The organism is Fibrobacter sp., assembly GCA_024399065.1.
GTDB lineage: Bacteria > Fibrobacterota > Fibrobacteria > Fibrobacterales > Fibrobacteraceae > Fibrobacter.
Window position 1 is genome coordinate 57672 of record JAKSIB010000004.1, and the last position, 115343, is coordinate 173014.

97 protein-coding genes and 3 pseudogenes (2 of these 100 cut by a window edge) are annotated in these 115343 nt (G+C 47.2%); 49 read left to right on the forward strand and 51 right to left on the reverse strand.

Features of this window, described 5'->3' with window-relative positions; genetic code table 11:
• The 3 genes in view from MJZ25_03005 to MJZ25_03015 are tightly spaced (at most 1 nt apart) and all read left to right on the forward strand, a layout consistent with a single transcriptional unit that may run on beyond the window.
• Positions 1 to 514, forward strand: the 3' portion of a protein-coding gene (locus tag MJZ25_03005; protein ID MCQ2123131.1) for a S8 family serine peptidase. It extends 2759 nt beyond the left edge of the window; the window shows 514 of its 3273 coding nt (coding positions 2760-3273); its start codon lies beyond the left edge, outside the window; the stop codon is at positions 512 to 514.
• Between the two features lies 1 nt (position 515).
• On the forward strand, positions 516 to 1262 hold the full coding sequence (locus tag MJZ25_03010) for a hypothetical protein (GenBank protein ID MCQ2123132.1): 747 nt from the start codon (positions 516 to 518) through the stop codon (positions 1260 to 1262).
• A complete protein-coding gene (locus MJZ25_03015; protein MCQ2123133.1) occupies positions 1259 to 1708 on the forward strand; it encodes a hypothetical protein in 450 nt (149 codons plus the stop codon). Before MJZ25_03010 ends, MJZ25_03015 begins: the two co-directional genes overlap by 4 nt.
• An 11-nt stretch (positions 1709 to 1719) precedes the next feature.
• Here MJZ25_03015 and MJZ25_03020 read toward each other — a convergent pair whose 3' ends face one another.
• The gene (locus MJZ25_03020) at positions 1720 to 1923 is read right to left on the reverse strand and encodes an HNH endonuclease (GenBank protein MCQ2123134.1); all 204 of its coding nucleotides are present in this window, start codon (positions 1921 to 1923) and stop codon (positions 1720 to 1722) included.
• A 215-nt stretch (positions 1924 to 2138) separates the two neighbouring features.
• Between MJZ25_03020 and MJZ25_03025 the strand changes: the two are divergent.
• A pseudogene (locus tag MJZ25_03025) lies at positions 2139 to 2909 on the forward strand (IS256 family transposase).
• A gap of 396 nt (positions 2910 to 3305) precedes the next feature.
• Here the strand turns inward: MJZ25_03025 and MJZ25_03030 are convergent.
• The 8 genes from MJZ25_03030 to thrS form a co-directional block, all read right to left on the reverse strand.
• Positions 3306 to 4118 carry a hypothetical protein gene (locus MJZ25_03030; protein ID MCQ2123135.1) on the reverse strand — a complete coding sequence of 271 codons (813 nt, stop codon included), beginning with the start codon at positions 4116 to 4118 and terminating at the stop codon, positions 3306 to 3308.
• 52 nt (positions 4119 to 4170) lie between these two features.
• A complete protein-coding gene (locus MJZ25_03035; GenBank protein ID MCQ2123136.1) occupies positions 4171 to 4551 on the reverse strand; it encodes a PIN domain-containing protein in 381 nt (126 codons plus the stop codon).
• The gene (locus MJZ25_03040) at positions 4551 to 4778 is read right to left on the reverse strand and encodes a type II toxin-antitoxin system VapB family antitoxin (protein MCQ2123137.1); all 228 of its coding nucleotides are present in this window, start codon (positions 4776 to 4778) and stop codon (positions 4551 to 4553) included. The genes MJZ25_03035 and MJZ25_03040 overlap by 1 nt, the downstream gene beginning before the upstream one ends.
• Before the next feature lie 385 nt (positions 4779 to 5163).
• Positions 5164 to 5931, reverse strand: a complete 768-nt coding sequence (locus MJZ25_03045; protein MCQ2123138.1) for a His/Gly/Thr/Pro-type tRNA ligase C-terminal domain-containing protein — start codon at positions 5929 to 5931, stop codon at positions 5164 to 5166.
• 206 nt (positions 5932 to 6137) lie between these two features.
• Entirely contained in the window at positions 6138 to 6701 is a 564-nt protein-coding gene (locus MJZ25_03050) for a hypothetical protein (protein MCQ2123139.1), read from the reverse strand.
• 23 nt (positions 6702 to 6724) lie between these two features.
• On the reverse strand, positions 6725 to 8026 hold the full coding sequence (locus MJZ25_03055; protein ID MCQ2123140.1) for a hypothetical protein: 1302 nt from the start codon (positions 8024 to 8026) through the stop codon (positions 6725 to 6727).
• Complete coding sequence (locus tag MJZ25_03060) at positions 8007 to 8468, reverse strand: hypothetical protein (GenBank protein ID MCQ2123141.1); 462 nt, start codon at positions 8466 to 8468, stop codon at positions 8007 to 8009. Before MJZ25_03060 ends, MJZ25_03055 begins: the two co-directional genes overlap by 20 nt.
• A 694-nt stretch (positions 8469 to 9162) precedes the next feature.
• Positions 9163 to 11100, reverse strand: coding sequence for a threonine--tRNA ligase (thrS, locus tag MJZ25_03065; GenBank protein MCQ2123142.1), 1938 nt, complete (start codon positions 11098 to 11100; stop codon positions 9163 to 9165).
• A gap of 96 nt (positions 11101 to 11196) precedes the next feature.
• Between thrS and MJZ25_03070 the strand changes: the two genes are divergently transcribed.
• A complete protein-coding gene (locus MJZ25_03070) occupies positions 11197 to 13266 on the forward strand; it encodes a hypothetical protein (protein MCQ2123143.1) in 2070 nt (689 codons plus the stop codon).
• Here MJZ25_03070 and MJZ25_03075 read toward each other — a convergent pair.
• The 3 genes from MJZ25_03075 to MJZ25_03085 form a co-directional block, all read right to left on the reverse strand.
• On the reverse strand, positions 13263 to 16043 hold the full coding sequence (locus MJZ25_03075; protein MCQ2123144.1) for a TIGR02171 family protein: 2781 nt from the start codon (positions 16041 to 16043) through the stop codon (positions 13263 to 13265). The two genes, MJZ25_03070 and MJZ25_03075, sit on opposite strands and share 4 nt — an antisense overlap.
• A gap of 55 nt (positions 16044 to 16098) precedes the next feature.
• Positions 16099 to 16647 (reverse strand): nitroreductase, encoded by a 549-nt coding sequence (locus MJZ25_03080; GenBank protein MCQ2123145.1) that lies wholly within the window; start codon positions 16645 to 16647, stop codon positions 16099 to 16101.
• A gap of 341 nt (positions 16648 to 16988) precedes the next feature.
• A complete protein-coding gene (locus tag MJZ25_03085; protein MCQ2123146.1) occupies positions 16989 to 18020 on the reverse strand; it encodes a glycoside hydrolase family 16 protein in 1032 nt (343 codons plus the stop codon).
• 29 nt (positions 18021 to 18049) lie between these two features.
• Between MJZ25_03085 and MJZ25_03090 the strand changes: the two genes are divergently transcribed.
• A complete protein-coding gene (locus tag MJZ25_03090; protein ID MCQ2123147.1) occupies positions 18050 to 19381 on the forward strand; it encodes an MATE family efflux transporter in 1332 nt (443 codons plus the stop codon).
• Between the two features lie 110 nt (positions 19382 to 19491).
• Positions 19492 to 20523 carry a glycoside hydrolase family 11 protein gene (locus MJZ25_03095; protein ID MCQ2123148.1) on the forward strand — a complete coding sequence of 344 codons (1032 nt, stop codon included), beginning with the start codon at positions 19492 to 19494 and terminating at the stop codon, positions 20521 to 20523.
• A gap of 59 nt (positions 20524 to 20582) precedes the next feature.
• Here the strand turns inward: MJZ25_03095 and ybaK are convergent, their stop codons facing one another.
• Both ybaK and MJZ25_03105 read right to left on the reverse strand, forming a co-directional pair.
• Positions 20583 to 21086 (reverse strand): Cys-tRNA(Pro) deacylase, encoded by a 504-nt coding sequence (gene ybaK, locus MJZ25_03100; GenBank protein ID MCQ2123149.1) that lies wholly within the window; start codon positions 21084 to 21086, stop codon positions 20583 to 20585.
• Positions 21087 to 21092: 6 nt separating this feature from the next.
• A complete protein-coding gene (locus MJZ25_03105) occupies positions 21093 to 21302 on the reverse strand; it encodes a DUF3820 family protein (GenBank protein MCQ2123150.1) in 210 nt (69 codons plus the stop codon).
• 71 nt (positions 21303 to 21373) lie between these two features.
• On the opposite strand from MJZ25_03105, the gene MJZ25_03110 reads away from it, so the two are divergent.
• Complete coding sequence (locus tag MJZ25_03110; GenBank protein ID MCQ2123151.1) at positions 21374 to 22243, forward strand: Gfo/Idh/MocA family oxidoreductase; 870 nt, start codon at positions 21374 to 21376, stop codon at positions 22241 to 22243.
• A 166-nt stretch (positions 22244 to 22409) separates the two neighbouring features.
• Here the strand turns inward: MJZ25_03110 and MJZ25_03115 are convergent, their stop codons facing one another.
• Positions 22410 to 24881: a glycogen/starch/alpha-glucan phosphorylase gene (locus tag MJZ25_03115; protein MCQ2123152.1), complete on the reverse strand. Its 2472-nt coding sequence runs from the start codon at positions 24879 to 24881 to the stop codon at positions 22410 to 22412.
• Positions 24882 to 25069: 188 nt separating this feature from the next.
• Between MJZ25_03115 and MJZ25_03120 the strand changes: the two genes are divergently transcribed.
• Positions 25070 to 26098, forward strand: coding sequence for a histidine phosphatase family protein (locus tag MJZ25_03120; GenBank protein MCQ2123153.1), 1029 nt, complete (start codon positions 25070 to 25072; stop codon positions 26096 to 26098).
• Between the two features lie 3 nt (positions 26099 to 26101).
• Positions 26102 to 26884: an NAD-binding protein gene (locus MJZ25_03125; GenBank protein ID MCQ2123154.1), complete on the forward strand. Its 783-nt coding sequence runs from the start codon at positions 26102 to 26104 to the stop codon at positions 26882 to 26884.
• 737 nt (positions 26885 to 27621) lie between these two features.
• Here the strand turns inward: MJZ25_03125 and MJZ25_03130 are convergent.
• The 5 genes and pseudogenes from MJZ25_03130 to MJZ25_03150 all read right to left on the reverse strand — a co-directional run bounded on the left by MJZ25_03130 (position 27622) and on the right by MJZ25_03150 (position 32058).
• A pseudogene (locus MJZ25_03130) lies at positions 27622 to 27726 on the reverse strand (prepilin-type N-terminal cleavage/methylation domain-containing protein).
• 592 nt (positions 27727 to 28318) lie between these two features.
• A pseudogene (locus MJZ25_03135) lies at positions 28319 to 28432 on the reverse strand (prepilin-type N-terminal cleavage/methylation domain-containing protein).
• Positions 28433 to 28537: 105 nt separating this feature from the next.
• On the reverse strand, positions 28538 to 29764 hold the full coding sequence (locus tag MJZ25_03140) for an NAD(P)/FAD-dependent oxidoreductase (GenBank protein MCQ2123155.1): 1227 nt from the start codon (positions 29762 to 29764) through the stop codon (positions 28538 to 28540).
• Positions 29757 to 29948: a 4Fe-4S binding protein gene (locus MJZ25_03145; protein ID MCQ2123156.1), complete on the reverse strand. Its 192-nt coding sequence runs from the start codon at positions 29946 to 29948 to the stop codon at positions 29757 to 29759. Before MJZ25_03145 ends, MJZ25_03140 begins: the two co-directional genes overlap by 8 nt.
• Before the next feature lie 454 nt (positions 29949 to 30402).
• Complete coding sequence (locus MJZ25_03150; GenBank protein ID MCQ2123157.1) at positions 30403 to 32058, reverse strand: GGDEF domain-containing phosphodiesterase; 1656 nt, start codon at positions 32056 to 32058, stop codon at positions 30403 to 30405.
• 408 nt (positions 32059 to 32466) lie between these two features.
• On the opposite strand from MJZ25_03150, the gene nuoB reads away from it, so the two are divergent.
• The 13 genes from nuoB to MJZ25_03215 are packed head-to-tail and all read left to right on the forward strand — an operon-like array spanning position 32467 to position 46785.
• On the forward strand, positions 32467 to 33102 hold the full coding sequence (gene nuoB, locus MJZ25_03155) for an NADH-quinone oxidoreductase subunit NuoB (GenBank protein ID MCQ2123158.1): 636 nt from the start codon (positions 32467 to 32469) through the stop codon (positions 33100 to 33102).
• Positions 33103 to 33105: 3 nt separating this feature from the next.
• Positions 33106 to 33711: an NADH-quinone oxidoreductase subunit C gene (locus MJZ25_03160; protein ID MCQ2123159.1), complete on the forward strand. Its 606-nt coding sequence runs from the start codon at positions 33106 to 33108 to the stop codon at positions 33709 to 33711.
• Positions 33708 to 34901 carry an NADH-quinone oxidoreductase subunit D gene (locus MJZ25_03165; GenBank protein ID MCQ2123160.1) on the forward strand — a complete coding sequence of 398 codons (1194 nt, stop codon included), beginning with the start codon at positions 33708 to 33710 and terminating at the stop codon, positions 34899 to 34901. The genes MJZ25_03160 and MJZ25_03165 overlap by 4 nt, the downstream gene beginning before the upstream one ends.
• Entirely contained in the window at positions 34898 to 35959 is a 1062-nt protein-coding gene (locus tag MJZ25_03170) for an NAD(P)H-dependent oxidoreductase subunit E (protein MCQ2123161.1), read from the forward strand. Before MJZ25_03165 ends, MJZ25_03170 begins: the two co-directional genes overlap by 4 nt.
• Before the next feature lie 2 nt (positions 35960 to 35961).
• Positions 35962 to 37269, forward strand: coding sequence for an NADH-quinone oxidoreductase subunit NuoF (gene nuoF / locus MJZ25_03175; protein ID MCQ2123162.1), 1308 nt, complete (start codon positions 35962 to 35964; stop codon positions 37267 to 37269).
• A gap of 24 nt (positions 37270 to 37293) precedes the next feature.
• Positions 37294 to 38880 carry a 2Fe-2S iron-sulfur cluster-binding protein gene (locus MJZ25_03180; GenBank protein MCQ2123163.1) on the forward strand — a complete coding sequence of 529 codons (1587 nt, stop codon included), beginning with the start codon at positions 37294 to 37296 and terminating at the stop codon, positions 38878 to 38880.
• Positions 38880 to 40232 (forward strand): NADH-quinone oxidoreductase subunit H, encoded by a 1353-nt coding sequence (locus MJZ25_03185; protein MCQ2123164.1) that lies wholly within the window; start codon positions 38880 to 38882, stop codon positions 40230 to 40232. The genes MJZ25_03180 and MJZ25_03185 overlap by 1 nt, the downstream gene beginning before the upstream one ends.
• A complete protein-coding gene (locus MJZ25_03190) occupies positions 40232 to 40801 on the forward strand; it encodes an NADH-quinone oxidoreductase subunit I (GenBank protein ID MCQ2123165.1) in 570 nt (189 codons plus the stop codon). The genes MJZ25_03185 and MJZ25_03190 overlap by 1 nt, the downstream gene beginning before the upstream one ends.
• Entirely contained in the window at positions 40801 to 41331 is a 531-nt protein-coding gene (locus MJZ25_03195) for an NADH-quinone oxidoreductase subunit J (protein MCQ2123166.1), read from the forward strand. Before MJZ25_03190 ends, MJZ25_03195 begins: the two co-directional genes overlap by 1 nt.
• On the forward strand, positions 41331 to 41645 hold the full coding sequence (gene nuoK, locus MJZ25_03200) for an NADH-quinone oxidoreductase subunit NuoK (GenBank protein ID MCQ2123167.1): 315 nt from the start codon (positions 41331 to 41333) through the stop codon (positions 41643 to 41645). Before MJZ25_03195 ends, nuoK begins: the two co-directional genes overlap by 1 nt.
• A gap of 6 nt (positions 41646 to 41651) precedes the next feature.
• Positions 41652 to 43595 carry an NADH-quinone oxidoreductase subunit L gene (nuoL, locus tag MJZ25_03205; protein MCQ2123168.1) on the forward strand — a complete coding sequence of 648 codons (1944 nt, stop codon included), beginning with the start codon at positions 41652 to 41654 and terminating at the stop codon, positions 43593 to 43595.
• On the forward strand, positions 43595 to 45310 hold the full coding sequence (locus MJZ25_03210) for an NADH-quinone oxidoreductase subunit M (protein ID MCQ2123169.1): 1716 nt from the start codon (positions 43595 to 43597) through the stop codon (positions 45308 to 45310). The genes nuoL and MJZ25_03210 overlap by 1 nt, the downstream gene beginning before the upstream one ends.
• Complete coding sequence (locus tag MJZ25_03215; GenBank protein ID MCQ2123170.1) at positions 45310 to 46785, forward strand: NADH-quinone oxidoreductase subunit N; 1476 nt, start codon at positions 45310 to 45312, stop codon at positions 46783 to 46785. Before MJZ25_03210 ends, MJZ25_03215 begins: the two co-directional genes overlap by 1 nt.
• 164 nt (positions 46786 to 46949) lie before the next feature.
• Here the strand turns inward: MJZ25_03215 and MJZ25_03220 are convergent, their stop codons facing one another.
• The gene (locus tag MJZ25_03220; protein ID MCQ2123171.1) at positions 46950 to 48512 is read right to left on the reverse strand and encodes a diguanylate cyclase; all 1563 of its coding nucleotides are present in this window, start codon (positions 48510 to 48512) and stop codon (positions 46950 to 46952) included.
• 335 nt (positions 48513 to 48847) lie between these two features.
• On the opposite strand from MJZ25_03220, the gene MJZ25_03225 reads away from it, so the two are divergent.
• Both MJZ25_03225 and MJZ25_03230 read left to right on the forward strand, forming a co-directional pair.
• Complete coding sequence (locus tag MJZ25_03225) at positions 48848 to 50686, forward strand: hypothetical protein (protein ID MCQ2123172.1); 1839 nt, start codon at positions 48848 to 48850, stop codon at positions 50684 to 50686.
• A gap of 13 nt (positions 50687 to 50699) precedes the next feature.
• Positions 50700 to 50849, forward strand: a complete 150-nt coding sequence (locus tag MJZ25_03230) for a hypothetical protein (GenBank protein ID MCQ2123173.1) — start codon at positions 50700 to 50702, stop codon at positions 50847 to 50849.
• A 102-nt stretch (positions 50850 to 50951) separates the two neighbouring features.
• On the opposite strand, the gene MJZ25_03235 is transcribed toward MJZ25_03230, so the two are convergent.
• Positions 50952 to 52496: an esterase gene (locus MJZ25_03235; protein ID MCQ2123174.1), complete on the reverse strand. Its 1545-nt coding sequence runs from the start codon at positions 52494 to 52496 to the stop codon at positions 50952 to 50954.
• Positions 52497 to 52687: 191 nt separating this feature from the next.
• On the opposite strand from MJZ25_03235, the gene ispF reads away from it, so the two are divergent.
• A complete protein-coding gene (gene ispF / locus MJZ25_03240) occupies positions 52688 to 53164 on the forward strand; it encodes a 2-C-methyl-D-erythritol 2,4-cyclodiphosphate synthase (GenBank protein MCQ2123175.1) in 477 nt (158 codons plus the stop codon).
• 116 nt (positions 53165 to 53280) lie between these two features.
• Here ispF and MJZ25_03245 read toward each other — a convergent pair whose 3' ends face one another.
• Positions 53281 to 53463, reverse strand: coding sequence for a hypothetical protein (locus MJZ25_03245; protein MCQ2123176.1), 183 nt, complete (start codon positions 53461 to 53463; stop codon positions 53281 to 53283).
• Between the two features lie 868 nt (positions 53464 to 54331).
• On the opposite strand from MJZ25_03245, the gene MJZ25_03250 reads away from it, so the two are divergent.
• The 5 genes from MJZ25_03250 to MJZ25_03270 all read left to right on the forward strand — a co-directional run bounded on the left by MJZ25_03250 (position 54332) and on the right by MJZ25_03270 (position 62447).
• Positions 54332 to 56053: a Na/Pi cotransporter family protein gene (locus tag MJZ25_03250; protein ID MCQ2123177.1), complete on the forward strand. Its 1722-nt coding sequence runs from the start codon at positions 54332 to 54334 to the stop codon at positions 56051 to 56053.
• 40 nt (positions 56054 to 56093) lie between these two features.
• Entirely contained in the window at positions 56094 to 58865 is a 2772-nt protein-coding gene (locus MJZ25_03255) for a TIGR02171 family protein (GenBank protein MCQ2123178.1), read from the forward strand.
• 180 nt (positions 58866 to 59045) lie between these two features.
• Positions 59046 to 59876: a hypothetical protein gene (locus MJZ25_03260; protein MCQ2123179.1), complete on the forward strand. Its 831-nt coding sequence runs from the start codon at positions 59046 to 59048 to the stop codon at positions 59874 to 59876.
• 126 nt (positions 59877 to 60002) lie between these two features.
• Positions 60003 to 60530: a hypothetical protein gene (locus tag MJZ25_03265; protein MCQ2123180.1), complete on the forward strand. Its 528-nt coding sequence runs from the start codon at positions 60003 to 60005 to the stop codon at positions 60528 to 60530.
• 468 nt (positions 60531 to 60998) lie between these two features.
• Entirely contained in the window at positions 60999 to 62447 is a 1449-nt protein-coding gene (locus MJZ25_03270) for a hypothetical protein (GenBank protein MCQ2123181.1), read from the forward strand.
• Between the two features lie 136 nt (positions 62448 to 62583).
• Here the strand turns inward: MJZ25_03270 and MJZ25_03275 are convergent, their stop codons facing one another.
• A complete protein-coding gene (locus tag MJZ25_03275; protein MCQ2123182.1) occupies positions 62584 to 63087 on the reverse strand; it encodes a hypothetical protein in 504 nt (167 codons plus the stop codon).
• Between the two features lie 15 nt (positions 63088 to 63102).
• Positions 63103 to 64212: a radical SAM protein gene (locus tag MJZ25_03280; protein MCQ2123183.1), complete on the reverse strand. Its 1110-nt coding sequence runs from the start codon at positions 64210 to 64212 to the stop codon at positions 63103 to 63105.
• Positions 64213 to 64620: 408 nt separating this feature from the next.
• Here MJZ25_03280 and MJZ25_03285 point away from each other — a divergent pair, with 408 nt between their 5' ends.
• From MJZ25_03285 to MJZ25_03300, 4 genes are all read left to right on the forward strand, one after another.
• On the forward strand, positions 64621 to 66300 hold the full coding sequence (locus MJZ25_03285; protein MCQ2123184.1) for a hypothetical protein: 1680 nt from the start codon (positions 64621 to 64623) through the stop codon (positions 66298 to 66300).
• Positions 66301 to 66379: 79 nt separating this feature from the next.
• A complete protein-coding gene (locus MJZ25_03290) occupies positions 66380 to 69265 on the forward strand; it encodes a leucine-rich repeat domain-containing protein (protein ID MCQ2123185.1) in 2886 nt (961 codons plus the stop codon).
• Positions 69266 to 69276: 11 nt separating this feature from the next.
• Complete coding sequence (locus MJZ25_03295) at positions 69277 to 70443, forward strand: hypothetical protein (GenBank protein ID MCQ2123186.1); 1167 nt, start codon at positions 69277 to 69279, stop codon at positions 70441 to 70443.
• 10 nt (positions 70444 to 70453) lie between these two features.
• Positions 70454 to 71944, forward strand: coding sequence for a hypothetical protein (locus MJZ25_03300; protein MCQ2123187.1), 1491 nt, complete (start codon positions 70454 to 70456; stop codon positions 71942 to 71944).
• A gap of 130 nt (positions 71945 to 72074) precedes the next feature.
• Here the strand turns inward: MJZ25_03300 and MJZ25_03305 are convergent, their stop codons facing one another.
• Positions 72075 to 73457, reverse strand: coding sequence for a hypothetical protein (locus MJZ25_03305; GenBank protein MCQ2123188.1), 1383 nt, complete (start codon positions 73455 to 73457; stop codon positions 72075 to 72077).
• Between the two features lie 447 nt (positions 73458 to 73904).
• Positions 73905 to 74792 (reverse strand): DUF6261 family protein, encoded by an 888-nt coding sequence (locus MJZ25_03310; GenBank protein ID MCQ2123189.1) that lies wholly within the window; start codon positions 74790 to 74792, stop codon positions 73905 to 73907.
• Between the two features lie 1340 nt (positions 74793 to 76132).
• Here MJZ25_03310 and MJZ25_03315 point away from each other — a divergent pair.
• From MJZ25_03315 to MJZ25_03340, 6 genes are all read left to right on the forward strand, one after another.
• A complete protein-coding gene (locus tag MJZ25_03315; protein MCQ2123190.1) occupies positions 76133 to 76288 on the forward strand; it encodes a hypothetical protein in 156 nt (51 codons plus the stop codon).
• A gap of 18 nt (positions 76289 to 76306) precedes the next feature.
• On the forward strand, positions 76307 to 76780 hold the full coding sequence (locus tag MJZ25_03320) for a hypothetical protein (GenBank protein MCQ2123191.1): 474 nt from the start codon (positions 76307 to 76309) through the stop codon (positions 76778 to 76780).
• A complete protein-coding gene (locus tag MJZ25_03325; GenBank protein ID MCQ2123192.1) occupies positions 76765 to 77334 on the forward strand; it encodes a hypothetical protein in 570 nt (189 codons plus the stop codon). Before MJZ25_03320 ends, MJZ25_03325 begins: the two co-directional genes overlap by 16 nt.
• Positions 77335 to 77822: 488 nt before the next feature.
• The gene (locus MJZ25_03330; protein MCQ2123193.1) at positions 77823 to 79463 is read left to right on the forward strand and encodes a KAP family NTPase; all 1641 of its coding nucleotides are present in this window, start codon (positions 77823 to 77825) and stop codon (positions 79461 to 79463) included.
• A gap of 239 nt (positions 79464 to 79702) precedes the next feature.
• Positions 79703 to 80659, forward strand: coding sequence for an NTP transferase domain-containing protein (locus MJZ25_03335; protein MCQ2123194.1), 957 nt, complete (start codon positions 79703 to 79705; stop codon positions 80657 to 80659).
• Positions 80659 to 81927, forward strand: a complete 1269-nt coding sequence (locus MJZ25_03340) for a nucleotidyltransferase family protein (protein MCQ2123195.1) — start codon at positions 80659 to 80661, stop codon at positions 81925 to 81927. Before MJZ25_03335 ends, MJZ25_03340 begins: the two co-directional genes overlap by 1 nt.
• Before the next feature lie 148 nt (positions 81928 to 82075).
• Here MJZ25_03340 and MJZ25_03345 read toward each other — a convergent pair whose 3' ends face one another.
• The gene (locus tag MJZ25_03345; protein MCQ2123196.1) at positions 82076 to 82654 is read right to left on the reverse strand and encodes a hypothetical protein; all 579 of its coding nucleotides are present in this window, start codon (positions 82652 to 82654) and stop codon (positions 82076 to 82078) included.
• A gap of 654 nt (positions 82655 to 83308) precedes the next feature.
• Positions 83309 to 83617 carry a DUF2281 domain-containing protein gene (locus MJZ25_03350; protein MCQ2123197.1) on the reverse strand — a complete coding sequence of 103 codons (309 nt, stop codon included), beginning with the start codon at positions 83615 to 83617 and terminating at the stop codon, positions 83309 to 83311.
• A gap of 558 nt (positions 83618 to 84175) precedes the next feature.
• Between MJZ25_03350 and MJZ25_03355 the strand changes: the two genes are divergently transcribed.
• The 5 genes from MJZ25_03355 (at position 84176) to MJZ25_03375 (ending at position 87558) form a co-directional block, all read left to right on the forward strand.
• Complete coding sequence (locus tag MJZ25_03355) at positions 84176 to 84427, forward strand: hypothetical protein (GenBank protein MCQ2123198.1); 252 nt, start codon at positions 84176 to 84178, stop codon at positions 84425 to 84427.
• 56 nt (positions 84428 to 84483) lie between these two features.
• Positions 84484 to 85101: a hypothetical protein gene (locus MJZ25_03360; GenBank protein ID MCQ2123199.1), complete on the forward strand. Its 618-nt coding sequence runs from the start codon at positions 84484 to 84486 to the stop codon at positions 85099 to 85101.
• A gap of 446 nt (positions 85102 to 85547) precedes the next feature.
• Positions 85548 to 86066 (forward strand): PD-(D/E)XK nuclease family transposase, encoded by a 519-nt coding sequence (locus tag MJZ25_03365; GenBank protein MCQ2123200.1) that lies wholly within the window; start codon positions 85548 to 85550, stop codon positions 86064 to 86066.
• 229 nt (positions 86067 to 86295) lie between these two features.
• Entirely contained in the window at positions 86296 to 86532 is a 237-nt protein-coding gene (locus MJZ25_03370; protein ID MCQ2123201.1) for a hypothetical protein, read from the forward strand.
• 204 nt (positions 86533 to 86736) lie between these two features.
• On the forward strand, positions 86737 to 87558 hold the full coding sequence (locus MJZ25_03375; GenBank protein ID MCQ2123202.1) for a PD-(D/E)XK nuclease family transposase: 822 nt from the start codon (positions 86737 to 86739) through the stop codon (positions 87556 to 87558).
• 348 nt (positions 87559 to 87906) lie between these two features.
• On the opposite strand, the gene rfbC is transcribed toward MJZ25_03375, so the two are convergent.
• From rfbC to MJZ25_03475, 20 genes are all read right to left on the reverse strand, one after another.
• Positions 87907 to 88470, reverse strand: coding sequence for a dTDP-4-dehydrorhamnose 3,5-epimerase (rfbC, locus tag MJZ25_03380; GenBank protein MCQ2123203.1), 564 nt, complete (start codon positions 88468 to 88470; stop codon positions 87907 to 87909).
• 20 nt (positions 88471 to 88490) lie between these two features.
• Entirely contained in the window at positions 88491 to 89231 is a 741-nt protein-coding gene (locus MJZ25_03385) for an RloB family protein (GenBank protein MCQ2123204.1), read from the reverse strand.
• The gene (locus MJZ25_03390) at positions 89228 to 90514 is read right to left on the reverse strand and encodes an ATP-binding protein (GenBank protein MCQ2123205.1); all 1287 of its coding nucleotides are present in this window, start codon (positions 90512 to 90514) and stop codon (positions 89228 to 89230) included. Before MJZ25_03390 ends, MJZ25_03385 begins: the two co-directional genes overlap by 4 nt.
• Before the next feature lie 164 nt (positions 90515 to 90678).
• A complete protein-coding gene (rfbD, locus tag MJZ25_03395) occupies positions 90679 to 91593 on the reverse strand; it encodes a dTDP-4-dehydrorhamnose reductase (protein ID MCQ2123206.1) in 915 nt (304 codons plus the stop codon).
• Between the two features lie 8 nt (positions 91594 to 91601).
• Positions 91602 to 92660 (reverse strand): hypothetical protein, encoded by a 1059-nt coding sequence (locus MJZ25_03400; GenBank protein MCQ2123207.1) that lies wholly within the window; start codon positions 92658 to 92660, stop codon positions 91602 to 91604.
• A 73-nt stretch (positions 92661 to 92733) separates the two neighbouring features.
• Complete coding sequence (locus MJZ25_03405; GenBank protein ID MCQ2123208.1) at positions 92734 to 93723, reverse strand: GDP-mannose 4,6-dehydratase; 990 nt, start codon at positions 93721 to 93723, stop codon at positions 92734 to 92736.
• A gap of 146 nt (positions 93724 to 93869) precedes the next feature.
• Positions 93870 to 95393, reverse strand: coding sequence for a BCCT family transporter (locus MJZ25_03410; GenBank protein ID MCQ2123209.1), 1524 nt, complete (start codon positions 95391 to 95393; stop codon positions 93870 to 93872).
• A gap of 28 nt (positions 95394 to 95421) precedes the next feature.
• Positions 95422 to 96108, reverse strand: coding sequence for an NTP transferase domain-containing protein (locus MJZ25_03415; protein MCQ2123210.1), 687 nt, complete (start codon positions 96106 to 96108; stop codon positions 95422 to 95424).
• A gap of 40 nt (positions 96109 to 96148) precedes the next feature.
• A complete protein-coding gene (locus MJZ25_03420) occupies positions 96149 to 97915 on the reverse strand; it encodes a phosphocholine cytidylyltransferase/choline kinase family protein (protein MCQ2123211.1) in 1767 nt (588 codons plus the stop codon).
• A 116-nt stretch (positions 97916 to 98031) separates the two neighbouring features.
• A complete protein-coding gene (locus MJZ25_03425) occupies positions 98032 to 98859 on the reverse strand; it encodes a LicD family protein (protein ID MCQ2123212.1) in 828 nt (275 codons plus the stop codon).
• Between the two features lie 13 nt (positions 98860 to 98872).
• Positions 98873 to 99808: a capsular polysaccharide synthesis protein gene (locus MJZ25_03430; GenBank protein ID MCQ2123213.1), complete on the reverse strand. Its 936-nt coding sequence runs from the start codon at positions 99806 to 99808 to the stop codon at positions 98873 to 98875.
• A 23-nt stretch (positions 99809 to 99831) separates the two neighbouring features.
• On the reverse strand, positions 99832 to 101019 hold the full coding sequence (locus MJZ25_03435) for a polysaccharide pyruvyl transferase family protein (protein MCQ2123214.1): 1188 nt from the start codon (positions 101017 to 101019) through the stop codon (positions 99832 to 99834).
• A 2-nt stretch (positions 101020 to 101021) separates the two neighbouring features.
• Positions 101022 to 102272 carry a Coenzyme F420 hydrogenase/dehydrogenase, beta subunit C-terminal domain gene (locus MJZ25_03440; GenBank protein ID MCQ2123215.1) on the reverse strand — a complete coding sequence of 417 codons (1251 nt, stop codon included), beginning with the start codon at positions 102270 to 102272 and terminating at the stop codon, positions 101022 to 101024.
• A complete protein-coding gene (locus tag MJZ25_03445; protein MCQ2123216.1) occupies positions 102265 to 102573 on the reverse strand; it encodes an acyltransferase in 309 nt (102 codons plus the stop codon). The genes MJZ25_03440 and MJZ25_03445 overlap by 8 nt, the downstream gene beginning before the upstream one ends.
• 148 nt (positions 102574 to 102721) lie before the next feature.
• Positions 102722 to 103324, reverse strand: coding sequence for a hypothetical protein (locus tag MJZ25_03450; GenBank protein MCQ2123217.1), 603 nt, complete (start codon positions 103322 to 103324; stop codon positions 102722 to 102724).
• 627 nt (positions 103325 to 103951) lie between these two features.
• Positions 103952 to 105055, reverse strand: coding sequence for a glycosyltransferase (locus tag MJZ25_03455; protein MCQ2123218.1), 1104 nt, complete (start codon positions 105053 to 105055; stop codon positions 103952 to 103954).
• Positions 105055 to 106176: a polysaccharide pyruvyl transferase family protein gene (locus tag MJZ25_03460; GenBank protein MCQ2123219.1), complete on the reverse strand. Its 1122-nt coding sequence runs from the start codon at positions 106174 to 106176 to the stop codon at positions 105055 to 105057. Before MJZ25_03460 ends, MJZ25_03455 begins: the two co-directional genes overlap by 1 nt.
• 9 nt (positions 106177 to 106185) lie before the next feature.
• Positions 106186 to 107343, reverse strand: coding sequence for a Coenzyme F420 hydrogenase/dehydrogenase, beta subunit C-terminal domain (locus tag MJZ25_03465; GenBank protein ID MCQ2123220.1), 1158 nt, complete (start codon positions 107341 to 107343; stop codon positions 106186 to 106188).
• Entirely contained in the window at positions 107340 to 108881 is a 1542-nt protein-coding gene (locus tag MJZ25_03470; protein MCQ2123221.1) for an oligosaccharide flippase family protein, read from the reverse strand. Before MJZ25_03470 ends, MJZ25_03465 begins: the two co-directional genes overlap by 4 nt.
• A 9-nt stretch (positions 108882 to 108890) precedes the next feature.
• The gene (locus MJZ25_03475; GenBank protein ID MCQ2123222.1) at positions 108891 to 110057 is read right to left on the reverse strand and encodes a DUF1972 domain-containing protein; all 1167 of its coding nucleotides are present in this window, start codon (positions 110055 to 110057) and stop codon (positions 108891 to 108893) included.
• Positions 110058 to 110569: 512 nt separating this feature from the next.
• Here MJZ25_03475 and MJZ25_03480 point away from each other — a divergent pair.
• The gene (locus MJZ25_03480) at positions 110570 to 111976 is read left to right on the forward strand and encodes an AAA family ATPase (protein MCQ2123223.1); all 1407 of its coding nucleotides are present in this window, start codon (positions 110570 to 110572) and stop codon (positions 111974 to 111976) included.
• A gap of 29 nt (positions 111977 to 112005) precedes the next feature.
• A complete protein-coding gene (locus tag MJZ25_03485; protein MCQ2123224.1) occupies positions 112006 to 112632 on the forward strand; it encodes a hypothetical protein in 627 nt (208 codons plus the stop codon).
• Positions 112633 to 112965: 333 nt separating this feature from the next.
• Here MJZ25_03485 and MJZ25_03490 read toward each other — a convergent pair whose 3' ends face one another.
• A complete protein-coding gene (locus tag MJZ25_03490) occupies positions 112966 to 113187 on the reverse strand; it encodes a hypothetical protein (GenBank protein ID MCQ2123225.1) in 222 nt (73 codons plus the stop codon).
• A gap of 99 nt (positions 113188 to 113286) precedes the next feature.
• Positions 113287 to 114252 carry an Rpn family recombination-promoting nuclease/putative transposase gene (locus MJZ25_03495; GenBank protein MCQ2123226.1) on the reverse strand — a complete coding sequence of 322 codons (966 nt, stop codon included), beginning with the start codon at positions 114250 to 114252 and terminating at the stop codon, positions 113287 to 113289.
• 458 nt (positions 114253 to 114710) lie between these two features.
• On the opposite strand from MJZ25_03495, the gene MJZ25_03500 reads away from it, so the two are divergent.
• On the forward strand, positions 114711 to 115343 hold the start of the coding sequence (locus MJZ25_03500; protein ID MCQ2123227.1) for an InlB B-repeat-containing protein. Its footprint extends 4374 nt past the window's final position; only the first 633 of its 5007 coding nucleotides appear in the window; it begins with the start codon at positions 114711 to 114713; the stop codon falls past the right edge of the window.

Consider the following 115343-nt stretch of genomic DNA (forward strand, 5'->3'; position numbering starts at 1 on the left):
TAGACTGAATAATGTAGAAGTTGTCGATATAAATAATCCTGATCCAGGCATATGGCAGGTTGTGGTAAAGGGATACAGAGTTGAAACCGGAAATAGCCCCGATGGAAGAGCTCAAATAGCTTCCATCGTCAGTGATTTTCCATTAATAGAAGCAACAAGTAACGGTAATCACCCATATACTGCAAACACGCAAACATCTGAAATAATTGATCTCGAAGTGGGATGTAATCAAATCAACTGTTATCTGGAAAATTATGTAACTTTCGGACCTGAAACATCTCTAGGAGAAGGAGACCATATATATCTTTACGATGGTTGGAATCGGCTTGTTGGAAGTTATACGGGAAATTCGTTAGCGAATCAACGAGTTCTTGTAACTACAAGGTTCTTGCAGATTGTTCTTGATAGCGACAATGATTTAAGTCAAGGTTGGGGCTACTCCATAAGTAATATAGAACATGTTCCATATGGAGTCTTGCAAGTTTTATTTTCTCCCTATAAAAAAGGAGAATAGAATGAAGAAAATCGCATTGACCATTCTATTCTCTCTAGTTTTAGTTCAAGCAAGGACTTGGAATACATTCACTTCTATGGAATGTGATGCTTTTTACGCTTTTATTCACGATTCCCTTGCTCAAATAAATTTTATTCAAGGTGGCCCAGAGTTTGGTTTTTCAGTAAAATGCATTGAAAATGGTTTTGACGATACATTTCCTATAACAGATTCTATCGGCAACATTGTCGATTGGGAAGAAAAACGTGTTCCTGTCACTGGTTTCTCTATTCATTTTTTCAATGAATCAAATCCGACGGAAGACTCATTATGGGCAAGGCATCTTAACACATGGGATACCTTCGATACAATTGATGTGAAAGATTACGTACTATTTAATAACGACTCGATTTCGTTCGATTCCATTTATCGGAAGGACTTGCAATCGTCCAGCGACTTCCTAATATTGTATAAAGGGGTAAATTATAATGCATTTTGCCATGTCAAATCAGGTTTATGTACAGGGAAGTATTCAATTTTTTGTCAATACCAAGACGATGGTAGTCTTAATTTCGATACAATTCCAAATATTCCTTCTGATTGCAATTATTTGAACAAAATTGTTTCAACAAGGTATAAAAAAAATGTGAAAATGCAAAATTATATTCCATGTAAAGTTGATGGAACAATCATCGACAAGAGTTCATCAACTATTATTATAAAAAACAATCAACCAACGCTCCAACTAAAAAGGAAATCATTAAAATGAAAAAGCTGGCTCTAACTCTTCTCGCTGGCGCAGCCATTTCCTTCGCTGCAGAACATTGTAACGACGGAACATCCAATATGCAGATTCCACTTGGATCGTGCTACAATGACGGCTACGTTTGTCTAATTTCCACCGAATCATCCGGAGCAGTTCGTTTTTATCTTGGAAAAACTTCTAGTTGTCAGACTTTTGAAACTACTGGATTTACAACACACCCTTATTATGACAACGGCACCCTTAACACAACTGTCTCCGACAACTCTTTAAGGCCTCTTCTCGTTGAGGATGCGATGGACAATGTTGGCGCATTAGGAGTCGCTGTAAACACAGCGTTCATCATCAACGCCTTCAACGAAAAGTTAAAAGTTCGTGTTATTTACCACCGTGTTGGAAACGTAGCTGATTTAAACAGCGTTAGATTGCAAGGAATTAGTAAAATTCCGTAATCATAATCATTTTACCTATTCCCTTTGGCTCGGTTGTGCGACTTGCAGTGCATTTCGCAGTTGGCGCGGTCGGTTGCGCCGCCTTTGCTCCATGCGGTTACGTGGTCGGCGTCCATTTCGGCAGGTTTCCAGATTTTGTTCTTGTTGGCATTTTTCGACGAACGGTATAATGCGTCGTACTTTGCGATTCTTTCGTATTCGGCGTTTTCGAACAAATTAGGTTTATAAATGAAAAATGCAGTCCCTTTCGAGCCTGCATTTTTTACAATGTTGGTAAGTTTATTCCATTTGCTTTTTAAGAAAAATAATTAGTTTTTGAGGCATCATCAACATGTGTGGAAGCATTTAGGCAGCCTTGCTAGATGATTCTCTCGATTCCGATTCCCATTCGTAGGCTATCTGTACATCTACATAGGAACAGCTCAGCATTATCAGCGACGGCGAATATCCCTATGTGTTCGTGGACGGAATCTACCTCAAGCGCAGCTGGGGCGGAGAAATGACAAGCGTCTCGGTACTTGTCGCCATCGGTGTCGCCGAGGACGGCTATCGCGAGATTCTCGGGGCCTGCGAGGGTGCGAGCGAGAGCAAGGAATGCTGGCGAAGTTTCCTTGTAAGCCTCAAGGAACGTGGCCTGAAGGGTGTCAGGCTCTTCACGTCGGACAAGCACCTTGGTTTCCTGGAATCAGCCTCGGAGGTCTTTCCCGACGCCAAGTGGCAACGCTGTACGGTGCACTTTTTCAGGAACCTGATGACCAAGATTCCCCGCAACAAACTGGCCACGGTCATGCCGCTGCTGAAGGCGACCTATGCCCAGGAAGACAAGGAAGCGACTCTAAAGAAGGTTATCGATGTGGAGCAGAAACTGCGGGACATGGGGCTGAAATCGGCGGCAGATCTCTATGCCAGAGGCGTCGGTGAAACCTTGACCTACCTGGACTTTCCGCACGAACATTGGCGAAGCATCAGGACCAACAACATACTTGAACGTCTCAACCGTGAAATCCGTCGCAGGACGCGGGTAGTAGGCTGCTTCCCGGATGGTGAATCGGCCTTGATGTTGGTCTGTGCAAGGCTTAGATACGTCGCTTCAAAAGACTGGGGCACCAAGCGATACCTGAATATGAAACACCTCTATGAACTTGAAAACCAAAGGGAAATTGAAACAGAATTGAAAAAAGCCAGGAAGAACCTGGCCTAGAATCTGATGTTGGAACAAACTATTTTTGCGAAAAACCCTTGACACTACCATCAAAAGACTGGGGCACCAAGCGATACCTGAATATGAAACACCTCTATGAACTTGAAAACCAAAGGGAAATTGAAACAGAATTGAAAAAAGCCAGGAAGAACCTGGCCTAGAATCTGATGTTGGAACAAACTATTTTTGCGAAAAACCCTTGACACTACCCTTCGGAATTTGGGCGTTCCCCCGGCTTTGCCGGGGTCGGGCTATATTTTAGGGGCTGTCGTCTGCGCTTCGCTTGTCGCCTGCCTCCTAAAACGGAGTCTTGCTTTGCAAGTCTCCGCCCGTGCAGGTAACTATCCTTAACGTAAAAAAGCGAAACCCAAATAGGATTTCGCTTGCAAAATTAATTTAAGGATTAAAGTGGACGTATTTAACAAGAGTTGTATCAGCACCTGCTTTTATTAGAATGTCCGAAAATTTTTTTTGAAGTTCTGTTTGATTCCAATATCCATATCTACAATAGTCTAGTTCAACCATGTCGTCTGATTTTTGATTTATGGAATATCCTCTATCAATTAAATCTTGGAAATAAAACAGTTGGTCTTCTTCTGATAAAAAGGTAAGGGTCCCCATCTGATCACAAAATTCGTGTAAGATAGAATAATTACCGCTTATGCTTTGTCGAATGCTGTCAACGTTTGGTATAAATGGGAGTAGCTCGTTGTACCATTTTCTTGCAATTTCACTTCCAAATTCACCATCCATTGCCTTTGTTATAGTGCGATAGACTGTTTCTCCATTTATCGGATATTCCTTACTTATTGCGTATCGAACAAGGTTCGTATCACCTGCCCACATGGCTTCCGTTGCAAATCCGTTCCCGAGATTTCTTGCCACGGAGTCCATACCGTTGTCTATAAGGTAATATATTGTTGAATCTGCACCAGTCTTCCAAATCAAATCCCATATGACTTCCTGGTTGGCATAAGAGGATGTGTCATATAGGTTCATGTCTAATGAAGCGCAGTTTTCGATACTCTTTTTCAGTGAGGCTAGATCACTGTCTTGAATTGCCTTCCACAAACTGGAGTCTGTAACAAATTTTTCGCAACCTTCATTTAATTGCAGTGAATTTTGTTTTTCGTTGTTTGCACTTGAGGAATCATCGGAACATGCGGTAAATAAGGCTATCAAACCAAATAAAAGAATGAACTTTTTCATTTGCAACTTCCAATTTTCGTGAATTGATCGTAATCAATTTTTTTGAGTTTGCCTATCCTTCAAATAATTTTAGGGACAAGAATTCTTTCATCAACGAAAAATGCTTGTCAAGGGAATACAGCGCCAAATCGTTCTGTATGGCATTTTGGGCGATCATTAAATCGGGAATACCGACTCGATTTACGCCATGTTTCAAGTTTTCGGTTTGCATAGAAATTAGGCTTGTCCAATCTATGCTCATTGAAACCTTGGGAACTTGCAAGAGCAAATGTTCCAGTTCTGTCTCTTTTCTATGACGAATGGATGGGACTAGTTCCGTGAGAATCAAATCATTTACACAGACTTTTCCTGAATCAATTAGTGAGTCTAAATGCGTGGAATTGATTCCGTTGTGAAAATAATCTATCCATACAGAAGTATCGACAAGAACCATTAAATTCGTCCTCGCATAGAATCCATATCAATGTCGAGGTCGACTTTCCCTTTAAACTTTTTTAATCCTGCGATGGATTTTGTTTTCAGCAGATTTTCCAAAGCGAAAACAACCACATCATCTTTTGATGTGATTTTGGTAACGACCATAGCTTCTTCAAGAAGTCTCTCGGGAATTTCTAGAGTGGCAACCATAAGTACCTCGCTTTCTTTCGCTTTAATATACATATATAGAACACAAAAGTCAAATGATGAAGGTTTGGCTTTCACGAACAAATAAAAAAGGCAGGCTCTTTCGAGTCTGCCTTTCAAGCTGTCATTGCGAGGGGCGAATGCCCCGCGGCAATCAAAGCGTTTTAACGAACAACCTTGCGGTCTTCTGCAGTCATTTCCAGGAACTGAGCGACGGTCATAGAACCCTTGTCACCTTCCTTACGCTTGTTCACAGAGACGACGCCTTCGTTCATTTCCTTTTGGAGTGCTACGCACTCCCAACCGTGGCGGCTCGGCAATGCCCACGCAAGCGTGGTCGCTGCTCTCGCCTTGGACGGTTGTCACCAACGAAAAACGCAGGCTTTTCCAGCCTGCGTTTTGTAATTGGGTCACGTCATGATTAACGAACGACTTGTCTGTCTGCTTCTGTCATCTTGAGGAAGTCGGCGACAGACATTTGTCCCTTGTCACCTTCTTTTCTCTTGTTCACAGAGACAAGTCCTTCGTTCATTTCCTTTTCACCTACAATAATCTTATAGGGGATTTTCTGGAGTTCGCACTGACGGAACTTGTAGCCCAGCTTTTCGTTGGATTCGTCGATGTCGCAGCGGACGCCGGCGTTCACCAGTTCGCGTTCCACCTTGTGGGCGTATTCAGCGAACTTTTCGGAGATGGGGAGGACGCGTGCCTGGACCGGAGCCAACCACAGCGGGAAATCGCCCATGAATTCTTCAATAAGAATACCGAGGAAGCGTTCGATGGAACCCACGGCTGCGCGGTGCAGCATAACGGGGATGTGCTTCTGGTTGTCCTTACCCACATATTCAGCACCAAGGCGCTGGGGCAGGTTGAAGTCCACCTGGATGGTACCGCACTGCCAATCACGGCCGAGGGAATCCTTCAGGGTGAATTCAAGCTTCGGGCCGTAGAAGGCGCCTTCGCCCGGGTTCAAGATGTAGTCGAGGCCTGCAAGCTTGGTGGCTTCTTCGAGAGCTGCTTCAGCCTTGTCCCAAAGTTCGTCGGAGCCTACGCGGCGTTCCGGACGGGTAGAGAACTTCACCACGATGGAATCGAAACCGAAGTCGTGGTAGATTTGACGCCTTCGGCGTCCGTGGCTGCGCTCGGTCATGCCAGTCTGCAAGCAGCCTGTCGCGACACTCGCTTGCACACTTTTCCTTCACGAGAGCGCAGAAGTCTGCCACTTCGCTGGCGATTATTTTGAGCGTTCCCCACTTCGTGGGTCGGGCTATATTCTGGGGGTGATCGGCTGCGCTTACGCTTGCCACTCACCTCCCAGAACCAAGCCTCGCTCCGCGAGTCTTGTCCCCAAGGGGTCACTATCCCTAACGCAGATGCCGAAATATTTTTCTGAATTTACAATTCTTCAACATAACAGAGAATATAGTATCGCTCTTTTTCTGTAAGCGGACCGTTTTTCTTCTTTACTTCTTTTATTATTGCGTTTTTGAATTTGTTGTTGAATTGTTTTAATAAGTATTCTTTGGCCTTTTTTGCCTTTTCATTACTATGAGGAATCCATATGTCTGCAATAATGACTGCATGTTTGGAATATCCTTTGGTTTCCTCATCAATATTAATATTCTTCCAGTTGTTTCTTATTCTTTTCAAATCAGATTCAACGGAATCAATTTTGTTTTTGCTGTTTATTCTTTTCGCTTCAACTAGATAAAGTTTTTTCGCTTTTCTACTTATAATTAGAGAATCAAAGTGTTCTTTCTTATTGGACTTACTATTTTCTATCGGAACTTCTTGCCATATAACTAAATCTTTTTCAGCGGCTATATTGTAGAAACAGCTGCAAAAATTAAAAGTTAGATTTCGTTCTGTAAACCCGGTAGAACCAAACGATGGATAGTAGTTATCCAATATTTTTTCATATCGTTCTACAGTCTTGTTTATTACTTTGTCTAAATTCATTATTTACTCCTTGATAATTACCATTAATAGCCTTCTGTGCAGTCAATTTTTTCTGTTCCGACCCGACCATCAGTACACTTGAAATATCCGACAAGCTCTCCCTTGCGGAATTTTCCTGATCCGGCTAACTTTCCATTCTCGAAATAGACCTTGGAAACTCCGTCCATTACGCCATCTTTGTAAGTGTTTGTTCTATACAGTTTTCCTGATGAGTAATAACCTTTTTGTATTCCGCTAACCTTACCGTACTTAAAAGGCGTTTCCCAATTAAGGACTCCGTTTTCATAGTATTGCTTTTTAATGCCCTCCTGCATATCATTTTTATAAGGCGTTTCAAAAAGCAATGAGCCACGTTGATAGAACTGTTTACCAAGACCGTCCCTTTTCCCTTTTATGAGCGGTAATGTATATTTAAGTTCCCCGGAGTCGTAAAATCCCTTTTCCACGCCAACTTCCACAGCATTCGTTCCATATTTATGTGTATATGGCGTAATTGCTTTTAGGTTTCCAGATTCATAGAACCAATTTTCTTGTAAGGAACTGTCACTTGTAGGCGATGGATAAATCATCCGAGAACGAACTGATCCGTCGTCGTAAAATCTCTTGAGGGAATCCAATTCCCATGCAATCCTTCTCTGTACATTTATTTCACGGGTCTCGGTTTTTCCGCCTACTTGTCTGCGAACCTGCACGGTGGCGACAGAACCGATTTCGCCCATCAGCAACCTATAAACCTCACTAAAGGTCCCCTGCGCCTTCTTTCCGTCTATGGACAGAAGTATGTCGTCATAACATAGTTTGTCTGCTTCATGTTTACATTCTTCTGGATGTATAAACCACTTGTCGTTCCATCCGCTTAACGCTCCGTCTGCATTCTCTAAAGATTTTACTTTCCAAAAGTTTCCGTCTTTTTCGATATCGCTGGCCAAAAGGCCGTAGTTACGCGCAGAACGGTACTCATAGCGGGGAATCACGTAATTACAATTTTTAAAGACCCGTGAATACTCTACGTCGGCTCGATAATAAGAAACTCGCTGATAAGTGCATTTGTCAGAACTGGGGGGATTTTCTTGTCTTACAATTCCGTTTAGTTCCTCGTTGGAGCATTCTGCCACGATGGCAAGATGTTCTCCCCAATAAACTTTCAAATATTTAGCATCTTCGGGAATATTCGTTTCCTCGTCAGAAACTGTGATTTTATCGCAAACATAGACTCCATCGGTTTCTTTTTGAACATTTTGGCATATCGTGCCAAATACAGCTCCAGACATTCCAAAAATCAACAAAGTAATTTTCGAAATGGATTTATTTAGAAAGCAACTCACAATCATCTCCTTTTATGGTTGAAAAACTTCCGATATTGAACGTGTTGCATTTTATTTTAACCTTTTCACTCTTTTGTAAAGAACGTAATTTGTCTGTATTATCAAGAGAAAATGCCCCCTCGACATAACAGCTAAACGGTTTTGAATCAGAGCTACGAAGAGTCACCAATAAATGATGACTTTGACTAGTCCAAAAATTAGATTCAACTTCTTCGACAGATTTTAGTTCTCCAAGTACAATCATTTTCTGACCTGATATTTTTTCTTTTAAGGCTAATTCATTGTTGTCAAGTTCATCGCATAAGGTCTCTACCGAATATTTTAAAATTTGTTCAGGTTCTATACTTTGATGAACCCACTGATATAGTTCATCTTGAATGGAATCCGCAGAGGATATTCCAAACAGAAGAAAAAGCGTCATTTTTAATGCTCTAAAGCCCATTTGCGTGTTAGCCTTTTTTTGAAAATTTTTAGTCCTTTAGGGCAACCTCAAGCGGACTTGCGGCGACAATCAGCGCATAAAAAAAGGCGTGGTGTCGTTGGATCCGAAGCAGAGGCCCTAGACAAAGCCTGTTCATGAATCTACAAACGACCCACGCCCCAGTGGGGGCGTGAGCATCTGCATCTTATTCTCATGAACTAAAAGAAATTGTCTAGGTTTCTGCGTCAAGAACAAGAGCGTTGCTCTACTAAAATGTTATTTCGTTTTCTATGTGCTTATAAAAACTCCATTTATTATGTTTTCAAATATATATAAAATCGTAATGATAACGTTCTTTCGTTGGGAGCGAACCATTCTTATCTTGCCTGTTCTGTTGAAAATGGCCGAAATTGTATAACTAGAAGGTGCTTTTTTATTGAAAAAGCTCTGCTAGGCGTAAACGTGCGCTTAGCAAATAAGTTGTAATTTGTAAGCCCGTTGGCCTACTGTATTATTACTGCACAAATGTAACTTATAACCTGCCCTGTCGGTTCGTTTCACAAGCATTTTTACAGTAATTTCGCAGCTTAGGCGCCACGCAAACACTTATCCAGCAGAGCTTCAAAAAAAAGCAGGCTCTTTCGAGTCTGCCTTTTTTAGCTGTCATTGGATCCTATCGGACGCGAAGCGTCCTCCAGGATGACGTGCGGTTCTATTAGCGAACAACCTTGCGGTCGTCTTCGGTCATAGCGAGGAATTCTGCGACGGTCATCTGACCCTTGTCACCTTCCTTACGCTTGTTGACGGAAACCTTGCCTTCGGCCATTTCCTTCTCGCCAACGATGATCTTGTACGGAACCTTCTGGAGTTCGCACTGACGGAACTTGTAGCCAAGCTTTTCGTTGGATTCGTCGATGTCGCAGCGGACGCCGGCGTTCACCAGTTCGCGTTCCACCTTGTGGGCGTATTCAGCGAACTTTTCGGAGATGGGGAGGACGCGTGCCTGGACCGGAGCCAACCACAGCGGGAAATCGCCCATGAATTCTTCAATAAGAATACCGAGGAAGCGTTCGATGGAACCCACGGCTGCGCGGTGCAGCATAACGGGGATGTGCTTCTGGTTGTCCTTACCCACATATTCAGCACCAAGGCGCTGGGGCAGGTTGAAGTCCACCTGGATGGTACCGCACTGCCAATCACGGCCGAGGGAATCCTTCAGGGTGAATTCAAGCTTCGGGCCGTAGAAGGCGCCTTCGCCCGGGTTCAAGATGTAGTCGAGGCCTGCAAGCTTGGTGGCTTCTTCGAGAGCTGCTTCAGCCTTGTCCCAAAGTTCGTCGGAGCCTACGCGGCGTTCCGGACGGGTAGAGAACTTCACCACGATGGAATCGAAACCGAAGTCGTGGTAGATTTCCTTCACGAGGGCGCAGAAGTCAGCCACTTCGGAAGCGATCTGTTCTTCGGTACAGAAGATATGAGCGTCATCCTGCACGAAGCCGCGGACACGCATCAAACCGTGCATGGTACCGGCAGGTTCGTAACGGTGGCACTTACCGAATTCAGCAAGACGCATCGGAAGATCACGCCAGCTACGGAGGCCGGTGTTGAAGATCTGAATGTGGCAGGGGCAGTTCATGGGCTTCACAGCCATTTCAACGTCGCCAGCCATGGTCTTGAACATGTTTTCGTTGTACTTGTCGGCGTGACCGGACTTGATCCACAAAGTCTTGTTCACGATTTCCGGAGTAATCACTTCCAGGTAGCCACGACGGTCGATCTTACCACGGATGTAGTCCTTGAGGGCGTTCACCATCTTGGTGCCGTTGGGGTGCCAGAACACCATGCCAGGAGAATGGTCTTCGATGTGGTACAGATCCATTTCCTTACCGATGCGGCGGTGGTCGCGCTTTTCAGCTTCTTCAAGGAACTTCAAATAGGTTTCCAGGCCTTCCTTGTCGGCAAAGCAGGTGCCGTACACGCGGGTCAGCTGGTCGCTGTTCTGGTCGCCGTGCCAGTATGCACCTGCGAGGGAGAGCAGCTTGAAGGACTTCAGCTTGCCAGTGCTGGGAACGTGGGGGCCTGCACAGAGGTCTTCCCAGTTCTTGCCCGGTTCGCCGTTTGCATAGAAACTCAGGGTGCCGTCGGCGCCTTCGCGAGCCAGAGCGCGTTCAGCGTTGTCGGTCTTGTACTTGTCGCCAGCGGTGCGCTTCAGGCCTTCTTCACCGGAAACAACCACGCGAGTGAAGGGGCGGTCTTCCTTGATGATTTCCTTCATGCGCTTTTCGATCTTTTCGAAATCGGACTGCTGAAGCGGGGTCGGTGTCATCAAATCGTAGTAGAAACCCTTTTCAACTGCGGGACCGTAAGCCAGCTTGGTGCCCGGGAAGAGGTCGCAGATAGCTTCTGCCATCACGTGGCTGCAGGAGTGGCGGAGCAGCATCAAGCAATCCGGATCGTCATTGTTCGGAGTGATGATCTTGAAAGCGCCATCTTCAGTAAGGGGGCGGGAGAGGTCCAGGACCTTGTCGCCCAGCTTCACGCCGAGAGCCTTGCGTGCGAGGCCTTCAGAAATGCTCTTTGCTACTTCGAGGCCGGTGGTGCCAGATTCAACGGTACGTACGCTGCCATCGGGCATGGTGAGGTTGATTTGAGACATAATAATTTCCTTTTTTGGGCAGTTCTTGCCCGAGTTCCTCTGGAAATACGACATCCAGCGGTGGCGCAAATTTAACAAATAATGTATAATAAGGTTATGGCTAGAAGGGTTGTCAAAGGTTTTCTGGTGCTGTTGGTGGTGGTTTTGGGCATCGCAGCATTCTATGGGGCGCATATTTATCACGCCGTATCGCTAGATAAACATGAAATTGGCGATGGTTATTTTGACCACGAAGCAAAATTCGCGTTGGATGAGTTCGAGCGCTCTTTGAATAAGCATGTAGGGCTTTCTTGTGGCCCTAAGCCAGCCACCCTTGATGTGAATCTGAGTCAACCCTATTTGGATACGAATTCCTCGGTGCATGTGCTAAGAGGCTACGACCAAGACCACACATTTGAAGAACGTTACGAAAAATATCCGGTTTTCTCTGGTAACTGGGGCCAGGGAATAGAGGACGCTTCCTATCGTAAAGAAAACGGAGTCTGGTTTAATGACTTAAAAACAGTCTACTTTGATCACGGGGACTCAACCATTGCTTTGGAGCTGGATGAATCCTTTGAAAATAAATCCCGCATTTACAGGGGGACTCGTAAGAACGGCTATATAACGGAGTGCGTTGATTGTACCTTGAAGAATGGTGCTTGCGGCGATACAATCGGCTTTCACCATGAAGACATTGATTCCATTTCGGGAAAGATAAAGAAAAGCTATTCGAAGTCTCTTGAATATTATACCGGATGCGAACGGATCTTAAAGGACATGCTTTTTAAAGATGCTAGTTTCTCTTATGATGAGTATGACTATGACGGCTTGGGCCGCCTCGTAGAATTAAGACGAAATAACAAGATATTCCGTTTTGCCCACAACACAAAAGATACCACAAATTTGGATGTGGTAATTTATGGAAGTACTGGCGTAAAATTAGGCTTTTATAAACGTAGCCGTAATAAGAACAAGGAAGTGGTTCGTTACGGTACGAGGCGCTTTGAAATTGAAGAAATCAAGTATTTCAAAGATGGAAAACTAGCCAAAAGAGAAAAAGAAGAAAATGAATTTTATGACCACTATTCTTATACAATGGGAAAGTATGATGGCCAAGGTAATGTGGTAAGGGATTCTTCTTTTGAAGAAGAAACCTTGTTGCCGGGATTCCGTGATGGGTCTGGATCAAACGTTACGATTTCGTCGTACCAAAATGGAAAAATCAAGTCTCGAGAATCCCTTGGTTATGACAATAATCGATTGTTGCCCTTTGTTCTATTTCCTTTGAAAAACGATAAAAATCCTTTTGTCAGCGAAAGTTACGAGTATGTGTATGATTCCCAGGGACGAGAGGTTTCCGAGGTTCATCATAGGTATGGTCAGTCTTATGCATCACAAAAAATATTCAGCTATGATCTTGCGGGAAAACTTCCTTCTGTAGATTATACCACATGCTGGGTGTCGGCTGGTGAACTTGAAAGTTTGGAGTGGAAGGAAGTTTCTGATTTACGTTCTGAATCTGCCGATGGAAAATACCGCAAGGAATTAGAATGTTCTGTTGTTGAAGATGTCTTGACTTGTGAAAAGGTGGTGTACAAGAAATTCTCTTTTGACTATTTGGATTCTGATGCTGAAGTCACCTGGGATAAGTGCATTGATAAAGATTCTATAAACGATACTTTGCTTTCCGTTACCTTGTCGAAGGATAGCTTGGTTTATTTGAATGAATCTATGTTGGAATCAAATATCAATTTGAAGTCCATTCTCTGCGAAGGATGCAAGATTCGTGAAGTTCAAGATTCAATAAGAGATGAAAAAGGAAAGTTGGTTCCGATTGAACACGTCCATGATTCTTTCCGCTGCAAGATTGGTAAGGAACTATATGAGTTCTCTAATTGGATTTCTGGAGCAAGACCTTTGTCTAACGTAGCAGTTTCCTTCGGAGATACAACAGGTGTTCCCGATTGCCTGGTAGGATTTAAACCCACCAATGGAATCGCTCTTGGCATGACAATGAAGGAAGTGGATTCCTTGGGACTTGCATTCAAGAAAGGCAAAAAAGAATGGGAGTATTCTACTGAATACCCCCTGGATGATCAGTTTACTGACTCTAGAATGATTTTGTTGAACTTCCGTAAAGGCAAAGTCAATAAATTCATTTTTTCTAGAACCATTATGAATTAATTTTCCGGAAACTTATCCTTGTTGGCCACCAGCAGGGAATCGATATGCTTGGCCACCTTGACTGCTCCCTTCAAGCCTAAATGGTCATCGTTGGAAAAGTCTTCTTCCTGGAAATCATTTTCGCCGTTCTTGTATTCATCAAAAATGATGAAGTTGTCATATTCCTTAGTCAACTCGTTGACAGCGCTTTCAATTTTTGCGGCGTCCTTAAGAGTGAGCCCGTAGCGGCCCCAGGCTGAATGCGTCTTAACGTAATAGGGGGACTGGGGGAATATGGCTCCGATGACAAGGATACCTGCGGCCTTGGCGGAATCCAGAATGTTTTTCACCTTGCTTAAATTGTACTTGTAGGCACTTTGCTTAGAGTCAAACCAATGTAGATCATTGTCTATACTGGGGCTTTCTCCTGAGATGCCTTCTGTTGTGGAATGGTACAATCCGTTATGGTAAGCATATACGCTGTATTCTTCCTCGTTGGGGTTCAAAGCGTTTTGTGTCAGCTCGTACATTCTCTTGGGAACACCGTCTTTCCAGAAGGAATGATGTTCATCGTACTTGTAACCGGGGATATTTCCGAACCAGTCCTTCCAGTTTTTATCGGTGACATACCATCGGTCGTAATCAAGCGTGATAATGATTGCCTTAAGCTTTGGCATCAACTTCAGGAAGTAATTCTGGACAAAATAGTCGGTGGATGCCATGTCCTGTGCGGCGTAGGCTAAATTGACGGTGAAATAGGATTCAATTTCAGTGGGGTCAACACCACTAAATGAACGGGAGGAACCAATGATGGCGACTTCGGCAGATTCCCTGTATTTCCAGAAGTAATCCATCTTGACTTTCATGATTCGTGTGGTAATGTCGGAGGACGTTGTCATGTAGGCGCCCAAACTGTCCAGGTCCAGAGAGGATTCTTCTTTAGTAAGGTCAATGCTTTGTACCCATAGGGCAGGATACATCAAGTCATCTCCTTCGACCAATTCTGTGACACTGCTATCCTTGACGTTGACTGCGACAATTAACGGATGGGTTGCGTTGATGCCGTCTGTTAATGCTGCAACGATAAGATTCTTATTGCCGGCCCATTCTGTATAGTCGAAAGTATATCCTTCGGGAGCGCCGATACTTTGGATAAGTTCTCCGGTGCTATCGGCAATCAGGATTCTTTCGTGGATTTGGTAATTGGACCCCACGAATTTGGTTCCTGTTTTACCCTTGAAATCCAGGAACAATGTTCGGTTTGTTCCGTCTTGTGATAGGGATGCGTTACATGCTTGTTCTCCGTTATACCAAACGGAGTCTATTGCAGCGTCGTCAAAAACCGTTTCTGCAGAATCGCTGGCGTAGCGGACCTTTAATCTGGATGCTCCGGAAACGGCTAAACGCTGATCCGGGCTGATTCCTCCGTGGTATGCACCATCGAAAAGCTTAACCGGGGTACCAAAGGCTCCGTTAGAGAAGGGTACCTGCCAGGTGCTTGTATTGGTCAAGAAAGAACTGCTGTTGTTGTCTTTTGCTGTGGAAACATAGACGATGACGGTGTCGCCTTCGGGGGTGACTCTAAATCTGGGGATTGCCGCTGCTTCCGCGTCCAACTTGACAAGGTCAGTTCCCAGACGATTCAACCTACGAACATAAAGGCTTGAATTTGAAGGAATGCCTTCGCGGACGGTGCAGAAAGCAACCCATTCGCCGTCGGGGGAAATGTCGGGGTGGAATGCAGGCATTTCGTCCTGGATTTCATGGAAAGAGAAAAGCCCGTCGTTGTAGTTCATGTAGACGAGATTGTCGGTCATCCCGTTAGTGAACGCAATTTTTGCCCTGGTTGTTCCAAGCAATTTCTTTACTGTAGAAAGAGATGTCTTGGCTTTTATGGTGGAAGATGATGCTAGTCCGTTTCCGTCCATCCATGTGGGTTCTTTTATTGCGCCGATCACCAATCTTGCGCCGATATAGTCTTTTCTTGAATTGGAAATAATGGTGTAGACGTCGCCTCTTGTATATAGATGCATGCTGGCAGGAATATTTTGGAAACTGCCGCCCTTGATGACTCGCTCTGCTTGGGAGCCGCCATCGGGAGCACCTACAAAGTTGGTAATGGTGGTGTCCTGGAATTTTCCTGCCCAGTCGTTAACCCATTCGGCAACGTTGCCTGCAAGGTCGCAGAACAATTCGTCGTCTTTCTCGGCGGTGCAGACATCGTGGGCTTCGTAATCAGAATTTTGGTTGTTCCAGGAGTTTTCCGGCTTCCAGTTTCGTGCGGCTACGAAAATCCATTCCGCTTCGGTGGGCAATCTATAGCCTAGACGCTGGGGATGAAAACTGAAATTCTCCAAGGAGGAAACGTGGTTGTTCTCGTCGTAGATGACGTCCGAATATTCATAAACGGTGTCCAGGTCATCTTTTTTCGATTTTGCATTTGCGTAGAGAACGATGTCGCCAAAAGTAATGTCTGCGATGGGCTTTTTCTTGCAGCCATCGCAAGGCTTTCCGTCCATAAGGCTGTAATATTCTTCCTGAGTGATTTCATGGGAGGCCATGCTGAAATCGTACTCAAATTCAACGCGCATGGCGGGGCCTTCCTTGGGGCCGACCTTGCCATTATTCGTTCCTACAGTGGTGTAATGTCCGGAGGATTTTACACGGATAAAATCCTTGTACTTTGAATCTTTCTCGACAACGATTTTAGATGAGTCGTAGTCGGAGCTTGACTGGGTTGGAGAATCAGTGCAAGCGATGAAAAATGCAGATAGAATAGCAGGAAGAATATAACGCATGGACGGAATATACAAAAAAACGGCATTTCAAAAAAAATGAAATGCCGGAAAATTTTTAGCGGATGTAATACACGTAGTTTTCTTTGCGGGCAAGAGCCTTGGGGACTTCGGTTTGGCGGTAACCAAGAGCAACGTGACCAATGCCTTCGTAGTTGCCCTGGATGCCGAGACGTTCCAGAATCTTCTTGCCGAATTCGCTCTCGAATTCCTGGCGGGCGCGGTGGATCCAGACGCTGCCAATGCCCAGGCTTGCGGCGGCGTTCATCAGGTTGCCCATCACAAGGCTGCCGTCATTGATGTAGGTGCCGCTGGCATTGTTGGCGTCCTTGTCGGCGATGACAATCAGAATGACCGGGGCGCCGTAGAATGGGTCGAAACCTTCGGGCCAGCCACCGATCTTACGGTTTTCTTCTGCAATCTGGTCGCGGAGTTCCTTGTTGGTGACCGCGATGATGATGGAAGACTGCTGATTCTTTCCGGAGGGAGCGAAAGTTCCTGCGCGGATAATGGCTTCCAGTTCTTCGTCGCTAACCATGTCCGGCTTAAATTTGCGGCAGCTACGGCGGGTTTCCAAAGTCTTCAAAGTTTCATTCATGATGGTCATATTTACCTCTTTTGGGATGGAATATATGAAATGATTTACTTAAATGGGATCTCGCGGCGGTTTGTGTGCCGGATTTTGATCGAAATTAGGGTACTAAATTGCCTTCTTGGGGTTGTTTAGTATCCCGTTTGTTACTTTGTTTGTGGCGAGATGACCGGAAAATGAGAAAAAATATCTTTTTATCGGGTACTAAATGTCCTGTTTTATTGAATTGGTTCCCCTTTTTCTCAATAAAAAGGATACTTTGTTCTAAATATGGGGTACTAAACATTGTACTTTCTTCTGTTTAGTACCCTGTTTTGCTAAAAAGGCTCTTGTTTGCGCCCACCCACCGATTAAATCTATTTATAAACTCGAATGTAGTCCACCAGCATCTCGTTGGGGAACTGGGAATCGTCAATTTCAAAGCCGGGCCAGTTTCCACCTACGGCAACATTCAAAATGAAGAAGAAAGGCTTGTGGAATGTGCCCATGTCGCTGCTGGCATCAGTGATTGCAATTTCCTGGTACTTGAAATCGTCTACGTACATGGTAATGGCGTTTTTGTCCCAGGTCATTTTGTAGTCGTGGAATTTTGTGATGTCCAGGTCATAGGAGGTGCCGTAATAATCCTTGGTGCTGTTGCCGTATTGAGCATGCTGACCTTCGTGATCCCAGTGGTGTGTGCCGTACACGACGCTTTCGTTGTTGACGGCTTCGATGATGTCGATTTCTCCGCAGGCGGGCCAGCCCACGGTTTCGGAGTTGGCGCCTAGCATCCAGAAGGCGGGCCAGATTCCCTTGCCCACGGGAAGAGCGATTCGCGCCTTGATGGTTCCGTAGGCGAAGTCAAATTTCCCTCTGGTGATAATTCGCGCGGAGGTGTATTTCTTTCCGCCGAAATTGTTTGCGATGGCGGCTGCGTCGGTTTCCAATGTAGCGCGGATGTGAAGGTAGCCGTCTTTCACGTAAGCGTTTTCGGTACGGTCGGTGTAGTATTGCCATTCGCCATTGCCCCAGCCGTTTTCTCCTGTGCCGATTTCGTAGGTCCATTTCGTAATGTCTAGAGTGTCGCCCTGGAATTCGTCGGACCAGAAGGCGGTGGGATCCGCGGGAGTGTCGCTCGGGGTGTCGTCGGGGGCGGCAATAGAACTGCTGGAAGACTCTGCGACGGTTGCGCTACTTGTTGGTGTTGCGTCGGAACTGCCGGGGATGACATTGGAAGAGGAACTTTCAAGATTCTCGGCAAATGAACTAGAACTGGATTCTTGCGGAACACCTACAGGCCCAGCGCTATTCGAGTCGGAGGAACAGGCTGACAAAATGGCTCCTGCAAATAAGGCGGAACATGCCGCTGCGACTGTAACAAATGGTATTCCGAATTTCTTGAACATGTCCTGAATATAAACTATATTTGGCCTCCATGCAAATCCAGCTGTCAGATCACTTTGATTATTCTAGGCTTTTGCGCTTTACGCTGCCATCCATTGCCATGATGGTGTTTACTTCCATCTACAGCGTGGTGGATGGTTACTTTGTGTCAAATTACGCAGGCAAGCAGGCCTTGGCTGCCGTGAATATGGCTTGGCCCGTCGTTATGATGCTGGCTTCCTTGGGAATGATGTTTGGTACGGGAGGAAGCGCTCTCATTGCCGCCGCTCAAGGTCGTGGCCGCAAGCAACGTGCCAACGAGTACTTCTCCCTCATTGTCTATGTGGTTGTTGTCTTGGGCTTTGTTCTTGCCGGGGTAACCTGGTTCCTGATGGAGCCCATCATGAAGTTGCTTGGCGCCGAAGGCGGTCTTCTTGCGGATAGCGTTTTCTACGGGAAGATTTGCCTGGTAGGTCTCCCTGCCTTTATGATGCAAATGCTTTTTCAGTCCCTGTTCATTACCGCAGAAAAACCGCAGTTGGGCTTTTACGTAACTGTGGGCGCTGGCGTTGCCAATATGGTTCTGGACTGGGTGCTCATTGGCCTGCTGGGAATGGGCTTGTTCGGTGCCGCCCTCGCTACGGATATCGGATTTCTTGTGGGTAGTGTTATTCCACTGTTCTATTTCGCCCGTAAAAATTCCAGCACCTTGCGCCTTGGAAGAGCTTGCTGGAAACCCCACGCCCTTTTGAAGGCGTCCTTCAACGGTTGTTCCGAAATGCTTTCGGGCATTGCCTCCTCTGTAGTGACCCTGCTGTACAATTACCAATTGCTGCGATTTGTTGGTGAAAACGGTGTGGCCGCCTTCAGCGTCATTATGTATGTGAACTTTATCTTCTTTGCGCTTTTGATTGGCTATTGCAACGGGGTGGCTCCCGTGATTTCTTACCACTTTGGCGCCCGTAACCAAGGCGAATTGAAGAACCTTTTCAAACGTTGCATGGTCATTATGGGCGTGTCCGGTGTTGGCTTGCTTATGCTTGCCCAACTCTTGGCGGTTCCCCTTTCTAAAATTTTCGTGGGCTACGACGAGGCGCTTTGCGATATGACAGTGAAGGCTTTCCGCATTGTTTGCTTCTGCTTTGTACTTTCGGGAATCAACATTTTTGCGTCGTCTCTATTTACTGCGTTGAACAACGGTTTAGTGTCTGCAGTAATTTCCACTTGTCGCTCCATTGTTTTCGAGGCGGCTTGCGTACTTCTGCTTCCCCTGCTGTTCGGCATTAACGGCATCTGGTTTGCCATTTGGGGTACAGAAATGGCGACCATCGTCATGGCTGTGATTTTTATCGCACACAAACGCAAATTTTACGGCTATTTATAAAAAAGGGGCTTTAAGCGTCCGTCTTGTTCCAAGTTGGAGTAATTGAAACAAAAGTGTTTCCTCCTAAGTTTTTCAATTGTTTTTAACTTGTATAAAAAAAGGATGTGTATATGAAGACAATTTTCAAATTCGGTATGGCTGCAGTGTGCGCGCTGGCCACAAGTTCCCTCGCCCAGGATTTCTGCAGCACTGCTGCCCATAGCGGTAAATCCATAGAAATTTCCTCAAATACGGTAGGCTCCTTCGATAACGGTATCGGTTACGAACTCTGGAATGAAGGTGGTAACGGTGGCTCCGTTATCTTCTACGATGATGGCTCCTTCAAATGCACCATGACCGGTGCTAAGGACTATTTGTGCCGTTCTGGCCTTTCCTTTAATAGCGACAAGACCCACGAAGAATTGGGACATATGCTGGCCGACTTTAAACTGGTGAAGACGGGTCTTACTGGTATTGACTATTCCTACATCGGCATTTACGGTTGGACCCGCGAACCTCTGGTAGAATGGTATATCGTTGACAATACCGGTAGCCAGTGGATGCCGGGTGATTGGGTTGCCCAGGGCGCTTCTGCAAAGAACCATGGCAAGTTCACCATTGATGGAGCCGAGTACACCGTCTATGAAGGTGACCGAACCTCTTATTCTATCGATGGCGACAACACGTATTTCAAACAATATTTCAGTGTCCGTACCAAGGCCCGTGACTGCGGTACCATCGACATTACTGCTCACTTCAAGAAGTGGGAAGAACTTGGCATGAAGATGGGTAAGATGCACGAAGCAAAGATCCTTGGCGAAGCCGGTAGCACTAGCGGCGCAAACGCCAAGGGCGAATACGACTTCCCCTATGCCAAGGTCTATATCGAAGGCGCTGCTGCATCCAGTAGTTCCGAAGCAGCATCCAGCAGCTCCGAAACTCTCGTCCCTGGTTCCAGTTCTTCGACCGACGCAATTCACGGCGTTCGCCTGATGACTACCGGCAATCGTGCAATGTACGTGTTCGATGCCCAGGGCAAGTTCCTCAGTTCCTTTGAAACCGAGAACATGGCTGCCTTGAACAATATTCTCAAGTCCAGATTCAATGCTGGCGTCTACCTGGTAAAGCAGGGCGGCACCATCAAGAGCGTTACTGTGAAGTAATCTCTGAGATTTCGCAAAAACAAAGCCTCTCCTTCGGGAGAGGCTTTTTTGTTTTGAAATTAGTCTTGCGGGGCTTCCGGCGGAACTCGGGCGATGGAGCCTACGGTGGCGCGGCACGCCTTAATCAAGTCTGCAGGTGCGATCTTCAGCTGGAGACCGCGTTCCCCTGCGCTTACGTAAATGTAGGGGAAGTTGTTGCAAGTCTCGTGCATGAAGATGGGGAAGTTCTTCTTAAGGCCAAGGGGGCTGCAACCGCCACGGATGTAGCCGGTGAGCGGCGTCAGGTCCTTCAACGGAACGGTTTCGATTTTCTTGTTTCCGCTGACCTTGGCGGCACCCTTCAGGTCCACTTCGAGGTTGCCCGGCACCACGCACATGAGGTAGCCAATCTTGTCGCCATGAACGAGAATGGTCTTGAAAACCTGATTGATGTCTTCGCCCAGGGAATCTGCCACATGCTGCGCGCCCAGATCGTTTTCATCAACTACATAAGGGATCAATTCGTAGGAAATCTTCTGCTTGTCAAGAATTCGTGCGACGTTAGTCTTTTTAATCTCTGCCATATATCCTCACTTCTTGAGAGGTTCCAATAAATATTCCAATCCGTTTACCTTTATTTCGTAAAGGGTTCCTAGAAGTTCGCCCAGGTGACCTTTGGGGAATCCCTTAGTGTGGTACCAGACCACGTAAGGCTCAGGCAAGTCGCACAGGCGCACTCCTTGATAGCGCCCGTAGGGCATGGTTGTGTTGGCGAGTTCAATAAGGATTTCCGGATTCACGATGAAAAAATACGATTTTATGGCCGCGGCATTTTATTAAAAACAACAAAGTTGTTAAAATTGGGATGGTTATGAAAGAGTACAGTGCCATTTTGATTGGAAACGGAACCATGGGCAAGCGCCATTGTAGTCGCTTTGAAGCCTGCGGTGTTCGTTTCTTGAAGGTGCTGGATTTAGATGCGGAACAATGGCTGCACGAAAATGAAACGTGCTTTTTAAACGGTTCGCTGAAAATTGACTTTGCGGTGATTGCTTCTCCGGCAACGACCCATTACGATTTTTCCAAGTTCTTTTTGACAAAGTCCATTCCTGTTTTTGTGGAAAAGCCTTTGGCCGTTACAGCAGAACAGTCCTATGAATTACAGAAACTCGCCGAGCAAAACAACACGACTTTGTTTGTTGCCCAGTCGGAATGTTTCAATCCCATTTTCTTGAATTTCCGCAAGCACTTTTTTGCGGAATTGGCCTTGTGCAGAAAAGCGGGGCGTACTCGTATGGAGTTCCGCAGGGAACACGGTTATACGGAACGTTGCCGTGATGTTGATGTCTCCCTGGATATCCTGGTCCATGACTTGAGCATGTTCTTGACCATGTTTGACTTTGACGACATTCAAGTGGTTGATAATAAACATGTTTCGACGGATCGATCCACCATGACATTGAAGGTTTGCAGGGGACCTTTTGCTGGCTTGACTGCAGACTTTATCGCGGATAGAAATAGCGCGAACGATGTCCGTACCATCTCTGTAGATTTTGATAGCTCTGAATATTCTGTCAGCTTGGCCCGCTATTTACCCAGCGGCGATATCGCCCATATTCCCGATTCCCTGGATAACGAGCACAAGTTCTTCTTGAAGCTTTTGGCTGGAGCCTGTGGCGAATGGGGCCGTAGGGCAGCCCGCATTGCTGCCCAGGTGGTGGAACTTGCCACACTGCCGTAAGTCGTAAATTCGCTTGGCTTTTGCTTGTTAAAAAAAACGGCATAATAAAAAGTCCCACGGCATAACCGCGGGACTTTTTATTAGTGAGCAGAGAGTAATGAGTTTCGAGCTTAAGTTAGGCGCCTATGGCGCGACTATCCAGCTCAAGCCTCGAACCTCGAACCTACTACAGCTTGATGCTGCAGCCCTTAACGTTCCAGATTTCCTTAGCGTACTGGTCGATAGTACGGTCGGAGCTGAACTTGCCCATGCGAGCGACGTTGAGGATTGCCTTTTCTGCCCAGTGCTTCTTGTCCTGGTAAGCTTCTGCAACCTTAGCCTGCATGTCGACGTAGCTACGGAAGTCTGCGCAGAGCATGTACGGGTCGTGGGTGAGGAGCTTGTCAGCAATGTGCTTGAACAGGTCCGGACGATCCGGGCTGAAGAAGCCAGAACCGATGAGGTCGATCACGCGACGGAGATCGTCGTCGGATTCGTAGAAGTCGCGGGGACGGTAGCCCTTGGCCAGGAGTTCGGTAACTTCTTCAACGGTGAGACCGAAGATGAAGATGTTTTCGTCACCGACTTCTTCCTTCATTTCCACGTTAGCGCCATCGAGAGTACCGATGGTAAGTGCGCCGTTGAGGGCGAACTTCATGTTGCCGGTACCAGAAGCTTCGGTACCTGCAGTGGAAATCTGTTCGGAAAGGTCTGCTGCCGGGATGATCTTTTCTGCGAAGGAAACGCGGTAGTTTTCGAGGAAGACCATCTTGAGCTTGCCCTTGCAAACCGGATCAGCATCGATGATTGCGGCCACGGCGTTTGCAAGACGGATAATCTGCTTAGCCATCCAGTAACCCGGAGCGGACTTACCACCGATCATGATGGTACGCGGCATGATTTCCTTGCCATCCTTGAGCTGGATGTAAAGGTGGATTGCGTGGAGGATGTTCAACAGCTGACGCTTGTATTCGTGGATACGCTTGACCTGTACGTCGAAGAACATGTTGGTGTCGAGGTCGACGTTCTGGGTTTCCTTGAGGTACTTGGCCAGACGTTCCTTGTTCTGCTTCTTGACGTCCATGAATGCCTTCTGGAACTTGGCATCCTTGGCGAACTTTTCGAGCTGACGGAGATCATCGAGGTCCTTGACCCAGCTTTCGCCGATCTTGGAGGTGATGAGGTCGGACATAGCCGGGTTAGCCTTGCGGACCCAACGACGAGGAGTAACACCGTTGGTCTTGTTGTTGAACTTTTCAGGCCACAGTTCGTAGAAGTCCTTGAACAAGGTGGTCTTGAGAAGGTCGGAGTGCAGAGCAGCCACACCGTTCACAGCGTAGGAACCTACGATGGAGAGGTATGCCATGCGGATCATCTTGCAGCCACCTTCTTCGATGAGGCTCATGCGAGCGAGGCGATCGTTGTCGCCCGGCCACTTCATGCTGACCATGCGGAGGAAGCGAGCGTTGATTTCGTAGATGATCTGGAGATGACGGGGGAGGAGCTTTTCGAAGAGGCTAACAGGCCACTTTTCCAGAGCTTCCGGCATCAAGGTGTGGTTGGTGTATGCGAAAGTCTTGGTGACGATTTCCCATGCTTCGTCCCATTCCAGGTTTTCTTCGTCGAGGAGGATGCGCATCATTTCGGCGATGGAGATTGCCGGATGGGTGTCGTTGAGCTGGATAGCAACCTTGTCGGAGAAGACCTTCCAATCGTTGTTGTGGGTCTTCTTGAAGCGGTTGATGATGTCCTGCAAGGAAGCGGAGCAGAGGAAGTACTGCTGCTTCAGGCGGAGTTCCTTACCGTTCATGGAGGAGTCATTCGGGTAGAGAACCTTGGAAATGGTTTCGGAAAGTTCCATGTCCTGCACAGCGGCGATGTAGTCACCGTTGTTGAAGTAGGAGAGGCCGAAGTCGTCGGTGGACTTGGCGCTCCAGAGGCGCAGGTTGTTCACGGTGTTGTTCTTGTAACCCGGAATCGGAGTGTCGTACGGGAGGGCGAGAACGTAGTCCTTGGTTTCCCAACGGTTGCGGAGCTTGCCGTTTTCGTCCATCCAGCTAACAACGTAGCCGTAGAACGGAACCTTGATGGAGTTTGCCGGGCGAGCGATTTCCCACGGGTTGGGGAGACGCAGCCAGTTATCCGGCTGTTCTTCCTGTTCGCCGTTCACGATCTTCTGGCTGAACATACCGTATTCGTAGCGGATACCCATACCCATTGCCGGGAGTTCGAGGGTAGCCATGGAGTCGAGGAAGCAAGCGGCGAGACGGCCGAGACCACCGTTACCGAGACCTGCATCCACTTCCTGTTCGCGGAGTTCGTCGAGGGTCATGCCCACTTCGTCGAGAGCTTCCTGAACTGCGGATTCAACGTCCAGGTTCAGCACAGAGTTGCCGAGGGTACGGCCGATCAAAAATTCCAAAGACAGGTAGTAGACGCGCTTAACGTCCTTTTCGTAGTAGGTTTCCTGGGTCTTGATCCAACGATCCACCAGACGGTCGCGAACTGCGTATGCAACGGCCAGGAACTTTTCGTGGTCGGTCACAGTGTCCATGCTGCGGGCGAGAGTGTGGTTGATGTGGTCGGTAAATGCCTTGCGGAATGCTTCCGCATCGGTACCGAGCACCGGAGCTGCTGTCTTCTTTGTAGTCTTTGCCATAAGATGTCCTATGGGTTAGGTGGTTGATATTTTTCACTTATAAGTTTAGAAAAATTTACGGTAATTTCAATATTGTATGGCGTTTGTTGTGCAATATTATGATGTAATTCACACAACTGGGGTTGAGATTTACGTGAGCCGTAAAAGAAAAAGTTAGATTAGGAAGAAATTGAAAAAAGGAGTATGGAATGGCCAAGCCTTTTAGCTTTGTTAAGTCTGTTTTTGCCGGTGCTGTAACTTTGTCGGCAATGAGTTTGTTTGTAGCCTGCGGTGGTGAAGAAAAGAATCCCGCAGCGCCTATCGATCCGGTGGTGTCTTCTTCTAGTGTTGCTGGCGGTGATATTGGCCAGGGCACTAGCAGCCAGGCTTTGCAGGATCCTGCCAGTTCCAGTGCAGCTTTGCCGGTTGTTGAGTCCAGCTCCTCTGCAGGTGCAGTTGTTCCTCCGGTTTCTGACAATCCGCTGGTCTATTCCATTGACCCGACTCTGGCTGTAACCCCCGATGCCGATGGCTTCTACTACATCGCCGACATTTACAAGGCTCTGCCGGCAACTAGCAAGGTTGTTTTCGTGATTCGTCACTCCGAACGTGAAAAGAGCGAAGGCCAGGAATCCCTCCTGACTGCAAACGGCGAGCAGATGGCTATAAAGCTGGGTGCCGACATGGGCGGCGATGAACCGTTCTACTATGCTTCCACCGACTTTATCCGTACTCGCGAAACCTGCAAGAAGATCGCCGAAGGCCGCGGCGAAACTGCAGAAGTTGTCACCTGGGATGCCATTAACGGCAGCTACTTCCTGAAGATTTCCTCCGACTCTTTCGACAACTTGGTGGGCAAGCGCGGTGGTTCCTGGAAGAATATGTCCCAGTGGGCCTACGGTGCTGAAATTTCTGCAGCCTACGTTGCACGTGCCGTTGCAACGGATACTGTGTTCTACGATCTGTTTGAACGTGGTCACCAGTTCGTGAACGAAGTTGTCTTGGCAAATCTTCCGAGCTGGAAACGTGTGAACTTCCTTGCCAGCCATGATGTGCTTTTGGAACCCCTTACCATCTATGCTACCAACAGGGCTATCGACCTGAAGTTCTACGATAGCGGCAAGTGGATCAACTACATTGCAGGTGTTGCGATCGTCGTGAACGAAGCTGGCGCAGTCAGCTTGTTCCCGGTTCGCGGTGCAGACCAGGGTTGGATGTATTACGTTAAGATGGAGTAACCGATGAAGGTTGCTGTTCTTGGTTCTACGGGCCTGGTTGGCAAGAATGTTGTGAAACTTTTGGCCCGGCTGGACCAGGTTGTACGTGTCTACTGCCCGGTTCGTACGGTTCCCGGTGAAAACGGTTCCCTCGGTGGAAGGCCGGATGGTGCGGCGCCGGACTTGGCTGCACTTGGTATTCTGCAGGGCACATCAAAGCTTGATTTTGATGCCGTTGACTTTTCTGAAATAGGCAATGCCGAAAGCGATAGTGCTTCTAGGATCCGCGCAGGATTCCTGGGTTGCGACGCCGTTATCTGTTGCTTGGGCACCACCATCAAGCAGGCGGGAAGCAAGGCCGAGCAGGAACGGGTGGATACCCGACTGCCGCTGAGTCTCGCCGCTATTGCAAAGAGGGTGGGCGTGAAGAATTTTTTGTGCGTCAGTGCCCAAGGAGCAGATACGCACTCCCCGTTCTTCTATAACCGCTTGAAAGGCATGCTGGAAGACGGGCTTACCATGATGAACTTTGAAACGCTGACCTTGGTAAGGCCGTCGCTGCTTCTTGGAAAGCACAAGGACAAACGCTTCGGTGAAGAACTGATGCAGAAGTTCTTTGGTGGTCCGCGAGCCATGCTGGTGCCCAGCTTCTTCAGGCCTGTCCATGCAGAAACGGTGGCCGCACACCTGGTGGCATCGTTGCTTCGCCCGCCTAAGGATCACGTGTGCGCAAGCGATGGCGTGAAGGGCAAGCGCATTATCTACAACCGTGTGCTAGCAAAGACGAAAGTCGATGAACTGTTCTAGACCCGCAGAAAAAAATGAATTTCAAAAAAAAGTCCGCCGAGGTGGCGGGCTTTTTTTAATGATTCTTGAAATAAAAACTATTCTCCGCAGACTGCGTTTCCGTAGAGCTGTTTGCATTTTTCCTTTTCGTCATCCCAGGCTTTCTTTAGACGATCATGTTCTTCCTTGGTGCAAGTTTTGCCGGTACATGAAGTAAATGCTTCTTTTGCTGCTTGGACAGCGCTTTGGGCTGCTTGTTGCTTCTGTGCCTCTTCCTTAGTATCTTCCTTCTTTTCTACCGTCGGCTTTTCGGTCTTGTCAATGATAGGAGTTTCCACGGTGTTGTTGGATTCAGGCTTCGGGACCAGTCCTGCGTTTTCGCAGTTGCCGGTCAATGTGGTGCCTTCCTTCCAGTTGGTGGTCAGGGCCATGCACGGGGCGTAGCTGATGTTCTGGGCGTAGTTGATTCCGTTGTCTCCCTTTGCTGTCATTTCGACGGACCACCATGCTCCTGCGCCGCATTCGTTCATGGATACGAGACTCTTGGCGCCCCAGCCGATGATGCCGGAGGCAAGTTCGTCGGTGGTTGCGGTGTCGTTGGAGAGAACACCTTCGCTATAGCAGAAGTTTGTGGTTGCCCCGTTACCCGGTGCGACGTAGCCGATGTTCTTCCAGTTGCCGGCTGTAGACTTTTCTGCATAGAATGCGTCCTGCAGCTTGGCGTAGGTACCTGCCGCAACAGGCACTTCGCTTGCCTTGGCCTTGGCGATAGAACCGAAAAGTTTTGGCGAGCCAACCGCGGCAAGAATGCCTAGGATGACGATGACGACTAGAACTTCTACTAGGGTGAAACCTTTTTTCATTGGATAATACCGATTTATGATGATAAAATAAATTTCAGCAGTACAGATAAATTAGAAAAAAAGAAAATAGTCACCTGTTTGGGTGACTATAAAAAACAAAAATGGTTAATTTGCGTCGGTTTTCCAGGTTTTGCAGTTGTTGCTGGTTCCATGGAATTCAAGGCAATCTGATTTGGGTCTCCACTTGGTGCAAATGTTGTGCACGCCGTTGCCTTCTATGCAAATGTCTTCTTCTGGGTCAAAAACCTCTTCTTGCTGGGGTGTTCCAGTAGAGCCCGTTCCTGTAGATTGTTTCTTCCTTGTTGGAGTCCTTGCCTTCGTTCGGAGTCTCGTTTTTGGGGGCAGTTGCGCAATCGCCAGTTTAGACGTTGCCCAAGTGCCAGCCGAAAGTCAGCGCGCCACAGTTCAAGGATGAGACTACCTGGCTATAGGCAGGCTTGCCATTGGCTCCAGGGGACATGGTGTAGGAGAAATTTTGGGAGCTTGGGGCTCCGTAACCAATTTCCTTCCAGCTACCGAGTGCGATACCTTCGCTAATGTAGGCGTCTTGCAGGCTGATATAGGTGCCTGCTGCAACAGGAACTTCTGCTGCCTTGGCCTTGGCGATGGCGCCAAATAATTTGGGAACACCTACGGCGGAAAGGATGCCGAGGATAACCACGACGACCATGATTTCGATTAGTGTGAAACCTTTTTCATAGAACACTACAAATGATCAAACAACCAAATACATAATTGATATAGTTTATTTTGAAACAAAAAGTTCCACGCAGATGTATGCGTGGAACCAAATGTGTTGATTGTCAACAAATTAGCCCTTGAATTTGGCGAACTTGTAGAGGTACTTGGCGGTTTGCACCGGGGTCTTGAGGAAGGCTCGCTTCTTGCAACCGCTGAGGGCGAATCCCTGAAGGACCTTGTAGAGGCCGACTTGGGTGGGCTTGTCGATGGCCAGCAGGAACTTGCGGAACTTGCCTTCAAAGTCGTGGGTGCGTCCGAAGAGTTTGTAGACGCGGTCCTCGTAGGTCTTGAGGTAGTTCTTGCTGAGGGTTGCGTCACCAGAGCCTGCGAGGCCCTCGTGGACCGTCTGTGCACACAGACGGCCGGCGCGCATGGCGGCCGCGATGCCGCCACCGGTAAGGGGGTTCGTATGATGGGCGGCATCGCCCACGAGGGCGAGACGGTCCAAAGTGTAATCCTTCATGGTGCTGGAAACGGGAATCACGCCGCCCACCACCTTGTTGATCTTTGCGCCCGGGAAAAGCTTGTTCAGCCATTCCATGGTAACGTCGTAAATGCTGGCGTCGTCCTTATGGTTAATCAGGAAACCCGCGCCGAATTTCGTAACATTGCTCTTCTGCTTCGGGAAGCTCCAGATGTAACCGTCGTTAATAAAGTCATGACCCTGCCAGAAGGTAAGGTAGTCGGGGCGGGTGAGCATGCCATCCACCTGGATGTCGATGCCGGTGCAGGTGCCTGCCGGCTTCTGCAAACTGCCGAGGCCGACCATGCGGCCGATGCGGCTTTCAACGCCGTCGGCAGCGATCACCATCTTGGCGGTAATTTCCTGCACACCGGTTTCGGTAACGGAACCGTCGCCGTTGCCCTGTCCAAGGACCACGCGGACCTTGCGGAATCCATCAACGCCGCTTCCTTCCACGTCGCTCACGAAGTCGGCGCGGGCGCAGGTCACGACTTCTGCACCATCGTCGGCAGCCAGCTTTGCAAGCCACGGGTCGAACTTTTCGCGGTCCAGCATAATGCCCATGCCGGGCTGGGGGAGCTCGATGTTCACGCCATCGGGTCCGTAAATGTAAAGGCCGTTGATAATGCTTTCGATGCAGCTTTCGTCGATAGGGCCGTAAGTCTGCAAATCGGAAAGGTTGGTGCTGGCTTCGCCGCAGCGAACGGGGTAGCCAATCTTCTCGCGCTTTTCAAGAAGGAGAACCTTGTGGCCATCGCGGGCCAGGTTTCGTGCCGCCACAGATCCGCCAGGACCTGCGCCAATGACAACCACGTCGTAATGATTATCAAGCATTGTCTACCTCCTGGAGGGAGAGGGCGTGGACGGGGCAGGCGTGGGTGCAGAGACCGCAACGAACGCACTTTTCGTAGTCGATCTGCAAATCCAGACCGTACATGTCCAGGGCCATCTTGGAGCAAACGCCGACGCATCCGGCGCATCTCAGGCACTTCTTCTTGTCGTGAACGAGCTTCTTCATATTTGCCGCAATATAAAAAACCGCAGTGGCTGAAAAAGGACTGGGCCTTCAATTAGCGCCTTTGTAGAGGCTTCCGGAGATAATTTTGCAAAAAGCCTTAAATTTACGGGAAAACAGTGGTGTAAAACGCCTGTTTTCACGTAAAATCGCATTAGCTTGTCTGTAAACGCCGGCAAAAACCTGAATTGTTCAGGTTTTACGTCTCTAAAACGGCTGATTTTCCTGAAAAAAATCAAATTTTCCAGCATTTTTTGTGGCTGGAGCGTGCACAAATCGCAAAAAAAGACTTTTTACTATTAGTTTGTCTGGGAAATTACGGGAAAAAAGCGATAAAAAAACAGTTTTTTCCCGTAAAATCGACCCTTTTCCCAAAATTTGCGTTTTTTTTCGCGATTCCTTGCTTTTTTTTCGCGATTCCTTGCGATTCCTTGCGATTTCGCGTTGCTTAGCTTTTCTAGTAGGCGACAGCACCAGTCAGGCGGCTTTCGAAGTCGTCGTGCTTCAGCGGCTTGTCAAAGAGGAAGCCTTGTACGGAATGGCAGTTGATCTCGGAGAGGAAGTTTGCCTGGACTTCGCTTTCCACGCCTTCGGCGATGACTTCCTTGTTCATTTCCTGGGCGAGGTTCACCACGTTCTTCACCACGACTTCGTCGAAGGATTCCTTGTTGCCGATGTTGTCCAGCAGGGACTTGTCCAGCTTGATGACGCTGACGTCGAAGTTCTTGAGAACGTTCAGGGTGGAGTAGCCTGTACCGAAGTCGTCGATGGAAACGGAAATATCGTTGCTGCGCATTTCGGTGACGAAGCGGCGCATGGCTTCGCAGTCATCGTAGTCGGAAACTTCGGTGAGCTCGATTTCGATGTACTTGCTTTCCACGTTGTACTTGCGCATGATGTCAAGGATTCGGTGGGCGAGGCCTTCATCGCGGAGGTGGAGCTTGGAGAAGTTGACGGAAATACGGACCGGTTCGATATTGTTTTCCAGCCAGGATTGGATGTCGCGGCAGACGGTTTCGAAAACGAAGAAGTCCAGGGCGCAGATGGAACCTTCCTTCTCGAGGATAGGAACGAAATCCACGGGCGGGACCACGGTCTTGTGGCGGATCCAGCGGACCAGGGCTTCGGCGCCGCAAAGCTGCTTCTTGGAGAGGTTCACCTTGGGCTGGTAGTAAACTGCGAATTCGTTGTTGGAAAGGGACTTCCTGAATTCGCTGGAAATTTCGCGCTGGTGCATGGCGTTGATCAGCATTTCCTTGGTGAACCTGACCACGTCGGTGGTCCTGATGTTTCGTGCCACGCTCAGGGCGATGGCGGAATTGTTCATCAAGTCGCTGATGGAGTCCTTCTCGGAGGCGAAGAACACGCCCATGCGGCTCTGGATGGTAAAGGATACGGGCTTGGGACCCATGCTCAGGGACACGGGCAGGTTGGTGAACTTGCTGACGAAGGCGTCCACGTTGTCCTTCTTGAGGATCACCACGAAGTTGTCGCCACCCATGCGGGCAATCATTTCGTCGGCGGCAAGGAACACCTTGGCGGAGGATACGTAAACCTTGAGGCCCAGGTCGCCGGCCTGGCTGCCAATGGACTTGTTCACGTACTTGAAGTTCTTCAGGTTGATGAAGATGCTTGCGTATTCCTTGATGCGGCCCTGGGCGGTAATCTTGCCGATGAAGCGGGTGAGGCCTGCCTGGTTTTCTGCGTCGGTCAGGCTGTCGGTGACGCTGGCCTTTTGCAGGAGGGCTTCAAGGCGTGCCGTGCCTGCCAGCATGAAAATGTCCCAGAGGAGCATCTTGATGCCCTGGATTTCATCGACGGAAAAATTGGGCTTACCCTTCGGGGTGACCTTGAAACTGGCGATGCCGCCGTCGGAGGTGTTGAAGGATTCAACGAAGGGGCAGCTCTGTTCGCTGCATTCTTCGGAGAACAGGGAAACCACCCCGTTTGTGCCGGTGGCGGAGGGGGCGTGGATGGAGTATTCAATATGTCCGATGCAGAGGGCGTCGGCCAGGGGTTTGATCAATTGGGATAGCCCTGCAGCGGAATTCTCGTTTACGAGACTGATTCCCAGGAGTTTTTCCCTAAATTCCCTATATATGTTGAAGTCCATACATCCTCAAAATCCAAAACCGCGCCAAATTTAGTAAAAGGCGAGAGCTGCGGGAAAATTTTTCCCATAGTCGAGCCGAACTAAATGCTAGCGTAGCTAGCAAATGTAAAAATCAGGAAATGTTCTTTCAAGTTTTATTTTTATTATACATAAATATAAGTGTTGTGACGCTCTAAATGGTACAAAAATTAAATCGTTCGTACAGAAAAGTGTGTAAATCGTTGGCAAAGAACAAGTTAAGCGCGGCGTCACTTCCGGAATCCTGTAAATAGTTAGTTTACGCTAATTTTTCGATGTAAAGTCCGGCCCCGAAAGCCTCCTGTTTTTTACAGGGTTTGTCGGCTTCTCCCGTTTGCCCATTTTCCCAAAATTCTATCTTTCGCCTCGGTTTTTAATGAGGTAACCCCTATGAAAAATGAGGCAGAAAAGCCTAATTTCATTACGAGCTCTCTTGACTTTATCGTCAACTGGGGTCGTACGAACTCTCTGTGGCCGTTCCCCTATGGTACGGCATGTTGTGCTATCGAATTCATGAGTACCGAAGTTGGTCGTTATGACCTTTCCCGTATCGGCTCTGAATACGTCCGTTTTACCCCGCGTCAGTCCGACGTCCTGCTGGTGTCAGGTACCATTACCTACAAGCAGGCTCCGATCCTTCAGCGCATGTACGAGCAGATGGCTGAACCCAAGTGGGTCATCGCCATGGGCGCCTGTGCAAGCTCTGGTGGTTTCTACGACTGCTACTGCACCGTCCCGGGTATCGACCATATCATTCCGGTCGACGTCTATATCGGTGGTTGCCCCAGCCGTCCGGAAGCATTCTTCGATGCAATGTTCGACCTGCAGAAGAAGATCAAGGACGAATCCTACATGAAGATGCGTACTCAGCGCGTCAAGGAACAGTGGGAACTTATCAAGGCCAAGACTGCTGAAGCCAAGGCCGCCGCAAAGGAAGCCGCTCAGTCCAAGATCACTGAAGTGAAGGACTTCGTTGTGGAAAAAGAACAGAAACTCATCAAGACAGCCCAGTTCTGGAAGGATTAACAGATGGAAAACGTTGAAAACATCGTCTCCCTCCTGGAAGAGAAGTTCGGCGCTCAGCGCGATGCTTCCGCCAAGTGGGATGCCTGCGTTGTCGTCGCAAAGGAAAACCTCCACGCTGTAGTGGAATTCCTGAAGAACGACTGCGCTGTGAAGTTTGACATGCTGCTTGACGCAGCTGGTATCGACTACCTGACCTACCCGAATCACGAAGGACCGCGCTTCGCAGTCTCCTATGCTTTCAAGAGCATGGAAACCGCAGGTGCCCGCATCCGACTGAAGGTGCTGGTCAGCGAAGCCGACCTCAAGGTGCCGTCCGTTGCCGACCTCTATGCAAGTGCTAACTGGCTCGAACGCGAAGTGTACGACCAGTTCGGTATTTTGTTCGAAGGCCACCCGGATCTCCGCCGTATCTTGAACCACGTTGAATTCGTTGGCCATCCGCTGCGCAAGGACTATCCGGCCCACAAGCGCCAGTGGCTCTCCACCAGCGACTACCTGGTCCCGGAACTGGAAAAGGTCTTGGAATCCAAGGGCTACAAGGTGATCGAACGTTCTGAAGAAGTCGATCCTGTGGATGAAGAATTTCTTGAAGGGAGTATCAAGGCATGATCGTATTAGATCCTAATGGCGAAAAGCTGAACCTGATGGCTCTGAACGTGGGTCCGACCCATCCGGCAACCCACCACTGCGTGCGCTTGCTCGCAGCTCTCGACGGCGAAACCATCGTGGCTGGTGTTCACGAAATCGGTTTCATGCACCGTGGCTTTGAAAAGATGGTTGAACGCGGTACCTGGCAGCAGGCTCTCCCGTACACCGACCGTCTCAACTACTGCTCTGCAATGATGAACAACATTGCATTTGTTCGCACTGTAGAAAAGATGTTCGATATCGAGATCCCGGAACGCGCAAAGGTGCTCCGCGTTATCGTTAACGAACTTTCCCGTATCAACGACCATTTCATCTGCGTCGCTGCTGCATTCCAGGACTTGGGCGGTACCACTCCGTTCATGTACGCTTTCAACCCCCGTGAAGAAATCATGCTCATTTGGGAAAAGCTCACTGGCGCACGTTTGACCAACAGCTACGCACGTATCGGCGGTATGTACCGCGATACCTACAATGGTTTCGAAGAAGACGTTCTCGCTGCTTGCACTTCCGTGGAAAAGGCTCTCAAGGACCTCCACGCTTGCTTGGACCGTAACCGTATCTTCCTGGATCGTACCGTTGGTATCGGCAAGATCTCCAAGGAACGCGCAATCAGCTACGGCTGGACCGGCCCCGTGCTCCGTGCAACCGGCGTCGCAAGCGACCTCCGCAAGGATGAACCGTACTACGATTATGAAACCTACGACTTCGAAGTTGTCGTAGGCACCCAGGGCGACGCAAACGACCGTCTCCAGGTTCGTCTCGCTGAAATCGAAGAATCTGTGAAGATCGTCCGTCAGGCTCTCAAGCGCTTGGCTCCGGGCCCCATCGACATCGTCGATCCGCGCATCCGCGTGCCGAACCACAAGCTTGCTTACCAGGATATGGAAGGCCTTATCGGTCGCTTCAAGAGCGTTTACGAAGGCATCCGCGTACCGGAAGGCGAATTCTACTGCGGTACCGAATGTGCCAACGGTGAACTCGGCTTCACCATCGTTTCTGATGGTTCCGGTCATCCGTACCGTATCAAGGCTCGTTCCCCCAGCTTCGCACACGTTTCCGCATTTGCAGAACTGGTGGAAGGTCTCACCATGGCTGACTCCATGGCAATCCTTCCGGGCCTCAACATGATTGCAGGAGAACTTGACCGATGAGAGAACATATTCAAGGCGCAGTTCACTTTGTCGCCAACAATAACTTGAAGTTCGATCGTCCGGCAGAACCGATCCCGGCTCTCCCGGATCCGGCCGAAACTTTTGGCCATGTCCATAAGGCTCAGCCGCAGCCGTCCCCGAAGGAAGTGCTGGACAAGCTCTCCACTCCCGAAATCAAGGAACGTTGCGCAGACCTCCTGAGCCGCTACCCGGAAGGCCAGGGCGCACTTCTCGAAGTGCTTTGGCTCGTGCAGGGCGTGTTCGGCTGGGTTCCGACTGAAGGTATCCGCTGGGCTGCTAACGTCTGCGGTTGCGCTCCGGCTCACGCAATGGGCGTCGCTACTTTCTACACCATGTACAATCACGCTCCCAAGGGCAAGTTCATGTTGCAGTTCTGCCGCAACATCAGCTGCGCCATCAAGGGTGCTCAGCCCCTCATCAAGTATGTGGAAAACAAGCTCGGTATCAAGTCCGGCGAAACCACTGCTGATGGCATGTTCACCATCCTTCAGGTCGAATGCCTCGGTTCCTGCGGCAACGGCCCCATGATGCTGGTGAACGACGATTTCGCAACTGACGTTGTTGATGGTCAGCTCAAGATGAAGCGTGGCACTACTCTTACCGAAGCTTCCATCGATCGCATTGTCGATTGGTGCAAGGCCCACGCAAACAACGTTCCCAAGCACGACGTGCTGGGCGGCACTGTTAAGGGCCACTGCGGTCATCCGGGCGCTCCGGGTGCAACTGCAAAGCCGCAGGTTGCTGACTACGCTCCTCCTTCTCCGGTTCTCGCCGTGAAGGCTGAAGCTGATGAAACTGGCGCAACCCTCACTTGGAAGGGCGCTCCGGAATTCACCAAGATCGTTGTTGAAAAGAAGAACGGTTCTGAATGGGTCGCCGTTGGCGAACCCGGCGTTAAGGACAAGGCTTTCGTCGACGCAGCCGGTAAGGTTGGTGACGAATACCGCATGATCGCCACCTCTGGCGAACGCGTGGCTAAGCCCTCCAATGTCGCTGTTACCACTCAAAAGCCGGTTCCGGAAGAAAAGGCGGTTTAATCATGGCAGAATGCGTAAAAGTTTGTACAGAAAACTTTGGCAAGGGCGCCCAGGACATCGAAGTCTACAAGAAGCTGGGTGGCTACGCTAACATTTCTGAACGCTTGTTCAATATGAGCCAGTTCGAACTCATCGACTACGTGCAGCGCTCCAATCTGCGTGGCCGTGGCGGTGCAGGCTTCCCCACTGGCATGAAGTGGAGCTTCGTTCCCCGCGGTACCGGCAAGCCGGTGTACATCGTGGTGAACGCTGACGAAGGCGAAGGCGGTACCTTCAAGGACCACTTCCTCATGCTGGAAGATCCTCATCGCTTGATCGAAGGTTTGATCATTGCCGCTTGGGCTCTCGGTTCCCGCGCAGCTTACATCTACTGCCGTGGCGAATTCCTGCCCTGCATCGAAAGCCTCAACAAGGCTTTGAACCAGGCTTATGCCGCTGGCTACCTTGGCGAAAATATCTGCGGAACCAAGTTCTGCTTCGATATCTTCGTACACCGTGGCGCTGGCGCCTACATTTGCGGTGAAGAAACCGCACTCATTAACTCTCTCGAAGGCCAGAAGGGTCAGCCCCGCTTGAAGCCGCCTTTCCCGGCTGTTAGCGGTGCCTGGAAGAGCCCCACCTGCGTGAACAACGTAGAAACCATCATGGCTCTCCCCTGGATCCTGCAGCACGATCCTAGCGAATACGCTAAGATGGGTACTCCCCGTGCAGGCGGTACCAAGGTGTTCTGCATTTCTGGTGACGTAAAGAATCCGGGCGTTTATGAAGCTCCTCTCGGAACTCCCATGATGACCATGATCAACGAATACGCCGGTGGCGTCGTCGGTGGCAAGCTGAAGGCTGTGCTCCCGGGCGGTTCCTCCTGCGCTCCGCTGACTGCAGAAGAAGCTGCTGTGGCCACCATGGATTACGAATGCTTGGCCTCCATGAAGACCATGTTCGGTTCCGGTGCTATGATTGTCATCAACGACACTCATAACATGGTTGATCTCCTCAACGTTCTCGGTAACTTCTATAGCCACGAATCCTGCGGCCAGTGCACTCCCTGCCGCGAAGGTACCGGTCTTCTGCACCGTATCCTCAACCTCATCGTCGATGGCAAGGGCCACGATGGCGACGTTGAACTCATGCAGAGCCTTACTGGTGGTTTTGGCGGCGTGACCATCTGTCCGCTGTCCGTTTCCCTGGGCGGTCCTGTAGCTTCCTACAGCACCAAGTTCCGTGCAGACTTTGACGAATACATCGCAAAGAACCCGGATCACGCAAAGCCCCGTGTACAAGAAACTTATCGTCCTGGAATCTTCTGGTAATAAATTATGAGTAACTTCTATAACATGCCGAAACTCCCGACCGAAAACAGCCCGAAGGTGGAAATCTTCGTGGATGACAAGGCCGTGATGGTTCCTGGCGACACAAACCTCCTCGAAGCCCTCAAGGCTGTCGGGATCGAAACTCCTCACGTCTGTTACCATCCGTATCTTCCGGTTTCCGGTAACTGCCGTCAGTGCCTCGTTGAACAGGAAGGCCCCCGCGGTCGTATGCTGGTCATTGCCTGCTACACTCCTGTTGCCCCGGGCATGAAGATCTACACTCCTGCATCCTCCGCACGCGTCAAGAACGCCCGTAAGGCAACTCAGGAATTCATGCTGGTGAACCACCCGCTGGATTGCCCGATTTGCGACAAGGCTGGCGAATGCACCCTGCAGGAAAACTACATGGAAGCTGGCCAGAACGAAGGCCGCATGCGTCCGGAATATGGTAAGAACTACCACGGTAATCCGGCTCACCAGTTCATTGACTCCAAGGGTCAGGTCCGCGGTGGTAAGCATGTGGACATCGGCCCCCGCATTCTTCTCGACGAAGAACGCTGCGTTCAGTGCGACCGTTGCGTACGTTTCATGCGCACCATCGCCAAGGACGAACAGCTGCAGCTCGCTGGCCGCGCCGACCATACCTACATCTCTACTTTCCCTGGCGAAAAGCTGGACCACGAATATGACCTCTGCGTCACCGACGTGTGCCCCACTGGCGCCATGACTGCAAAGTACTTCCGTTTCCAGAAGCGCGTATGGCTCCTGAGCCACACTCCGACCATCTCCATGGACGACTCCCTGGGTGCAAACATCTGGTTGGACCACGCCGACGGCCGCATCTACCGTATGATGCCCCGCTGCAACCCGGAAGTGAACCGCAGCTGGATCTCTAACACCACCCGTCTCGCATTCCAGACCTTCAGCGAAAACCGCTTGCCGGCTATGGGCCTCAAGGTGATCAAGGAAGAAATGGGCGAGGGCAAGGTCGCAATCGTCGCTGGTGGCGCCTGCACCATCGAAGACTTGGCAGCTATCAAGCTCCTCAAGGATACTCTTGGTGACAAGGCTGAAGTCTTCGGCGGCACCTTCAAGAAGGTTGGCTCTCCGGACGGCATCGCTATGAGCGGTGACCCCATGGCAAACCGCGCAGGCTTCAAGCTCATGGGCATTGCCGACGACAACCTGGCTGACCTCGTCAAGCGCGCTGGTGAATTCAACGTTCTCCTCACCGTCAACGCCGACCTCTTCGGTGAAGACGCTGCCGCTGCCAAGGGCCTGGAAAAGATCGCAACTCGCATTGCTCTTTCCGCCTTTGACGACGAAACCGCCAAGAAGTCCACTCTCGCCTTCGGTATCAAGCACTGGAGCGAAGTCCAGGGTACCATGGTCAACTGCAACAACCTCCTCCAGAAGTTGAATGCAGCCCCGACCTGCCCGGATGCAGATCTCCGCCCGGCTTACGAAGTGATTTCTGAACTTGCTGGCAAGCCTTTCACAAGCGCATTCGAAGCCTTCAAGAAGGCAGGCGAATACGCATCTGTTCTCGCTGGTCTCGCATACGATTCCATCAAGAGCACTGGCAAGCTCCTCGAAGGAGGTAACGCATAATGGATATCATCGAATCCAAATCCTGGGTTGAATGGCTGATCACGATTGCGAAGTTCGCCTTCTGCTTCGTGCCGGTCCTTTACATCCTTCTTTTGATCCCTATGGAACGTCGTGGCGCCGGCTTCATGCAAGACCGTCAGGGCCCGAACCGCTCCTACATCAAGATCCCGTACTTCGGTAAGATCCGTTTGTTCGGTTACGTACAGAACATGTGCGACGGCGCCAAGCTGTTCTTCAAGGAAATGTTCGCTCCCAAGGGTGCAAACAAGATCCTTTACTACGCAGCTCCGGCAATTCCGTTTGCCATCGTCTTCCTCTCTCCCTGCGTCATTCCTTGGTTTGGTCCCATGGTTTTCGACTGGGCTGGCGAAGTTGTGCGTATCCCGGGCTCCATCGTTGATTCCGACGTCGGCGTCCTCCTCCTCTTCGGTCTTTCCTCTCTGTCCGCATACGGTGCAGTCCTGGCTGGCTGGGCTTCCAAGTCCAAGTACAGCTACCTCGGTTCTCTCCGTACTACCGCAATGACCGTCAGCTACGAAGTCTGCCTGGGCCTCTCCCTCATGGGCGTGCTCCTCTTGGCAGGTTCCTTCAACCTGACCGACATCGTTAGCTGGCAGGAACACCACGTTTGGGGTATCGTTGCACAGCCCATCGCCTTCATCTGCTTCCTCATCGCTAGCATCGCCGAAACCGGCCGTGCTCCCTTCGACGTTGCAGAAGGTGAACCGGAACTGGTTGCAGGTTACCACACCGAATATGGTGCTATGCACTTCGGTCTTTTCTACATGGGCGAATACTCCCACATCTGCATCAACAGCTTCCTTATCGCAACGCTGTTCCTCGGTGGCTACTCCATCCCGTTCGTGACTACTGAAACCATTCAGGCTCACATGGGTGGCTCTCTCGCTATCCTCTGCTGGGTGTTGGCATTCCTCGCTCTCGCATTCCTCCACATGGTACATCGCTACTCCAAGAAGCTGGCTGCCACCAAGCAGACCCACCGCTTCGAAGTTCTCCGCGAATACCGTCTGTACAACATTGTTGGCTGGCTCGCAGTTATCGTTCTCATCGCCGCTGGTGCTTGCTCCTGGATGTTCTTCACTCCGGAAGTTGCCCACACCGCTGCTGGTGTTAACACCCTCGGTACCGCTCTCGGTACTGCTGCTATCCACCTCTTGGTTCTCGTGGTCAAGAGCATCATGTTCTGCTGGGTCTGGATCTGGGTCCGTTGGACTCTCCCGCGCTTCCGTTATGACCATGTCATGAACCTGGGCTGGAAGGTTATCCTGAACATCGCTCTCGTTAACCTTGTTGTCACCGCTATTGCTGCAAAGCTCTTGGGAGGTAACTAATGGCTCGCGTTATTAAACAGAAACCCATGAACTGGGTTGAACGCCTTTACGTTTACGAATGTCTCCGTGGCTTGTTCACCACGTTGAAGCATGCCGCTCGCGGTTTCTTCCGTTACGAACAGCTGCCGACCATTTCCTATCCGGAAGGCCAGCCGGACATTCCCAGCAACTACCGCGCTAAGCACCGCTTGATGCTCCGCGCCGACGGTACTCCCCGTTGCGTTGCCTGCGGCATGTGCGCTGCAGCTTGCCCTGCTCACTGCATTTTCATCGAAGCAACCAAGAGCGACGATCCGCGTATCGAAAAGCGCGTGATGCGTTTCGACATCGACCACCTGGTCTGCGTATTCTGCGGCCTCTGCGTCGAAGCTTGCCCGGTTGATGCACTCCGCATGGACACCAAGCAAATCGTATTTGAACACCGTACCCGCGAAGAATTCGTGGCTCATCTCGAAGACCTCACCAACTGGGATCCGAAGGATTACCCCGAAGATGCACAGAGCCAGATGGCTCCGGGCGGTACCAAGAATGCCGAGGCCCGCAAGGTCTGGGGCATGGAGGTTAAATAATGCTCGCATTGATTTACTTCATTATCCTGGCAGTCGTCGCAGTTGGCTCCGCTATCTGCGTGCTCCTCTCCAAGCACCCCCTCTACGGTGCACTTTCCCTCGTCGTGTCCATGCTTTCTCTCGCTGGCATCTACGGTCTTCTGGGCAGCCCCTTCATCGGTGTTGTCCAGGTGATGGTCTACGCAGGCGCAATCATGATGCTCCTGACCTTCGTGATCATGGTGCTTAACGCCGCCAAGGACAGCAAGACTCCCATGTTCGACAAGGTTTCCCTCTTCGTGATTCCCGCAGCCCTGGTGCTGGCTGGTCTCGTCGGTTTCGTGCTGGTTCGCTCCGGCATCGCTTTCGACGCCACCACCCTCCGCGGCTCCGTGAAGTTCACTTCCGAAACCCTTTTCAACCTCTCTCAGACTGGTCCGGGTTACTTCGTCCTGTTCGAAGTCATCGGCCTTCTGCTCCTCTCCGCTATGGGTGCTGCTGTTCTCATGGCTAAGAAGCGTCTGGGTACCGACAACGAGGAGGAAAAATAATGGAACTCCAAGCTATGTACGTTCAGATTCTGGCCCTGGTGATTTTCGCCATCGGCCTCATCGTGGCCATTTCCCGCCGCAACGTGTTCTTCGTGCTCATGGGTGTTGAACTCGCCCTGAATGCAGTGAACCTCTCCTTCGTCGGTTTCGCAAAGACCTTGCCCGCCGACCTGAGCGCTGCTGGTCAGATCGTGCCGCTGTTCACCATCGCCGTCGCTGCTGCCGAAGCTTGCGTTGGCCTTGCCATGGTGATCATGATTTTCCGTAACCGCGAAAGTGTCGATGCTGACACCTTCACAAACTTGAAGGGGTAATAATCAATGACTAATTTACCGCTTTGGTTTATTCCGCTCTTCCCGCTTATCGGCTGCATCGTTCTCGGCGCTATCGCCGTGATCTCCTCCGGTGAAAAGAAGGGCCCGTCCGAAGGCTTCGTCGGCGCACTCTCCGTGCTGTTCCCGGCTCTCGCTTTCGTAAGCGTTGTGCTGCTTTCCTTCAACATGCCCGAAGACGGCATCCGCAGCACCCTCTGCAACTGGATCGACATCCCCATGCTCAAGGTGGATATCGGCTTCCTGTTCGATGGTCTGTCCCGCATCATGCTGTTGTTCGTCACGGGCATCGGCACCTTGATCGCGCTCTACTCCAACGGTTACATGCACGGCGACCGCGGTTTCGCTCGCTTCTTCGCCTACATCAACCTGTTCTTGTTCAGCATGATCGTGCTCGTGCTCTCCGACAGCCTCCTGCTCACGTTCCTCGGTTGGGAAGGTGTGGGTCTCTGCTCCTACCTCCTCATCGGTTTCTGGAACCACGACGTCAACAACTGCAAGGCTGCTAACAAGGCATTCATCGTGAACCGCGTGGGCGATATCGGCTTCCTCCTGGGTATGCTGGTTCTCTGCACCATCGGTGGATCCAACATCCTCAACTACGATGCACTCAATGCTTTCATCGGCATGATCATGGGTTCTGGCAACCTTGAAATCGTCATTCCGATCCTCTCCATCGCAGGTCTCTGCTTCTTCATCGGTTGCACCGGTAAGTCCGCTCAGATTCCGCTCCTCACTTGGTTGCCCGATGCAATGGCTGGTCCGACCCCGGTTTCCGCCCTTATCCATGCTGCAACCATGGTGACCTCCGGTGTCTACCTGCTTGCTCGTCTTTCCACCATGTTCGTCCAGATTCCGTTTGTTCTGGATGTCATCACCTGGATCGGTCTCCTCACCGCCTTCTGGGCTGCTGTGGCTGGCCTCTTCCAGAACGATATTAAGAAGGTCCTTGCTTACTCCACCATCTCCCAGCTTGGCTACATGTTCATGGCTGCAGGTGTTGCCGCATTCGACGCTTCCATCTTCCATGTGTTCACCCACGCCTTCTTCAAGGCAGCTCTCTTCCTCGGTGCCGGTGCTGTGATTCACTCTCTCGCTGGCGAACAGGATATGCGCAAGATGGGTGGTCTTCTCAAGAAGACTCCGGTTACCGCATGCGTGATGATCTTTGCATTCCTCGCCATTATCGGTTTCCCGGGATTCGCTGGTTTCTGGTCCAAGGACTTGATTCTTGAACGTCTCTACATGAGTGGTCCTATGGGTCCGTTCTTCTATGCAGCCGGCCTCCTCACTGCAGTGATCACCGCCGTCTACATGGGCCGTCTCATTGTTCTCACCTTCTTCGGTTCCTACCGTGGTTCCAAGGAAAGCGAAGAACACATCCACGAAGCTCCGGCTTGCATGTTGTTCCCCATGGTGGTTCTCGCTTTCGGTGCAATCTTCGCTGGTTACTTCTGGGCCGACTCCATGGGCATCAAGTTCTTCGAAGAATCTCTCGCACCGGTCGTTGGTGCTGCCCAGCAGGTTCTCCATCATAGCGAAGCTCACATCAACCCCATGGTCTTTGCTGGCCTCGGCACTCTCGCTGCCCTTCTCGGTATGGGCATCGCCTGGGCAAAGTACGGCAAGGCTCGTATCCCGGCTGCCAAGGGTTCCTCTGCTCCTCAGGGCAAGATGGCTACCTGGACATTCTTCTGGGATTACGTTCACGGTGTTGTGATTACCGTTGTCAATGCCATCGCATGGGTGGTTGACAACTGCGTCGACAAGCTGGTTCAGTTTGCTCAGTGGTTGGTTGGTGGCGTTGCCGAAATCCTCGGCGATGGTGCCGCTTCCTTCCAGGTCCGCAAGGTTCGCCTCCAGATCGCTCTTAGCATCGCTGGTGTGGCTGCCCTTGTGATTGTTGTTCTTTTGACTGGAGGTTTGATCTAATGCTGTTGCATCTCCTCGTCTTAGCACCGTTCGTTGCCGCTATCCTCATGGTGGCAACCTCCAAGGAAGATCCCAAGTCCTCTTCTCGACTGGCCTTCCTCTTCGCCCTGGCATTCTTCGGTATGTCCATCGCTAACATCGCTGCTGGCAACCAGGCAACCGAAGCCTACGAATGGTTCCGCATTCCTGGCGCAAAGGGCCCGGTCTACTACTACCTCTATAGCCATGGTCTTGGTGCTTGGATGGTTCTCCTCTCTACCGGTCTTTCCCTGGTAGCCTTGATTACCGCCCGTAACACCACCTGCAAGAACTACCGCAACTTCGCTATCGGCATCTTCGCCTTGATGGGCGCCATGAACGGCACCTTCCTCGCAGCCGATGCAGTTCTGTTCTTCTTCTTCTTCGAAGCCATGGTTATCCCGGCTGCAGTCCTCATCGCTGGTTTCGGCGGCAAGGATCGCGCAAAGGCTGCAATGACCTTCGCCATCTACACCCTCGTGGGCTCCGCTCCCATGATGGTCGCTCTGTGGTACCTGATTTCCCAGGCTGACAGCTCCCTGCTCCTCTCCCTGGCAATCGCCCTGCAGAACATGCCCGAAGGCGCTCAGACCGCAATCCTCGTAAGCTTCCTTCTCGCCTTCATGGTGAAGACTCCGATCTTCCCGTTCCACGGCTGGCAGGCAATTTCCTACTCCGAAGCCCCGGCTCCTCTTTCTGCAATCCTCACTGGTGCAATGAGTAAGGCTGGCGTGTTCGGCTTCATCGCTTGGATCCTCCCGATCTTCCCGATGAACATGTCCGTTGTTACTGTTATGATGTGGCTCGGCCTCGTGACCGCCGTCTACGGCGCTCTCATGGCTCTCCGTGCTACCGACGCCAAGAAGCTCCTTGCCTTCAGCTCCATGGGCCATCTCGGTCTCGCTGTGGCAGGCGTGTTCAGCCTCTCCGAAGCAATGCTCCCCGCAGTGCTCGTTCTCCTGGTTGCTCACGGTATCTCCGCTGGCGCCCAGTTCCTCTTGATGGGTATTGCAGAACGCATGACCGGTACTCGCGAACTGGATAAGCTGGGCGGTCTCGCCCGCGTTACTCCGGTGTTCGGCACCTTGTTCGGCTTCGTTGCAATCCTCGCTCTCGCAATTCCTGGTACTGCAGGCTTCGTCGGCGAATTCACCGTTCTCATGTCTCTCTGGGATATGGGTCCGATGCCCGCTCTCGTCGCTGGCCTTTGCATCATCCTCTCTGCCGCCTACATGCTCCGCTTTGTTCAGAAGGTCATCTTCGGTGAACAGAAGTGCGAAGTTGCCGGTACCCGCATGACTGCCCTGGAAGGTTCTTCCATCGGTATCATGGGCGTGCTGCTCCTCGTGTTCGGTATGCACCCGGCATTCATCACCAACGCTCTCCACCTCTTCGACGAACAGGCCATCGAAACCATGGCCAAGCTGGCTGGCGAAAAGCCGGCTGCCGCTGCCGAAGACGAAGAAGTTGCTCCCCAGAGCATCCCGGGCGTCGATGCTGAAGTTGATGAAAACGTGGCTGAAGTCGCAGTCCCCATGACTGAAGAAGATTTCCGTCAGTTGGACTCCAACCTCGCTGCCAACGGCTTTAGCGCAGAAGAACGCGCTAACCTGATTGCCCAGCTCAAGGAAATGAATGCCGAAGAATCTGCCGAAGCCGCTGCAGAACCTGCCGCTGCTGAAGGAGGTAACAAGTAATGAATAGCATTATCAATCTCTTGCCGGTTATCCTGGTCGCTGTTGGCGCCCTCATTACCTTGGCTGCAGAACCGTTCGTCAAGGACGACAACAAGCACAAGGTGCTTCCCTGGGTTGCAACCCTCTTCGTTGCTCTCGGTGCAGGCGCTTTCGCTCTCGTCCAGAACGACACTTTCTTTAACCTCTACGCAATGGATCCTGTCCGCCGCCTGCTGGGTGTGGCTATCTTCCTTTGCGCATTCCTCGGCATTGCCGGCCTCCAGTGGACTCTCGGTCACGAAAAGTTCAAGGGTGGTGAAGCCTACGGTCTGTTGCTCCTCGCTACCTGCGGTGCAACCCTCATGACCCAGGCTATCGACTACTTGGCCCTCTTCCTGGGCATGGAACTGGCTAGCTTCCCGATCTACGCTCTCGTAGGCCTCCGTCGTAAGGACGTGAACGCTAACGAAGGTGCTTTCAAGTACTTCGTTTCCGGTTCCGTCTTCAGCGCCATCTTCCTCTACGGTGTGGCTCTCATGTACGGTGCAACTGGTACCACTCACTTCTTCGGTGCAGTGATCCCGGGCCGCGAAGCTATCTACGGAATGGGTATCCTCTTTGCCATCGTCGGCCTCCTCTTCAAGGCTGGCGCTGCTCCGGTTCACTTCTGGGTCGCTGACGTCTACACCGGCGCATCCGTTGCTGTGACCGCTTTCATGGCCGCAGTGGTCAAGGTCGGCGCTCTCGCTGCCCTCGCTTCTGTATGGCTGGGCATCCTCGTTACCCGCGCTGGCATTCAGGCTAACGTATGGAACCTCTCTGAACAGGTGACTATCGCCGGTCAGTCCAAGGCTCTCTTCTACGTCGTGCTTATCGTTGCCGTGCTCTCCATTGTGTTCGGTGCATTCGGCGGTCTCGCTCAGAAGTCCGTCCGTCGCATCTTGGCTTACTCCGCTGTGATGAACGCTGGTTTCATCGTGCTCGGCCTCCTTTTGCCGAACTACCTTGAAAACGGCACCGTCCAGATGGGCGCTATGTTCTACTTCCTCGTGACCTACGCCATCGGTTCTGCAGGTGCCCTCACCGGTATCGCATACCTCTCTGGCCGCGAAGACCGTCACGAAAACCTCTGCGATCTCCAGGGTCGCGGTCGCAAGCGTCCGTTCGTGGCTCTCGGCGTAACCGTGTGCTTGGCAAGCCTTGCCGGCCTTCCGCCTGTTGCCGGCTTCCTCGCAAAGTTCACCTTGTTCACCGAAGCATGGGCTGGTGGCATGGGCTGGGTTGCAGCTCTCGCATTTGCCCTCTCCCTGGTGGCCGCTGTGTACTACCTCCGCATTGCCTTCGTTCTCTTCATGCCGGCTAAGGCTGAATGTGAATGCAAGTGCTGCTGCGAAAAGAGCGCACCCTATAGCTACCTTCTCAAGTTCGGCGTTACCATCGCAGCTCTCGCTCTGTTGGTGATCGGCGTCCTTCCGAAGCTCGCTCTCCTCGCTTAATAGCGAACGCGCGCAATAAAGCGCCGCGCAATTAAGCGCCGCGCAATAAAGCGCCGCGCAATTAAGCACCGCGCGACAATGCGCAAAACCCCGTAGGCTAAAACCTACGGGGCTTTTTGTTTAATGGGTCGTTTAATAAGCTTGTCGTTTGATAAGCTTGTCGTTTATTCCCCGGTCTTTGTGCTGATGTCCTTCACGAACAGGAACAGGCTCTGGTTTACGTCGCTGTAGTCGTCGGCGGGGAGCATCTCCATCATGGTGGGGCGGAATACGTTTTCGTAGCGGCGGCGGTAGAAGATTTCGATGGAACTTGCGCCGCCCATAAAGTGCCTGCGCAGGAATTCCAGGTTGGTGCTGCCAAGGTAGCTTTCCAGGTCGTCGGGATGCACCAGGCCCGAAGTGCCGAAGCCGTGAAGCCATTCGGAAATCTTCTCGGAGAAACCCTGCGCACTGTTCTTTTCAGACAAGTTCATCTGGATGATGCTGAACGTATCGTAGGTGAGGTTCACCTTCAGGATCTTCGTGTAGGACCTGCAGATCGCGCCGTACGCTTCCCGCTGGCCGCGCCTGTCCACGCCTCGGGTCTTGTAGTAGTTTTCCTTGTCGCGGTACATCATCTTGTCCGCCGCGTTCTTCATCTCGGTCAAGTCGGCGTACGGGTTACGGCGCTGCTCCGCGAACCCCACCGACAAGAAAAGCTCCTTCGCCAGCTTGCCCGACCACTGTTCCGTTTCCTCCAGGATCCTCTCCTTGAAAACGGCGCCCTCCACGTCGGAAAAAAGCTGCACCATGAACTCGTCGCCACCCACGCGGTAAACCTTGCCGCTGCCCGCGAAAGCCTTCAGAATACATTCGCTGGCACCCTTGATCAGTTCGTCGCCCGCGTTGTGCCCCAGGGTGTCGTTCACCTCCTTCAGGCCGTTGATGTCGATGGAGAAGAAAATCATGTTGTCCGGAATGGGGGAGCCCTTCATCTGGCGGTAGTTCTGTTCGTAGGCGTTGCGGTTGTACACGCCGGTCAGGGAATCCACCTCGGCCTCAACCACCAGGCGCTCGTTGCGCTCCTGCGCCACCACGAAAATATGCACGATGATGCAGCCGATGAACGTGCCTACGGAATAGAACGGAGCGTCGGGATACAGCAGCTGGAACACCCCCGTAAGCAGCGGCGCCATCACGAACATGAGCACCGCGGAGTACTTTTTGCGCTTGTCGCTTGAACTACGAAAAAGGGCGAAGGTGGTCAAAATACCCGTGACCACGTAGAACGCGTACTGGTTCAAGAAGGCCACTTCCCTGAACAGCTCGGTCTTGTACTGGTGATCGGCGGTAATGGTGAACACCGTAGGTGTAAAGCAGTTGCGCACCACGAGGCACACCTGGAATGCCAGAACCAGGAAACCCAGTCCCTGGATAATCTGCGGCCTCTTCACTTCGCCCTGCAGGTAAGTCAGCACGAAGTACAGCCAGAAGTTGGCGGTGACTGCCGACGAAATATGGAACACCGAGGAACTGATGAACAAGGCGGTGTCGCTCTTGACATAGGGCATGGCGGCCAGCCCCCAGGCCGTGTCCTGCAGGCAGAAGAAAACGCACCAGAGAAGCAGCCTGCGGTAGGCCCTGTCCACCGGGGAGCTGTTGTCGCGGAACACGTAGGCATGGCGGAAAATAATCGTAAGGACGATTGCATAGGAAAGCGCCAAAATCCAGTAAAGCGAATGAACCACAGGAACCTCGAAAAATCTGTAAGTAATTTAACATAAAATTCCCGCTGCTCTCGCCCCACATGTCATCGCGAGGGCCGAAGGCCCGTGGCGATCCAAAGCATCCCGTCCCCGATGTTATGTCATCGCGAGGAACGTAGTGACGTGGCGATCCAAGCATTACATTTAATGCAAATGGAATGATAAAAATTATTTACAATTTCTTCAAATGCTTATATTTCGCTTACATTAATACGTTATCTGTAATATTAATCACAAACTCATTTGCCAAAATCTTGTCTTTTTAGCTCAAAAAGCTAAATTTCGCGCCGTAAAAATTTTTCAACGGGACCCCTAAAATGAAAAAATTCCTTTTCACAACCCTCGCTGTCGGTGCCTTGGCTGTAAGTGCTAATGCGGCCTTGACTGTGAATTCTAAAGGCTGCTACCAGATTAGTTCTGCCAGTGAACTTTCTGAATTCGCTTCTGTTGTAAATAATGGCGAAAAGACTGCTTGTGCTGCTGTTACAAAAAGCATCACACTTACTGGAACATGGACCCCGATTATGGGATTCAAGGGTGTATTTGACGGCGGTTACGATAGAAATGATGACGCTCCAATTACGATTAGTGGCTTGAAGTTTGACAATTCTTCTTCCGAAGTAGGATTGTTTGGTAGCGCTGAAGGCGGAGCTCTCATTCGTAATGTTTCCATTGTCAATGGAAGTGTTGGCGCTGATAAATATGTCGGTGGTATCGTTGGAAACGTTGTTGCTGCTAGTGAAAATGTGAGCGATTTGAAAAGCGTTGTAATTGATAACTGCAATTATAGCGGATCCGTTAAAGGTAATGAAAATGCCGGAGGCCTTGTAGGTAATATTTCCTCCAACACCAGTGTAACAATTACAAACAGCTATAGTACCGCTACTATTGAAAAATACACATCCAGCAAGAGTGACCAGGGTGGCTTAGTTGGTTATGTTGGCGCAAATGCGACCCTTAAACTGGTTAACTGCTATAGCACTGGTTCTGCTACAACAAATCCTCTTGTAGGAAATTCTAGGGGTACGATTACTGGTGATAACGTAGGCTGTAAAAAAACTGGCACTTTGTTTGACAAGTGCGATGATGTTGTAAAGAGTGGTGTTTATTCAAATTCCAACTCTGCAAATGTTGTTGCCAACTACGAAAGCAATTTGAATAACGAAGATTACCAAATTGCCAATGTTCGTTCCACTTATGATGCTTCCGCTATCGAAACTATGCTTGCTCCGGATCTTAGCGGCATTAGCTTCAAGGACACCACATGGACGGAAGGTTCTCTTTGGAGAAAGAAAACCTACGCAATTACATCTTCTACTTTGAATGATACTGAACCGGTGGTCCTTCCTCAGAGTTTGACCATTGACAGTGTTGTTCTTGATCGTGAATTCCAGCCGAAAGTGAATTCCACGGTTATGTTACCTTTTAGCATTGCTGCAAATGCTGTTGAAGGTGGTAAGTTCTTCAACATTACTGCAATGGGTGAAACAGATGGTGTTTGGAATGTCACTGGTGATCAGGAAGTTACGACCATTAAGGCTCATACCCCTTATCTTGTCAAGCCGACTGCAAATCGCTTGATTTTCCGCGGAAAGGTAACTCTTGAGGCTACTGATGGCAGCATGAACGAAGTTGCCATTGATGGTGCAGACAACTGGTCCTTCCGCGGTGTGTATGCTACAAAGCTCTGGGAAGAAAATGATCCTGAAATAGGAACAGCAGGCCAGGCATATGGCTATTCTTCTAAGGCCGATGCTGATCGTGGCATTACTGAAGGTTCTTTTGTCAGAGTCGGAAAGAATGTCCGTTTGAAGCCTATGCGTGGTTACCTGTACTATGCAGTTCCGCGTTGCTCTGGCCTTTGCAAGTCGGCTGCAATTTCTCTCGATGACCTTCCGTCCACAATCGTTGTAAATCTTATTGAGAAGGATTTGCCGCCTTATATTCCAGAAGTTGAAGAAGTGGTAGAAACCATCAATCCTATTGTTGGCGAAGAAACAGAAGAACAGGAAGATGCTCCGCTGTCTATTGTAAAGCCCATGATCGCTCCGGAAGCTGTGAAGGCAAATCGCTGGTTTGATCTCAATGGTCGTTTCCTCAATAAGAAGCCCACCAACCATGGCTCTTTCTACAACAAGCCGGTCATCATCAAGTAAGGAGGGAGTACAAATGAACATGGAAATTGAAAAGAAAGAATATGTCGCTCCTGCAATGACTATCGTTGATATGAAGATGGAAGCCCCTTTGCTTGGTGGCAGTGAATGTCTCATTGGCTGTGCAGCGTCTGAAGATCCTGATGATCCGTGGGATCTTGAATAATCTTCCCTCACACTCTTTTTTAGAATCTCACAGAAGCTTCCCCGCGTTCAATAACCTTAAAAAATCCCCTACGCCTTAAGCGCCGGGGATTTTTGGTTCTATTTAGAACTGTTCAAAGAATTTGTGCACGGCTTCCGGAACCCAGGTGCTTTCCCAGTTCCAACCGACGCCCATATTACCGGTGTCGTGTGCGGTCCACTGATGATCTCCGGGCCAGCTGCACCACTTCACAGGGAAGCGGGGGTCCACGGTCTTGAAGTCGTAGCAGACATGTCCTGTATTGCCGCTGATTTCTTCGGGCTTTTCGGCGCTGGCATCAGTAAACTGGCTGTCGCCATCAGAAGCCTTACCGTTGTTCTTGAGGATACGGGGCAGAGCACTGTCTCTTGCACGCTTGTAATCGCAACGGCCATCATTAACACCATGGACGTTCATCCATGCGATAGGCAACTTCTTGTTGGAACCATTTTCCTGAGGGAGCCAAATGTTATAGTCTGCGACAGCGTAGGTTGCCACGGCGCGGATGCGGTCCTGGTAATCCTGGGCGAGGGAGTTGGAATACATTGCCCCGAAGCTGAAGCCGGTAACGAACACGCGGCTAGTATCGATGCAGTAATTTTCTTCCATGGTGGTCAGCATCTTTCCGAAGAAGTCGTGGTCATCCTGGCCCTTGTTCCAGAGGCCGCCCACAGCCTGTGCAGAAACGAAGATGTAGTCGCCGTTCTTGTCCAGAACCTGCTGGCCATAGTACGGGGTAGGATGGTCGTAGTCCGGAGTATGGTGCACGAAGTCTTCGGCGGAACTGCCGTAGCAGTGCATGGCGAACATAATCTTGTAGGGCTTGGTGTTGTCGTAGTTCTTGGGCAAGGTGATGAAATATTCGCGGTTGGTGCCGTTCACGTTCACCACGTGGTGCTCACCGTTTTCCACACGCTTGTCGGTGCGCAAGGTAGACTCCTTGCCGCAACCCTTACTGGGGGTAGGTGCGTTCTTAAGTGCGTAACCGAACTTGTATTTCTTTTCGGCCTGGGTAAGTTCCAAGGCCAGTGTGGTATCAAGCTTGCTCAGCGCCACGGTCAAGGTATCGTAACCGTCGGCGATAACCTGAAGGTCGTCTGTAGCAGAGAACTTGAGAAGGGCGCGGGACTCTCCGCCCAAAGATGCGCTTTCCGAAGATCCGCTGAAGCCGCTTGCGCTTCCGTCGGCGTTGAACTTCACGCTTTGCATTGCAGAGCCGACGCGGACTCGTGCGAAGTAGGTACCCTTGGCGCTAATGCCCTGACGCAGATCGTAGGAACCGGAGCCGTAGAGGGTCTTGCTGGAAACAAGGTTGCCCACCATGTCGAAAACCTTCACCTGTACCGGGCTGCCGCTCTGTGCGTAGTTGAGAACGCCCTGGTTCACATTGATGAAACCTGCTCTTTGTTGCGGGGCAATTCCAAGTTTTTCGTCCACTTCCAGCGAGAACTTGCCGCTGGCATCGGTCTTGGTGGACTTTTCGTTCTTGAGAAGGCTAACGGATGCGTCGGCAACAGCCTTGCCGTCGGCCTTGTTGGTGACTGTTCCCTGCACGGTGTAGGCGTAAGCCGATGTGCACAAGGTTGCTGCAAGCGCGATGGGTAACGCGCGGATAACGGAATTCTTCATTCAACACTCCTTTTTTTTCCCGTATTAAATCCCGAAATTAATCTACCCTGAAATTCGGGGGATAGCCCTTGCGCGAGACGACTTGCCGTGGACAAAAAGTCAACAACGATAAGTTTACAATTTCTTATATTTTGGAACGTTGTGCGGCTTTGCTCAACCTGATTTGCCTAAAGAGGTTTCATATGGATAAGATTTATCGTTCTGGCATTGGTTTCGACGTTCACAAGCTGGTAGAAGGCCGTAAGTGCATTATCGGCGGCGTGGACATTCCTTACGAAAAGGGCCTGCTGGGCCATAGCGATGCCGACGTGCTTCTCCATGCAATCAGCGACGCCCTGCTGGGTGCCGCAGGCCTGGGCGACATCGGCACCTACTTCCCGGACACCGATCCAGCCTTCAAGGGCGCCGACAGTCTGGAACTCCTCCGCAAGGTAGGGGAGGAAGTGGCCAAGGAAGGCTACGACATCATCAACATCGACGCTATTGTCATGTGCGAACGCCCCAAGGTGAACCCCCACAAGGACCAGATGAAGGCTAACATCGCCCGTGTGCTGGGCCTGGATGTAAAGCAGATCGGCATCAAGGGCACCACCACCGAAAAGCTGGGCTTCACCGGCCGCGGCGAAGGCATCGCCAGCCAGGCTGTGGCCATGGTCCGCAGCAAGTAAAGCCATGGTCCGCAGCAAGTAAAGCGCCTTGTCATCCCGGCCTCCGAGCCGGGATCTAAAAAATTAAAGCCTCGGCCGAAGCCGGGGCTTTTGTGTTTTCTGCCGTAGCAGCAAAGTTAAGGTTTGTAATCGCTCTTGGGTTCCTTCAGGATTCCCCGCTGCTCGCGAATCTTGTCCATCACGTTCTCGATGGTGCAACCATGCAGCCAGAAAACCTTGCCTTCCTTTTCCGCTCGCTTGAATTCGTCACCGAAGTCGTGATTCTCGTAGTAATCAACATCAATGCCTTCTACTTTCATAGTATTCGATCTCCTTTTTGTGTGACCTTCGGACCGTAATCAAGATGTCGCTTTGTTTGTTGATTACTAAGGTCCAGAATTTATCATTTAATAACTTCGTTATTTTTGATAACCGGCTCGGAAATGTCCAAGCAAGCTTGGCCGCTTCACTCGCCTTAGTTATCAATTATTTTATTGATTAGCAAGACTGCGTTTTCGTCCGTCTCGCTGTCTTTGTTACAGAAGTCGCCTGAGATAAACTTATTGAGCATCTCAAACGTGAAACCGCGTTCCAGCATTCGCCGGAGCGCATGACCGCTTATGTTCATGAGGTTTTGTTCTGGGGCCTTGAACCCCAAGCTCTACGCAGATCGACGGGAAGCTTTACCCTTCCCTAAGTTCTTGCTTGTCGCAGCCTGCTGGCCGACGCTTGCGAAGTCTGGCAGAGAGTTGATGCGCCTGCCCGTGAAGGACTGCAGTCGGCAGGATTACGTCTCTATGTTTCAAATATACATTTTTTCCCTTAGGGGAGATAATTTCCGAAAAACCCTTGATTTTACGGGAAAATCGAGCGTTTTGGTGCCGGTTTTCCCGTAATTTTTTATACAAACTAATTGAAAATACCCGTTTCCCATGGAAAATACACCCAAAACGCAGGTGTCGGGGCCGAAAATGGCCCCTTTTTTGCGCCATGGTTGTAAAATTTGGCGGCACCCCACCCGATTGACCCGATTTTGTTGCGGACAAACTAGCGATTTACGGGAAAACCCCCGCTTATTAATTCTGTTTTCCCGTAATTTCATCCACTTTTCAAAAATTATCCCCCCGGGGCGACCCGGAGGATTTTTTCTATATTTACCCCCAGTTTATTGGATAAAGGAAAAATACTATGCCCGCTGTGGACATGAAACTGGCTGTACTCACTCTTCTCGGTTGTCTTGCACTTTTGATGTACGGTATGAAGACCATGTCCGAAGGTCTTCAAAAGCTCACCGGTAACACTCTGCGCACCATGCTGGGTACCATGACTAAACACCGCGTAATGGGTGTGGCTACTGGTACCGCCGTGACTGCGACTATCCAGTCTTCTACCGCTACCACCGTACTTACTGTAAGTTTCGTTAATGCTGGTCTGCTCACATTGAAGCAGGCCATTTCTATTATCATGGGCGCCAACATCGGTACCACCATCTCCGGATGGATCATGGTGCTGGGCTTCAAGTTCGACATGCTCTACTTGGTGTACCCCTGCTTCGTGCTGGGCATCATCACCAGCTACTTCAAGAAGAACAGCTCCAAGAGCTTCAGCGAATTCCTGTTCGGTCTCGCCTTCATGCTGTTTGCCATCACTACCCTCCGCAACACCGGCGCCTCCATGCACCTGGGCGAAATCCCCGCCGTGCAGAACTTTGTGGCTGCCTGCGGTAACTGGGGCTTTGCAAGCACCCTGCTGTTCCTTTTGATCGGTAGCGTCCTCACCATGTGTGTGCAGTCCTCTGCTGCGGTCATGGCGATCACCCTCATCCTCTGCTCCAGCGGCGCCCTCGAAATCTACCAGGGTATCGCTCTCGTGATGGGTGAAAACATCGGTACTACAGTGACTTCCAACGTGGTGGCTTTGAGCGCTTCTACCCAGGCTCGCCGCGCAGCCCTTGCCCACATGCTCTTCAACCTCTTCGGCGTGGTGTGGGTCCTCTGCGTGTTCCATCCTTTCATCAACATGGTCTGCGGCATCGTGGGCTTCGACCCCAATGTCAAGCCCACCACTCCCGAAGAAGTCAAGGCTGCCCAGGATGGCGTCACCTTCGCCGTGGCCGGCTTCCACACCATGTTCAACGTGGTGAACGTGCTGATCCTCATCTGGTTCATCAAGCCCATGGAAACCGTCATCTGCAAGATCATCAAGGACAAGCCCGAAGACGATGAATTCCGCCTCAAGTTCATTTCCGGCGGCATCCTCAGCACTGCAGAACTTTCCATCTTTGAAGCCCGCAAGGAAATTGTGCTCTTCGGCGAACGTTGCAAGAAGATGTTCAACATGGTGCCGGACCTGCTGACTACTAAGGATGAAAACGAGTTCACCAAGATCTTCAGCCGCATCGAGAAGTACGAAGGCATCAGCGACAGCATGGAAGTAGAAATCGCCAAGTACCTGAACGAAGTCAGCGAAGGCCGCCTCTCTCCCGAAAGTAAGGGCACCATCCGTTCCATGCTCCGTGAAATTTCTGAAATGGAAAGTATCGGCGACGCCTGCTACAACATGGCCCGCGCCATTAACCACAAGTTCCGCAGCAAGGACGACTTCACCGACGAACAGTACGCCCACATCAACCACATGGTGGAACTCTGCAATACTGCACTGGACTACATGATCGAAGTTGAAGAAGGCAAGCCCGGTGCAGACTACAACCGTTCCCGCAACGTGGAAAACGAAATCAACAACTACCGCAAGAGCCTGAAGGAACGTAACGTTGTCGACATCAACGACAAGAAGTACGACTACCAGATGTCTGTGCACTACATGGACGTGATCAACGCTTGCGAACACCTGGGCGACTACGTGATCAACGTGGTGGAAGCCCGCACCAACAGCAAGAAGCGCATTGTCTAAACAGCCTACAATCGCGACGCTTGGGAAATTGATTCTCCCGATGCTCGCGGTTGCCGCGGCGGTTTCTCTTGTTGCTTGCGACACAAATAAATCCAACGGTCCGGACCTTAGCCGTTATCCCCTGGAAAAATTGGACGGATTTATTTTCGTCCAGTCGTCCGGCGATTCCACGGTCCTTGGCACCAACGATTCCCTGGCGAAGCCTAGTGAACGCCCCCTGATGAAGGTGGCGTTCGATTACGATTTCTGGCTTGGCGAACATGAGGTGACCTGCGGCGAGTATGCCGAACTTATGGACGTTTCCTGCGAAGAGAAGGACCTGCCCGTAGTTGACGTTACGTACTTTGACGCTGTCTACTTTGCAAATGCCAAGAGCCGTAAGGCGGGGCTGGATACGGCCTATTTCTACAACAAGGCGACTTTCGATGGAGACGGCCACTGCACGAATCTGGAAGGGCTTTCCCTGATTACCCAGGCGAAGGGATTCCGTTTGCCCACAGAAGCGGAATGGGTGTATGCGGCGTCCAAGTCCTGGAACCCGAAGGATTCCTGGAACAGCGAGAATTCTGACTACAAGGCCCACGAAGTTTGCAGTAAGCGATCCAAGTCCGAGGGGTTCTGCGACCTTGCGGGAAACGTTCTTGAATGGACAAACGACCTGCTGGGCTTTTACAAGGATACGACCATCATGAACTATGCCGGGGCGCCTGACGTGGGCTTCCGCGGGGAGCGGGTGGTGAAGGGCGGAAGCTTCAGGAATGCGCCCGAGGCGATTACGCTTGTGAGCCGCGGTGACGTGTACGCGGTTGTCTCCGGGACCAGGACGGCGTACGTGGGCTTCCGCCTGGCCTATGGCGCCATTTCCGAGGCTACGTGGTTTTCGCAGGACGGCAGCGCAAACGAGTCCCGCGCCATTGTACTTGCCACCACCCAGAAGATGCGGAACAAGACAGGCACCTACAGGAACAAGCTTGTATTCCGCAACGACATGACGGGGAACTTGGCCTACGTAGACTTTAGCTTTGGCGGGCAGTTGACCGCGGTGGAAATCGCGGATACCATTGACGCCTACCATCCGGATATTTCTCCCGACGGCTCCAAGGTCGCCTTCTGCACTGGCCGCGAAGGCCTCTCGCAAAAATCCAGCTTGTACGTTCGCAATCTGGACGCCTCGGGCAGCGGCCTTGTGAAGCTTGACGTGGAAAGCGCGGCGATTCCCCGCTGGCGCGTCACCGACGCCGGCGACACCGTAATCGTGTACGTCACCAACGCCGGCGACAACTCCGACGCCGCCTCGTTCCTCTCACAAAGCACCTGGCAAGTGTCTTTCGCAGGAGGCAAGTTCGGGGCGACTCAGAAACTTTTCGATGGCGCCTACCACGGCGGCGTCAGCGCAGACAACAGCCTCGCCGTGACAGGCTCCACCAGACTCCGCGCCCGCATTTCCCGCGACGCAACTCCGAAATCCGGTGCGTCCGTCTTGGATACTGTCTGGTACAACGGCGAACAGGCCTGCAACGTCTCCCTCGTCAAGGACGGTTCCAAGCGCTCCCTGTTCCTGGATTTCGCATCCGCCTCGGGCCGCGAGTTCGTAGGCTCCAAGTACCGCGTGCACGAACGCGTCTTCGTCGCAGATTCCAATGGCAAACTCCTGCAGTCCATGGCGGCCCCCGAAGGCTATTCCTTCGACCACACCGAATGGGCCCTGGGCGGCGCATCATCTTTAGCAGCATCCCTGGGCGGCGCATCATCTTTAGCGGCGTCCTCAATGGCGGTTGCCGCCCTTGCCAACGGCAGCGGGGCCCACGCCAAAATCGTCCTGCTGGACTTCGCCGACAGCAGCGTCACGGAACTCACCATGGGGGAGGAACTGTGGCATCCTTGCCTTTGGTCCGCCGCACCCTTCCTCCAGAGCGCAGATGAAACCCTGGACCTGGACAGCGCCGGCGTCTACCTCTCTGAAAATCACGACGAGTACAAGGCCGTGTTCCGCATCCGAATGGAAACCTACTGGAAGCACCTCGACGACACCAAGGTGCTCGTTACCGGAAGTTCCCGCGCGAAGGCGGGTGTCGATCCGGACATGTTCCCTGAATGGAAAATGCTGAACATCGCCGTTACAGGCGTAGACGCCAACCGCGACCTGTCCATTCTCGAAAACTACGTGATGAACCATGCCGACTCCCTGGACGCAATCGTTCTATCCATCGATCTCGACGGCTGGCGAGGTGAACCCGATTTCTGGACCATGATCAAGAACGGCGCTCCCGGCTACATCTACGACGAAAACCATGGGTTCTGGGCTGACTCCATACCGGCGAACTTCCTGAGGGCGGTCAGCGAATCTTTCCCCGCCGAAGCCTACGTGTCCAACCAGTTCACGGAACGCGGCGGAAGCTCCATGCCCGCGAGAAGCTGGGACTCCGAAGGCGTCCAGTTCTATTTCGACTCCACCTTCACCGATGCCGAAAACAAGTCCCTGGATTCCTACCTAGGCCGCCTTGTGGCCCTTGCAGACCAGGCCGCAGAAAAGAAAATCTACCTTATCGGAATTCTGTTCCCCCAGTCCCCGCGGTACAAGAACACCGGAAGCCTCGGCATCTGCGGAATGCAGCGTAGCGAGGCTGCAGAAAAAATCGCCTGGCTGGATTCTGTAGCCCAGGAAAAACCTTACTTTGTATTTGTTGATGAAAACAAGATGGGTGACCACGACTACACCGACGAAATGGCCTACAACATGGACCACCTATCTCCCGCCGGGGCCGCGCAGCTTACCACCCGCCTGGACTCCCTGCTGAAAACCTTGAAATAGGGCCCTTCTGCGCGAATATCTCAAATCAAAAAAAAGTTTAACATTTCTTTGTCTGCAAAAAAATCTTGTAATAGGCTATATTTTCCCCTGGCCCGAAAAGGGCCGGTTGTTCCTGGCTAGGTCACGGTGTATTGGATGGATTTATAGGCCGCAAGCGGGAACGGAATCTAGGAGTATAATATGAGAAAGCTTAACTTTGGCGAACAGGCTCTCGTTAGCAAGCTGATCGCAAATTCCGCAGACGCTACTGCAAACTTCCCCATCAAGGCACTGGAATCCGCTTTCCAGGATAACAAGGTCACCTTCCATAACGACGAAGTACCTTATTTCAATTTCTATGTGAACGAAGGCAAGGAAGAAACCGTCAAGGAAAACTCCAAGCGCTTCATCAACAAGATCCTTGAAGCCATCTCCCTGGTGGACACCCTCAAGGCCGAAGGCCTCGTTGTCGAACTGGTTTCCGACAAGGAAAAGGGCATTACCTTCGGCGACGACGTCGCCTACGTTTCCGCCGGCCTTGTGGAAGTGCGCGTGTTCATCGAAGCTGGCCTCATCGCTGAAAAGCTGGTCGCCTTCGTGAACAACTCCGTGTACGTTACCGAAAGCCTCAAGGAACTCCAGGCTAACGAATTCAAGACCTTCGAAGACAACATGCTGGAAGAAGCCAAGAAGCAGACCAAGAAGACCGGCAAGGCCGTTCTCCTCGCATTCTTCGCTGTAGTCATCGCCATCGCAGGCGTGGTCCTTTCCTCCGGCGTTCTCGGCGGCAAGAAGTCCGACGCCGGCGACTGCCCCATGAAGCAGTCCATGGAAGCAATCCAGACCTCTATCGAAGGCAAGATCCTCCCGGCAATTACCGAAGTCAAGACCGAAGTCACTGGCGTCAAGGATGCAGTCAACAACCTGGATGCAGAACCGGTGAACCTGTCTGAACTTCAGAAGGATTCCGAAGAAGCCGCCCCCAAGAAGGACGATTCCAAGAAGAAGTCCAAGAAGCGCAAGCGCAAGTAGTCCGCTCCCTCGGTCATCCTGGAGCGAAGCGATAGGATCCAAAGCATAAAAGAAACCCGACGTCCAAGCGGCCGCCGGGATTTTTATATATATTTCAAACAAAATCTCACCTGGTTAGGAGTTTATATGAGCATTCTGAAAAATCACTGGCGCAAGCTTGTCGTAGCAGCCTTTGCCACTCTCTGGACATCCTGTAACGACGATTCCCCCTCCAAACCCGTTGTCAACGATCCCGATTCCGATACCCAGGTGACCAGCTCCAGCAGCGAACCTGAATCCAGCAGTTCCGAGGAAGACACCGACACAATTCCGAAATATGACGACTCGTGGGAACGGTGGGAAACCCTCTACGGCATTCCCGATCCGACATCTTCCAGCGCCGCCAATGAAGGTGTAATCCCCGAATGCGTAGCCACCGTGCGAGAGAAACATGAGTATCCCGCCTGCGACGGTGAATTCTGCCCTGAATACGGCGCCATGATCGTGGAAGAAAGAGTCTGCGAATGTGACGACGGCAATACGTACACCTATACCGAATACATGGAAAAGTTCGGTGTATCCGCCATGTACGTGGCGAACCATTGCGTCGCCAACAAAACGACTGACAAAGACCCCGCCGACGACAAGCCCGTCGTAGAACCCGCCGAAGAATAAACCTACTTCGTCATCCTGGATTCTATCGTTCGCGATGCTCACTCCAGAATGACATCATTAACGCGACATTGTCATCCTGGAGCGAAGCGATAGGATCCAAAGCATTAAAGAAATCCCGACGGCCAAGCGGCCGCCGGGAAATTTTTTTTGCGCAGTTTTTTCGTGCGAATTTTGGGCTGTATGACAAACGCATACGTTTGTATATCAAGTGTTGCAACAGAGTGTTTTACTTCAAAAACTTTCTAAAAAAGATTGAATACAAACTCTTGGATTGCCAAAAGACAAGGGCTATATTTGCGCACGGGGAAAAATTAGCTGGGGGTAGGGGCTGCTAGGAGGCTTCCATTCACATGCTGGTTTAAAAGTCCTTGTGTTACAAGAGACATCCTTGCGTACTGCGAGTGCAGTGCGGCTTTCAAGTTATACCCTTTTCACCTTTATGAAAAGGCTTGTGGAGAAGAAAAGAACATGAAGAAAATCCTATTGCTTGCACTTATGGTACTTGCGTCCATGGGCTTTGCTGCAGATAAGTTCCAGGTTGTTGGCCGCAACTATTTTGGTAGCACATTTGAACCTAGATTCTATATAAAGAATGTCAGCGGACGCACTGTTAATGGTTTCAAAATTTATGCATATTACGCTGCTCTTGATTACTCCGTTGAACCGGAACTTGATGGAAGCTACGAGATTAAAGACGATCCTGCCAAAAAAGATTATAAACATGACTTGGAAGGTCGCGTTCACAAGGTTCGCTTAATTTTCGATAATACGGTTCTCAAGAATGGGGAAGAGTATCATCCCAATACAGATAATAGATTCTTTGTCATTAGAACAAAGGCTGGTCAAAAAAAGACGACCACGTGGCATGAATTTCCTGAAAGCCGTACGAGCATGAAAAATATTGTGATTGAAGATTTGAATGGAAACATCCTGTATGGTGAACATCCCGATATGAATAAAAAGCGAGTTGCTATGCTTAATAGCTTGATCAGCTGCCCTAGTGGAAATGCTTATGATGGAGTTATTCATATTGATGCTGAAAATACGCGCAGCGATTCAAAGTTTGATAAAGGTGATAAGCATCCGATTGGTGTAGTCGTCAATAATGGCGACGTCAATTTTTATTACTGCGCAGAATCTTATTCGAAACTTCCCGGTGCAAAATTCAATTATGCTGTGATTAGCCTTGATGATGCTTGCCCGGTAAATAGCTATCGTGTCAAGCGTCACCACGATGCCGATGATTCCAAGCCGAATAACTATACAAATGGTATTGACTGGGCTAATAGCTTTGGCAAGGATGTTGATCTTTACTTCTGCTTTGTTCCTGCAGCATCTAACGCTCAAGTAGATTACCCTGTGGACAAGAAGTATGGCCTTTTTGCCAATTATGAATCTGACAACATTATCTTTAGCCGACTCAAGGTTGATGATGAAGACTGGAGTAACGGAAATTCCTGGTGGTATTCAACTGCGGCTGAAAAGTATAAGAGCGATATCAAGAAAATTATGGATGGCAGCGACAACACCTACTACCGCCTTGTAAAATGGGAAAATGCATCTGCAGCAAAGGCTGTTGCAAAGAACGTCGTTGTTTCTGCAGAACAGTCTAGCAATGTGAACGTCCCGGCTGCAGCAAAGCCTGTTGCAACCGCCGCTGCAAAGCCTGTTGCAATCGCCGCTGCAATCAAGGGCCTTACCCGCGAAGCATTGAGTGTTGAACTGAAGACCGCTGGCGACGTTGAAGTCTCCCTCGTGGGCATCAACGGCAAAGTGTTTGCAAAGTTCTCCGCACAGAACCTCCAGCGCGGTATCAACAATATCAACTGGAATTCCACAAACGTTCCCGCAGGCCACTACATCGTTAGCGTCAAGCACAACGGCATGATCTCCGGCAAGAACGTTCTGCTGAAGTAACGTAACTTGTCATCGCGAGGGGCGCAGCCCTACTTCGTCATCCTGGAGCGAAGCGATAGGATCCAAAGCATAAAAGAAATCCCGACGGCCAAGCGGCCGCCGGGATTGTTACTATAAGGAAGAATCAAAAAACGACTTAGACCTTGAGGCTCTTGAGCTGTGCGGCAACGAACTTGTCACCAACCTTGGTAACGACGGCTGCAGTCAGCTTGGAGGTGGTAACGATCTTGTTCTTGTTGGCGTAGGCGAGCAATTCAGTGTTGAACTTGACTGCGAAAGCTGAGTCTTCCAAGAGGCTGATTTCTGCAAGAATCTTCTGGTTGTTGGCGATAACAGTCTTGTTCTTTGTTCTGAAGGTATTCATTTTGCTGTCGAAAGTCTCCATGAAATCGCGGAGGACGGGGATGCCTGCGGTTTCGTTGGGGAAATTCTTGCCGAGAACTACGATTTCTTCGAAATGCTTCTTGAGTTCAGCGAGGGTAACGTCGCCTGCGGTGGAACCCGGACGGATGAGTTTCTTTCTCAGGACAGCAATGCGCTTGTCGCGGTAGCTGAGAAACAAGGATGTTGCGCGCTTCTGCATTGCAGGGGAAAATTCCTTCTTTTCTGCGAGAAGCTTAATGGAAGTATTTGTAGCCATTGGATTTATCTCCTTTTATTTGTTGTTGGATTGAGAAATTTTAGCCAAGGTGTCGTCGCAGATGGCGGCGAGAATCCTTTCGTGATTGCATACCTCGGGTGAAATGCCTTCGATGGAGCCCGTGGTGTAGAATGCGGTGCAGGCGCATTCGTGGGCTACGCAACGGTGTCGAATGGCGCATCCCTTACATTGGGGCTTGTCCTTTTTCAGGTAGCTGTATATATGCTTCGACATGGTGTCGTTGAAAAGGTTGGGCTTTTGATTCAGCACATTCCCCAGAATGTATTTTGCATCGCTCTTGCTCGAGATAAAGCGGGTGCAGGGGAAAATGTTTCCGTTGGTGGACACGCTCATGCCACCCTTCACGATGTTACAGGTCAGTTCTCGCTTGCGGAATCCAAGGGACTCCAGCAGTATCTTGTCGTAAATGGTGCCCAGGTAGAAATTCTTACCCTGCCTGAAGTTCTTTAGCCAGAACAAGGCCATTTTTTGGTATTCCAGGGCAAGGCTGTCGAATGCCTCGGTTGTCCAGTTCCCATCGAAATCCGGGGCTGTAGTCATTTGCGTAAAACCCTGTTTGAAAACCCATTCTACCGACTTGGCGAGCCCCTTTACGTGAGCAGGTGTCACTACGGAAAGGACCGTTGCATCCAAATCTACAAGCTGTTGGATGTGGGGCTGGATCAGCTTGAAACTTCCCTTGCCATTGACCTGCTTTCGTGCGATGTTGTGGAAACGTTCCGGGCCATCTAGCGAAATGTACACTTGGAATTTTTCGCGCTTCAGGAATGCGACGATGTCATCGTTGAGCAAAGTCCCGTTGGTATTTAAGGCAAATTGCAGCCTGAAATCTTTCGGCAGTTCCTTGCGCCGGGCCTTTACCAACTCCTTTGCAATCTTTACGCCCTTTCGCATGGATCCTAGGCGTAGCAAGGGCTCGCCGCCGAAGAAGGTGATGTTAAAAAAGTTCTGTTCAAGTTCAACGGTGCGGTTGAAAGCAAGCTTGATCGCACTTTCGAGAACCTCGTCGGACATGACTAATTCTCTTTCTTCATGACTGACTTTATAGTAGCAGTAGGTGCAGCGGAGATTGCATTGCTCTGTAAGACTGAGTACTAAATTCATAACAAAAAACAAAGATTTTCGCATAAAATAACATTGATTTTTGCCGTGTACAGAGCAGTTTCGAGTAAATAAAATCTTTACAGACAAATTGTCATACACTGTAATACAGATGTATTACAATGCAATGTTTGCGCAGTACAATTGCGCTTTTTTACGATGATTTTTTACAAACAACAGCTTGCAAAGAAATAATCTTCAATTTTTTTTGTATGACGTGTAATGCAATTGTATGACAATTAAATACAATGTTTGTACGTACAATTACGTTGTTTATACTCTGTTAATTTGTAAAAAAAAAGGTTCATTCCTTTGCTGATTTACTTCGTAAAAATAAGATACATTTGGCTTACTTTTGGATTAGCTAATACAAAGAAAGACAAATAAAGTAATAAAAAAGGAAAGAACAAAATGAGTGAAACAACTGAAAACGTTGGTGGTCAGCAGGAAAATCCGGTTGATGTGAATAAGGACAGTGTCAATGATATTCTTGGTCAAGATACTTTGATGCAATCTGTTTTGGGAAAACTCTATGGCATCCTTACCACGGGTGATGAAGTTGCTCCTCCGAGTGAAGATAATTTCTTTGCATGGACAACGCCGGGTTATCCCATTGTTCCTGAAGATTACGAGTTTGCAGCCCTTGGCGTAAGCGGTGAAACCATTGACAAGGAAGAACTGAAGCGCCGCGTTACGGAACGTATTGCCGAACATGAAAAGAATCGCTTGGCATCCGGAAATGAATCTATCGAGGCTCTCGATACTAATGCTGTTGTTGCAGAAATTAAGGATGAAATGCAGAAAGAAAGTCAGCAGCGTAGAGTGAGTTCTGCATGTGACTTTGCTTCTTTGGTTGACTTTATTCCCGATGTTTCTGGAAACAGCCAGTCTAATTTGAAGACCATGTATGGCGAAGGTTCTCTTTCCGACGTGTACGAAAGCATCTTGACCATGAGTCAGGTGAAGAAGGCTGAATTGACTGAAGCCGAAAAGGCCATGTGCGAAAAGAATCGCGAACTTTTGGGCGAAAAGGTTGAAGAAGTGGTTGACATTCTTGGCGAAAAGACCACTAAGATTACCCCGAGCCCCTTGATGGATGCATACAACAGATACCAGGATGCCTACGAAGAAGCTGTTAGCACTTACCATGCTCAGATGATTGAAGGTACTCTCGGTGATTTGAAGGCTAGACAGCTTTGGACAATGAATGGCCCGACATTGAGAAAGCGTGTTAATACTGCTAGCACCAACTGGACAGTTTCCGGTTATAAGAACCAGGTTGAAAAGCTGTCTGCCCAGTTGGCTCAGATTGAATCTCGAGACTTCAGCATTCTTAAGGAAGGCTACAAGCAGCTCCTTGAACACTACAAGATGTCCAATGCAAACCAGGAATTCCTTTATACCACATTCTCTCCGTCTAACTTCGTGAAGTCTAATGGTTGGACCAAGTTTGTATTTGAATCTAAGGAAGTTGGCACACAGAGCCATGCGGACATGAAGAGCCATAGCCGTTCCATTACAACCAAATCAGGCAGTATTTTCCATAGCCATTCTACTACAAACACAGAAGCATCCTCTTCTCACAACATGTCTAGTTCCTTGAATGCATTGGACTTTACGCTCTCCTTTGAATTCTGTCAGGTGAAGATCGTAAGACCTTGGTTTAAGGAATCTTTCTTGACCAGCAGATACTGGCGTTTTGATCCTAAGATGGAACGTGCTGGTCAGGTGTTGAGCGATGGCGGCAATCCTCCTAAGGGCATCATGGCTGCTTACCCCACATCTATGCTTGTTGTCCGTAATCTGACTCTCAAGTTCAAGACTACAGAAATGGCAAGTGCTTTTAGCGATAGCTTTAAGTCTAAGAGTGCTGAATATAAGGGTGGCGTAAACATTGGTTGCTTCAACATCAGTGCTGGTGCAGGTTACTCCAATTCTGATTCTAGTGGTAATGCTGATTCAAATAGCCACTTCAAGCAGTCTGGTCAGGAAATTACCATCGAAGGCATGCAGGTGATTGGTTTCAACTGCCATGTTCTCGGCCAGTCTCCGAATCCGAATCCCGAAATCGGCGATGAGGAATGGATCTAATCCAATCTAATCATAAATAAAAAAAAGCACGGCCCCTTCGATTGGGGGAGGGGCTGTGTTCTTTTTTTTGAGGGTTATCATGAATTCAAAAGTACTTGTAGCATTTCACCAAAAATTGAAAAGCATTTATGAAGAAGGCGATGCTAAAAAGAATGACCGCTTTCTTTGCCTACCAAAAGAGTCTACTGCCTATTTTTCAGATGAAATTGAATTGTTGACAAATCCCAAGCTGGATAATCTGGAAACTTACAATAGAGATCTGAACACTATCTTTGAATTTTCCCATAAGATGAATGTCCCTATTAAGGGAAATGTGGCTCTTGAGGTGGATTCTGAAGATAATCTTTGGACTGTTTATCATGATGCTATTTCCAAGTCTGTCATGGCTGCTGGCGTAAATGATTCTGTACTGAATGAGAATTACAAGAAAGCCCGAGAACTCTTGTATGATGACTCTGGCGATTACGGCGTGGTAAAGCCCATATACGAGGAATACAATAAGTACCGCGATATGTATTTCACGCAGGAAGACTCCTGCAATATGATTAACAATTCCTTGAATTTGGCAGAAAGCAAGGAAGAACGCGAAGCTATTCTTGCTGAATTGGAAAGAGCACGACAGAATTTGCAGACCATTAATCAAGATTGGTTGACAAATGGTCACAAGCTGGAAGTAGAAACTGCAATAAAAAATATTGAACTTTATGCTGCCTCGCAGCCGGAAGTTTATCGAAAAAATCTGACAGATTCCTTTGATACGGAAATCGATACAAAGACCAATGGCGAAAAGGGAACCTTCGCAACGACTTATTTGTATCCGTCTGGATTTGAAAAAGAGGAGTGGGACTGCTTATACCTTTCTGGTGAAGAAGTTAAGGAACTCTATGAAAATGCTCCTGATAATATCAAGGCACTTTGCGATGACAATGTCAACTTGGACAAAATTTCCGAAGTTTCTATTGAATATCGTTCTGTGAGGGTTGAACGCCCTTGGCTTAACACCAAGTTCCTTGAATCAAGAAACTGGTATTTCCCGAAAACATCTGAGTTTAACCAGATTTCCTATGCAGATGAACTATCCTTGGGTAGGTTCCCGGCATTTATTTCTGCTGTGCTGATGTACCGTAACCTGGATATTGTCAACAAGGAAGATTCTGAGGTTAAGACAAGTGATGCTTCAAACTCTGTTGTAGAACAGAAGACTCGTCGAAGGGTTTTGGCTGGTAAACGAGTTCTGATGATGCGCTCTCGTAAATTACGTAGCTTTGCTCCGATTACGAAAAACGTTGCAGTTGAATCGCCTGTTACTGCAGAAGCTAAGGCTCCAACGCCGGCAGTGGAAGAAGCTAAGGCTCCGGCAAACGAAGACGTAAAAAATGAATTCAAGCCCATAGCGATTCTTTCTTATATCTGCAAAAAATTGCCGGATTGTCCGAATCCTAATCCCAGTGAGAACTGGGGTGATACCTTTGAAATGTCGCTGGTATCTGTTTCTCAGGTCCACGGCGGTACCTTGAGGGCTTATGTAGGCAGCAACCAAATTTTGAGTTCTTATTTGCCTCGTGGAACAGCTCTGAAGTTTGTTGCAACACCAGATATTGAAAACGGCTACGTCATTAAGTATTGGCGCGTGAATGGGGAAAATATTCAGTGCGCATCAAAGGTGTACGAGACAACTCTTGGTGAAGAAGATCTCCAGGTTGAAGTCGTATGGGATAAGGGCGTAGAAGTTGTCGCATCTTACAAATTGAGTAAGGACAAAAAGAAACTTTCTTCTTGGAACGGCCCCGATCCTATCGTTTTCATGGATAGCGTGCCTAGCTTGGCTAGCGTTGATACTATTACCAAGGATGCCTTCCGTGGAAACAGTAGCCTTCAGCGAATCAGTATCGGTTCTTCTGTCAAGTGCATTGAAAGTCAAGCTTTTGCAAATTGTGATAAGCTTGAAATGGTTGATATTCCGGAAGAAACGACGATTATTGATCAAACAGCATTTTTGAATTCAAGAAAACTAGAGAAGTACCCGAATTTCTCTGTTTCTGAAAATAATCCGGCTTATACGACGTTGTACAATCACCTGATCGAAAAAAACAAGACTGTAAAACTCAAGTCCATTTCTTGCATGAAGTGCGGATTTACAGCTGTGTTTAAAAATAACCCCGGCTACACCAAGTGCCCCAAATGTAGTTGCGAGATGAACGCAGATAAGGTGACCGAACTTAAGACTATTCGCCCGGACTATATTGCGAAAACAAAGTTCAGCGAAGCTGAAGTTACTGCAAGGGCTGTTGCGAATATTAAGAGCAAGACCTTCGCCCTTTCTGAGTTCAAGGGTAAATTCATTACGGAAGCCTCTTTTAATCTTGTTTACGTACCGTCCTGGCTTTACGATGTGTCTACGATTGCAAAGTATAAGTATACGGTTAATATTCCAGCACCTGCTCCGGCTGCATCTTCTTCGACAGCGGCATCAACTCCTGCAAAACCGGAAAAGAAGACCATCGAAGGTTCTCTTGGAAAGGTCTTTAAAAGAATTCCTGTGTCATCCTCTAAGTTTGGCAAGGCTGCACCCAATGTGGTTGCAGAGAAATTTAGCGATGAAGTGTACTCTCAGGATGCGTTGGTCGAAAACTTTGCCAACGATGCTGTGGGACATTTGAAACAATTGCAAGAACAAGTCGAACGTCAAGTTTACTCTGCAATTCAGGATGCAGAAAAGCAGAAGGGCAATGGCGACCTGGCCGCAGAAATAGACTATTCTAACCTAACGTTTGACTCTGTTCTGTACCCGTTGTGGACTGCCATGATTGAGTTCGAAGGCTCTTTCTACCGAGCTATCGTCGATGGTTTCAATGGTAGCGTGGATATTGAATATCCCAAGGATAAGAAGAAAGTCTTGAAAACAGCGGGAATTGTTGCCGCAGTTGTTCTAGTGATTACTTTGTTGATTTTAATTCTAAAATAAGGATAAAGAAATTGAGAAATACAATTACTCGAATTTTGGAAGAATATACCCGTAGTTGGGAAGTCATGACAATTAAGGATCCGAGCGATCCTGCAAAGACTATCGACGTTGTTCCTCCGTATGTAATGAATGTTGATAACTATGTCAAACCGGAACATCGAAAAGATCGTCGTTGGGAAGGATCGAAGAACGAACCTGGTTACCTTCAAACACTGGACAAATTGCAGAAGGAACTTCCCAATCCTGACAACGTTGATCCCTATGACTCCTCTAGGGGTAAATGCCGTCCCGAAGTACTTAAGGCTTTCTTGGAAACGGATGGCTCAAAATTGCTGGCTGAAGGTCGTTTTAAGGACCTGAGGGCGGCCTTGATTCATTATGCTGTCGGTATTGACTGCTCTGGCTTTGTTTCGAGGGCTTTGGGACGCGTTATGCGTTTGTTGGATATTCCCCTTGAACTCAGGTGGAAAACCCTTGGCTATAATACAGATAAGGTTGATCATTTTGAACCGGATTCCAATCGTCCGTACCGTTCAAATTGCACTGTGATTGAAAATGGTGGTAGCGACTTTGTTTCTCCCGAAAATATTCTGCCGGGCGATATCTTGTGCAACAGAAAGGGTAAGAATTTCCATGTACGAGTTGTTCTTGAAACTTTAAAGAATAATGGAGATGAATACTATTTCATCACTGCCGAATCTAGCGCCGCTGTGGATAAGTTGCGAGTACTCCGCAAGAAATGGAAATACGTTAAGAGTTCCAACCGCATGTTTTATAGATTCCTGGATAAACTTGAATGCTGGACGGAAGAAACCAATTGGAATAAAAAGGACGTGAAGTTTGAATTCCGCAGACCGAAGGCATTTGAAAATATTGATCCGAGAAGTTTCGACTATGTGGAAGACTGTGGCCAGACAAGTGCCCAGGATTATTCCTCTTTCGTATCACGCGAAAATAATGCCATTACAAATTCAAGAAATGTGAATCTCCGTCCGGACTGCTCAACAAAACATTCTGCTGTTGCGGTAATTCCGAAGAATGAACTTGTGACGGTTGATTTTGGAGAATGTTTCGTGTCTGATTCTCCAAAGGCAGGGTCTAAGTGGTACAGGGCCTATTATCATGGCAAGGCAGGCTACCTCTGTGATATCACCTTTGAACCGGTAGATTCTTTGTAGGGGGCTGATAATGGAAAATAGAGTTTGCCAAATAAATGCAGAAACAATATCCAACGCTAATCTTCGCGCCCTTTATTCTACAAAGTATCCTGTTTTGATGGTGATTCCGAAGGGATCAAAGATTTTTGTAGAATTCGATAAAAGGTACGAATCTGACTTGCCGAAACCAGGCTCGGTTTGGTATCGCGCAACGTACAACGGAAAAATCGGCTACCTCTGCGACATTACTTTTAAGAAGCTTATTCTTGATGTAGAACCGGAGCGACAGACCCCGAAAAATCAGCAATTAGAAGAAACCATTGAGTTGCCTGAAGTTGCTGTAAGTGGCTATAGCTCTTGTTCGGAAAGAGTTTCTAGTGACGATGTACGCTTTGTTATTACAACCCCGGATAACGCAAATATGCGTTCTGCCGCTTCTGTAAATTCTAGTACAGAAACCACAGTTCCTAGGGGAACCATCTTGCCCTTTGATAAGGCTTCAAAGATTGACTTGGGTCCTAAGGAAAAGTTTCCTCGCTGGTATAAGTTTAATTATAACCAGAAGTCCGGATATCTCTGTGATGTAACTTTTGTTGCTGATCTTTCTCCTGTCTGCACGGGCTTTGTGAATCCTAAGGGTGTATGCGCTCAGCTTATTGCAGCCTTCAATGCTGATGCGGACGCAAGAAGAATCTTCAACGAGGTTCATTACTATCCCAAGGATGCTCATATCACAATCGGGTTTGGTCATTTTGCCGGTGGTACCCAGGATGAATTTATCCGATCCATGATGTCGAATGCCCATATGAAAAAAGTGCTTATGGGAGAATTTGAAAAACAGTTTCTTCAGAATAAGGGCTTTATCGACCAGGCTCGAGCAGAAGGATTTGATCTTAAGTTGAGTTCTTCTAATGAAGTTGCAGGGCTTGAAAATTTCTTGAACGTACTGAAATTGGAAAAAGAATTTGTCCAGGCCTCTAAAGCTGGAAAATTCCCTGGCGGTGCTAAGAAAACGGGCTACTGGTTGAATGATATTTTGGTGGAAGTTCTTCTGAATAAGGATATTTGCGCCTGGCAGGTGAAATTCTGGCTGGAACATACCCTTAAGGATGCTAAGGATTTTGCTGTCGAGTTGGGTTGCGGGGACCATTATGGTCTTGTGGCTTCTTTGGCTTCCTTGCGTAGCTCCGGTTTGATGGATCGAAAAGATATCAAGAAGCTTGTTTGGCGTAACGACGTGAAGCCGACTTCGTCCTCGGAAAAGGATGCCGCAGCAATGCGTGTGTGGGCTTACTACAACGTGGCCAAAAAGGCTGACAAAACCCGCGGACGACAGAAGGCTATATTCAGTCTTTGGTTTGCAAAATCCTGGACTGCTGTAAAGCATGAAACTTGTCCTACTTCCATTGACGATTTTAAGTATAATGGAACGGCTATGGCAACGGCATCTAATGGTGTTGCTTTTGAGTTGACGACTGACGATCCTTATTTGAAAATCATAAGTTCCTTTGGGTCTAGGTAGTCATTGTGAGTTTCTTCTCATAAAAAAGGGGAGTCAGGCTTCGGCCTGGCTCCTTTTTTCATTTCAATTTTTTTTGATCTGACGTGGCAGCTTGTCTGCGTTGTTTATCCGCTGCGGATTTGTGTTGGCTTTACCACCACACGACTACGTTGCCGTAGCATTCCTTTTCGCCGAAGAACTTGAAGCCCAGCTGGTAGGAAACGTGGTCCACGAGGTAGTTGAGGTAGGGGGCCATGGTGTACTGCATGTTGGCGCCCTTCAGGAATCTCTTGGGGGTCTTGTAATGGTTGGTGCTGGGGGTAACGTCGTTCAGTTCGCTGCCGGTGTCTGTGCCCTTCCAGAGCCACTTGTTATGCAGTACCGCCCTGAAGCGCTTGCCGTACTGGGCGTAGATGGACCAGTCGATGGCCTGGCTGTTGGGGCCGTTGGGGTTGCCGATGGGGCGTGCCGCGTGGGCTGCCTGTGCAGAATTTGCAACGAAGTGGGAGTAAACGTAGGGCTCGACGCGGGCGTATTCGGCGATGGTGCCTGCCCAGAGCTTCTGTCCGAAAAGGTCAAAATCCTTGTCCAGCTGGATGCCCGCCATCCATGCCCACTTTGCCTCGATATTGTCGTTTCTGATGAGGCTGATGGGGCTTTCCATGTCGTCCAGCAGGAATTCCGTGTAGATACGGCCCAGTCCGCGGATCTTGTATTCCGCGTCAAAGGATAGCTCGCCGTTGTTGGTGTCTTCGGAGAAGTTGCCCTTCTCCATGAACAGCGGCACCGTGGGAACGAAAAGCCAGGGCTGGTTGTTGTCGTAGAGGAAGGTGGCCTCGCTGATGCCTAGCGTCAGGCTCTTGCCGCGGTACTCGTAGCGGTGGCCGTAAACGTCGCGGTCCTTGCTCATGGAGCTTACCAGCTGCTCGCGCACCGGTTCCGGGATACCCATGGGAGCCTGCCAGCCCCAGGGAGCCACCCTCAGGGCCCCGTAAAATGAATACACGTGGAGCGGTCCCAGGTCCAGGTTGATGGACATCATGTCGTAGGGGAAGGAGGACCTGTTGAAAACCAGGTTGTTGTACACGCCGGGGCCCAGATGCTCGCGGTCGTAGCCCGCCTTGAACTGGATCCAGTCCAGCTTATAGGCGATATGGCCGGTGTACTGCAGCGCCTTGAAATCCTTCATGTTCCTGTTCTCGAAATTGTCGAAAGCCAGGTTCAAGGCGAAGTCGAAATTCTTCTTGTGGCCGGTAAGGTATGCGCCCAGGTAGCCGCGGGGGTTCGTGGTGTCGCGCACCGCCTCGCTAATGACCGCGCCGCCGCCGGCGTAAAGGTTCGCGGCCAGGTGCCAGTCGCGTCCGCCGATGCCCAGGAGGGGCCTGTCCGGGCCCGGCCTGTAATTGCGCATAAAGATCCCCGCCTCCGACTGGTTCGTACCGGGAGTCAGGTCCAGCTGGAAAACTTCGCCCACGGCGGCGTTAGCAAAACCCCATGCGGCCAGGAACATTGTGGAAATCAGTTTATGCGCCATAGGGTGCAAAATAACTTTTTAGGAGGGGCTTTGGGTGTGCTGGGGAGATCTTTTTGGAAAAATGCCCAAAATTACGGGAAAAATGCTGCTTTTTGATTAGTTTTTCACGTAATTTTACAGACAAATTATCGCAAAACTCGCATAGGAAAGGAAAAACGTCGCCGATCAGCCCATTTTCACCGGCATTTTCATGGTTGTGGTTCCTTTTGGGACCATGTTCCAATGAAAAAATGAGCCCAAACCATAGATTTATTACAAACAACCTAATAATTTACGGGAAAATTGTATAAAAAAAAGGAACTTTTTCCCGTAAAAAACGCCCTTTTTCAAAAATTATCTCCTGGCGGCAAAAATTGGCGGCAAAATTTTGCGGCAAAAAAAACATCCCGACTTCGCTTGAAGCCGGGACTTATATCTCCTTCTAATGTTTTATATGTATAGTGTAGATCATGCTGCATTTTCTACACCCACCGAGGAATCATTGTCCGTGGTGGGGGCGGCATTGTTCGCCGCTTCATTGTTCGTCGCAGGGTTAGTCGCCGCGTTTTCAACCGCGTTTTCAACCGCGCTTTCGGTGGTCGCAGCTTCGGTGTCATTATTTTCTGCTTCTACGACTTCGTTATCCACCGGGGTGTTTTTCTTCTTGCGCTCGCGGCGGATCTTGAGCTGAAGCTTCTTGGCGACAACCGCCTTGTCCATGCTTTCAAGGAACGTGATGCAAGGTTCGCTGCCATTTGCCGCCTTGAAATAAGCTGCGCCTACGATTACGTTGTATGCGTCGACGCAGGCGATGCGCAAGTTCTTGCAATTCTCGACTTCGCGCTTGCTGCGTTCAGAGAACCTGACCATGTCCGCATTCATGTAACGGGTGTTCACATCCTCCAGGCGATCCAGCCATTCCTTGAATCCGCAGGCCACAAGCTTTTCTTCGTCGATCTTCTTGATGCCCTGAATAATGTTCAGCAATGCACCGGTGGACTGTGCCTGATTCATGCGGATAGGGCTGGGACTTTCGTCGAACACCTTCCAGATCAGGGCCCCGGTTTCGGCGGCGCTTGCGTCGGGAATGGACCTGCTTGCATTTGCCACCTTGCGGCATGCCTTGTAGATGGTGTTACGTTCGGCATCCAAGTCCCGGGCCTGCCTTTCGGCGTTGGCGGTAATGCTTGCTTCCAAGAAATCGGAAAGATTCTTGATGGCGGCTTCGAAGTCTGTGACCGCCTTCTGAATTTCCTTGTCAGTGATTGCCTTTGCAAGGGTCAGGCCTTCGCTCAAGAGACCGTAGAATTCGTCGTTGCGAAGAGCGGAGAAGGTAATAGATGTAATCATCTTCATATTGATAACCTCGTTTTGAGAGTTTGCTTGTGTTTCCGTCGGAAGTTTCACTTTAGCGGTGTCGCATCCGGCGTTGTTTTTAAACTACGAAGTTTGTTTGTCACAGATGGTCACAAACGGTCACGTTTCTGTAAAAGTTTATGCTACTTTTGTCACGTTTTTGTCACGTTTTGACCATTGTATGACAATGTATTTCTGATGTAGTTCGTTTGTTTACATGCGCTCCATCCCAATTTTGCGATGACAGTCGTCTTTTTGCATGACTCAATTCCGAGTTCACCTGGAAAAGCTGCAATTGTGATAAAGCTTGATCTTGAAATCTCTGCGAAGTGGTGCAACTGCGGTGAATTGCCATTCCGAAATCATTTCGGAATGCATTGATATGTGGGACTGTCGAATCTTTAATTTGTTGCGGCTTTAGTCACTTTTGAAAATGTGTATTCTAAATATCCCCTAGAGTGGCAAGACCGCGGTGGTGTTCAGTCCTAAAGTCATTCTGGAGCGAAGCGATAGAATCCACGGACAATTAAAACATTGTCTTGAGACTGATCTTTACAATGAGCCTAACTTAATTTTTGTTTTGCTGCGATATGATTGCAACCTTATAGCGGCAGAAATATTTTGTCTGCAACAAACCTGAGATTGTGTGTTAAAAATTTAATTGCACGGTTCTGCAAAAGACATTGCTTTGTACGAAATGCTTCTGCGCGTACAAATGAAAAAATTTTGAAGTCTTTGAATATTCAATTGCTTGATAACTTGTTTAACACAGAACCCTTTTGAATGATCGCCTAGAGCAGCACCGCTGCAGCACAACCAGTTCTCAAAATCACCCTGAAACAGTGTCGCGGCTGCACAACACATTCCCAAAGTCATTCTGGAGCGAAGCGATAGAATCTACAGATAAATTCTTGCGTTTCGTCGTCGTATTCTTGATTCGCATGATTGTGAATCTGAAATCGGGCTAGCCTTTTTGCAGATTCCCGTCTCAAATCTTGGATGACGGAAGTTTTTATGGAATTGTAAAAAATTATGAATAAATGAAATCTTTCCCCCAAAACCGCCTTTTTGATTTTATATTTGACCCCCGATAAAATTGGCCTATTTTGTGTCCCACGGGTTTGGGGGGTCTAATAAACAGGTTGATTAAATCTCAATGCGCAAATCAAGTGGTTTTGCGCAATTTTCACTTATTTTCATAAGGAATAAAATGGACTATGGCGTGATTTAATAAGAGGGTTCACATCAATCATGCTGTCATATTTATTGTTAAATTCTCAGCCAGAGGAAAAAACAATGTCTAGAGTCCACCCGCTGACGGTGACTACATTTTAGAACGTGTGAATGCGGCAGGTATCTCCGTGGGCAAGATCTACAATGGCTCTTGGAGTGCTGGAGAACATTACATTTCTATTGAAGATGTCCAGTTGGTTTCGGGAGAGTACCTGGTACTGCGTAGAGGTACCGCCATTCTTTCCCGAGTCAAAATCAAATAGGAGAAATGACTCTTGAAAATGACAACCTTGAATTATTCGATTGCATCGATTGCCTTTGGCATGCTTTGGACGAGTTGCTCGTACTTTGACAGTGACGGCTTGTCTGTATCATCGGGAACACTCTCAGTCGAGGATATTCAAGGCTGTTATTATGATATCGCTAAATCCTACAGCGACGGTAACCGCTATTGGGAATGCACCGCGATTTGCGTTGGTACTGATTCTGCCACAGTCTCTGAAAAGAAAATGTACATGAATGAGGATTATACCGAAATCGATTCATCTAAAGCTCCGATCTATAAAGAAAATAAATATGATGTGGAACTTAGTGGGATTGGCGAGAATGGTGTTTTTCCCAACAATGTTAGAATTGGCAAGGAATATTACCGATACTTTATTAACGAAAGTCCTAAGTATTTGCGAATCTATAAAAAATACAACGGAGAAACGGAATACTTTGCTTCGGAGGAAAATGTATGCGAGCAATATTAATCATTGCATTGTTTCTCGTTGTCAATGCGAATGCCTTTTTTGCTGGTGCTAGCATTGGTGACTCTCGCTTGCAGAGCGAAAATCAGGTATACAAGCCTTCCGGTATCGTCGCTTTCTCCTTGGATGCTGGTGTGTTTGATGAACCGGAAAACGATATAGACTACAGCTTGGCTGTGACCATTCGTCGATTCGGTTATTCCCATTCCGATGGTGATAAGAGCATTGCCTTCTGGGCCATTGATCTGAAGCCTATGATTTGGAATTTTTCGTACAGGCAATTTTTTGCCCAGACGTTTCTTTCGCTAGGCTATATCGTTTCTCATGATTATCTGGGGGATTACATAGAGGAAAAATATTTCACAGGGTTTAAACCGCAACAAATTCATATGGGCCTAGGCGTTGCACTAGGTTATAGGATTAACAAAAAAATATGGCTGGGACTCTCCTACGAGGAACAGGCAATGTATTATCATGACTCTAACCTGAACCATGGCGATGACTATGGATATTCCATGGGTGGGTTAAACTTAACAGTTCAATACAATATCTTTTAAAGGATCTATAACGTGAAAAAACTATTAGACCCCTGATGCAAATCCTCTTGAAAATGGAACAGGAAACCGTGCTTGAAGTTACCTTCACGAAATATCAGAAGTCTAAGGATTTCCCGGATCGATTCTTTGAATTTTAGTCCGAGGGATCTAATAACTGTTTCCTCGTCTGAAAAGGCGTAAAAACATCCTGACTCGAGAAAAGTCAGGATGTTTTTTGTTTTGTACACAAAGGACTCACGAAAATGAAAAAAACTAGGTTGCTTTTCCACTATTTTGGAATGAAAAGGTTATATTTGGCGCGGGTTTTATGAATTAGGTTAAGGAGGCTGTTGCAACAATACATGCAATTGATTATCTATACGATTTTGTTTGTCGGGTTTTTAACGACGGCTTTTTTGGCTTGTCTTTGCTTAGAGTATAACCCTTTTCCTCAATTACTGGTGTTTTGTTACATACTTACAGAACGCATATTCCCAATTTTTTTTCCCATGTTAAAACGTATACGCCAAAATATCTTTACTTTCTTTGCAACATGTTTTTTCTTTTTGATGATCCCTTTTGGGAATACCATTTCCTACGACCTTCAGTTTGTTTTACTTTCTACTTTGGTTGTTGTTGGTAGTGTGTACTTGGGAGTACGCCGTAGTGAAGTTTCGTTGTTTGCCATTATTGGGCTAGTTACTGGAATAACGTTGTCCTTGTATTTTAATCCGAGTGCTCTTGATGTTGTTATTCCTGGATCACTTGGTTATTTCCTTGCATTCCTTGGGATTAGCATCTCGATTCCGGTTGCTCTTTCCGTTGCGATTCTATGGGAAGTTTTTAATGCTCCTGAAGAAAAAAATGTGAAGTTAAAAGTGGCGGATTTGTATCCGGAAAGACTTGACTATTATAATGTTTGTAAGGAATATCTTCAAGAAAATAGTGTCATTGGTATAAGTTCTCCATATGGTAATGGAAAAACTTTTTTGATAGATGTTTTAAAAGAGGAAAAAACAGACTGGACTTTTATTGATATTGGTGCTCTTAGTACAACATTGGACAATGTTGAAACTGTTATTTTGAAGGAAATTGCAGATTTTCTTGAAAATCATAATGTGTTTTCCAATTCTATCGGCAAGTTAAAATCTTTTTTGAACCAGGATGTTTTTTACCACATTGGGGAATTCATTTTTGGTAATGATTCGTATGTTCAGCAGTTTGAGACGCTTGTCAAGGATGTTCAAAAAGTTGGAAAAGTAATTGTATTGAATTTTGAAGATTTGGATCGAATTACGGACAAGGACCATCTAAATAAGATATTTGCTATTTGTGATACGTTGGTCAGAATTGATCAAAAGTATAAAACCTCTTTGCTGAAAGTGATTTATCAGTACAATTCGCAATTGCTGGATAATCAGCTGAATGATTGCTGTGCGGAATGTGATAAAAATAGATACAGGGAAAGATTTATTCCGTTTACGGTAGAAATTTCTGCTTTGCAGCCTTCAAAACTGTTTGAGAATGTTCGAGACGCAAATATTCAACGATATCCGATATTGAAGAATGTTTCGTTTAATTTTTTGAATAAACCCCAAAACATTCACGTATTTGGCTTGACTATTCAGGCAGATTTTGTTCATCCTAGGATAAGAGGTATTGAACAAATGCTTGATCGTATGGAATTTTCGTTAAAGAAACTGAATGTAAATTCCCCAAAATATAGCGTTATTTTGGAAACAATATGTGTTTATCATTGTGCAGAATACTTTATGCCAAAGATTATTGACAATCTTGAAAAAGAACGTTGCATTGAAGATTTGAAATTGTTCAATGATGGAATGGAGAAAAAGAGCTTTCAACAATTATATCCAGAGTCTTTTGCAAATAATATTCGTGTTATACCGACTTGCCTTGACATGAAAAAAGTAAATGATGAAGAAGGTAAAAAGCGTGTGGAACAAAATAGAATGGTCTTATTGTTCTTGAGTTTGTTGAATTGTAATGACAATTATTTAATGTTCAAGGGTAGTAGGCTGTTAAACGCTTCATCAAACGCAGTTTACGATGATGAAGTTGTTATTAGGGTGCTGAACCGTATGCAGCAAGGACGTATTGTTGATGATTCCGTTGTTAATGACAAGGTTTAAATAATTAATATGACGGATAATTTTTCTCTTAGAATGGATTATAACGCTTGATTCTATCGCCCTTCGGGCTCCAGAATGACGTTCTTTTGGAGGGTGGGTGAGACCTTCATCACGGAGGGGGCCGCTTTTCCCGGCCGTCCCTTGTGGACTTCTTACAATTTTATTATCTTGTACCTAAAGGCGCAGTTTTTTTCTTGTACTGTGCCATAGTTTTTAAGGTGTAAAGAGGGATTCGATAGATGAAGGTTATTCTGCCGGTAGCAGGGAAGGGCGAACGCATGCGCCCCTACACCAACGATTTGCCGAAGTGCCTGCTCCCCGTGGGCGGCAAGACCATCATCGACTGGATCGTGGAAGACGCCCTGCAGCTCGAACCTTCCGAGACCATCTTCATTACCGGCTACAAGGCCGAAAAGATGGACCAGTTCCTGGAAACCCGCCCCAAGTGGGGTAGGACCCGCACCGTGCTCCAGGGCGACCCCCAGGGCCTCGGGCAAGCCATCAGCCTTGCGCTCCCCTACGTGGAGGACGACGAACCCCTGCTCATCATCCTGGGCGACACCCTCTTCGACGCCGACCTCTCCGCACTGGCCGACGCCCCCACCAACGTCCTCTACACCTACAAGGTTTCCGACCCCCGCCGTTTCGGCGTGGCCGTCACCGACTCCACCGGCAACATCCAGCGCCTGGTGGAAAAGCCCCAGGAATTCGTGTCCGACGAAGCCATCGTGGGCATCTACTACATCAAGGACGTAAAATCCCTCAGGGCGGCCCTCAAGCACCTCATGGATAACGACATCCGCACCCGCGGCGAGTTCCAGCTTACCGACGCCCTGCAGATGATGCTTGAACAGGGCTGCAAGTTCCGCACCGCCCCCGTGAGGGAATGGCTGGACTGCGGCCTCCCCGAGACGCTTGTGCAGACCAACACCTGGCTGCTCCAGAACAAGGACGGCCTGAACAACGTGAGCCGTGTGGCCTGCGACATGTCCCAGGACTTCCACGACGTAAAGCTCGTTCCGCCCTGCATTATCGGCAGGAACTGCGTTATCGAAGGCAGCACCGTGGGCCCCAACGTGACCCTGGGCGACAACTGCGTAATCGTGAACGCCATGGTGGAGAACTGCATCGTGTACGACGGCGAAACTGTCAAGAACCAGGACGTTGCCGACCAGATCATCGCTGGCGAAATGTAATGAACCCCCTGTTCGAAGAATTCTTCAGCCTCCTCCGTTTTTCCCTCGGCATCGCCCCCGCATGTCATTGCGAGGAGCGAAGCGACGCGGCAATCCAAGACGTCATCCTGGAGGGAGCTCAGCGACCGATAGGATCCAGTGACGCACCCAAGACGCCCTTTTCCCGGGTCTTGACTGCAGAAGAATGGCGCTGGCTCCACGAGCAGGCAAAGCGCCAGTGCCTCCTGGGCGTTCTTTACAAGGGCATCGAGAAACTCCCCGCCGAGCACCGCCCGCCCCGCGACCTTCTGCTCCGCTGGTCCTTCGAGGCCAACCAGATCGCCGCCATGAACACCCGCATGAACGACACCGCGGCAAAACTCACCAAAATGTTTGCCGACAGGGGAGCCCGCACCGTGATACTCAAAGGCCAGGCCAACGCCCGCCTCTATCCGGACCCCAGCTCCCGCCAGGCAGGCGACATCGACATCCTCGTGCAAGGCGGCCGCAACCGCGTGCTGAAACTCCTCAAGGAAATGGAACTGCTAGAAAGGGCGACCCGCGAGGAAGTCTCCAACCTCCACGCGCACCTGGACGCTAAACTCTTCGACGGCGTAACGGTGGAAGTACATTTCATGCCCACCTACAACAACTCGCCCTTTACCACCCGCAACATGCAGCGGTATTTCGACACCATACTTGCGGAACCCGGCGCAGTGAAAACCATACAGACCGGCGCAGTGAAAACCATGCAGACCGCCGCGGCACCTGCGCCCGGCGACGCGTCCGAGGGCTTCAACGTACCTCCCGCCACCTTCGCCCTCGTAATGCAGCTGTCCCACATGCAGCGCCACTTTGTCGACAGCGGGCTAGGACTCCGCCAGCTGATGGACTACTACCATGTGCTCCGCAACAGCACCCAGGCCGACCGCGACCGCACCATGGCGAACCTCAAGAAATGCGGCCTCTACAACATGGCCCGCGCCACCATGTGGATCCTCGAGGAACTCTTCGGCCTGCCGCAGCAACTTATGCTCTGCGCCCCCGACCCGCGCCGCGGCCGCATGCTCCTGGACGTGATCCTCGCCGACGGAAACTTCGGCCACTATTCCGAAAACAACTACTCCGTGCCCCTGGTACGCCACTGGCTCACCAATGCCCGCCGCTACCTGGACCGCATCACCTTCGACATGCGCGAATCCCTGTGGGGCGAATTCCGCTTCGTCACCCGCTTCGTGACCTCCATCCCGTACCGCATCAAGACCCGCCGCCTTTCCCTTCGCAAGTAACTCGCAAATCCCTTCAAAATTTAATTACCACGCCACCTGGACAGGATATTCGGGAAACTTGGCATCCCTTGTCATTCGTGTCAAAGAGATAAATCACAAATACTCCTTGACTAGACACGGGCCTAGGGTAGGGCTAGATTACTCAATTTTATTTTTCCCATTCCATGGTGTAGAAATAGCCGATTTCTGGGTTTTCAATCATGTGGAAATAAACCTTGTGGTTGTTGTCGAAATCCACAACGCCGCATTCCTCAACGTCTGAATCAACCTCGGAATTGATAAGCCGTCGAAAAATTCGAGCAGGCTTCTGGTTACCCTTCTTAAAACCGAGAAGAACTCGGAATTGAAGAATCTTTGTTGGTTCGTCTATTTTGCAACTTATTCTTGGTATACTTTCTGAATATTGGCTTTCTAAAGCGACCTTGAAAGACGTACTTTCATTATACGAAATAACCTTGTCAAATTTGACGTTTACTGAATCGAATTCCCCAGGCTTTCCGTTGGGCTTGAAAGACGAGGAAACGTTGTTGCCGTTTACATAGATTTTTGGCTTGCCTGAGCCGTTCCACTTGAATTTATGCTCAATGCAGTCAAGGAACGGAACCTTGGATTGGATAAGGCGCATCGTTTCAAACCGGGCGTTTTTGCCGTCATCGCTAGTAAACGTGCAGAAGGACGCAATCCTTATGAACTTGTTCTTGTGTGTTGCCGCTAGGGACTTGCACACCGCCTTGTATATGGCGATAACAAGAAACGTTATTGAAAGACAATAAAAAAACAGCACTACAATTAGCGCTGGCATCGACTTGAATGGAATAATTGCCAGGGCGATGATGGATGACATCCCTGCAATGACTCCGAACGCATTTTTGAAAATGTTTAGCATCTTAGACTTCAGTTTCCATAATGAGACTCCTTTTTTTTGTCCTGATATAAAAATGCAATTTGGCACTCCGGTGCCGGTCTTAAGAAAATCTACAAAGACAATAAACTTGTGTCAAGCCCCCATGGCGCACTCCCTTTATTTTGCAAACAGCAGTTGACACGGGCGGCCCGGCACTCCCGTGTTTTTGATTTCGCCAATTAACAAGGCGGAACTTTTTACCATTCAACATGCACAGGGTACTTTGGAATCTGTGAGTCCCTTGTGACAATGGATGCGTTCATTGTTATAGCTTGCGCTATGATAAGCCTGTCAAAAGGATCGTTGTGAATTGCGGGCAAGGATTTTATGGATTCCAGTTCCTTAGGCCTTATGGGGATGATCTCTAAATGCTTACGCAAAGATTCTCTTCTGTTTCTATTATTTCTTTGGCCTTGTTGGAAAGTTCTTTCTTGTTTGCAAAACTAAAAAGTAGTGCGTTGGTATCTAGCAGATATGTCACAGATACTCCTTGAAGCATTCAGGAGTTTTGTCGAAATCATCTGCCATGAAGAATCCTTTTTCGAAACCGCCAAGTTTTCGCTTTGCTCTTTTTTTGTTTTGCGCAGAACAGTTCGTTGCCGGTTGAAAGGATGAGGCTATTTCCATAAGCAGATTCCAACGCTTTTCCGCAGACATCGAGAGAATTTCAGTAACAATAGAATCGTAGGACATGGAAGCCTCCTTTCCTACGGAAATATAGTCTAAAATATCGGTACCTGTCGCCGAAAACTCGGCACTGGAGCCTACAAGCTTTAAGTTGTTCATTGGTGTGATTTGTGGATGCGCCTTGCGCACCCGGCCCTACGCACACAGCCAAAAGGCTTTAACCCTTTCAGAGGTCCTGTGGAGATGCATGCTTGCACGCTCCTACGGCTCGTGGCAGAGAGTTGATCGCCTCCCCAGATAAGTCAGGAGGATTAAATTCTCAATGACCTTAATTTATACTTTTGTGCACCTGTTGTCAAGAGGTGAATTTAAAAGTCTTTCATTTTGCAAACAATAGTTGACAACGATTCGGGCGGCCCGGCACTCCCGTGCCGTCGCGCTCTATTTTATGGGGCCGTTCCGTCGCCAGGGCGACGACCCGCCCCTCATAAAACGCAGCCTTTTGCGGAACGTGGGGGAGGGAACGCAGCAAAAGTCTGCGCCCCACCCGCTCGGCGCAGCCTCGCTGGGGTCACGATCGCTGCCGCGATTTAAGGACGAAAAATTTTTACAATCTTTTTTCAAAATCCAGGGGGCAATCTACGGCAAAAAAGCGTGTATATAGCAGGCGGCGATTTAGCCACCTCGCAAAGGTGTGCGCAACACCCAGCAATACGAATGAACGAAAACGAAACCGCCGTAGGCGCTGATAACGAAACTAAAGTCATCGACTTCTCGAAACTCTATATCACCAACAGGTTCATGTTCCCTCTGGTCATGAGCCACAAGGAAATCGCAAAACCATTCATCGAGGCTGCACTCGGCATCAAGATCTACGACCTTAAGGACCCCGAGCAGGAAAAGACGGACCAGGTTGGCATATTCAGTAAGAGCATGCAAAACGAGTGTTGCAAAATTATGTTCGCATAATTTTATAACCGAGTGCAGCTGCGGACGCCGTAGGCGTCAAAAGCGTCCGCTACGACGTGTTCACACAGCAAATCAATGAAAACGGCGAAATTGTCAGTTCCTTTGATCTCGAAATGCAAATTGTTGATACCAAGGAACTTCCCAAGCGCGCTCGCTACTACCAGTCTGTCCGCGACACCAACGACCTGCGCAAGGGCGCCATGTACAAAAGTCTCAAGGACCAGTACGTACTCTTCATCTGCCCCGACGACATCTTTGGTGCGAAGCAGCCTATCTACAGCTTTCAGAATTACGCTACAGAAAATAAAAACATCTCTCTTGACGACCGCACGTTCAAGAATTTTTATATCTTTAACGAGTACAACAAACTTCCGGACGCGCATCCCCTTAAGCCGTATCTGAAGTATTTCGCAACAAACACCGCCGACTCCGCAGAGACCAAGAACATCCACACCAAGGTTCAGTGGTACCAGGCCGACGAAGACACACAGGAGCGTTATATGACATGGGAACAGGAAATCCAGCTCGCCAGGGAAGATGCCGCCGAAGCCGCTGCTGAAAAAGAACGCGAACGTAACCAGAAAATCATTGCCGAGAAGGATGCCGAGATTGCCGAACAGGCACGCAAAATCGCAGCTCTTGAGGCGAAACTCGCCGGAAAGAACTCCAAGTAACCTCTGCGAAAAATCTCCGCGATACAAGGGACCCCCGCGCGGGTCCTTTTTTTGTGGGCGGCCCGGCACTCCCGTGCCGTCGCGCTCTATTTTATGGGGCCGTTCCGTCGCCAGGGCGACGCCCCGCCCCTCATAAAACGCAGCCTTTTGCCTCATCTTTTGTCACCCCGGCCTCCGAGCCGGGGGCCCCTTTTGCATAAGCGCAAAAGTCTGCGCCCCAAGGGGTCACGATCGCTGGCCGATGGCCCTGTCAACTTCGCCTCGGCAATGAGAACACAAGTGTTCTCGCTGCACTCGGCTCGTATGACACTGCCGCGATTTAAGGGCGAAAAATTTTTACAATCTTTTTTCAAAATCCAGGGGGCAATCTACGGCAAAAAAGCGTGTATATAGCAGGCGGCGATTTAGCCACCTCGCAAAGGTGTGCGCAACACCCAGCAATACGAATGAACGAAAACGAAACCGCCGTAGGCGCTGATAACGAAACTAAAGTCATCGACTTCTCTAAAATCACCATCACCAACCGTTTCATGTTCCCGCTGGTCATGAGCCACAAGGAAATCGCCAAGCCCTTCATCGAGGCGGCGCTTGGCATCAAGATCTACGACCTTAAGGACCCCGAGCAGGAAAAGACGGAGCAGGTGGGCATCTTCAGCAAAAGCGTGCGCTACGACGTCTACGCCCAGGAAACCGGCAAGGACGGCAAAGTCAAGCGCTCCTTCGATCTGGAGATGCAGATGGAGGACACCAAGGAACTCCCCAAGCGCGCTCGTTACTACCAGTCTATTCATGACACCCACGAGCTGCGCAAGGGCGCCATGTACAGCAGCCTTAAGGACCAGTACGTGCTCTTCATTTGCCCGGAAGACATTTTCAAGGAAGGCCTGCCTATCTACAGCTTTCAGAACTATGCGACAGAAAACAAAAAACTCGCCTTGAACGACCGCACCTTCAAAAATTTTTGATCTTCGATCCAAATTCGCTGCGGCTCGGAAATGACTGAATAAATTCAGTCGCTTCTCTCGCCTTGCTGAATTTATTATCTTTAACCAGTACGAGAAACTTCCGGATACGCACCCGCTTAAACCGTACCTGAAGTATTTTGCTACAAACGCCGCCGAATCCTCGGAGACAAGGAAAATCCACACCAAGGTGGAATGGTACCGTTCAGACGAAAAGACACAGGAGCGCTATATGACATGGGAACAGGAAATCCAGCTTGCCGCAGAAGCCGCTGCTGAAAAGGCGACCATGGAGGAACGCAACCGCAACGAGAAAATCATCGCTGAGAAGGATGCCGAGATTTTCGAGAAGGACGCAAAACTTGCAGAAAATGCTGCCGAGATTTCCGAGAAGAATGCCGAGATCGCCGAACAGGCACGCAAAATCGCAGCTCTTGAGGCGAAACTCGCCGGAAAGAACTCCAAGTAACCTCTGCGAAAAATCTCCGCGATACAAGGGACCCCGCGCGGGTCCTTTTTTTGTGGGCGGCCCGGCACTCCCGCGATTTAAGGGCGAAAAATTTTTACAATCTTTTTTCAAAATCCAGGGGGCAATCTACGGCAAAAAAGCGTGTATATAGCAGGCGGCGATTTAGCCACCTCGCAAAGGTGTGCGCAACACCCAGCAATACGAATGAACGAAAACGAAACCGCCGTAGGCGCTGATAACGAAACTAAAGTCATCGACTTCTCTAAAATCACCATCACCAACAGGTTCATGTTCCCTCTGGTCATGAGCCACAAGGAAATCGCAAAGCCATTCATCGAGGCGGCGCTCGGCATCAAGATCTACGACCTCAAGGACCCCGAGCAGGAAAAGACGGAGCAGGTGGGCATCTTCAGTAAGAGCGTACGCTACGACGTGTTCACACAGCAAATCAATGAAAATGGCGAAATTGTCAGTTCCTTTGATCTCGAAATGCAAATTGTTGATACCAAGGAACTTCCCAAGCGCGCTCGCTACTACCAGTCTGTCCGCGACACCAACGACCTGCGCAAGGGTGCCATGTACAAAAGTCTCAAGGATCAGTATGTGCTCTTCATTTGCCCGGAAGACATTTTCAAGGAAGGCCTGCCTATTTACAGTTTCCAGAACTATGCGACAGAAAACAAAAAACTCGCCTTGAACGATCGCACCTTCAAAAATTTCTATATATTTAACCAGTACGGGAAACTTCCGGACGCGCATCCCCTTAAGCCGTATCTGAAGTATTTCGCAACCAACACCGCCGACTCCGCAGAGACCAAGGACATCCACACCAAGGTTCAGTGGTACCAGGCCGACGAAGACACACAGGAGCGTTATATGACATGGGAACAGGAAATCCAGCTCGCCAGGGAAGATGCTGCCGAAGCCGCTGCTGAAAAAGAGCGCGAACGTAACCAGAAAATCATTGCCGAAAAAGATCGCAGAATTGCGGAACTTGAAGCCAAGCTCGCAGAAATGCAAAAGTAAAAACGCAAGGACCCATATGGGTCCTTTTTTTGTGGCTTTATGTTGCCGAGAATGTCGTTCGCTTGGTTACGCCCCCCCCAAGAAACAAAAATGGCGGGACAGTCTGCCCGCCTAGTAGGTTGAGCCAGGGTCTTTCAACCAGCTCATGTCTACAATATACAAAAATGAAACCCCGTGTCAATTGATTTTGCAAATAGCATTCCTCCCCCAGCCAGGCAAGACCGTCAAGGGCTTGCCTGGCGCTGTTTTCCCCTGCGGATTGCGGAGCTTTCGTGCTCCCGTCTGCTAATAAAAATAGCCAGGGTTGCGTTAGCAGCTCTGGCTGTTTTATTCCTTTTTCCCTAGGTTCTACAGTTCAAATGCAAATCCCAAATCCTTCAACAAAGGGTTCTTGGTATCCTTTTCACTGAGGAGGGGCTCAAAACCGTTACCTACGGGCCATTCGATACCGATGGCGGGGTCATTCCAGAAAAGGCCGCCTTCATCTGTGGGGTCGTACAGGCGGGTGCACTTGTACACGAAAGTGGCGGTTTCGCTGAGCACCACGAAGCCGTGTGCAAAACCCTCGGGAATATAGAACTGGCGCTTGTTTTCGGCGCTCAGAACCACACCTTCGTACTTTCCGAATGTGGGGCTGCCCTTGCGCAGGTCCACAGCCACGTCGTAGACTTCGCCTTCCAACACGCGGACCAGCTTGCCCTGGGGATTCTTCTTCTGGAAATGAAGGCCGCGAAGCACGCCCTTCTTGGAACGGGATTCGTTATCCTGAACGAAAACCATGTCGAGCCCGGCAGCGTCGAATTCTGCCTTGTTGTAGGTTTCCATAAAGTAGCCGCGATGGTCGCCGTAAACCGTGGGCTCCACGATGGTGACGCCTTCAATACTTGTCTTGATGAAATTGAACTTACCCATAATTGATTTTCTATGTGGGGTTAAATATTTGCTTTTTCAAAAGCAAGGAAAACTTTTGAATAGGATAGTTTGCCTAAGCAATTCTTGTGCTCAAGTTCTTCGTTATTTGCTTTAGCCCTATTTATCGCAGATTCGAGTTTGTTATCGGCAAATAATTTTTTCGCCCATTCCGAAGTCTCCAGGTATTTTCGATTCTTTAGAATGCGGCCTAACGATTTTTTACCATCACTTGGCTGAATAAAATACGATTTCATATGAGGCGCAAGTAAGTCCATCACATCGCCCCTATTTTTCATAAAAGAGGTCTCGTTTTGAAAATGGAGCAAAAGCCAATATTCAAAGCAGGGCATACTGGGACAAAGAACAACCTGTCCTGACTCAATAAATTCATTGATCTTCTTGCAAAACAATTCATGGTTTCGACGATTCGATGCATTATCAGTAACTGTATCCATGTCAAAAACGCAAAAGATTTGTGCGTCAGGATTATCTTGAATGATTTTTTCAATATGGAATGGGAATTTTTTTGTGTACTCAGATTCCATTCCAAAGAACTGAGGTAAAACGTTAAACTTATACTGAGTTAAAGAAGTTGCGTGCTTAAAATAGTACTGTTCCGTATTTTGCCCACCACTGATAACGAACGGATACAGAGGTCTTAATTCCCTTGACCCCTGTTCAACTCCGTTTTGATCAGTTCCTCCACTCTGTTCAAAGTATCTCCTTTGAACAGAGCCTTCCTCCAACATCCTTTTCGTCATACGCTGAATTGAGTTGCTCCAAAACGTTTGTTTCTATAAGCGGCTCTTATTGATGAAAGTCTGTTCAAGCCCTTAAAATCGGTTAAGCGATATAAGTCGGAAGATCCATTCTTTTGTTTTTCCACAAAGAAAATCGAATCTTTCCTTATCAGGTCATCTACCAAATCTAAAAGGCCATCGTTGTGAGTTGTTATCAAAATCTGAGATTCAGAATTTTCCTTCAGATAATTAAAGAGTAGCGTTTCTAGCAATTTTGGATGCAGCGATGATTCGATTTCATCAACAGTCATGAAGTAATCGCCTTTTAGGACATAATATAACGCTGTTTCCAATTCAAGAGTTCGCAAAGTTCCCCTTGATTCCTCTTCCTCAGACATGGGGAAAGTTTTAAAACCAAGCTCAGTTTCTACGTCATGAGAAAATTGCAACTTCGTTTGCGCTGCTAAACGTTCATCCAATAAACGATTTTTTTGTTCTTCCGATATTCCGTCAGCATTCAAAATATTTTGAAAAACTTTTTCAATCTGAGGATCGTTCTCCACATCCGATTTCACGAAAGAAATGTTGAAATCAGCACTTTTAAGGAATTGGACCAAATAGCTCGGCATCGTAGAATCTTCAGAAAGTCCCTTTTTCGCTGCGTTCATAACATTAGTCGTAGGGTCGATTCCTTGAGCCATATGAGTCTGCAGCCAATTTTTCGCTTCATCAATTAGCGGAATACTTACATTTACAGAGCCCTTTGCTGCAAAAAAGGACATATTCTTCAAACAGGCCAAATTTATAGCTTCGGCGGCAAGTTTGCTCACCTTGGCAGCGGACGACTTGAAAATAATTTCTGTTTTATCCTTTTTTAACTTTCTGGAAAAAAGTTCTATAGGTTTGGCTGTTTTGTAATAGAGCAGACGTTCCAAACGCACTTGCAGAGAATCCAGCTCCAGTAGATAACGGTATTTTACCCCTTTTACAAAAAAGGTTAAATCAAAACTCGATGGATTTTGCTTAGAAGTCTCATCCAACTTAAATGGAGTTACAAGAGTTCCTGACGAATCACTCTTGGTAATACGGATCCAGAAATTTCTAAGAAAATTTATCGCTTTCAAAATGTTGGATTTACCAGAAGCATTATAGCCATATATCAAAGCAAACCGAAGCAAACGAGTGTTTTCGTTTACTGTGATAACTTGATAATTTTCTGCGAACTTGTCGCTAGAGGCGTCAAAATTCAAAATGATTTCGTCTTTAATAGACAAAAAATTCTTTATTTTCAATTCCTGAATCATATTAAAACCACGATTGATTTTTGTAAAAATACAAAAAAAAACAATTATTTCAAAGGAATTTACACAAATTATGCAATTTTGCTTAAAATAACCAATAAAACGCCGTGTATGAATTCCGTTAATAAAAGACAATGAGCAGGCATTTGCCCGCTCATTGTCTTTTATTACCCTTCAATCTCCTTCAGATATCTTGCCAAGGCATCTTGCCAGGTGGGGAGGGGCTTGAAGCCTGCTTCTACCAGCTTGCTTTTGTCGAGGCGGCTGTTGAAGGGGCGGGCGGCCTTGCTTAGGCCGTATTCTGCGGTGGTCACGGGAAGCACCTTGGTGCTCATGCCGGCCTGCTTGTAGATTTCGCAGGTGAAGTCGTACCAGCTGATGTATCCGCCCTCGTTGGTGGCGTGGTAGTAGCCGTATTTCTCGGTCTCGTTCATATCCACCAGCAAACGGGCCAAGTCCAGTGTGTAGGTGGGGGTGCCGATCTGGTCGTTCACCACACGCACCGTGTCGTGAGTCTTGCCCACGTCGAGCATGGTCTTGATGAAGTTCTTGCCGTTCAGGCCGAAAACCCATGCGATGCGCACGATAAAGAACTTCTCCAGGGCACCACTCACTGCAAGCTCGCCCTCCAGCTTCGTCTGGCCATATACATTCAGGGGCTTGTAATCCTTGCAGTCAGGCTTCCAGGGCTCCGTGCCCTGACCATCGAAAACATAGTCCGTGCTGATGTAGGTCATCTTGCAATCAAGAGCCTTGCAGATGTGGGCGATGTTTTCGGTACCATAGGAATTGATGGCACGGACCTTTTCCTGCTTATCCAAATCCTCAGCCAAGTCCACAGCAGTCCATGCTGCGCAATGGATTACGGCATCGGGTTTGACATCCATCAGGACCTTTTCAACGGCTCTAGCGTTCGTAATATCCAATTGACGGTATTCCGCCTTGGTGACCGCAGAATCATCTGCAATGCCCGCATATTCGGGAGCGATGTCGGAACCCACGGCTACGTGGCCTCGGGATACGAGTTTGTTTACAACATCATGGCCTAATTGGCCGCCAACACCTGTTACAAAAAATTTCATTTTTCACCTTAATGTTTGGAAAAATTTTGCTCTGCATTTCCTGTTGGCACAACTTCTGTAGAATCTACTTGAACGTTTAATTGAGTTTGTTTAGCTGATTCTTTGAAAGAAGTTTTTGTGTCAAATGGTTCAGTAACGATATTAAAATAAGAAACAACAATACTGATAATGAACAAGACAACAAAGATGGCTGTAGATAAAATCGATAGAATTTTTGAGCGACTTTTTTCTTTGTTGTTTTTTGAGTAATCTTGTTCTCTTTTTTTGTATTTATTCCAAAGCCAACTTATAGAAGAAAACATTCCACATAAATATGTTCCTATAACGCAAAAATAAAAACCTTGAGTACCATCCCATGCATTTGTTTTTTTTAGGATACAGAGCGTTGCCGCACATAGAACTATAGCAACCAACGTGAAAATTTTAACAAACTCTCCATAAAGTCCCTGAATAAAATTCCACGGATTTTTCTTACAAGGCTTATAGTCGCTTGGGAATATTTTGGTTTCTTTAGAACTTTCTTCCGTGATTAGATTATATTCTTTTCGAATGCCATAAACAATAAACTGTTCCAGTCTTTGGGCACATCCCTGGTAGACACAGATATGTGTCATTATGAGTAATACTAACATTGAACAAGCGAATGTAAACAAAAGATTGTCGCTCGTAAAACAAGAATCTAGGCACTCTCTGCAGTTCTCGGTAGTATGCAAAAGAACGTAACCATATGCACCTAATATTGCAAACATGCCAACAAGCAAAGAAACAACGCTCTGCATGCCTGCGTTATTATTTACGGCGTACTGCTCATGTAATTGTGCAAATAGAACGTCCTTTGCACTTGTCGGAAAGAATGCTGAACTTGCTGGAGATTGCTGTGTGGCAGAACCCGGTGCAGCTTGGCTGTTAGCAGAAATGACGTTGTTGACATTCGCAGAATTCATAAATGTTTTTTTTCCTATTTCATTAAACTCAAAATTACCTTTCCATGCTGTTTTTTTTAAATATAAGGCGATAGCAAGAATGCAAAGTAAATACGTGGAAGCTGCAATCAGTTCAATCACCATAAGCCCTCACTAAAGACCTTGTGTTCGCAAGTATTCCGTAAACGTAGTCCACTAAAAAAGGATAACATGACAGTTACCTCAACGGATTTCTATCGCTTTTATACCACTTCATGAATTCGGCGATGCCGTCGTGCAGACTCCAGTGGGGCTTGTACCCGCATTCAGTCTCCAGCTTGGTGGTGTCGGCGTTGGTCTGGTATACGTCACCCGGTTGCATGGGCAAGAATTCCTTCTTGGCGGGCTCGCCGTAGGCGTTTTCGATTTCGCTGATGAAATCCATCAGCTTCACGGGATTGCTGCAGCCGATGTTGTAAACCTTGTAGGCGACCCCGTTGGGACAATCTGAAGCGACTGGCGTACGGTCTACCACGTGGATGGTTCCTTCGACAATATCATCGATGTAGGTAAAGTCGCGGATCATGTCGCCGTTGTTGAACACCTTGATTGGTTCGCCCTTTGAAATGGCCCTGGCGAACAGCATGGGAGACATATCCGGGCGCCCCCAAGGTCCATACACCGTAAAGAAACGAAGTCCGGTTACAGGCAGGCTGTACAGTTTGCTGTAGGAATGCGCCATCAGCTCGTTGCTCTTTTTGCTGGCGGCATAGAGGCTCACGGGAGAATCCACCTTGTCGTCTTCGCTATAGGGAACCTTGCTGTTAAGGCCGTAAACGGAACTGGAGGATGCGTAAATCAGGTGCTTGACATTGAAGTTGCGGCATGCTTCTAAGATGTTCAGGAATCCATACAAATTGCTCCACATATACGCATATGGATTTGTAATAGAATAGCGAACTCCAGCTTGGGCGGCCAGATTTACAACCTTGTCGAATTTTTCTTTTTCAAAGATTCTGTCGAGAAAAGCTTTCTCTTCTATTCCTAATCTTATAAATCGACATTTCTCAAATTTGCAACTTCTGTATTCCGTTCCAAAAATAAAGTCGTTGTTCGGAGCGGTGATTCCGCATTCCGCCAGTCTACCGAATTTTAGACGAACGTCGTAGTAGTCATTGATGTTATCGATGCCAACGACATCGTCGCCACGTTCCGCAAGCTTATACATAAGCTTGGAACCAATAAAACCAGCTGCACCTGTTACGAGAATTTCATATTATGGGATGGCTTACATGCCTTCTATCATTCGTTTTTATATACTAAATAAAAGAGCAAAGATGGAAACTAGTTCCATCCTTGCAAAAAACAATCTAATTAATCCTTTTTGCTTTCTTCGATAAATTTCTTTCCATCCTTCAGGAAACTGACAACAATCAGTATCATCACGATTCCTATAGGGAACGCTGCAAGAATACTTACCGACTGCAAATTGCTCATGGAGCTTTCTGAGAAAACAAGTGCTATCGGTAAAATAATCAAAAGGACACACATCATCAGCTGGATCAATTTGTTAGGAGATTCATTTTCTTCCAGCTTGTGATAACTATAGCAAGATGCTGTATACGCAATCGAATCAAAGGATGTTGCATAGAATGCCATCATTGTCAGCAGAACCAAAACGAGAACGAACGGTGCACATGGCAAAGTATTAATGATATTAATGATCATCGTATACAAATCACCGTTTGCAGCATACGCTGACATATAATCAACTGCACCAGAAGTTTGCTGTCCCAAAGAATAATTTCCAAGAATTACAAAGCTAAGAATAGTTGAACCTACGCCAAAAACGTATCCTCCAAGTAGGGTTTGACGAATCGTTCTACCTTTGGAAATATTCCCAATGAAGAACGGAGCCGCAACACACCACACCATCCAATAAGCCCAATAGTAAATAGTCCAATCCTGGGGGAAATTATTCTTACGTAAAGGATCTGTGTAAGTGGAAAGACCAATAAAATTCTGGAGCATTCTTCCTAGTGATTCAAATCCCGTATCAATAATGTAGCGAGCTTCGCCGCCAAAAGCCAACACATAGAAGTTCAAGCCGAAGAACATGAAAATGCAAACTTTAGCAAGGATGCTAATTCCCTTAAAGCCGTGAAGTAGGGAATATGTATAAACGGCACAAGTCACTACAAGAATCACAATGGTGATTGCTGTTCTACTGATTTCTACATGGAAAATTTCCGTAATAATACTAGCCATGAGTGGCGTTGCAATACTGAAGGTTGTTGCTGTACCAGCAAGCAGTGCAAAAACTGCCAACAAGTCAATAAAGCGACCGGCAATACCATCTGTATGCTTTCCAAGAAGCGGACGACAGGCTTCAGAATATTTTTGACGGGATTGTTTACGAACATGAAGCATGAAACCAAATGCAACAGCCAACACAAGATAGAACGCCCATGGAATCAGACTCCAGTGGAATATCGGGAAAACACCTGCCCAATCTTGAACGCTACCTAGCTCGGCAATATGGGGATTTGTTGCATACATAACCCATTCAGAAAAAGAATAGAACAAAATGTCTGCAGCAAGACCGCAAGTAAACATCATGCATCCCCATGCAAAAAATGAATACTTCGGTTTTTCATTTTTTCCGCCTAATACAATATCACCATACTTAGACATGGCCAAGAAAATGGACATGATGAAAAAGCCTAGTCCAATTACCAGATAATACGTTCCGAATGTATCGCCAAAGAAAAAGCGAACCTTGCTCAAAACCGCATTCGATTGTTCAGGCAATGCGAAGAACAATACGCTAAGAATTATAACAATTGTAAGAGGAACAATTGTTATAATCCAGTCTATTTTACCTTTTTCGATTTTCATTTTTCTCCTTCATGCATTGAGCATTGTGCTATTTGATAAATGATTTATAGCTGGGATCCATTGCGACCAATTCGTCAAAATTGTCGATTTCAACGATATCCCCTGATTTCATCGGACGTATTCCCAAATCATATTCTTCAAAATGACAGAACATTGCGACATCGTCCCAATAAATTTGACGATTCTCTTTTTCATCAAATTCTAGCTCTAGGTGCCGTTTCAGTTTTTTTCCATCTTCCGCAGTCCAGCGAGATACGCTAAACAATTGCCACCCCTTGACTCCTCCAGTTCGGCTACATGAGACAACACGATTGCTTTCAACTTGCATTAGCCATTCATTGGTCTCGCCATCAGTCCAAATTGCATTGTAGCCTGACTTTTCGAATTCGGGAGATAAAATGGAATCATTGTAGACAATTTGATCTCCGTCCAAGATGATGGCTTCGCCAATATAATCTCGAGCCACGTAGAGTGAAGAAATGTTATTGCAAACATCATAGAGAGGATTTTCAATTATATGAAGATTCTCGTACTCCTTCTCTAGACAATAGAATTGCTCTTTCAAGTAACCGACCACAACATATATTTCGCGAATTCCGTTTCTATGTAAAGCCTGTATCACGGAATCAATCATTCGCTGTCCTTTGACCTTTATCAAAGGTTTTGGAACGGTTTGGGTTACCGGGCGCATTCTGCTGCCAATTCCTGCAGCCATAATTATCGCGCGTTTTACACAATGCATTTTATCCTCTATCTCAAATACCTAAAACTTGACGTTCTTTATTAACCAGGTTGAAGAAGTCCTTTGCGTAGCGATATTGACGTAAGTGGTATTCGCCAAATTCAACTCCAAGCGAAGCCTTGTATTCACACCAATTGCTCCACAAAAAGCCACAGACAGCCATGTAGGCATACACTTTAACTCGGATTACATCGGGGCATTTGCCATCAAAGTATATGTTAAGAAGATGATCAACCTGTAATTTGTCGTAATATGAATAAATTGAAAACATAGCCAAATCAACATGCGGGTCTTGCATTCCAGCATATTCCCAGTCAATCAAACTAATCACCGTTTTCCCGGAAGAACTCCTTGAAAAGAGAAAGTTGTCGGGAATGGCATCAATATGGGTTAAACACCTCTCCCCAATATTCTTTTCTATAAAAGAACGAAGCGACAAAACATTTCGTTTAGTTTGATTGTAATCCCTAAATACAGAAGGGACGCCTTTTCTCAACTTTTCATAAAATTCTATTTGCCCGAAAATGTCAAAATTATGAGAGACTTTTAATTTCAGATTGTGAAATTCCCGTAATTTTTTCATGCAAATTTTCAAGTCAGCATCATCATTTGCGTTACAAACTCTAACGTCTTTCAAAAATTCCGTTATTTTGTATCCATTTTCCGGATTGATGTATACGACATCGTCACATATCCCCTTGCCGGATACAATTTGATATACAGCCGCTTCATTTTTTCGATTGATAAGAGCGGATGTTCCCTCGCCAGGAATTCTCATGATGTACTGTTTGTTCCGACACGAAAATAAAAAGGACCTATTAGTCATTCCTTTTTTCAAAACAGTTATATCACAAATTTCTTTTGGACGTACATCAAAAGCTTTTGCTATTACATCTATAGCATCTGTTTTTAAATGATTTGAATCCTCATCCAAATCACGAAGCTGTTCATATGTGTTAATTTCAACATAATCAGAAGAATGTTCTACTCGAGCTTGAACAATCATTTTCTCTTCGGAAAACAACGCGTCTTCCCAAAATGAATTGTTGTGCAAACCATCATTATCAAATTTCTTTAATTTTTCTTGGACAAATAGCGAATCTTGGCAAGAAAGGTAGGCGATACCAATCATTCCATTTCCGCCAGTCTTATCCGGTGCGTATACAAGTTCCATTTTTCTATTTACTCGAACGGAACTGTCGTCGTCAATCAGGTCAGAAACCATATACCAAGAATACAATTCATTTTTGCGATATGGATTACGATTACACCAAATATCACATGGAACCACATAGGCATTATCAAGTAAATCAGCAACAAGATTTAAAGAATGCAAATTGTTCTTTGAAGAATATTCCTTGTTAACAACCAACTTGACACCATATTTATCAATTAGGTAGTCAAAGGACTCCTTCATAAAACCGACAATGATATGAATGTCAAAGATTCCGGCCTCATGGAGCTGTTCGATGGTTCGTTCAATCAAGACCTCTCCATTAACCTCAATAAGAGCCTTTGGAGATTCTAGATTAATTGGAACCATTCTCATTCCAAAGCCTGCTGCTAGAATGATGGCCCTGCGGGGGGCCAAACGGTCAAACTCCTGACGAGCTTTTTCTGTGAGTCGAAAATCGCTATCCAAGTATTTGGATAAAACTAGATTCTTCAGGGAACGATTCACAATTCCAAGAGAATGTCCGCAAGATTCAGCCAAAATCCTTTGATTTACGAAAGGATTTCGCAAAAGAGTATAAAGGACGTCTTTCTCGTAGGTATCCATCAAACATTTCCATGTTTTCACGAAATTCGACTTTTCATTTTTCGTGAACATTCTGCTCAAAAAAAAGTGGCAGATTTTTCCACCACCTAAAATGTAGCTTATTTGTAAGATATTGTCTACACTTTTTTATATGCTTTAAAATAATGATGGCCTATACGATCTTCTTCAGGAGGCAGTTGCATATAATCACCATATGTAAGGCGCAAAACCTCATCGTAACGTTTGGGAACCTTAAACTGGTATTTTTCAAACGGCCAATCAATCAACTCATCAAACCATTCTTTTTTGAAGATATCCCTGGCACCACCAGACAACCAAACAACACAGCCAATGTAACTGCTGGACTCATAAGGTTTCACTCGAGCTAAAGACTCCAATTTTCTCTGGAAATAATCTTTTCCGACCAACTTTGAGAAAAGGAATACAGGAAATTTCAATATTTTACGGACTTTTGACTTCGTAATTTCCACCGCATAATGTTTTCTAGAAGCTTGATAGCAAAAAGATGACAGTCTATCGCCTTTCAATCCGTACGCTAAAGATTCTTCAAAAGTCGCTCCAAGGCCATCATAGGGATAAATATCAATAAATACCCCCATGCCATAAGGTTTTTCATTATCCATTTCAATCACATAACGGTCATCACTTATTCGCGTTATCATATATGGATATTCAGGACATTCTTCCCTATTAAACATCCTCAAGTTAGGAAATTCTTCCGAATGGCTTTTAAAATATGCAAGAAAACGATCATAGTCCGGGCGAGGCATCATAATATCAACATCGTCATCCCATGGTATATAACCCTTATGACGAATTGCGCCTATTAGTGTACCATAAATCAGAGAATATCTAAAACCTTCCCTATCACAAACTTCCGCCACAGAATGCAAAATTTCCAAGGAAATGCTCTGCATCTGTTGCATTGTCAAATTTTCTTTCATATAAGGTATTCCTTTAGTCCTTTACCAGGATTTCCGAATAAAATGTATTTGATTTTTCTGCATCAGAAGAGTCAAACTTATAACTTAGCTTATGAAAACAGGTTTGCCCCTTTATAGCTTGCCACATCGTTGAATCATACGTATCGAACAAACGCAATAAAAGCATATGCGGCACAGAATTACAGAACGGAATAACTTTTTTCCATTCCTCAGGATATGTTTCCAATGCTATTTCAAAGAAATCGTGGATTAAGAAGTAATCAATCATATGGTTGTTTTTTTTCCAGTATTCATATAGCAAGTGCTTGGTCAAACATATAATAGGATTGTTTGTTGCTGCGGTCATAAACCAACTGGATATGGAATAACACTCGCCGTCTAAGCCGGGTTTTAAACACTGGTATACAAACAAATCTGAATCAAATAAATGTTCGGGATAATCGTTTCCGGAACAATAAACAGTTGCGTCAATCCATGTTCCTCCATAACGTTCTAAAAGTTCAAGACGTAGCAAGTCTGAAAAATGTGTTTTGGTAATTATTCCCGAGTTTATTTTTTCTTGGATATATTGGGGAAAAGAAACGAAATCCCTGTAATTTTCTTCAGTCAGTAAAACAACTTCCCTGTTGTGCAAATTTTTTTGCATAGACGAGAAACATTTTTTTACGAGGGCAGGTGCTTTATCTATACCCTGAAGCCAAAGAATCCATACTTTGTTGGATTTTATATTCTCGTGTTTTTGTTGTGCAAAATTCAAAGAGAAATCGATTGCGTATTTCTTAAACTTACGCCGAATTTTTTCTAATCGGCGATTGTTTATTGCTAATCTTGAAATTTCAAGAGACTTTCTTCTGAATCCGAGTGAGATGATAATCCATATGGAAAAAAATAGAACGCGGGCGCGCCATAATTGAATGAAAAAATTTTTCCCACCCAACTTCTTTAGCAATTTTAAACAGATATGCAATTGAGCTACCGCCTTATTTCTAGACTATTTTTTAGAAATTCCATTGATTTATCTTTGTACTCTAAAATTCTTGCATCAACAGTGTTCCAATCAATGTCGTTGTTTATTTGGTTGGCTAAGTTTGTGAAACTTGAGCAAACTTGACTAGATAAACCTGCAATGCTCATTAGACTATCAATTCTACTATGGGAGGATTGCTTGTCTGTTTTAGGAATGCGGTAAAAGGTTAAAAATTTCTTGTGGAAGATGATGCTGAATACAGAACAATGGAAGGAATCTGTGACCACATAGGCTGCATGCTCCAATAGATTTATGAAGTCAAGACAGTCTGCGTCATATACGGACTCATCTCCGAAATTTTCATCTGCGGGTTCATACCAGTCCATATGACGGAAAACAACGAGCTTCATGCCGAGTTGTTTTGCCATAGATGTTACTGCCTCTCGGTTATCCAACCGTGGACCTAGCATATAACAGAGTATGTAGTCTCCAGAAATATGTTTTTTTGATGCTGAAGATAGCTGCTTCCATTCTTCTCTTGATAACAATAGGGTTGGATCGGCGACAACAGTTGCTTTTTTGTTTGTCAGTTCTTCTACAATTTCTTTTCCTCTGATTTCTCTAACGCCAATTGCATCCATTTTGTTCAGAAATGCGGCTACCCCCTTTTTTTGGTGGCTGAGAATGAACGACTTTCCAAAACTGCTAGAGTAGCTGAATTGAGGAATACTGCTATCAACAAACAAAAGGTTGTAAAAACCTGCGTAAAGGCTCAATGGTCCCCAAACTTGATCGCTGCCTACAAAGATAATGTCATAATTTTTTGAGCCTTCTGTGAGATTTCTCCATCCGGTATAATAATCACATAGCGGCTCAAAGTATTTTTTCTTAAATTCATTAACAACTGATGTCCGCAAATCGATATTTGCACTGTACTCAGGATGTCTCTTTTTGAAATTAGAACTTCTTCTGCTACTAATAATCGAGGATAAGGCTCCGCTTCTTAATAGCCCCGGAAGTATTTTTAATGTTTCCCACAGGGTCCTTTTTTTTCTGTATCTGATTATACGAAGATTGTAACCTAAACTTTCAATAACCTTTATTGTTGCAAGACCTTGTAGTGATGTGCCGTAGTTGTTGTGGTTCGGGTGCATTATTATAACGCCCCCAACCAGTTTATTTACGTTCTTCATAATCAGTCTACCTCTCCTTTCTTTGTGAAAAGAGGAATTATCCACCATAATTTACGCCTTTTCCCAATAAACATTTGGAACTTAGCAAATAGATAATACGCAATTGATTTGGGGTAAGAAAAATTGGTTAATTCTACATCATATTCAGGAGTCGTTAGGCCAATTGTTTTGGCGAATTTCAATACGCCTCCCACTCGCCCTTTCTTTTTGGGCGCAGATTGCTGGCATTTGACCAGCTCTTCTTCGCTAAGATCATCTAATTTTATGTATCCTGCATCGGCGGCGGATTCGAGAAGACCAATAAATTTTTGATTTCTGACAATCAGTGAATTAACACCAATTTTGTCATCCTTGTATTTTCCGTAATGTATATCGCCGAAAGATACATCGGCTAGTTCTGAATAATGGTCTATGCAGAATTGACAACGATTGGGGATAAAGAAACTTCTTAGGGGATGATAGTAGAGCTGGAATTCTTCTTTGTATTCTTTATCGGTTTTTGCAACTAACGAACCTAAGCATCCTTCGTCTCTATATTGGAAGTATGTCAGTTTTGCTTGCTCAATTTTTCTTTGTTTAAAGACGTATTCTGTTAAGTTGAATGTTCTGCCGCAAGAACAATATAGGCCAAATAAACCAAAGACTTTTTCGCGGAATTTTGCATCAAGCTTTTCGTACTTGCGAAAACCTTGTATTGCACAGGGGGATCCAACTATAATAACTTGGCCTTCTTGCTGCTTAATCTGCTTTATTATGCCTGAAAATGTTACTGGGCAATATTTTGAAGATCTTGCTTTGAAAAGCTCTTTAGAATCGTGCACCAAAACAGTCTTGTTTAAGAATGGTTGTGACATGTCATTTTCAGCAACCACTGCGCCAGATATAATCTTGTTATCCAATAGGTATGCGATAAATGCGGTTAAAATTCCGCCGGATGCACCATGAAATCGTGTTTCGTAATCTAGCGCGTAACCCGAGTATGATTTTTGGTACCATCCAATTAATTTGTGATAAGAACTCGATGTGCTTTCAAATTTTTCGCTACCAATTTTTTTCAACGGAATGCCAAGTCCAGGACAGGCGTTGCTACACCTATGGCAACCTTTACTATTATTGCAGGTGCTTTGGTCTATGATTGGACGATATTCTCCATTTACAACGGAAATTTTTATGGAATTTGTGGGACATGCATCTGAACAAATTCCGCAACCAAGGCACAAGTTGCTTTTTACTGTTTGTGAAACGTTATTCATGTGGTATACTCTTGATAAACTTGGCGGGATTTCCTCCCCAAACTTCATAGGGAGGGATATCCTTGGTTACAATTGATCCTGCAGCAACAATAGAAAAATCACCGATATTGACTGAATTACAGATGATAGTTCTTGCTCCAATAAACGCATTTCTACCTATGTGTACCGAACCAAAACGAAACCATGACCCCTTTTTTTTAGCGAAGTTGTTTGCAATCAAATAGTGGGTGTATATAATTGTTCCTTCAGTAATGTATGCATTTTCTTCTATTTCAATCAGGTCGGGACGAATTGTGTCCAAACTTACATCTTTACCAACAAATCCAGTCTTCCCGAGAATTTTGACTCCAATAAATCGTAGGCATTTATATCGTAATCCCCCGCTCATGGGTATGAGTGCCAACAGTTTTAAGGACAAGTATTTTCTTACGCGTCCAAATGATTGAAATTTACGCATGTGATATTACCGGTGTTGTTTTGGATTCGTTTTCGTTTAGTAAAGGCGCGAACATAAAAAGGACTGCCGTAAGTGGTGAAAAAAACGTGGAGGTCGGAATGCTAGAAAATGTTTGTGTGATGATTATAAATAGGGTGTATGCGTAATAGCATTTATTTCCTTTGTTATTGGCGAGAATTTGTTTTATCCAATAGAAAAGTATACCTAGCATGATGATTATTCCAATGTAACCAAATTGTCCCATTATTGCTGGCCAGTAGTTGTCCAAGGCGAATTTGGGATCGTCAGGAGTGAATCCCCATCGTGTATCAAGTCCGTACTCACGGTATAAGTTTGAATAGAATTTTACTGCAACATCAGTCCCATAGGTGCCAAAACCGGACCCAATTGGAACAAATCGGTTCATTGTTTCCACACCATAATGTAACAATATTGCTCTCGGCATTTCTTCGTTATTGAAATATTTGTCGATTTGGTCTGCAGTTATAAAAAGACCCATCGCGGCAACAAATGCAATTGTCCAGAATTTGAGCTTGATAATTTTTTTCTTGTGTATAATGATGTAGTACAAAAGTATATATACCAAAATAAACACAAATCCTCTTGAACGAAATGTTAGGAGCCATGACGTTAGGGTCATTATGATTATAAGTTTCGTAGTAGTACCTTTTTGAAAAAAACTCCTATACGCGGTAAGAAATAAAAGAATAACATAAAGGGAGTTGGCGAATCCACCGGCATTTCCATGATAGAATTTAAAACAATAAAATCCAAATCGATAATCAGCAGACATTCCAATGTTAGTGAATAGACTGATTACTGCGCAAAGAAATGCTGCAAGAATATAGAGAGATGAAAGCTTTGCGATAGGCCTAATTATGCTGTATTTCTTTTGTAAAGATAAACTGCCTATATAGTGGTTTGACGCGACAAAAATGATAAATACTTTTGTGCATTGTAGAAAATCTAATCCGATAGGAAAAAGCGAAGTTTGGTAGCCGTGGGCATAGTTTCCGATTAGTCCAACTAAAAGTAAAACAAAACACAGTTTGAAAATTTTCTTTTCATAAAAGGAAAGCTTTTTATAGTTAACGACTATATATATGTACGAAATGATGCCTAACACTTCATCCACATACGAGATAAGGGGAATTTGGGTTAAAACTCCGCTGAATAAGAACCATAAGAAAATGAATATACAGAATGCTTTCATGTTTAGGCGCTATATGCTTGTCAAGCCAATTTCATATTTCTTTTGAATTTCTTCAATACTAATTTCATTTTGAATAAATTTTTCCAGGTTTTCTTTTATGTAAGAATCCTCTACTTTACCTTCAATTATTTTTGACATAATTGAAACCATTTCGTCAACAGATTTGTTTTTGTGCAAAAAACCAGTGACTCCATCTTCAATATATTCCCGAAAACCTTCGTGATCCGAAGCGATGACTGGAACCCTGTAAAAGTAAGAAATTAAAAGAGGACCGCTTTGTGTTACGTCTAGATAAGGCAGTAATAGATAGTCGGTGTTTGCAAAAATCTGGGGGATTTCTTGATTTTCTATTCTGCGAATATGTAAATCAAAGCAGTTGTTGTGCTTGATTTTTTTTGAAAGCTCTTCCCAGTACGAACATCCTCCGCAAATTTTGATTGAAAATTTGTCTGGATACGTTTCATATAGACGATTGCCTGCCTCTATAAGGTATTCTATACCCTTATTTTCTCGTATGCTGCCAAAAAAAAGAAATTGAATTTTTTCTTTTTGAGAAGACCTTTCTACAGGATTTCCAAAGCCCTTAAGATATAGTGGGGCATAAAAAGTACTTTTTCGTGGATATTTTTGGAGAAACAGTTTTTGTTGGGTTCTCGAGAAAAACTGGAAATGGTTTACCTTTTTAAAGATTATTCTTTTAATCAAAGAATAAATATTACGATTCTTTACTCCGACATGATCCATGAAATCATGGCATGGATAAATAATTTTATTAGAATCATAGGTCGAACATAGCAAGAGTGGCCATAAATATGGTACACCAAGATAATTTACATAGCAAACGTCCGGATTGCTCCTCTCAATCATTTTTATCAGTTTGAAAAAAACTTTAAATGAAGCGAAAGAACGAAGCCTTCCTGGTATATTCAGGACAATACCGTTAATTGAATGTTTTTGGAATGTATCTAACAGTTCCGTCTCAGGAAACCAACAATCTTGCTGTCTAATGACTATCCATGTAATATCAAAATTTTCGTTTATTTTGGGAACTATTGGTAAATCGACATCAATAAACGAAGATCCTGTTATCCAGAAAATTCTCTTTTGCTTCATTATGGAGATTCCTCTTTTGATTTTGCAAAAATATTACACAACTCCATCAAGGATTCCATTTTAAGTTTGTTGTATTTTGTGTAATCTATAGCTTGTTGTGCTATTTCATAGTTGTTATAATCAAAAACGATTCTGCTTTCTAAATCAAAAATAGAGAGTAGAGAATGTAACCTAGACGTTCCCCTTGCTTGATTACTGATAGAAAGGAATTTCTTGTTGAAAATCAGGGAGAACACTGTTCCGTGAAAGCTGTCCGTAACGATGTAATCTGCGTGATAGAAAGCTCCGAGCCAACGTTCAACAGATGGTTGAATTCTTGATTCTGTTGGTGCGTTTGTGTTCCACTGTGCGTTTATAAAAAGAGGTTGCTTTTGAAGATCTTGAGATATCTTTTCTATAAATTTTCTCTTTTCATTATTATCGTCTAAAAGATAACATAAAATTTTGCCTTCAAATTCTTTCCCGCATTCATTGTTTATCAATTGAAGGTAGTCTTCCTTTTCCAATAACAACGTTGGGTCTAAAACATATTTTGCGTCACATTGCAAATGTTTTTTACATAGATGGACTCCGGATTTTTCTCGGATACCAATAAAATCAAATTTTTTTAGCAATTTCGAACATACTTGCGTTTCGGAAGGGGTATAATCCCATTCGTCAATTCCAAATGATGCTGCGTATGCAACACGTTTTACATTCCATTCCTTTGTGAATGAAAGATATGAATTTTGAATATTTCGATTGTAGCTTCTTCTCCAGATTTGGTCGCTTCCAACTACGTAGGCTTCAAAGTCATGTTCCTTTATTTCTTGTAGGTTGCTGATGCATTGAGTATGTAAGTATCTATCTATGAATGGCTGTATATATTGACTTACGATAGGATATGACTCGTTGAAGTGTTTTTCTTCAAAAATTAGGATGGATTTTCTGAGAAAGAATTTTAAAACAAATCTTTTGATGTATGCCAGATAACGAATTTTCAGCGGAAGTTGTCGCTTCAACGGCTTATCTATTATTGTGATGCGGTGTCCCATTCGCTCCAAAACATGCTGCAAAGCGTAGGCTTGCAGTATGCCTCCGAAATTTAAGCGAGGGGGGATGGTTACTATTGCTATTCTCATATTGGCTTTCTATCCGCAGAAAATTTTTCGCTTGATATTACCTAATGTGCGCCTTATTTGTTTGAGGAATGGGAGCTTTGTGTATTTTTTTAGCAAAACTGTTGTTTCGCCTTGATTAGATGAAAATGCACTAAAAAAAACCTGTCGTTTCGGGTTGACTTTTATACCAGACTTCATTCCTTTACATAAAGGAATCGCTTTTGCAATTTCAACCTCTTTGTATGTTATTTTATCCCAATCAATTAGATTGAAACCATGATTTGAATTTATCACCATCATACTTGTTCCCTTGTCATCGCTGAATTCAGGAACTATGTCTGTTATACCCCAAAAATCACCTAGAGAAATATCGCTGGCACTGCGTCCATTTTTGGCTGAACATTCGTAACATGAAGGCCTTAGAATCATGTCGGATAGAAAAGCTTTCATATAAGGATTTTGACTATGATCTGAAGAAACGATTTTCTTCTTTCCATTCGTTTCGTATGTCACAGAAAAACGAAATCGGTCCCAACCATTACTCTTGTCTCTGAATGAAATCTTATTTATGGAATTAGATGTGCCGAAGGTTTCCTTTATGTATTCCCCCCAAACCTTGGGGGATGGGCTGCCGTGACATACAACTTCGCATGTCCAAAGATTTTCGTAATCTTTTTTTAGGTAATGCTTTAAGCCTGCAATTTGGCAAGGTGTTCCAGAGAACAGTACCTTTCGATTTTCTTTTAGAAATGATTCGCACGCAGAAAAGGAGTTGCCGGTTCTTGATTGAACATACTTAGAACCTTGGAGTAGATGTAAATCCTCTACCTTTTCAATGTAATCTATTATAACTTGCCAGTTCTCGTCGTATTTTGCACCAAAAACAACGCCCTGCTCTGATAGAATTTTTTCAGATAAAAGAGAAAATATTCCTCCGGAAGAACTTGACATGCGTACCTGTTCATTGTTATTTGAACAGGCGAAAATGTTTAGAGGCTTTTTTTCTTCATACGGATTTTGTATTGGACACGTTTTGTCGCAAAGTCCGCACATCACACATTTATCTGAGTCTACTTGAGGATAAAGAAATCCCTCTTCATCTCTAATCATAGATATGCAGTGCTTAGGACATTTTTGCTCACATGCTTGACATCCACTACAAAGCTTTTTGTCTTTAATTGTAATCATTTATTGAAAAACCTTTGCTTTACACTGATTAGTTTAGTTAGAATGAATTCTCGTTCTCCGTGGCTAAGTCCTAGTAGAACGCTGCACACAGTTGCGCTGCAAACGCTGGTAATGATTAGAACGATGGAATTAATCTCAGATTCGATAATGAAATGTTTGATTGTAATTGGTAAAATAGATGAGGCTATTGCGACAAAAAAACAGCGAACGATAACTATTTTCAAAAAAGAATGAATTTTCAGATTGATCATTGGTTTAACAATGAATAATCTTGTAACGAATGCAACACAGCAGATGATGAGGTGTACAACAAAGACCGACCAGGGGGGAGCGCCCATCTTTAGTACTACGTAAGAAATAGGAACGATTGTCAGAAGAATTCCTCCGATAGCAGATTGATATTTCTTAACGTTTCCCGTTGCTGCTGCAGAAACCATCAATGAATTTGATGAGGAATCAATAATCATTGTTATTATCATGATTTTTAAAAAGATTTCTGTATAATCGGGTACCGTTCCTAACCAAATTTTTAGAATAAACTGGGCTTCGAGAAGAATTGGTAGGCATAAGATAAGCAACAGCATGAACGTAAATTTGCTGCTTCGGTAAATTAAGTTGTGCATTTTATCTAGTTCATTAGTTGCGTACGACTTTGTTATTTGGGGATTGAGCGCTAATTGGAAGTTGTATGAAAATTGAAAAATTGCATTTTGCACTTGGACAGAAATTGCCCTTGCCGCATTGACTGCTGGCGAGAAAAACATATTCAAAAGAATATTAAGACCTTGACCAAATAAAATGGAGGCGATGTTTCCCCATAGATTCCAACCTGCGAAAGAAAACATTTCTTTGAATAATTTTTTGTCCTTAATGAAGGAGTAGTTTGCTTCAACAAAATGTTTTTTACAATATGCAACATATACCATTCGAATAATGAATTGTATACATGCAATAAGCAGTGCGTAACAAATGAGTTTGTCGGTGCCGAAATAAACCAACAGATAGACAATACCGAGTTTTAATGAGGCTTCAATAACTGATATGTATGCAAAAGCTGACATTTTTTCATGGGCGACAATGATGGCGTTGTACGGACTGCTCATCATTGAAATGACCATTGTTAGGATGCTCAGCTGATAAACCCACATTGCTGCTGTTTCACGTTCTGTGGGAATAACCATTTTTTCTTTTAGGAACCATAAACCAATAGTTTCTGCCAGAATGACAACAAGTATAGCGATTAATAAATGGATGTTGACGCTTGTGCTGAAAACTTTTTTTAATCTATCGAAATTTTCTTTCCCAAGTTCAAAGGTCATGTAGCGTTGAGACGAAGTGATCATTGCACTATTCAAAAAACTGAACATAGTCACAATGCCACCGACAACGTTGTATATACCGAAGTCTTCTACGCCTAATGTTTGCAATACAACTCTACTTGCGTAGAGTTGTATTAACATTAGAAAAATCATACGGAAATAAAGGAGCAAAGTGTTCTTTGCTATCCGTTTGTTGTTCTGTTGCTCAACAGTGGACATCGAAATGATTTACTTAACCCACACCTTAGCATACTCCCCGGAAATAAATTCCCAGCTGTATGCGTCTGCGATGCGCTTGGTACTGGCTTCTGCCAGTGCCTTGATTTCGGTTTCGGTCATGGCGTCGGCCTTCTCGATGGTGTTGGCCAGGTCGCCTTGGGTCTTGTTCCAGTAGATGGCTGTGTCTTCGCCCACTTCCTTGTTGAACCCTACGTTCAGCAAAAGGTTCAAGTCGGAGCTTGCCAGGGCCTCTAGCAGGCTTGGGTTGGTACCGCCCACTTCGTGCCCATGGAAATATCCGTAGGCCTGTTCGCGGATTTTCATCAACAGTTCCTGGTCGTACACGGTGCCCACGAACTTGATACGGGGGTCCTTGTCAAAGCCGGTCTTTTTCTTGAGCTCGGTCAAGAACGCTTCGTTTACGTTGGTGATCAGGGCAAAGCTCTTGGTGGTCTTGCTCAGCATGAACTCGCGGATCATGGTCTCGTAGTTGTTCTCGGGTACGAATCGACCCACCACCAGGTAGTAGTCCTTGGCCTTAAGGTTCTTGTTGGCGAGCCACTGGGTAAACTTGGGGTCGTTGTCGGCCAGCTTGCTTCTGCGGATTTCTGCACCGTAGGCGATAAAGGTGGTGTTGGGGTTGAACTTGCCGTAAGACTTGTGGATGTACTTTTCGATGTTCTTGCTGTCGCACACCAACAGGTCTGCCTGCTTTACCATGAGGCACTCGGAGATTTTCCAGTACTTGCGCACGGGCAGGGGCCACTTGGCTCGGAGCCATTCATGGCCGTCGGGGTTCACATAGAACTTGCCGCCCAGGGCTTGGATCTGTTTCTTGAGCTTTGCCGTAAAGGGGCCGATTCTGCAGGCCAGGCAGTACACGATGGGGTGCTGGATGTTGTGCTCCCTGATATAGCGGATGCTCTGCTTGATGGCCTCCACATCGTACACGATAGCCTGTGCGGGGCCGATGTTTGGCACCTTCACTGTAAAGCAGCGTGCATTGTGGTATTCGAACTCACCGTTCTTGTCGCCCTTGCAGGCTACATGGTACTTGAATCTGGGGTCGTTCTGGTGGTATTCTGTCAGTTTGTCTACGAAAGTCTCGTATCCACCGTATGCGCCGGGTATGCCCTTGCTGCCTACGATGAAAATATGCTGAACATCTTCCATCATAGCCCCTTACCCAAGTTCCTTAAACTTAACAACCAACATCCTTGTTCCCATCCTTCTTGTTTGTAACAATTTTGTACGCAAATTTAACAATTCTTTACAAGTGCTACAACCCTGAAAAGCTGTACATGTGATGTAAATCGTGTACAAATTAAGGGGATGGGGGAGCTGGACCGTCCGTTTTTAAGGCGGCGACCGCCCGCCGACCTTAAGTAAGTTGGCCCACGGAAAGAAAAACGGCACTTTTGTGCCGATTTTGATGCTGTGCCGTCGCCCCGGGGCCGCCATAAAAAAAGAGATCCCATGACGGATAGAAAAAACTTTGAATGATGTCAATTTTTGGCATACCTTTGTGTCTATTTTTTTTGACGAGAAAAACAAACAAAAAAGGTTGGTTGCCGATACTTGAACTTTGTCAACAGTTGTTTGCAAAATGAAAAAAATGACGAAAAATGCTGTTATTTATGTGATGATTACACCAGCATTTACTATCTTCCTGGATGAAGAGGTCTTGAATGCAGATAACTTTGAAGAATATTGGTATTATTGAAAACTCCACAATTGATATTGAGGGCTTAACGGTTATTGTTGGTCACAACAATAGCGGAAAGACCACTGTAGGAAAAGCACTTTACTCGGTGGTTGAGTCCGTAAGAAATATTGATGAACGGGTTAGATATGATACCGCTCAAACCGCTACAAAAGCGATGCTGAGGGCTCTAAATGTATTTTCAATGACATTTAAGGCTGCGCTAAGGATGCAAGTCTCCTTCAAAAATGATGTTTTAAAACAATTTTTCTCGTTAGGTTTGGATACCGTTGTATTCAATCAGCGTGTTGATGAATTTTTTCCGGAATTGATCAACGCTTTGGAAAGTTTTGATGTACAAGATGAGTCTCTGTCAAATATGAAGGTATTCGTAACAGAGAATCAAATGTTGCTTCAATATGTTGAAAAACATTTTAGTCAAGAAAAAAAAGCTGCTTGCAATATTTTAAAAGAATTTTGGAATGAAATTCAAAATTTTGATTTGAGAAGTTATGTCTTGACTGCTATTGATGCAAAACTTGCCGCAGAATTTTGTGGGCAGATACAACCAGTAGCATATTCGGATGTGGAATCAGAAATCAAAATTTCTGCCAAAGAAAGCCTTTACTTTGATTTGACCATTTTAAAAAACCGTGTATCACGAAGCCCTAAAACATTGTTTGAAAAGGGACCTTTTGATGAAGTTTGGTTTCTGGACAATCCGTTCGCTTTTGATGAACCTCCATATCGTAGAAATCATAAGTATAATGCTAACGGTTCGCTGCTGTTCAATGAGGAACGTGTTTTAACACATGAAAATGATTTGAAGTTCTGCTTGCATTCTTCTATAAAAAATAATCTCGAGAAGACCTTAAATGAAAGCCGATATAAATCTGTTAAGGAAAAGATTAATTCAGTAGTCCCGGGAACTTTCAGCATAGACGGCGAGGATAACCTTTATGTTGATAAGGGAGTGAAACTTCAAGCAAGTAATTTGGCTACGGGTTCTAAATCTTTTGCGATTTTAAAGACTTTGCTTAATTCGGGCCATATTACAGAAGAGACTTTACTTCTTTTGGATGAGCCCGAGGCTCATTTACATCCAGAATGGCAAAATGAATTTGCTGAGGTTGTTGTGATGCTTGTAAAGAATGTTGGATGTAAGGTGGTTCTTACAACACATAGTTCCAATTTTATGCTAGCTTTGGACGCCTTTTCTCGTAAGTATGAAATTAAGGATGTTTGCAATTTTTATCAAGCAAAGAAAAAAGAAAACAATCTTGTAGAATACGAAAAGAAGAATGACGTACTCAATGATGTGTATGCAGATTTTTTGGATGCTTTTGCCAATGCAAAGAGATTGTATAATGAATTCGTGAATGGGAGCGTGTAATGTTGTTGCGGGGGGACGTTGCAAAGAAAATGGATGAGATGTATCAAAATTTTTTAAAGCCCTTACACAAGGTGTCTGACAATCTCATTCAATTGGATGATTCTTCGTTAGGAATGTATTCTTTTGATGATATATCTGCTTCTTTTTTCGAAAAAATTCGAAAACCAACTTCTGCGGATGCTGTTTGTTTCGATTCTCGGCGCTTAGTCTTTGTAGAATTCAAAAAAGGATTTAATGATTCGGATGAATATCCTACAAGTAAAGGCTGTGCGCATTGCAAAGAGCATCAAAAGAACATATCAGGATCCCTTTTGTTGAAAATTGCAGAAACGCATAAGGTCTTTGAACGTTTTTTCTTAGAAACTATATCAGAAAAGACAGAACAGGAACATAATTGTCGTGTGGAATTTTGGATTGTTTTGAATGATGCAGAACCTCGGTTTAGCCCGCTTGAAACAATCGAAGCTATTCAGGAAGAAATGTCTGGAATCGGGAAAAATTCCAAAAATTATGTTACTCGAATTAGTGATTCTGTGAAAAGATTTCGACATCCTGGCTATTGGTTTGACGAGGTTGAGGTTATGTCTGCTAGGGATTTCAAAACGAGGAAAGATTTATATAGTTTTTTGCGAAAGGTGCCAAGTTACAGTACGTGATGAACGACTGATGTTATAAAATCGTTGTTCCATCAGCATCCCGGCCAACGATCGTGACCCCAGCGAGTGTCGCGACAAGCTAGCACTTGTGCGTAGCTTGGCATGACCGAGCGCAGGCAGATGTGGCGAAGCCTCATCTGACCCCTTGGGGCGGAGACTCTCCGCCCCTTTTTGCGTTCATGGACTGTGGTGGGGGCGGGGAGGCTCCGTGAAATGAGGGGCGGGGAGTGGCCATGCCGCCCACCGGCCCCATTTCATAGAGCGTGACGGGGCAGAGGCTGTGCCGCCGCCCCGGGGCCGCCATAAGAAAAGGACCCCGCGGGGTCCCTGTGGTTATTTGCTCATTTCTGCCAGCTTTGCTTCAAGTTCCGCAATCCTGCGAGCCTGTTCGGCGAGGGCATTGTCCTTCTCGGCGAGGGCATTGTCCTTCTCGGCCAGCTTGGCATCCTTCGCCTTGCTTGCCGACTCCATCCTGCGAACCTTGCGTTCAAGGGCGCGGTATGCGTCTCCGGCGCTCACAAAGCCAAGCCTTTGTCCAATACTCTGGAATGCCATTTTCAGAACCTCCAATGCCTCAGGGCTAATGTACTCCCTCAAATATAACTCAATCTTGCTGACAAGGCAAACAAAAGGACCCCCGCGGGGTCCCTGTGGTTATTTGCTCATTTCTGCCAGCTTTGCTTCAAGTTCCGCAATCCTGCGAGCCTGTTCGGCGAGGGCATTGTCCTTCTCGGCCAGTTTGGCATCTTTCGCCTTGCTTGCCGACTCCATCCTGCGAACCTTGCGTTCAAGGGCGCGGTATGCGTCTCCGGCGCTCACAAAGCCAAGCCTTTGTCCAATACTCTGGAATGCCATTTTCAGAACCTCCAATGCCTCAGGGCTAATGTACTCCCTCAAATATAACTCAATCTTGCTGACAAGGCAAGCGCTTTCGCTGCTGGGCAGAGCCCGCAGTTTCTTCTCGATTTCCGGCAACAACGACTCGTACTTTACCATATCGAAGGCGTACTTCATGGTGATGGCGCCAATGGCCGCCTCCGCATTGCTGTGGGCCAGACAAAGGTCATCGTCAATTTCCGCCAGGTTCACGAAGGCGAACTCGAAATGCGGAATGCGTCCGTTGTACATGGCATGGATGTTCTTGTACTGCGCCAGCGGATCCCAAGGGGCGATTCCGTTATAAACGACAACCGCCTTTGTTGGCAGCCAGCCGTATTCGGAATTGCTCTTGTCAACCATCACGTTGATGGCATACTTGCCGATTTGCGACATGATCCCGTTGCTGGGCGACGACTTGTGCTCCAGCAGCAGACCAAAGCGCATTTCGCTACCGTCAAGAGCCTTCACCTTGAAGGCGAGATCCGCCTCGCCCCGCTCGCCAACTTCGTCGAAGGACTCGGGGATTTCCTCCAATGTGTCCAGGTCAACTTCCGCGAGGATATCGGCCAGGTTCCGGTTTGTCCTTGACGCAATCTCGAAAAGCGCCTTCGTGTTCGCGGGCTTCGAGTAGACGTATTTCAGGAATCCGTCGTGTTTACGTTTGTTCATGTTTAGCTCTTTCTCCGGCAACGCGGCCGGCTCGCGGGCAATGGACGTTTCGCCGACTTCGGCGAACGGCACTGTCTACTCTATACACGCTTTTTTTGCGAAATCGGGCTCCAGTAAAACGAAAAATGTTGTAAAAAGCCCTGCGGTTCAAGGGTAAGACTGTATTGTAAACTCCTGTAAACAATTGTAAAGATAATTTGTCCGCTTTTTTTGCCTTTCACCCTTTGTTCGTAATCAACTTTTTTTTACATTAGGGCCCAGGGGTTATAATAGGAGGTTTTTGTAGGTGCCTTGGGGGTGCCTGCTGCACCAGCCAAAGCTCGGCGGTGCCTATTATCTACCACAAAATGTTTGGTTATGTCTATTGCCACGGCGTAGTGCGTCGTGTATATCCGGTTCTATACTCCCTGAGAAAAAAGAGGGGTGCAGCCTAACGGTTGCATCCCTTTTTTTACTTGAGCCGACCCTCCCAGTTTGCTAAATTTGGCGCGGTGTTTTTTTAGAACAAACGATTAGGGAAGGGAATATTGATGTTCAAACGAGTCATCGTTCGAATTTTCGCATTTTTGGCCGTTTTCTGCTCCTTGAGCTGGGGCGCCACACTTACTGTTACCACTGGGACTAATGGTGGTTCTGTGTCGCCAACGTCCAAAAGCGTTTCCGCGGGAACCTCGGTCACCATTACTGCAACTCCCGAGTCGGGGCGCCGTTTTGTCAACTGGTCTGTTACACCCAGCGCCAACTGCGTACTGGCAGACAATAAGTCAGCTACCACTAAGGTTACTGTCAATGGAGACTGCACCGTAAAAGCCACCTTCAAGTTGATCTACACCGTTACGGTTACAGCTTCCGCAGGCGGAAGGACTGATGTTACTTCCAAGGTTGTAGATTACAATGGCGCATGGAAGTTTACTGCGATACCGAATACGGGCTACATGCTTTCCAATTGGACAATTACCTCGGGGGCCGATAAATGTAAACTTGAAAACGCAACAGAGTTGACGGCTCGCGTATCTGGGGTCTCGGGTGACTGCACCATAAAGGCGAACTTTGTTCACCAGCCTTTTGTGGATGTTAAAGTGGGTCCTTATGGCTCTGATTTGTATACAGGGTGCGTAGCTACCAACGAAAAAGTCTGTTCCCTACCTACCTTGCCCGGTGGC

Excerpts from the sequence above, each read along its gene's own strand:
- MJZ25_03010 (MCQ2123132.1), top strand. The coding sequence starts at position 516 with ATGAAGAAAATCGCATTGACCATTCTATTCTCTCTAGTTTTAGTTCAA.
- MJZ25_03015 (MCQ2123133.1), top strand. The coding sequence starts at position 1,259 with ATGAAAAAGCTGGCTCTAACTCTTCTCGCTGGCGCAGCCATTTCCTTC.
- MJZ25_03030 (MCQ2123135.1), bottom strand. The coding sequence starts at position 4,118 with ATGAAAAAGTTCATTCTTTTATTTGGTTTGATAGCCTTATTTACCGCA.
- MJZ25_03035 (MCQ2123136.1), bottom strand. The coding sequence starts at position 4,551 with ATGGTTCTTGTCGATACTTCTGTATGGATAGATTATTTTCACAACGGA.
- MJZ25_03040 (MCQ2123137.1), bottom strand. The coding sequence starts at position 4,778 with ATGTATATTAAAGCGAAAGAAAGCGAGGTACTTATGGTTGCCACTCTA.
- MJZ25_03050 (MCQ2123139.1), bottom strand. The coding sequence starts at position 6,701 with ATGAATTTAGACAAAGTAATAAACAAGACTGTAGAACGATATGAAAAA.
- MJZ25_03060 (MCQ2123141.1), bottom strand. The coding sequence starts at position 8,468 with ATGGGCTTTAGAGCATTAAAAATGACGCTTTTTCTTCTGTTTGGAATA.
- thrS (MCQ2123142.1), bottom strand. The coding sequence starts at position 11,100 with ATGTCTCAAATCAACCTCACCATGCCCGATGGCAGCGTACGTACCGTT.
- MJZ25_03070 (MCQ2123143.1), top strand. The coding sequence starts at position 11,197 with ATGGCTAGAAGGGTTGTCAAAGGTTTTCTGGTGCTGTTGGTGGTGGTT.
- MJZ25_03075 (MCQ2123144.1), bottom strand. The coding sequence starts at position 16,043 with ATGCGTTATATTCTTCCTGCTATTCTATCTGCATTTTTCATCGCTTGC.
- MJZ25_03080 (MCQ2123145.1), bottom strand. The coding sequence starts at position 16,647 with ATGACCATCATGAATGAAACTTTGAAGACTTTGGAAACCCGCCGTAGC.
- MJZ25_03085 (MCQ2123146.1), bottom strand. The coding sequence starts at position 18,020 with ATGTTCAAGAAATTCGGAATACCATTTGTTACAGTCGCAGCGGCATGT.
- MJZ25_03090 (MCQ2123147.1), top strand. The coding sequence starts at position 18,050 with ATGCAAATCCAGCTGTCAGATCACTTTGATTATTCTAGGCTTTTGCGC.
- MJZ25_03095 (MCQ2123148.1), top strand. The coding sequence starts at position 19,492 with ATGAAGACAATTTTCAAATTCGGTATGGCTGCAGTGTGCGCGCTGGCC.
- ybaK (MCQ2123149.1), bottom strand. The coding sequence starts at position 21,086 with ATGGCAGAGATTAAAAAGACTAACGTCGCACGAATTCTTGACAAGCAG.
- MJZ25_03110 (MCQ2123151.1), top strand. The coding sequence starts at position 21,374 with ATGAAAGAGTACAGTGCCATTTTGATTGGAAACGGAACCATGGGCAAG.
- MJZ25_03115 (MCQ2123152.1), bottom strand. The coding sequence starts at position 24,881 with ATGGCAAAGACTACAAAGAAGACAGCAGCTCCGGTGCTCGGTACCGAT.
- MJZ25_03120 (MCQ2123153.1), top strand. The coding sequence starts at position 25,070 with ATGGCCAAGCCTTTTAGCTTTGTTAAGTCTGTTTTTGCCGGTGCTGTA.
- MJZ25_03125 (MCQ2123154.1), top strand. The coding sequence starts at position 26,102 with ATGAAGGTTGCTGTTCTTGGTTCTACGGGCCTGGTTGGCAAGAATGTT.
- MJZ25_03140 (MCQ2123155.1), bottom strand. The coding sequence starts at position 29,764 with ATGCTTGATAATCATTACGACGTGGTTGTCATTGGCGCAGGTCCTGGC.
- MJZ25_03145 (MCQ2123156.1), bottom strand. The coding sequence starts at position 29,948 with ATGAAGAAGCTCGTTCACGACAAGAAGAAGTGCCTGAGATGCGCCGGA.
- MJZ25_03150 (MCQ2123157.1), bottom strand. The coding sequence starts at position 32,058 with ATGGACTTCAACATATATAGGGAATTTAGGGAAAAACTCCTGGGAATC.
- nuoB (MCQ2123158.1), top strand. The coding sequence starts at position 32,467 with ATGAAAAATGAGGCAGAAAAGCCTAATTTCATTACGAGCTCTCTTGAC.
- MJZ25_03160 (MCQ2123159.1), top strand. The coding sequence starts at position 33,106 with ATGGAAAACGTTGAAAACATCGTCTCCCTCCTGGAAGAGAAGTTCGGC.
- MJZ25_03165 (MCQ2123160.1), top strand. The coding sequence starts at position 33,708 with ATGATCGTATTAGATCCTAATGGCGAAAAGCTGAACCTGATGGCTCTG.
- MJZ25_03170 (MCQ2123161.1), top strand. The coding sequence starts at position 34,898 with ATGAGAGAACATATTCAAGGCGCAGTTCACTTTGTCGCCAACAATAAC.
- nuoF (MCQ2123162.1), top strand. The coding sequence starts at position 35,962 with ATGGCAGAATGCGTAAAAGTTTGTACAGAAAACTTTGGCAAGGGCGCC.
- MJZ25_03180 (MCQ2123163.1), top strand. The coding sequence starts at position 37,294 with ATGCCGAAACTCCCGACCGAAAACAGCCCGAAGGTGGAAATCTTCGTG.
- MJZ25_03185 (MCQ2123164.1), top strand. The coding sequence starts at position 38,880 with ATGGATATCATCGAATCCAAATCCTGGGTTGAATGGCTGATCACGATT.
- MJZ25_03190 (MCQ2123165.1), top strand. The coding sequence starts at position 40,232 with ATGGCTCGCGTTATTAAACAGAAACCCATGAACTGGGTTGAACGCCTT.
- MJZ25_03195 (MCQ2123166.1), top strand. The coding sequence starts at position 40,801 with ATGCTCGCATTGATTTACTTCATTATCCTGGCAGTCGTCGCAGTTGGC.
- nuoK (MCQ2123167.1), top strand. The coding sequence starts at position 41,331 with ATGGAACTCCAAGCTATGTACGTTCAGATTCTGGCCCTGGTGATTTTC.
- nuoL (MCQ2123168.1), top strand. The coding sequence starts at position 41,652 with ATGACTAATTTACCGCTTTGGTTTATTCCGCTCTTCCCGCTTATCGGC.
- MJZ25_03210 (MCQ2123169.1), top strand. The coding sequence starts at position 43,595 with ATGCTGTTGCATCTCCTCGTCTTAGCACCGTTCGTTGCCGCTATCCTC.
- MJZ25_03215 (MCQ2123170.1), top strand. The coding sequence starts at position 45,310 with ATGAATAGCATTATCAATCTCTTGCCGGTTATCCTGGTCGCTGTTGGC.
- MJZ25_03225 (MCQ2123172.1), top strand. The coding sequence starts at position 48,848 with ATGAAAAAATTCCTTTTCACAACCCTCGCTGTCGGTGCCTTGGCTGTA.
- MJZ25_03230 (MCQ2123173.1), top strand. The coding sequence starts at position 50,700 with ATGAACATGGAAATTGAAAAGAAAGAATATGTCGCTCCTGCAATGACT.
- MJZ25_03235 (MCQ2123174.1), bottom strand. The coding sequence starts at position 52,496 with ATGAAGAATTCCGTTATCCGCGCGTTACCCATCGCGCTTGCAGCAACC.
- MJZ25_03245 (MCQ2123176.1), bottom strand. The coding sequence starts at position 53,463 with ATGAAAGTAGAAGGCATTGATGTTGATTACTACGAGAATCACGACTTC.
- MJZ25_03250 (MCQ2123177.1), top strand. The coding sequence starts at position 54,332 with ATGCCCGCTGTGGACATGAAACTGGCTGTACTCACTCTTCTCGGTTGT.
- MJZ25_03255 (MCQ2123178.1), top strand. The coding sequence starts at position 56,094 with ATGCTCGCGGTTGCCGCGGCGGTTTCTCTTGTTGCTTGCGACACAAAT.
- MJZ25_03260 (MCQ2123179.1), top strand. The coding sequence starts at position 59,046 with ATGAGAAAGCTTAACTTTGGCGAACAGGCTCTCGTTAGCAAGCTGATC.
- MJZ25_03265 (MCQ2123180.1), top strand. The coding sequence starts at position 60,003 with ATGAGCATTCTGAAAAATCACTGGCGCAAGCTTGTCGTAGCAGCCTTT.
- MJZ25_03270 (MCQ2123181.1), top strand. The coding sequence starts at position 60,999 with ATGAAGAAAATCCTATTGCTTGCACTTATGGTACTTGCGTCCATGGGC.
- MJZ25_03275 (MCQ2123182.1), bottom strand. The coding sequence starts at position 63,087 with ATGGCTACAAATACTTCCATTAAGCTTCTCGCAGAAAAGAAGGAATTT.
- MJZ25_03280 (MCQ2123183.1), bottom strand. The coding sequence starts at position 64,212 with ATGAATTTAGTACTCAGTCTTACAGAGCAATGCAATCTCCGCTGCACC.
- MJZ25_03285 (MCQ2123184.1), top strand. The coding sequence starts at position 64,621 with ATGAGTGAAACAACTGAAAACGTTGGTGGTCAGCAGGAAAATCCGGTT.
- MJZ25_03290 (MCQ2123185.1), top strand. The coding sequence starts at position 66,380 with ATGAATTCAAAAGTACTTGTAGCATTTCACCAAAAATTGAAAAGCATT.
- MJZ25_03300 (MCQ2123187.1), top strand. The coding sequence starts at position 70,454 with ATGGAAAATAGAGTTTGCCAAATAAATGCAGAAACAATATCCAACGCT.
- MJZ25_03305 (MCQ2123188.1), bottom strand. The coding sequence starts at position 73,457 with ATGGCGCATAAACTGATTTCCACAATGTTCCTGGCCGCATGGGGTTTT.
- MJZ25_03310 (MCQ2123189.1), bottom strand. The coding sequence starts at position 74,792 with ATGAAGATGATTACATCTATTACCTTCTCCGCTCTTCGCAACGACGAA.
- MJZ25_03320 (MCQ2123191.1), top strand. The coding sequence starts at position 76,307 with ATGACAACCTTGAATTATTCGATTGCATCGATTGCCTTTGGCATGCTT.
- MJZ25_03325 (MCQ2123192.1), top strand. The coding sequence starts at position 76,765 with ATGCGAGCAATATTAATCATTGCATTGTTTCTCGTTGTCAATGCGAAT.
- MJZ25_03330 (MCQ2123193.1), top strand. The coding sequence starts at position 77,823 with ATGTTAAAACGTATACGCCAAAATATCTTTACTTTCTTTGCAACATGT.
- MJZ25_03335 (MCQ2123194.1), top strand. The coding sequence starts at position 79,703 with ATGAAGGTTATTCTGCCGGTAGCAGGGAAGGGCGAACGCATGCGCCCC.
- MJZ25_03340 (MCQ2123195.1), top strand. The coding sequence starts at position 80,659 with ATGAACCCCCTGTTCGAAGAATTCTTCAGCCTCCTCCGTTTTTCCCTC.
- MJZ25_03350 (MCQ2123197.1), bottom strand. The coding sequence starts at position 83,617 with ATGAACAACTTAAAGCTTGTAGGCTCCAGTGCCGAGTTTTCGGCGACA.
- MJZ25_03355 (MCQ2123198.1), top strand. The coding sequence starts at position 84,176 with ATGAACGAAAACGAAACCGCCGTAGGCGCTGATAACGAAACTAAAGTC.
- MJZ25_03365 (MCQ2123200.1), top strand. The coding sequence starts at position 85,548 with ATGAACGAAAACGAAACCGCCGTAGGCGCTGATAACGAAACTAAAGTC.
- MJZ25_03370 (MCQ2123201.1), top strand. The coding sequence starts at position 86,296 with ATGACATGGGAACAGGAAATCCAGCTTGCCGCAGAAGCCGCTGCTGAA.
- MJZ25_03375 (MCQ2123202.1), top strand. The coding sequence starts at position 86,737 with ATGAACGAAAACGAAACCGCCGTAGGCGCTGATAACGAAACTAAAGTC.
- rfbC (MCQ2123203.1), bottom strand. The coding sequence starts at position 88,470 with ATGGGTAAGTTCAATTTCATCAAGACAAGTATTGAAGGCGTCACCATC.
- MJZ25_03385 (MCQ2123204.1), bottom strand. The coding sequence starts at position 89,231 with ATGACGAAAAGGATGTTGGAGGAAGGCTCTGTTCAAAGGAGATACTTT.
- MJZ25_03390 (MCQ2123205.1), bottom strand. The coding sequence starts at position 90,514 with ATGATTCAGGAATTGAAAATAAAGAATTTTTTGTCTATTAAAGACGAA.
- rfbD (MCQ2123206.1), bottom strand. The coding sequence starts at position 91,593 with ATGAAATTTTTTGTAACAGGTGTTGGCGGCCAATTAGGCCATGATGTT.
- MJZ25_03400 (MCQ2123207.1), bottom strand. The coding sequence starts at position 92,660 with ATGGTGATTGAACTGATTGCAGCTTCCACGTATTTACTTTGCATTCTT.
- MJZ25_03405 (MCQ2123208.1), bottom strand. The coding sequence starts at position 93,723 with ATGTATAAGCTTGCGGAACGTGGCGACGATGTCGTTGGCATCGATAAC.
- MJZ25_03410 (MCQ2123209.1), bottom strand. The coding sequence starts at position 95,393 with ATGAAAATCGAAAAAGGTAAAATAGACTGGATTATAACAATTGTTCCT.
- MJZ25_03415 (MCQ2123210.1), bottom strand. The coding sequence starts at position 96,108 with ATGGCTGCAGGAATTGGCAGCAGAATGCGCCCGGTAACCCAAACCGTT.
- MJZ25_03420 (MCQ2123211.1), bottom strand. The coding sequence starts at position 97,915 with ATGGATACCTACGAGAAAGACGTCCTTTATACTCTTTTGCGAAATCCT.
- MJZ25_03425 (MCQ2123212.1), bottom strand. The coding sequence starts at position 98,859 with ATGAAAGAAAATTTGACAATGCAACAGATGCAGAGCATTTCCTTGGAA.
- MJZ25_03435 (MCQ2123214.1), bottom strand. The coding sequence starts at position 101,019 with ATGAAGAACGTAAATAAACTGGTTGGGGGCGTTATAATAATGCACCCG.
- MJZ25_03440 (MCQ2123215.1), bottom strand. The coding sequence starts at position 102,272 with ATGAATAACGTTTCACAAACAGTAAAAAGCAACTTGTGCCTTGGTTGC.
- MJZ25_03455 (MCQ2123218.1), bottom strand. The coding sequence starts at position 105,055 with ATGAAGCAAAAGAGAATTTTCTGGATAACAGGATCTTCGTTTATTGAT.
- MJZ25_03460 (MCQ2123219.1), bottom strand. The coding sequence starts at position 106,176 with ATGAGAATAGCAATAGTAACCATCCCCCCTCGCTTAAATTTCGGAGGC.
- MJZ25_03465 (MCQ2123220.1), bottom strand. The coding sequence starts at position 107,343 with ATGATTACAATTAAAGACAAAAAGCTTTGTAGTGGATGTCAAGCATGT.
- MJZ25_03470 (MCQ2123221.1), bottom strand. The coding sequence starts at position 108,881 with ATGTCCACTGTTGAGCAACAGAACAACAAACGGATAGCAAAGAACACT.
- MJZ25_03475 (MCQ2123222.1), bottom strand. The coding sequence starts at position 110,057 with ATGATGGAAGATGTTCAGCATATTTTCATCGTAGGCAGCAAGGGCATA.
- MJZ25_03480 (MCQ2123223.1), top strand. The coding sequence starts at position 110,570 with ATGCAGATAACTTTGAAGAATATTGGTATTATTGAAAACTCCACAATT.
- MJZ25_03485 (MCQ2123224.1), top strand. The coding sequence starts at position 112,006 with ATGGATGAGATGTATCAAAATTTTTTAAAGCCCTTACACAAGGTGTCT.
- MJZ25_03490 (MCQ2123225.1), bottom strand. The coding sequence starts at position 113,187 with ATGGCATTCCAGAGTATTGGACAAAGGCTTGGCTTTGTGAGCGCCGGA.